Source organism: Streptomyces sp. NPDC014734, from assembly GCF_043083325.1.
Classification (GTDB): Bacteria; Actinomycetota; Actinomycetes; order Streptomycetales; family Streptomycetaceae; genus Streptomyces.
In genome coordinates, this window is sequence record NZ_JBIBYN010000024.1 from 55,077 (window position 1) to 138,903 (window position 83,827).

Annotated in this window: 74 protein-coding genes and 1 pseudogene (1 of these 75 running past the window's edge); 56 read left to right on the top strand and 19 right to left on the bottom strand. The window is 70.9% G+C overall.

The window, feature by feature from the left end; translation table 11 throughout:
- The 7 genes from ACF1CT_RS30265 to ACF1CT_RS30295 all read left to right on the top strand — a co-directional run.
- Nucleotides 1–49 carry the end of a histidine phosphatase family protein gene (locus ACF1CT_RS30265; RefSeq protein ID WP_391787238.1) on the top strand. 599 nt of this gene lie to the left of the window's left edge, so 49 of the gene's 648 nt are visible here — the last part of the coding sequence; its start codon lies beyond the left edge, outside the window; the stop codon is at nucleotides 47–49.
- A gap of 360 nt (nucleotides 50–409) precedes the next feature.
- Entirely contained in the window at nucleotides 410–1,654 is a 1,245-nt protein-coding gene (locus tag ACF1CT_RS30270) for a hypothetical protein (protein WP_391787167.1), read from the top strand.
- A gap of 67 nt (nucleotides 1,655–1,721) precedes the next feature.
- Nucleotides 1,722–2,333: a TlpA family protein disulfide reductase gene (locus ACF1CT_RS30275; RefSeq protein ID WP_391787168.1), complete on the top strand. Its 612-nt coding sequence runs from the start codon at nucleotides 1,722–1,724 to the stop codon at nucleotides 2,331–2,333.
- A gap of 73 nt (nucleotides 2,334–2,406) precedes the next feature.
- Nucleotides 2,407–3,129, top strand: coding sequence for a cytochrome c biogenesis CcdA family protein (locus ACF1CT_RS30280; RefSeq protein WP_391787239.1), 723 nt, complete (start codon nucleotides 2,407–2,409; stop codon nucleotides 3,127–3,129).
- Nucleotides 3,130–3,135: 6 nt separating this feature from the next.
- Nucleotides 3,136–5,007 carry a cytochrome c biogenesis protein ResB gene (locus ACF1CT_RS30285; protein WP_391787169.1) on the top strand — a complete coding sequence of 624 codons (1,872 nt, stop codon included), beginning with the start codon at nucleotides 3,136–3,138 and terminating at the stop codon, nucleotides 5,005–5,007.
- Nucleotides 5,004–6,086 (top strand): c-type cytochrome biogenesis protein CcsB, encoded by a 1,083-nt coding sequence (ccsB, locus tag ACF1CT_RS30290; RefSeq protein ID WP_391787170.1) that lies wholly within the window; start codon nucleotides 5,004–5,006, stop codon nucleotides 6,084–6,086. The genes ACF1CT_RS30285 and ccsB overlap by 4 nt, the downstream gene beginning before the upstream one ends.
- Nucleotides 6,087–6,190: 104 nt before the next feature.
- Nucleotides 6,191–6,724, top strand: coding sequence for an SRPBCC domain-containing protein (locus tag ACF1CT_RS30295; RefSeq protein ID WP_391787171.1), 534 nt, complete (start codon nucleotides 6,191–6,193; stop codon nucleotides 6,722–6,724).
- Between the two features lie 63 nt (nucleotides 6,725–6,787).
- On the opposite strand, the gene ACF1CT_RS30300 is transcribed toward ACF1CT_RS30295, so the two are convergent.
- The 3 genes from ACF1CT_RS30300 to ACF1CT_RS30310 form a co-directional block, all read right to left on the bottom strand.
- Entirely contained in the window at nucleotides 6,788–8,356 is a 1,569-nt protein-coding gene (locus ACF1CT_RS30300) for a hypothetical protein (protein ID WP_391787172.1), read from the bottom strand.
- Nucleotides 8,349–10,529, bottom strand: a complete 2,181-nt coding sequence (locus ACF1CT_RS30305; RefSeq protein ID WP_391787173.1) for a hypothetical protein — start codon at nucleotides 10,527–10,529, stop codon at nucleotides 8,349–8,351. Before ACF1CT_RS30305 ends, ACF1CT_RS30300 begins: the two co-directional genes overlap by 8 nt.
- A 302-nt stretch (nucleotides 10,530–10,831) precedes the next feature.
- Entirely contained in the window at nucleotides 10,832–11,236 is a 405-nt protein-coding gene (locus ACF1CT_RS30310; RefSeq protein ID WP_391787174.1) for a PLD nuclease N-terminal domain-containing protein, read from the bottom strand.
- A gap of 169 nt (nucleotides 11,237–11,405) precedes the next feature.
- On the opposite strand from ACF1CT_RS30310, the gene ACF1CT_RS30315 reads away from it, so the two are divergent.
- Together ACF1CT_RS30315 and mqnP are read left to right on the top strand one after the other, a co-directional pair.
- Nucleotides 11,406–12,863, top strand: coding sequence for a menaquinone biosynthesis decarboxylase (locus tag ACF1CT_RS30315; protein WP_391787175.1), 1,458 nt, complete (start codon nucleotides 11,406–11,408; stop codon nucleotides 12,861–12,863).
- Nucleotides 12,860–13,777: a menaquinone biosynthesis prenyltransferase MqnP gene (gene mqnP, locus ACF1CT_RS30320; protein ID WP_391787176.1), complete on the top strand. Its 918-nt coding sequence runs from the start codon at nucleotides 12,860–12,862 to the stop codon at nucleotides 13,775–13,777. The genes ACF1CT_RS30315 and mqnP overlap by 4 nt, the downstream gene beginning before the upstream one ends.
- Nucleotides 13,778–13,818: 41 nt before the next feature.
- On the opposite strand, the gene ACF1CT_RS30325 is transcribed toward mqnP, so the two are convergent.
- Entirely contained in the window at nucleotides 13,819–14,478 is a 660-nt protein-coding gene (locus tag ACF1CT_RS30325) for a rhomboid family intramembrane serine protease (protein ID WP_391787177.1), read from the bottom strand.
- 151 nt (nucleotides 14,479–14,629) lie between these two features.
- Between ACF1CT_RS30325 and ACF1CT_RS30330 the strand changes: the two genes are divergently transcribed.
- The gene (locus tag ACF1CT_RS30330) at nucleotides 14,630–15,304 is read left to right on the top strand and encodes a UbiX family flavin prenyltransferase (RefSeq protein ID WP_391787240.1); all 675 of its coding nucleotides are present in this window, start codon (nucleotides 14,630–14,632) and stop codon (nucleotides 15,302–15,304) included.
- Nucleotides 15,305–15,348: 44 nt separating this feature from the next.
- Here ACF1CT_RS30330 and ACF1CT_RS30335 read toward each other — a convergent pair whose 3' ends face one another.
- A complete protein-coding gene (locus tag ACF1CT_RS30335) occupies nucleotides 15,349–15,483 on the bottom strand; it encodes a hypothetical protein (RefSeq protein ID WP_376238793.1) in 135 nt (44 codons plus the stop codon).
- A 132-nt stretch (nucleotides 15,484–15,615) separates the two neighbouring features.
- Here ACF1CT_RS30335 and ACF1CT_RS30340 point away from each other — a divergent pair, with 132 nt between their 5' ends.
- The 7 genes from ACF1CT_RS30340 to ACF1CT_RS30370 all read left to right on the top strand — a co-directional run bounded on the left by ACF1CT_RS30340 (nucleotide 15,616) and on the right by ACF1CT_RS30370 (nucleotide 21,401).
- Nucleotides 15,616–16,071, top strand: coding sequence for an Lrp/AsnC family transcriptional regulator (locus tag ACF1CT_RS30340; protein WP_391787178.1), 456 nt, complete (start codon nucleotides 15,616–15,618; stop codon nucleotides 16,069–16,071).
- Nucleotides 16,072–16,163: 92 nt separating this feature from the next.
- Nucleotides 16,164–17,327: an aminofutalosine synthase MqnE gene (mqnE, locus tag ACF1CT_RS30345; RefSeq protein ID WP_383775814.1), complete on the top strand. Its 1,164-nt coding sequence runs from the start codon at nucleotides 16,164–16,166 to the stop codon at nucleotides 17,325–17,327.
- Between the two features lie 180 nt (nucleotides 17,328–17,507).
- Complete coding sequence (locus tag ACF1CT_RS30350) at nucleotides 17,508–18,032, top strand: GNAT family N-acetyltransferase (protein WP_391787179.1); 525 nt, start codon at nucleotides 17,508–17,510, stop codon at nucleotides 18,030–18,032.
- Between the two features lie 257 nt (nucleotides 18,033–18,289).
- Complete coding sequence (locus ACF1CT_RS30355; RefSeq protein WP_391787180.1) at nucleotides 18,290–18,544, top strand: DUF4229 domain-containing protein; 255 nt, start codon at nucleotides 18,290–18,292, stop codon at nucleotides 18,542–18,544.
- 234 nt (nucleotides 18,545–18,778) lie between these two features.
- Complete coding sequence (locus tag ACF1CT_RS30360; protein ID WP_391787181.1) at nucleotides 18,779–18,913, top strand: hypothetical protein; 135 nt, start codon at nucleotides 18,779–18,781, stop codon at nucleotides 18,911–18,913.
- A 131-nt stretch (nucleotides 18,914–19,044) separates the two neighbouring features.
- A complete protein-coding gene (locus ACF1CT_RS30365) occupies nucleotides 19,045–20,400 on the top strand; it encodes a dicarboxylate/amino acid:cation symporter (RefSeq protein WP_391787182.1) in 1,356 nt (451 codons plus the stop codon).
- Nucleotides 20,401–20,762: 362 nt separating this feature from the next.
- Nucleotides 20,763–21,401, top strand: a complete 639-nt coding sequence (locus ACF1CT_RS30370; RefSeq protein WP_391787241.1) for a TetR/AcrR family transcriptional regulator — start codon at nucleotides 20,763–20,765, stop codon at nucleotides 21,399–21,401.
- A gap of 47 nt (nucleotides 21,402–21,448) precedes the next feature.
- Here the strand turns inward: ACF1CT_RS30370 and ACF1CT_RS30375 are convergent, their stop codons facing one another.
- Together ACF1CT_RS30375 and ACF1CT_RS30380 are read right to left on the bottom strand one after the other, a co-directional pair.
- On the bottom strand, nucleotides 21,449–22,384 hold the full coding sequence (locus tag ACF1CT_RS30375; protein ID WP_391787183.1) for a MaoC family dehydratase: 936 nt from the start codon (nucleotides 22,382–22,384) through the stop codon (nucleotides 21,449–21,451).
- 65 nt (nucleotides 22,385–22,449) lie between these two features.
- On the bottom strand, nucleotides 22,450–23,796 hold the full coding sequence (locus ACF1CT_RS30380) for a 3-oxoacyl-ACP reductase (RefSeq protein WP_391787184.1): 1,347 nt from the start codon (nucleotides 23,794–23,796) through the stop codon (nucleotides 22,450–22,452).
- Between the two features lie 71 nt (nucleotides 23,797–23,867).
- Between ACF1CT_RS30380 and ACF1CT_RS30385 the strand changes: the two genes are divergently transcribed.
- From ACF1CT_RS30385 to ACF1CT_RS30465, 17 genes are all read left to right on the top strand, one after another.
- The gene (locus ACF1CT_RS30385; protein ID WP_391787185.1) at nucleotides 23,868–25,136 is read left to right on the top strand and encodes an acetyl-CoA C-acetyltransferase; all 1,269 of its coding nucleotides are present in this window, start codon (nucleotides 23,868–23,870) and stop codon (nucleotides 25,134–25,136) included.
- Between the two features lie 253 nt (nucleotides 25,137–25,389).
- Entirely contained in the window at nucleotides 25,390–27,306 is a 1,917-nt protein-coding gene (locus ACF1CT_RS30390; RefSeq protein WP_391787186.1) for an AMP-dependent synthetase/ligase, read from the top strand.
- Between the two features lie 163 nt (nucleotides 27,307–27,469).
- Nucleotides 27,470–27,814 carry a hypothetical protein gene (locus tag ACF1CT_RS30395; RefSeq protein WP_391787187.1) on the top strand — a complete coding sequence of 115 codons (345 nt, stop codon included), beginning with the start codon at nucleotides 27,470–27,472 and terminating at the stop codon, nucleotides 27,812–27,814.
- A 1,018-nt stretch (nucleotides 27,815–28,832) separates the two neighbouring features.
- Nucleotides 28,833–29,696 (top strand): oxaloacetate decarboxylase, encoded by an 864-nt coding sequence (locus tag ACF1CT_RS30400; RefSeq protein ID WP_391787188.1) that lies wholly within the window; start codon nucleotides 28,833–28,835, stop codon nucleotides 29,694–29,696.
- Between the two features lie 121 nt (nucleotides 29,697–29,817).
- Complete coding sequence (locus ACF1CT_RS30405; protein ID WP_391787189.1) at nucleotides 29,818–30,336, top strand: hypothetical protein; 519 nt, start codon at nucleotides 29,818–29,820, stop codon at nucleotides 30,334–30,336.
- A 307-nt stretch (nucleotides 30,337–30,643) separates the two neighbouring features.
- On the top strand, nucleotides 30,644–31,093 hold the full coding sequence (locus tag ACF1CT_RS30410) for a hypothetical protein (RefSeq protein ID WP_391787190.1): 450 nt from the start codon (nucleotides 30,644–30,646) through the stop codon (nucleotides 31,091–31,093).
- A gap of 138 nt (nucleotides 31,094–31,231) precedes the next feature.
- Nucleotides 31,232–31,513, top strand: a complete 282-nt coding sequence (locus ACF1CT_RS30415) for a hypothetical protein (RefSeq protein WP_391787191.1) — start codon at nucleotides 31,232–31,234, stop codon at nucleotides 31,511–31,513.
- A gap of 93 nt (nucleotides 31,514–31,606) precedes the next feature.
- Complete coding sequence (locus tag ACF1CT_RS30420) at nucleotides 31,607–31,951, top strand: hypothetical protein (RefSeq protein WP_391787192.1); 345 nt, start codon at nucleotides 31,607–31,609, stop codon at nucleotides 31,949–31,951.
- A gap of 225 nt (nucleotides 31,952–32,176) precedes the next feature.
- Nucleotides 32,177–33,433 (top strand): SGNH/GDSL hydrolase family protein, encoded by a 1,257-nt coding sequence (locus tag ACF1CT_RS30425; RefSeq protein WP_391787193.1) that lies wholly within the window; start codon nucleotides 32,177–32,179, stop codon nucleotides 33,431–33,433.
- A 179-nt stretch (nucleotides 33,434–33,612) separates the two neighbouring features.
- On the top strand, nucleotides 33,613–33,939 hold the full coding sequence (locus ACF1CT_RS30430; RefSeq protein WP_391787194.1) for a hypothetical protein: 327 nt from the start codon (nucleotides 33,613–33,615) through the stop codon (nucleotides 33,937–33,939).
- 486 nt (nucleotides 33,940–34,425) lie between these two features.
- Nucleotides 34,426–34,947 carry a hypothetical protein gene (locus ACF1CT_RS30435; protein WP_391787195.1) on the top strand — a complete coding sequence of 174 codons (522 nt, stop codon included), beginning with the start codon at nucleotides 34,426–34,428 and terminating at the stop codon, nucleotides 34,945–34,947.
- 131 nt (nucleotides 34,948–35,078) lie between these two features.
- On the top strand, nucleotides 35,079–36,023 hold the full coding sequence (locus tag ACF1CT_RS30440) for an LLM class F420-dependent oxidoreductase (protein ID WP_391787196.1): 945 nt from the start codon (nucleotides 35,079–35,081) through the stop codon (nucleotides 36,021–36,023).
- A 12-nt stretch (nucleotides 36,024–36,035) separates the two neighbouring features.
- Nucleotides 36,036–36,833, top strand: a complete 798-nt coding sequence (locus ACF1CT_RS30445) for an SDR family NAD(P)-dependent oxidoreductase (RefSeq protein ID WP_391787197.1) — start codon at nucleotides 36,036–36,038, stop codon at nucleotides 36,831–36,833.
- Nucleotides 36,834–36,956: 123 nt separating this feature from the next.
- The gene (locus ACF1CT_RS30450) at nucleotides 36,957–38,087 is read left to right on the top strand and encodes an LLM class flavin-dependent oxidoreductase (protein ID WP_391787198.1); all 1,131 of its coding nucleotides are present in this window, start codon (nucleotides 36,957–36,959) and stop codon (nucleotides 38,085–38,087) included.
- A 380-nt stretch (nucleotides 38,088–38,467) separates the two neighbouring features.
- Nucleotides 38,468–40,207, top strand: a complete 1,740-nt coding sequence (locus ACF1CT_RS30455; RefSeq protein ID WP_391787199.1) for an amidohydrolase family protein — start codon at nucleotides 38,468–38,470, stop codon at nucleotides 40,205–40,207.
- Nucleotides 40,204–41,685 (top strand): aldehyde dehydrogenase family protein, encoded by a 1,482-nt coding sequence (locus ACF1CT_RS30460; protein WP_391787200.1) that lies wholly within the window; start codon nucleotides 40,204–40,206, stop codon nucleotides 41,683–41,685. The genes ACF1CT_RS30455 and ACF1CT_RS30460 overlap by 4 nt, the downstream gene beginning before the upstream one ends.
- A gap of 262 nt (nucleotides 41,686–41,947) precedes the next feature.
- A complete protein-coding gene (locus ACF1CT_RS30465) occupies nucleotides 41,948–42,109 on the top strand; it encodes a hypothetical protein (protein WP_391787243.1) in 162 nt (53 codons plus the stop codon).
- 96 nt (nucleotides 42,110–42,205) lie between these two features.
- Here the strand turns inward: ACF1CT_RS30465 and tnpA are convergent, their stop codons facing one another.
- Nucleotides 42,206–42,634 carry an IS200/IS605 family transposase gene (tnpA, locus tag ACF1CT_RS30470; protein WP_391787201.1) on the bottom strand — a complete coding sequence of 143 codons (429 nt, stop codon included), beginning with the start codon at nucleotides 42,632–42,634 and terminating at the stop codon, nucleotides 42,206–42,208.
- Nucleotides 42,635–42,657: 23 nt separating this feature from the next.
- On the opposite strand from tnpA, the gene ACF1CT_RS30475 reads away from it, so the two are divergent.
- Together ACF1CT_RS30475 and ACF1CT_RS30480 are read left to right on the top strand one after the other, a co-directional pair.
- The gene (locus tag ACF1CT_RS30475; RefSeq protein ID WP_391787202.1) at nucleotides 42,658–43,938 is read left to right on the top strand and encodes an RNA-guided endonuclease InsQ/TnpB family protein; all 1,281 of its coding nucleotides are present in this window, start codon (nucleotides 42,658–42,660) and stop codon (nucleotides 43,936–43,938) included.
- Between the two features lie 38 nt (nucleotides 43,939–43,976).
- Nucleotides 43,977–44,300, top strand: a pseudogene (locus tag ACF1CT_RS30480) (amino acid transporter); the annotation flags it as partial.
- Between the two features lie 59 nt (nucleotides 44,301–44,359).
- Here the strand turns inward: ACF1CT_RS30480 and ACF1CT_RS30485 are convergent.
- Both ACF1CT_RS30485 and ACF1CT_RS30490 read right to left on the bottom strand, forming a co-directional pair.
- On the bottom strand, nucleotides 44,360–45,112 hold the full coding sequence (locus tag ACF1CT_RS30485) for an endonuclease (RefSeq protein ID WP_391787203.1): 753 nt from the start codon (nucleotides 45,110–45,112) through the stop codon (nucleotides 44,360–44,362).
- On the bottom strand, nucleotides 45,109–45,798 hold the full coding sequence (locus ACF1CT_RS30490; RefSeq protein ID WP_391787204.1) for a DNA polymerase ligase N-terminal domain-containing protein: 690 nt from the start codon (nucleotides 45,796–45,798) through the stop codon (nucleotides 45,109–45,111). The genes ACF1CT_RS30485 and ACF1CT_RS30490 overlap by 4 nt, the downstream gene beginning before the upstream one ends.
- 149 nt (nucleotides 45,799–45,947) lie before the next feature.
- Between ACF1CT_RS30490 and ACF1CT_RS30495 the strand changes: the two genes are divergently transcribed.
- Both ACF1CT_RS30495 and ACF1CT_RS30500 read left to right on the top strand, forming a co-directional pair.
- A complete protein-coding gene (locus ACF1CT_RS30495) occupies nucleotides 45,948–46,484 on the top strand; it encodes a hypothetical protein (RefSeq protein ID WP_391787205.1) in 537 nt (178 codons plus the stop codon).
- A gap of 165 nt (nucleotides 46,485–46,649) precedes the next feature.
- Nucleotides 46,650–47,495 carry an LLM class F420-dependent oxidoreductase gene (locus ACF1CT_RS30500; protein WP_391787206.1) on the top strand — a complete coding sequence of 282 codons (846 nt, stop codon included), beginning with the start codon at nucleotides 46,650–46,652 and terminating at the stop codon, nucleotides 47,493–47,495.
- Nucleotides 47,496–47,593: 98 nt separating this feature from the next.
- Here ACF1CT_RS30500 and ACF1CT_RS30505 read toward each other — a convergent pair whose 3' ends face one another.
- Nucleotides 47,594–49,186, bottom strand: coding sequence for a PucR family transcriptional regulator (locus tag ACF1CT_RS30505; protein ID WP_391787207.1), 1,593 nt, complete (start codon nucleotides 49,184–49,186; stop codon nucleotides 47,594–47,596).
- 395 nt (nucleotides 49,187–49,581) lie between these two features.
- On the opposite strand from ACF1CT_RS30505, the gene speB reads away from it, so the two are divergent.
- The 5 genes from speB (at nucleotide 49,582) to ACF1CT_RS30530 (ending at nucleotide 55,956) form a co-directional block, all read left to right on the top strand.
- Nucleotides 49,582–50,568 carry an agmatinase gene (speB, locus tag ACF1CT_RS30510; protein ID WP_391787208.1) on the top strand — a complete coding sequence of 329 codons (987 nt, stop codon included), beginning with the start codon at nucleotides 49,582–49,584 and terminating at the stop codon, nucleotides 50,566–50,568.
- Nucleotides 50,565–52,007, top strand: coding sequence for an aminobutyraldehyde dehydrogenase (locus ACF1CT_RS30515; RefSeq protein WP_391787209.1), 1,443 nt, complete (start codon nucleotides 50,565–50,567; stop codon nucleotides 52,005–52,007). Before speB ends, ACF1CT_RS30515 begins: the two co-directional genes overlap by 4 nt.
- Before the next feature lie 153 nt (nucleotides 52,008–52,160).
- On the top strand, nucleotides 52,161–53,717 hold the full coding sequence (locus tag ACF1CT_RS30520; RefSeq protein ID WP_391787210.1) for an APC family permease: 1,557 nt from the start codon (nucleotides 52,161–52,163) through the stop codon (nucleotides 53,715–53,717).
- Nucleotides 53,714–54,838 (top strand): alcohol dehydrogenase catalytic domain-containing protein, encoded by a 1,125-nt coding sequence (locus ACF1CT_RS30525; protein ID WP_391787211.1) that lies wholly within the window; start codon nucleotides 53,714–53,716, stop codon nucleotides 54,836–54,838. The genes ACF1CT_RS30520 and ACF1CT_RS30525 overlap by 4 nt, the downstream gene beginning before the upstream one ends.
- A 248-nt stretch (nucleotides 54,839–55,086) precedes the next feature.
- Nucleotides 55,087–55,956, top strand: a complete 870-nt coding sequence (locus ACF1CT_RS30530) for an NmrA family NAD(P)-binding protein (protein ID WP_391787212.1) — start codon at nucleotides 55,087–55,089, stop codon at nucleotides 55,954–55,956.
- Nucleotides 55,957–55,992: 36 nt separating this feature from the next.
- Here the strand turns inward: ACF1CT_RS30530 and ACF1CT_RS30535 are convergent, their stop codons facing one another.
- Nucleotides 55,993–56,409, bottom strand: a complete 417-nt coding sequence (locus tag ACF1CT_RS30535) for an RNHCP domain-containing protein (protein WP_391787213.1) — start codon at nucleotides 56,407–56,409, stop codon at nucleotides 55,993–55,995.
- A gap of 39 nt (nucleotides 56,410–56,448) precedes the next feature.
- Nucleotides 56,449–56,883, bottom strand: a complete 435-nt coding sequence (locus tag ACF1CT_RS30540; protein ID WP_391787214.1) for an RNHCP domain-containing protein — start codon at nucleotides 56,881–56,883, stop codon at nucleotides 56,449–56,451.
- Nucleotides 56,884–57,483: 600 nt separating this feature from the next.
- Here ACF1CT_RS30540 and ACF1CT_RS30545 point away from each other — a divergent pair.
- From ACF1CT_RS30545 to ACF1CT_RS30575, 7 genes are all read left to right on the top strand, one after another.
- On the top strand, nucleotides 57,484–60,066 hold the full coding sequence (locus ACF1CT_RS30545; protein WP_391787215.1) for a bifunctional FO biosynthesis protein CofGH: 2,583 nt from the start codon (nucleotides 57,484–57,486) through the stop codon (nucleotides 60,064–60,066).
- Between the two features lie 178 nt (nucleotides 60,067–60,244).
- Nucleotides 60,245–60,397, top strand: a complete 153-nt coding sequence (locus ACF1CT_RS30550; protein ID WP_391787216.1) for a hypothetical protein — start codon at nucleotides 60,245–60,247, stop codon at nucleotides 60,395–60,397.
- A gap of 326 nt (nucleotides 60,398–60,723) precedes the next feature.
- Entirely contained in the window at nucleotides 60,724–61,857 is a 1,134-nt protein-coding gene (locus tag ACF1CT_RS30555; protein ID WP_391787217.1) for a hypothetical protein, read from the top strand.
- A gap of 2 nt (nucleotides 61,858–61,859) precedes the next feature.
- Nucleotides 61,860–63,140, top strand: a complete 1,281-nt coding sequence (locus ACF1CT_RS30560) for an MFS transporter (RefSeq protein WP_391787218.1) — start codon at nucleotides 61,860–61,862, stop codon at nucleotides 63,138–63,140.
- A 1-nt stretch (nucleotide 63,141) separates the two neighbouring features.
- Nucleotides 63,142–64,101, top strand: coding sequence for a JmjC domain-containing protein (locus ACF1CT_RS30565; RefSeq protein ID WP_391787219.1), 960 nt, complete (start codon nucleotides 63,142–63,144; stop codon nucleotides 64,099–64,101).
- The gene (locus ACF1CT_RS30570; RefSeq protein ID WP_391787220.1) at nucleotides 64,101–65,039 is read left to right on the top strand and encodes an aKG-HExxH-type peptide beta-hydroxylase; all 939 of its coding nucleotides are present in this window, start codon (nucleotides 64,101–64,103) and stop codon (nucleotides 65,037–65,039) included. The genes ACF1CT_RS30565 and ACF1CT_RS30570 overlap by 1 nt, the downstream gene beginning before the upstream one ends.
- Nucleotides 65,040–65,270: 231 nt before the next feature.
- Complete coding sequence (locus ACF1CT_RS30575; RefSeq protein ID WP_391787221.1) at nucleotides 65,271–66,386, top strand: ADP-ribosylglycohydrolase family protein; 1,116 nt, start codon at nucleotides 65,271–65,273, stop codon at nucleotides 66,384–66,386.
- A gap of 111 nt (nucleotides 66,387–66,497) precedes the next feature.
- On the opposite strand, the gene ACF1CT_RS30580 is transcribed toward ACF1CT_RS30575, so the two are convergent.
- Entirely contained in the window at nucleotides 66,498–67,280 is a 783-nt protein-coding gene (locus ACF1CT_RS30580) for an SDR family oxidoreductase (RefSeq protein WP_391787222.1), read from the bottom strand.
- 80 nt (nucleotides 67,281–67,360) lie between these two features.
- Here ACF1CT_RS30580 and ACF1CT_RS30585 point away from each other — a divergent pair, with 80 nt between their 5' ends.
- On the top strand, nucleotides 67,361–68,200 hold the full coding sequence (locus ACF1CT_RS30585; protein WP_391787223.1) for a hypothetical protein: 840 nt from the start codon (nucleotides 67,361–67,363) through the stop codon (nucleotides 68,198–68,200).
- Between the two features lie 157 nt (nucleotides 68,201–68,357).
- Here ACF1CT_RS30585 and ACF1CT_RS30590 read toward each other — a convergent pair whose 3' ends face one another.
- From ACF1CT_RS30590 to ACF1CT_RS30600, 3 genes are all read right to left on the bottom strand, one after another.
- Complete coding sequence (locus tag ACF1CT_RS30590) at nucleotides 68,358–68,561, bottom strand: DUF397 domain-containing protein (protein ID WP_391787224.1); 204 nt, start codon at nucleotides 68,559–68,561, stop codon at nucleotides 68,358–68,360.
- 272 nt (nucleotides 68,562–68,833) lie between these two features.
- Nucleotides 68,834–69,703 (bottom strand): helix-turn-helix domain-containing protein, encoded by an 870-nt coding sequence (locus ACF1CT_RS30595; RefSeq protein WP_391787225.1) that lies wholly within the window; start codon nucleotides 69,701–69,703, stop codon nucleotides 68,834–68,836.
- 254 nt (nucleotides 69,704–69,957) lie between these two features.
- The gene (locus ACF1CT_RS30600; RefSeq protein ID WP_391787226.1) at nucleotides 69,958–70,680 is read right to left on the bottom strand and encodes a GPP34 family phosphoprotein; all 723 of its coding nucleotides are present in this window, start codon (nucleotides 70,678–70,680) and stop codon (nucleotides 69,958–69,960) included.
- 145 nt (nucleotides 70,681–70,825) lie between these two features.
- Between ACF1CT_RS30600 and ACF1CT_RS30605 the strand changes: the two genes are divergently transcribed.
- On the top strand, nucleotides 70,826–73,426 hold the full coding sequence (locus ACF1CT_RS30605) for a D-alanyl-D-alanine carboxypeptidase (protein WP_391787227.1): 2,601 nt from the start codon (nucleotides 70,826–70,828) through the stop codon (nucleotides 73,424–73,426).
- Nucleotides 73,427–73,600: 174 nt separating this feature from the next.
- Nucleotides 73,601–75,532: an MFS transporter gene (locus ACF1CT_RS30610; RefSeq protein WP_391787228.1), complete on the top strand. Its 1,932-nt coding sequence runs from the start codon at nucleotides 73,601–73,603 to the stop codon at nucleotides 75,530–75,532.
- A gap of 29 nt (nucleotides 75,533–75,561) precedes the next feature.
- Here ACF1CT_RS30610 and ACF1CT_RS30615 read toward each other — a convergent pair whose 3' ends face one another.
- Nucleotides 75,562–76,632 carry an alpha/beta hydrolase family protein gene (locus ACF1CT_RS30615; RefSeq protein ID WP_391787229.1) on the bottom strand — a complete coding sequence of 357 codons (1,071 nt, stop codon included), beginning with the start codon at nucleotides 76,630–76,632 and terminating at the stop codon, nucleotides 75,562–75,564.
- 346 nt (nucleotides 76,633–76,978) lie between these two features.
- Here ACF1CT_RS30615 and ACF1CT_RS30620 point away from each other — a divergent pair, with 346 nt between their 5' ends.
- Nucleotides 76,979–77,623, top strand: coding sequence for a GNAT family N-acetyltransferase (locus ACF1CT_RS30620; protein ID WP_391787230.1), 645 nt, complete (start codon nucleotides 76,979–76,981; stop codon nucleotides 77,621–77,623).
- Nucleotides 77,620–78,621, top strand: coding sequence for a PaaX family transcriptional regulator C-terminal domain-containing protein (locus tag ACF1CT_RS30625; protein ID WP_391787231.1), 1,002 nt, complete (start codon nucleotides 77,620–77,622; stop codon nucleotides 78,619–78,621). Before ACF1CT_RS30620 ends, ACF1CT_RS30625 begins: the two co-directional genes overlap by 4 nt.
- Here the strand turns inward: ACF1CT_RS30625 and ACF1CT_RS30630 are convergent.
- On the bottom strand, nucleotides 78,614–81,712 hold the full coding sequence (locus ACF1CT_RS30630) for an NACHT domain-containing protein (protein WP_391787232.1): 3,099 nt from the start codon (nucleotides 81,710–81,712) through the stop codon (nucleotides 78,614–78,616). The genes ACF1CT_RS30625 and ACF1CT_RS30630 overlap by 8 nt on opposite strands.
- 1,114 nt (nucleotides 81,713–82,826) lie before the next feature.
- Between ACF1CT_RS30630 and ACF1CT_RS30635 the strand changes: the two genes are divergently transcribed.
- Nucleotides 82,827–83,624, top strand: coding sequence for a hypothetical protein (locus ACF1CT_RS30635; protein WP_391787233.1), 798 nt, complete (start codon nucleotides 82,827–82,829; stop codon nucleotides 83,622–83,624).
- The last annotated feature ends 203 nt before the right edge of the window (nucleotides 83,625–83,827 follow it).

The following is an 83,827-nucleotide window of genomic DNA, read 5'->3' on the forward strand; positions in this document are numbered from 1 at the left end:
GGCCGGTGCGAAGCCGGTGAAGGGGAAGTCGAAGGCGTTCGGCGCCTGACCATAGAGGACAAGCCGAGCCGGGGCATGTGTCCCCGAGTACGACAGGCGGTAGGCGGGGCGGGACCGGGGCCGGGAGGGCTCGGGTCCCGCCCCGCCGCGTTATGAGGTGCCCGGCCTCGCAGCGGCGGTGCCCCGTTCGAGATGCCCCGCCCTCGCCGCGACGGTGCCCCGTTTGAGATGCCCGAGCCGGGGCACCCGCAGCGATGCACCGGGATTGGGGCATGAGTTCGACCACATCCCGGGCCTGGTGGTCCATAGAACTTTGTGCTAAATCGCGGAACCCTCGTGTTGATTCCGCCATCTAAACCTTCGCCAGTTTGTATGGACTTGAGGCAAAACGACCGCAGATGGGGCAGATATGCGCGAGATCAGCCGGAGGGGCTTGCTCGGAGCCGGGCTCGGGGCCGCGGCGGCCATTGGCCTGGCGGGCTGCAGTACCTCCGGTACGGACGGGCCCGGGGCGGGTGGCGGGGAGAAGAGCGCCGACGGGCGCACCCGGGGGACCGGACCCGCGAAGAAGGACGTCCGGCTGATCGGTGACGGTTCCACCGCCGACACGGGGAAGCAGCCGCACCAGCCGAAGGCGCCGGTCCCGCTCGAACCCGGGCAGACGCCGCCGCAGTTCGTGATCTTTTCCTGGGACGGGGCGGGCGAGGTCGGCAACGGGCTCTTTCCGCGTTTTCTGGAGCTCGCCAAGAACCATGACGCGGCGATGACCTTCTTCCTCTCCGGGCTCTATCTGCTGCCCGAGTCGAAGCAATCCCTGTACCGGCCGCCGAACAACCCGGTCGGCGCCTCCGACATCGGTTATCTCACCGATGACCACATCAAGGAGACGATGAAGAACGTCCGTCAGGCGTGGTTCGACGGACATGAGATCGGCACCCACTTCAACGGGCATTTCTGCGCCGGTTCCGGTTCGGTCGCGAACTGGACCCCCGCCCAGTGGCAGAGCGAAATCGACCAGGCGATCTCCTTCGTCACCGAATGGCGCACCAACAGCGGCTGGACCGATATCGACCCGCTTCCCTTCGACTACCGGAAGGAACTGGTCGGCGGGCGCACTCCCTGCCTGCTCGGTCAGGACAACCTGCTGCCCACGGCCAAGAAGATGGGCTGGCGCTACGACGCCAGTTCGCCCGGCGGGACCCAGGTGTGGCCCCAGAAGCGGCAGGGGGTCTGGGATCTGCCGTTGCAGGCCATGCCCTTCCCCGGGCACAGCTTCGAGGTCCTCTCGATGGACTACAACATACTCGCCAACCAGTCGCAGAATTCGACCAAGGGAATGCCCTCGCGCTACCCGGGCTGGCGTGAGCAGGCGACCAAGTCGTACCTCTCCGGATTCGACCGGGCCTACACGACCAATCGCGCCCCGTTCTACATCGGGAACCACTTCGAGGAGTGGAACGGAGGCATCTACATGGACGCGGTCGAGGAAACGCTCAAGAAAATCGCCGGGAAGCCGGATGTGCGGCTCGTCTCCTTCAAGCAGTTCGTCGACTGGCTCGACGTCCAGACCCCGGCCGTCCTCGACAAGCTCCGCTCGCTGGGAGTCGGGCAGGCGCCCGAAGGCGGCTGGAACGCCTTCTTTAAAAAAGCCTGACAAGGGGCGATACGGGCACGGAGGGGGGTGCCCGAGATCGCCGAAGGTGCCATGCGAAACTTTTCACATGAGCTATGGCCGGGTACCTCGACGCCGTTTCACCCTGCTCGCCGTCCCCGCAGCGACTGTCACGCTCGCACTTGCACTGAGCGCCTGCGGCGGGAGCGACGACAAGGTCGGCGGTGGCGGCAACACCAACTTCGTCACGGGAAGTGACGGCATCACCACCGTGGACAAGGCGGACCGCAAGGCCGCACCCAAGCTCGACGGGGAGACCCTCGACGGCAAGCAGCTCGACGTCTCCGCGTTCAAGGGCAAGGTCGTCGTGCTGAACGCGTGGGGATCGTGGTGCGGTCCCTGCCGGCTGGAGGCCCAGTACTTCTCCAGAGTGGCGAAGGAGACGAAGGACAAGGGCGTCCAGTTCGTCGGGATCAACACGCGGGACCCCAAGAAGGGCCCCGCGATCAGCTTCGAGAAGGACTACGGCGTCCCGTACCCGAGCTTCTACGACCCGGCCGGCAAGCTGATGCTCCGCTTCCCGAAGGGCACGCTGCGCCCGCAGACGATCCCGTCGACCGTGGTCCTGGACCGCGAGGGGAAGATCGCCGCGCGTTCGATGACCGCGCTCGACTCCGACAAGCTGCACAAGATGATCGACCCGTTGATCGCGGAGAAGTGACCCCGTGCTCACCCTCGCCGCACTGACCGGGCAGAACGAACTCGCCGCGCTGACCGGGCAGAACGAGACCGTGATGAGCGGGGCGCTGCTCGTTGCCCTGCCCATCGCGGTGCTCGGCGGGCTCGTCTCGTTCTTCTCGCCGTGCGTCCTGCCGCTGGTGCCCGGCTACCTCTCGTACGTCACCGGCGTCAGCGGCACCGACCTGGCCCAGGCCCGGCGCGGGCGCATGGTCACGGGCGCCTCGCTGTTCGTCCTCGGCTTCACCGCCGTGTTCGTCTCCGGCGGCGCGCTCTTCGGCTACTTCGGGCAGAACCTCCAGGAGTACAGCGGGATCCTCTCCAAGGTCCTCGGCGGGATCATGGTCCTGATGGGGATCTTCTTCATGGGCCTGATGCCCTGGATGACCCAGCGGGAATTCCGCATCCACAAGCGGCCGGTGAGCGGACTGGCCGGGGCGCCCCTGCTGGGTGCCCTCTTCGGCATCGGCTGGACGCCGTGCCTCGGCCCGACGCTCTCCTCCGTCAGCGCGCTCGCCTTCGACCAGGGGACCGCCGGGCGGGGAGCGATTCTGTCCGTCGCGTACTGCCTCGGGCTGGGGCTGCCCTTCGTGCTCGCCGCCGTCGCCTTCCGCAAGGCGCTCGGCGCGTTCGGCTGGGTCAAGCGTCACTACGCATGGGTCATGCGGATCGGTGGCGCGATGATGATCGTGACCGGTCTTCTTCTGCTGACCGGTCTGTGGGACAGCATGATGCAGGAGATGCAAGGCTGGTCCGCCGGTTTCACGGTGGGGATCTGAGGTTCCATGAGCAACACCACGACCAACGCGGCCGACGAGCGCGCGGAGGAGAACCACGGCGGCGGCCCGCCCGAGGAGGCCGGTGAGATCGGCGCGGCCGGGGCGCAGCTCTCCACCGCTCCCCGCGAGGAGATCTCGGCGAACCCGCCGGGCATGGGCGTCATCGGCTGGGCCCGCTGGTTCTGGCGGCAGCTCACCTCGATGCGGGTCGCGCTGATCCTGCTCTTCCTGCTGTCGCTCGGCGCCATCCCCGGCTCGCTGATCCCGCAGAACAGCGTGGACGAGCTGAAGGTGCAGACCTTCAAGGAAGCCCACACCACCGTCTCGCCGATCTACGAGAAGCTCCAGTTCTTCGACGTCTACAGCTCGGTGTGGTTCTCCGCGATCTACATCCTGCTGTTCGTCTCGCTCATCGGCTGCATCGTGCCGCGCACCGGCCAGTTCATCGGCCAGTTGCGCAGCCGTCCGCCGGGTGCTCCCAGGCGGCTCACCCGGCTGCCCGCGTACACCACCTGGCGCACGGACGCCGAGCCTGAGCAGGTCCGCGAGGCCGCGCTGGCCATGATGCGCGGGCGCCGCTACCGCGCACACATCGCCGGGGACGCGGTCGCCGCGGAGAAGGGCTATCTGCGCGAGGCAGGGAACCTGATCTTCCACATCGCGCTGATCGTGATGCTGGTGGCGTTCGCGTTCGGGCAGCTCTTCAAGTCCGAGGGCGGCAAGCTGATCGTCCAGGGCGACGGCTTCTCCAACACGCTGATCCAGTACGACGACTTCAAGTCCGGTTCGCTCTTCGACTACGACTCGCTGGCCCCGTTCAGCTTCACCCTCGACAAGTTCGTCGGCACGTACGAGCGCAGCGGCCCCCAGCGCGGGACGGCCCGGACGTACGAAGCCCATGTGACGTACTCGAAGGGGGCCTACGGCAAGCCGCGGAAGACCGTCATCCGGGTCAACGAGCCCCTCGTCGTCGACGGCACCAAGGTCTACCTGAACGCGCACGGCTACGCGCCCGTCGTCTCCGTCAAGGACGCCTCCGGCAAGGAGGTCTACCGCAACGCCGTGCCGCTGCTGCCCATCGACAACAACGTCACCTCGACCGGGGCCATCAAGGTCCTGGACGGCTACCGGAACAAGAGCGGCAAGAAGACCCAGCTCGGCTTCCAGGCGTTCTTCGTGCCGACGTTCGCGGGCGACGGCAAGGGCACGATGTTCTCCCAGTTCCCGGCCGCCGAGATGCCGGTGCTCGCCCTCAACGGCTTCTACGGCTACCTCGGGCCCGACTCCGGACTCGCGCAGAACGTGTACCAGCTGGACAAGCGCAAGATGAAGCCGTTCATGGACGGCAAGGAACCGCTCAAGCAGCGCCTGGCGGTCGGCGACACCATGAAGCTGCCGGACGGGTCCGCTTCGATCACCTTCGAGGGCGTCGAGGAGTGGGCGAGCTTCCAGATCTCCGAGCAGCCCGCCAGCGGCTGGGCCCTCGGCGGCGCCGTCGCCGCGATCGCCGGGCTCGCGGGCTCGCTGTTCATCCAGCGGCGCCGGGTCTGGGTGCGGGTCGTGCGCGGTACGGACGGTGTCACCGTCGTCGAGATGGCGGGCCTCGGCCGCAGCGAGTCCGCCAAGCTCCCCGAGGAACTCGCCGGCCTCGCGCACACCCTCCACGACCTGGCACCCACCGCGCCCGACCGTCCGGAGACCGGAACCGGAACGGATTCCGGCCCCGGGACGGATCCCGACCCCGGCCCCGGGACGGACCTCGACCCCGGCCCCGGGACCGGCACGGGCTCCGGCCCGGGGAGCGACACCGGCTCCGATTCCGGCTCCGACACTGTCGTAGACACCTCCGAAGAACCTGCCGAAGGGGCTGAGAAGTGAATCTCGCCGCCGCAACCAACGAGAACCTGGCGCACACCAGCAATGTGCTGATCTATTCGGCGATGGCCGTCTACACCCTTGCCTTCTTCGCGCACATCGCGGAATGGGTGTTCGGCAGTCGCAGCAAGGTCGGCCGCACCGCCGCCGCGCTGAGCGAGACCGGGAGCGCCGGTCCCGCGGTGCAGGTGCGGGCCGCCCAGCAGGGCGGCGGCACCGCCGTGCTCGACCGCCCGAAGATCATCACGCGTGCCGCGGCGGGCTCCCGCGACGTCCCGGACGGTCCCGGCGCGGCCGGCGGCACGTTCAAGGGCGACCTCTACGGACGGATCGCGGTCTCCCTGACCGTGGTCGCCTTCCTCGTGCAGGCGGGCGGTGTCCTCGCCCGCGCGCTGTCCGTGCAGCGCGCCCCCTGGGGCAACATGTACGAGTTCTCCATCACCTTCTCCACGGTGGCGGTCGGCGCGTACCTGATCTTCCTCGCGCTGAAGAAGAACGTCCGCTGGATGGGGCTGCTCCTGGTCACCACCGTCCTGCTGGACCTCGGCATCGCGACCACGGTGCTCTACACCTCCAGCGACCAGCTGGTTCCCGCGCTGCACTCGTACTGGCTGTGGATCCACGTCTCCACCGCCATCCTCTGCGGTGCCGTCTTCTACCTCGGCGCGGTCGCCACCCTGCTCTACCTCTTCCGCGACAGCTACGAGAACAAGCTCGCGAACGGCGGGACGCCCGGGACGTTCGCCCGTTCCGTGCTCTCCCGGCTGCCCGCCGCCTCGTCGCTCGACAAGTTCTCGTACCGCGTCAACGCGGCGGTCTTCCCGCTGTGGACGTTCACGATCATCGCGGGCGCCATCTGGGCGGGCGACGCGTGGGGCCGCTACTGGGGCTGGGACCCCAAGGAGGTCTGGTCCTTCATCACCTGGGTCGCCTACGCCTGCTACCTGCACGCCCGCGCCACCGCAGGCTGGAAGGGCCGCAAGGCCGCCTACCTGGCCCTGATCGCCTTCGGCTGCTGGCTCTTCAACTACTACGGCGTGAACATCTTCGTCACCGGCAAGCACTCCTACGCCGGCGTCTGACCGATTCCGGTCACTCTCGCGGCCCGTGTCCGTCCCGCTACGGACACGGGCCGCCGCGCACCCGTACGGGTGCGGGCCGGGCGCCACCGGGCCAGGCTGGAACCATGAACGACGCGACGACGCCCGTCATCGAGCACGGCACCAGCGAGTCCCACGGCGACCGGCACGTCCTGCGGTTCACCCTGCGGCTGCCCCACCCCGTCCCCCGGGTGTGGGCGGCCGTCGCCAGTGCCGAGGGGCTGCCCGGCTGGCTCGCCGCCGCCGACCCGTTCGAACCACGCGTCGGCGGCGCCGTCACACTGCGCTGGCTGAACACCGACCGGGACGGGAACGCCACGGTCGCGCCCGGCACCGTCACCGCCTGGGACGTCGAGCGGGTCGCCGAATACACCCTCGAAGGGGTCCACGGCCGGATCCGCTTCCACCTGGAGCCACCGCGCGGCGACCACGTGCTGCTCCGCTTCACCAACGAGATCCGGGGCGACGACGCGTTGCGCCTCGACTGCCTCGCCGGCTGGCACGACCACTTCCACCACCTCGTCGACGCGCTCGACGGCCACCCCGCCGACTGGTCGCGTTGGACCCCGGTGCGGTGGGCGGCCCTGCGCGAGGAGTACGCGGCCGGCACCGGGCCATGACGCGGCGAGCCGCGCCCCGCGGTGAACAGCCGGGCCGGGCGGCTCACCGCGGGTCACGGCGGATCACTGTGCGGAGGCCGGCGGCAGGCACTTCGGGTCCGGCGGCCCGCCCTCCGGCCAGGCGATCGCCACGAACCGCTGACGGGCGTCCTCCGGCGCCAGCTCCACCACCGGCACCGCCTTGTTGTACGGGTTCCCGTGGTTGTCCAGGCAGATCCAGCCACTGGCCCCCGACACCCGCAGCGAGCCCTTCACCCTGGGCCACTGCTCCCCCACGTCCTCGGGCGCGGGCAGCCGGTCGCCCTCCGCCGGGGTCGCCTGCCGGATGCCGTGCACCGCCAACGACATCGCGTCGTGCGCGATGATGATCTGCCCGTCCGTCAGCTGGTCGTGACCGATCGGGCCGATCGGGCCCGCGGGCTTCTTCCGCAGGTCGGTCAGCAGATCCAGCAGACCCTGGTAGTCCGCCGCGGAACCACCCGTCGCCGCCGCGGCCTTCCCGCCCGCCGCGACCCAGGTGTCCGGATGCGCCAGCGAGGCGTAGCGGACCGTCACCCCGCGGCGCAGCGCACCCCGGTCCAGCTTCTTGTCGATGCCGAGGTACGAGCCCTCGTCACCGGTGAGGATCGTGAACGAGCGGCCCTGGCAGCCCCGGGACCCGAGCGCGTTGATGAACTGCCGCAGCTGGGTGTGGCGTCCGGCGAAGAACACCGTGTCCGCGTCCGTGTCGCAGATGAGGTGCGTGATGTCCCGGAACGCGTTGGCCGTGGTGCCCTCGTCGTTCGGGTCCTTGCGCGAGGTGAACAGCGCGGGTTCGTACCGGGTGCCCCTGACCAGCAGGGCGAACGCCGCCCGCAGCGTGTCCGTGTAGTGGTCCCCGGTACGGGTGTCCTGCACCAGCAGCGCCTTCTCCGCCTTCACCCGGCCGAAGTGGGCCAGCGCCTGCGCCTCGTCCCGGTTGGTCGGCGACACCCGCGCCAGCCCCGGGAAGGGGTCGCCGTCCGGGCCGTTGGCGATGTCGTCGGCGGTGATCGTGGTCCCGACGACCGCGATGTGCGCGGCGGTCAGCTCCCGTACCGCCTCCTTGACCTGCGTACTGCTGGTCGCGACCCCCGACACCGCCCGCAGATGGTCCGGCGCCCCGGTCATCCCCTTCAGCCGGGCCACCGTCGGCTGCCACAGCACGTTGTTGTTCCCCGTATTGGCGAGCACCAGCCGGATCTTCGGGACCTGGTCGTTCGACAGATGGTTGGCCCGGTACTGCTCGGCGAACGCGCCCTGCAGCTCGCGCTGCATCTTCGTCTGCATCTCCTCGTCCGCCGATGTCAGCGGCAGCAGCAGCGCGACCGTCGCGTACCGGCCCGCCTTCAGCGTGGCGTTCTCCCGGGCGATGGCGGCGGCGACCTCGGTCAGCTTCGGACGTCCGAAGTCGTAGCCGTCCCCGGAGACCCCCACGCACTCGTCGCTGCCCTGCGGACGTTCGACGCCCGGCGCGCAGGAGCGGTCCTCGGGGGCGGTGAGCCGGGTGACGCCGTACCAGCCGGACGTGACGACCAGGGCGCCCACCACCACGGACGTGACGACCTTCTGCCGTGCCGTGTACCAGAGGCGGTACCGCAGTGGATTACGCATCCGGACCACCGTCCCCCCGCCGGGGCCCGCCACCCGCGGCCGGGCCGGCCACGCGGCCCGGTGCCCCGGGTGTTCCCGGCGGCATGGACAGCGGACGCCAGGCCCGTACGTCCCGCGGCCAGTGCGAGGCAGCGTCCCACAGCACGCTGTTGCCCGACGGATGCCGCCCGGACAGCTGTCGCAGTTCGTGCGCCATCTTCTCGATCACCTCTTCGTCCGGCAGAACCAGTGGATCGGACAGCAGCCACACGGCGTGCAGCAGCCGCCGCAGCCGCAACTGGAGCTCCACCGCCCGCTCGCCGAGCCCGGCGAGCCCCGTCTCGGCGTCCGGCAACGTCCCGGCCGACTCCTGGCCGAGTGCCACCGCCCGCCGCGGATCGGGACCGGAACGACCGGGCCCGTGCGGGTAGGGCGCCGAGGCGACGAACCGCAGCACATCGAGCCAGCCCGTCACGTCCGGGTCCGTGAACCGCTCCCGCAGATGCGTCACGCAGCCCCGCGCCCCGCCCAGCACCAGTTCCTGGTGCAGTCGGTGCGGAACGCTCGGGCAGTGGCCCCCGGGCGCGTACGCCGAGCGCAGTGTCTCGTGCACCGCGCGCCACACCGCGTAGTGCGGGTGGTCGTCGTCCCCGAACCGCAGCCGGTGCAGCAGCAGCGACCGCAGCAACGGGTCGCCGACGAAGAACTCGGGGCCGACCGGCCAGTCCTGCGCCAGCAGCGCGTCCCGCACCCGCAGCGCCACATCGCCCTCCGGCGACCGGCCGCGCAGCCGGGCCGTCGCCAGCACCCGAGCCGACTCCTCGCCATGAGCGGCGGCCAGCACACTCAGCACGTCGAGCCGCTGTCCCGGCACCAGCCTCGCCAGCAGTTCGTCCGCGACCCGCACCGGCGGCCGGTCCTCGCGCAGCTCCACCGCGTGGCCCAGCAGCGCCCCCGGTTCCGGCGCACCCCCGCCACGCCCCGGCGCCGCACCCGCCGCCCCCCGCTCCAACGCCTCGCCCGCCGCCTGCGCCAGCAGCGCCACGCCCAGCGGGCGCCCGCCCGTCAGCCGGTGCACCCCGCGCGCCAGTCCGGCCGGGGCGCGGCCCACCGGATCGTGCCGGTCGAACGCCGCCCGCACGTCCGCCGGGCCCAGCGCCGTCAGCTCCACCGCGAGGATCCCCGACGACACCTCCGAGCCGCGCACCCAGTGCGAACCGTGCGCCACCTCGGGCAGCCGCCTGCGCACGGCGTGGGTCAGGCCCTCGTGGCCGCGCACCCGGGACGAGGCGAACACGACGATCCGGTCCCGTGCCCCGGCGGCCCGCTGCCGCAGCACCGGTTCGACGAGCCGCCGTCCCAGCTCGGTGTGCGCGTTGTCCAGCAGCAGCACCGGGCGCCCGCGCCTGGCCCCCAGCGACAGCCCCTGGTAGGCGTGCACCAGGTCGGCGACCAGCGCCAGCACCAGATGGTCCTCGGCCCGGCGCCGCAGGTCGCCGCCGCGCTCGAAGTCGACCGCGAGCTGCCGCAGACCGATCCGCCCGTTGCCGCCCGCGTGCGGATAGCTTCCGTACCAGTCCGCCGAGCGGCGCTGGAACCGGCTGAACGATTCCTCCAGCACCGTTTCCACAGTGGCCTCCGCGACCAGCCCGGCCAGCGGGGCCACCGAGTCGAAGACCCCGGCGGCCAGCTTCGTCAGCACCTTGGTCACCCAGCCCGTCGCCACGTCGCCGCGGCTGCCGACGGTCGCCAGCACCGGGCCGAGCGCCTGGAGGTCGCGCTGCGCCCGCGTCTCGTCCTCCCGGGTCCAGGAGATCGAGGCGACGGCGACGAGCCCCAGGCTCAACCGGGGGAACCGCACCGGCCGGGCGGCCCGCACCCGCGTCGTCAGCTGGGTGGCGAGCTCTGGCAGCGCCCCGGTGACCGGGGTCCAGCCGGGCCCCGGGTCCGTCGGCGGCGCGACTGCCTCGCAGTCGACGAGGGCGGCCGGGGTGATCTCCCGGTAGAGATGGCGCAGCTGCTTCAGCACGGCCGTCTTGCCCATGCCGCGCCCGCCGGTCAGCACGACGACCGGCGGGTCGTCGCGGTGCTCGTAGCCGACCGGGGCGGAGCCGTGGGGGGTGAGGCCGGTCAGGCGCGCGGCGAGCCCGTCGGCGCCGAAGATGGCGTCGCGCCCGTACAGCTCTCTGTCCACAGCCCCCCCAGTGTTGCCGCGCACTCCGATCTGTCACACCGTCAGGACAAGGATATCGGGCGGCAGTTGGAGGAGGGAGGGGATTTTCGAACGGATGGACGGATGGACGGATGGGCGATGGGCGGATGGACGGATCGACCGATCGGCGGACGGGCGGAAGGGTGGACGGGGCGGGTCGCCGGGGCGGTCGGGCGGGTCCGTCGTGGGCGCGCGAACGGCGACGGCCACCGCGTGTCGGACGACATGCGGTGGCCGTGTGGTGGTGGGGGGGGGGTGCGGGTGGCCGGGGCGGCCTGCCGCGGTCAGGACGCGGGAGGCGTCGATCCCTCGGGTCCGGACTCGCGCTCGCGGCGCTTGAGCTCCTCCTCGCGGCGGCGCAGGTCCGCCTCCCAGTCCTTGAGGAGCGACTCGTCCTTCTTGTTCTCCTCGCGCAGGGTGTTCAGGAACTCCGGATTGTCGTCCGGGGCCACCCACTGCGAGCGGTGGTTGCGGTTCCATTCGGACGGGCTCCGGCTCCCGTCGGGCGCCGTGCGCGTCTTGCCCGCGGCCAGCCAGACGATCGGGCCCACGATCCAGAACAGCAGGATGATGAAGACCCAGGCGATCTTCGGGAGGTGCTTGGCCTCGTCCTCGGGGGTGTTCAGGCAGTCGATGAACGCGTAGATCGTCAGCGCCAGAGGCACGAGATAGATCAAGGCCCGGAACATGATGGAAAAGTCCCCCTGGGGAGAGTTGGCGGGGCTTGTCCGCCCCGGTGTTGGGCCCAGGGTAGCCGGTGGCGATGACAGCCCACGGCGAGCGGGCGGGAACAGGCGGTGAGCGGTGCGGGGTGGGCCACCCCGGGTGATCGAAGCCGGTGATGACAGACTGGACGGCATGGCTTACGACGATCTTCGTTCCCTCCTGCGGGCCCTGGAGCGCGAGGGCGACCTCAAGCGGATCAAGGCTGAGGTCGACCCCTACCTGGAGATCGGCGAGATCGTCGACCGGGTGAACAAGGCGGGCGGTCCGGCCCTGCTCTTCGAGAACGTCAAGGGCTCCTCGATGCCCCTGGCCATGAACGTCTTCGGGACCGACCGCCGACTGCTCAAGGCACTCGGCCTGAAGTCGTACGCCGACATCGGCGACAAGATCGGCGGCCTGCTCAGGCCGGAGCTGCCGCACGGCTTCGTCGGGGTGCGGGAGGCCTTCGGGAAGCTCGGCTCGATGGTGCACGTGCCGCCGAAGAAGGTGAAGTCGGACAGCGCCCCGGTCCAGGAGGTCGTCCTGACCGGCGACGACGTGGACCTCGACCGACTGCCCGCGCTGTTCACCTGGCCCGGGGACGGCGGCTCGTTCTTCAACCTGGGGCTCACCCACACCAAGCACCCGGAGACCGGGGTCCGCAACCTCGGCCTCTACCGGCTCCAGCGCCACGACCGGCGCACCATCGGCATGCACTGGCAGATCCACAAGGACAGCCGCAACCACTACCAGGTCGCCGCCCGGCGCGGCGAGCGGCTGCCGGTCGCCATCGCGTTCGGCGCGCCGCCCGCGGTGACGTACGCCTCCACCGCGCCGCTGCCGGGGGACATCGACGAGTACCTGTTCGCCGGGTTCATCCAGGGCAGGCGGATCGAGATGGTCGACTGCAAGACCGTGCCGCTCCAGGTACCGGCGCAGGCCGAGGTCGTCATCGAGGGGTGGCTGGAGCCCGGGAAGATGCTCCCCGAGGGGCCGTTCGGCGACCACACCGGCTTCTACACCCCGCAGGAACCGTTCCCCGCGCTGACCATCGACTGCGTGACCATGCGCCGGCGCCCGCTGCTCCAGTCGATCGTGGTGGGTCGCCCGCCGACCGAGGACGGGCCGCTGGGGCGGGCCACCGAGCGGTTCTTCCTGCCGCTCCTCAAGATCATCGTGCCGGACATCGTGGACTACCACCTGCCGGAGGCGGGCGGTTTCCACAACTGCGCGATCGTCTCGATCGACAAGAAGTACCCGAAGCACGCCCAGAAGGTGATGAGCGCCATCTGGGGCGCGCACATGATGTCGCTGACCAAGCTGATCGTGGTGGTGGACTCCGACTGCGACGTCCACGACCTGCACGAGGTGGCGTGGCGGGCGCTCGGCAACACGGACTACGCACGCGACCTGACGGTCGCGGAGGGGCCGGTCGACCATCTCGACCACGCCTCCTACCAGCAGTTCTGGGGCGGCAAGGCGGGCATCGACGCGACACGGAAGTGGCCCGAGGAGGGTTACACCCGGGACGGGGGCTGGCCGGAGATGGTCGAGTCGGACCCCGAGACGGCGGCGAAGGTCGACCGCCGGTGGAAGGAATACGGACTGTGAGCGCCGCCGAAGCAGCACTGGGTTCGGGGCCGGTACGGCCGAACAGCAAGGTCAAGGCGTTCCTGAGGCTCGTGATGATCGAGCACTCGGTCTTCGCGCTGCCCTTCGCCTACATCGCCGCCCTGACCGCGATGTTCCGGGACGACGCGTCCGTGCACTGGGTCACGCTGCTGCTCGTCACCGTCGCGATGGTGGGGCTGCGGACCTTCGCGATGGCCTGCAACCGGATCATCGACCGGGAGATCGACGCCCGCAACCCGCGCACCGCGGGCCGGGAACTGGTCACCGGCGCGGTGTCGGTGAAGTCGGCGTGGACCGGGGCGATCGTCGCCGTCGTCGTCTTCCTCGGGGCGGCGGCGCTGCTGAACCCGCTCTGCCTGGCGCTCGCGCCGGTCGCCGTCGTGCCGATGGTGGTCTATCCGTACGGGAAGCGGTTCACGCACTACCCGCACGCGATCCTCGGCATCGCCCAGGCCATGGGGCCGATCGGCGCCTGGCTGGCGGTGACCGGGAGCTGGTCGTGGGAGGCGGTGATCCTCGGTCTCGCCGTCGGGATCTGGATCGGCGGCTTCGACCTGATCTTCGCCTGCCAGGACGTGCAGGCGGACCGCGCGCACGGGGTGCTGTCGGTGCCGGCCCGGTTCGGCGTCCCGGCCGCGCTGTGGGGTGCGCGGGTCTGCCACGTGGTGACGACCGGGCTGCTCGTCTGGTTCGGGCTGGCCACGCGGGCGGGGCTCCTCTACTGGGTCGGCATGGTGATCGTCGCCGTCGCCTTCGTGTACGAGCACCGGGTGGTGCGCCCGCACGACCTGTCCCGGCTGAACCGGGCGTTCTTCTCGGTCAACGGCTTCATCGGGATAGCGCTGTTCGTGTGCGCGCTGCTGGACCTGGTGGTGCGCGGCCTGACGGTGTAGGCGCGCCCCTCGGAGCCTGTCGGGTGATCTTCGACAGGCTCTCAGGACAGGAACGGGGTGTGCGACGCCGTGCCCCCGACGGCGCGGCCGGTGCGGCGACGGAAGACGAAGGCCGCGACCACCCCCGCGAGCAGTCCGAACAGGTGGCCCTGCCAGCTGACCGAGGTGTTGGCGGGGGATATGCCGAACAGGATCGACGAGCCCCATATCGCGCCGATCACCAGGCCGATGCCGATGTCGAGCGGTCTGCGGTCGACGAATCCGCGGACCAGCAGGTAGCCGAAGAGGCCGAAGACCAGTCCGGAGGCACCCGCGGTGTTGGAGTGGTCCGGGGAGACCAGCCAGACGCCCAGGCCGTCCACCACGATGATCAGCGCGGCGACTGCCAGGAAACGGCGTATGCCGCCCAGCGCGGCGAGGAAGCCGAAGACCAGCAGGGGCACGCTGTTGGACGCGACGTGGCCGAAGCCGAAGTGGATGAAGGACGCGGGCACGATGTCCAGCAGCTCATCGGCCCGGCGCGGCTCGATGCCGTAGGTGTCCAGCGCGTTGCCCGTCGCCGCGTCGACGATTTCGAGCACCCAGAGGAGCGCCACCCAGCCCAGCATCAGCTTGGCCGCGGCCCCGGCACGGCCCGCCGGACCCCATGCGGACGCCTTCGTACGGCCCGGCGTGGTCCCGCCGTTCGACCATGTGGTCATGGTGGTCCCCCGCGTTCCGTGTCGTCCGTCGTTCCCGGCCGTCCTCCGTCGGGACCGTCCGGCTCTCATCGGTCAGAACGTCCGGTGCCCCTTGCTCGGTTCCGGAGCCGTGCGGCCGGATAGGCTCGGGTGCGTGGAATCCGGGAACTCAGTGACTCAACAGCGGCGGCAACCTTGGATTGTCGGGGTTTCCGGCGCCTCGGGCACCCCATTCGCCGCCGCGGTGCTGCGCGGACTGCTGGCCGCGGGGGAGAGCGTGGACCTGGTGGTGAGCCGGGCGTCGCGGCTGACCCTGCTGGACGAGACCGGGATCGCGTTTCGCGACGGGCACTGGCAGGAGGACCTGCGGGCCTGGCTGGCGCGCGGGGCGGACGGGAAGCCCCACACCTTCGAGGCGGACCTGTCCGGCGTACGGTACTGGGCTGCCGGTGACCTCGGCGCGGGACCGTCCTCGGGCTCGTACCCGGCGAAGGGGATGCTGATCGTCCCGGCCTCGACGGCGTGCGTGGCCGGAGTGGCGCTCGGGCTCTCGAAGGATCTGCTCCAGCGGACCGCGAGCGTGACGCTCAAGGAGCGGCGGAAACTGGTCGTCGCGGTGCGGGAGACGCCGCTGAACGGACAGACGCTGAAACATCTGGTGAGCCTGGACGAGGCGGGCGCCGTGGTGCTGCCCGCCTCTCCGGGCTTCTACGCGGGGGCGACGCACATCCAGGATCTGGTGGACTTCGTCGCGGGACGGGTGCTCGACGCGGCGGGAGTGCCGCACGAGCTGTACCGCCGGTGGGAAGGCGAGCTCGGTGGCGGCTCTCGCGGTTCCTCGGACTGACGCGGTGGTGGCCGGCGCTTCCGCGCCGGCCGGCGTTTGCGCGGTCAGCGCTTCTTCGGGGCGCGCGCGGTGCGGGTCCGGTCGACCCGGCGAGCGGCGGCCGGCTGGTGGGCACGCGAGCGGTTGGCCAGGTCCTGCAGCTCGCGCATACGGGCGTAGGCCATCTCGATCGAGTACACGGTGTTCTCACTCCTGAAGATTCGAAAGCGTTTTTTGGATGTTCGAGAAGTTTTGCAGGCGATGAAGCCTGCATGCCTTAGATTCTACACGTAAACTCGCGATACTGCTGAACAATGGAAGGTTTCAGTCATATGGACGCGGTGGACAGGCAGCTCATCCAGGCCCTCAGGGAGAACGGCAGGGCCTCGTACGCCGAGCTGGGGCGGCTGGTGGGACTCTCCGGACCGAGCGTCACCGACCGCATCAACCGGCTGGAATCCGCCGGTGTCATCACCGGGTACCGCGCCACCGTCAACGCCGCGGCCCTGGGGCTCGGGGTCACGGCCCTGATCGGTATCTCGCTCTCCGACGCCGCCGACCACGAGGACGTGGCGCGTCGGCTGAAGGACCTCGCGGAGATCGAGGACGCCTGGTTCATCGCGGGCGACGACTCGTACATGCTCAAGGTGCGGGTCGGCGACGTGGACGGGCTGGAGCGGACCATCCGCCGGCTCAGCGGAACGAAGGGCGTCTCGCGCACCCGTACCACGATCGTGCTCTCCACCAAGTGGGAGAACCGGGTCGGGGAACTCCCCGAGGAGGTGTAGGCGTACCGTGGTGGAACCCCCGGCCGGCCGGGGGTTTCGCCCGGTAGGCGCCGGGGCGAGGCACAGTGCGTCAACACCTGGGAGGCAGCCGCATGGACGTCGGGCTCAAGCGCGAACTGGAGGAGAAGGTCCGCGCGGGGGAGCGACTGACCCGCGAGGACGGCATCGCCCTCTACGAGTCGGACGACCTGGCCTGGCTCGGCGGCCTCGCCCACGAGGTGCGCACCCGCAAGAACGGTGACGTGGTCCACTTCAACGTCAACCGGCACCTCAACATGACCAACGTGTGCACCGCCTCGTGCGCGTACTGCTCGTTCCAGCGCAAGCCGGGCGAGAAGGACGCGTACACGATGCGCATCGAGGAGGCCGTCCGCCTCGCGAAGGCGATGGAGGGCGAGAACCTCACCGAGCTGCACATCGTCAACGGACTGCACCCCACGCTGCCGTGGCGCTACTACCCGCGCTCGCTCAGCGCGCTGAAGGAAGCCCTGCCGCAGGTCTCCCTCAAGGCGTTCACCGCCACCGAGATCCACCACTTCGAGACCATCTCCGGCCTCTCCGCCTCCGAGATCCTCGACGAGCTGATCGAGGCCGGTCTCGAGTCGCTGACCGGGGGTGGCGCCGAGATCTTCGACTGGGAGGTCCGGCAGCACATCGTGGACCACGCCACCCACTGGGAGGACTGGTCGCGCATCCACCGCCTGGCGCACGAGAAGGGGCTCAAGACCCCGGCGACGATGCTCTACGGGCACATCGAGGAGCCCCGGCACCGCGTCGACCACGTGCTGCGGCTGCGCGAGCTCCAGGACGAGACCGGCGGCTTCCAGGTCTTCATCCCGCTGCGCTACCAGCACGACTTCGTGGACATGAAGGACGGCAAGATCCGCAACAAGCTCCAGGCGCGCACCACGATGGCGACCGGGGCCGAGGCGCTGAAGACCTTCGCGGTCTCGCGGCTGCTGTTCGACAACGTCCCGCACGTCAAGGTCTTCTGGGTGATGCACGGCGTGCAGACCGCCCAGCTCGCGCTCCAGCACGGCGCCGACGACATGGACGGCTCGGTCGTCGAGTACAAGATCACGCACGACGCGGACAACTACGGCACGCCGAACAAGCTCGGCCGCGAGGACCTGCTCGACCTGATCCGCGACGCGGGCTTCCGGCCCGTCGAGCGCAACACCCGGTACGAGATCATCCGCGAGTACCCCGGCCCGGACGCCGGGCGGCGCGAGTCGCCGCAGCCGATGCGCGTCTGAGCGCCGCGTCCGCCGCGCGGCCCCGTTCCGGCGCGAGCGCGCGGTTCCGGCCTCAGGAGCCCCGATCCCGTGTTCGCCCGGGTCGGGGCTCTTCCGCGTGCCGGAACGCGCTTGCGGCGGGGAGGCGGTAACGAGCCCACCCTCTGTCGCTCCCCAGCTTGTAATGGTTAACCTGCCATCATGGCGCTTACGTTTGAGCTGGACCCGATGTTCGACCGCACGCTGCGCGACGGCATCGCAGAACTCTGGACCGATGTCTCCAACGCGGACGGCGCGGTCGGCTTCGTCCCTCCGGTCACCGTCGACGACATCCGGCCGGAGCTCGTCAAACACCTCGTCGCCATGGCCGAGGGTCACACCCGGCTGCTGGTGGGCCGCGACGAGGACGGTGCCGTGGCCGCCACGGCCTTCCTCACCCTCAACGGGCACCGGTTGATGACGCACTGGCTCTGGCTCTACACGGTCATGGTCCACCCGCGCCACCAGGGCAAGGGGTACGGCCGCGAGCTGATGGCCGCCGCGGCGGAGGCCGCCCGGGGGATCGAGGGAATCGAGGCGATCCGGCTCACCTGTCGCGGCGGCACCGGCGCCGACCGGTTCTACGCGGCCTGCGGATACAAGGAGGTCGGGCGGGTGCCCGACGCGATCCGGGTCGCCGACGGGGACGACCGCGACGACATCATCATGCTGCTGCCGCTCGGCTGACGGCGCGCCGCGCCGCCGGGGTCCGGCGCTGGTGGCCGACTGACGGGCTCCGGCTGCCGGGGTCCGGCCGACGGCCCGCCTCCGCGGGCCGGACGCCGCTGCTGGGCGGGGTTCCCCCTCGTTCGACGCAGCCCTCCGAAGTGCTGGATTCCGGGGCATGCTTCACTGGTCGGGCAGGATCGCACGACTGTCATACGTCGAGAGAGGGGCCAACTGTGTCCGCTGCCAGGCCGAGCGCGACCATTCGGTACACCGCGATGCGCCTCAGCATCTTCGTCGGCTGCTTCGTCGTCGCAGCCGTGGCCGTCCACTTCGGCCTCGTTCCGTCCGGCGCGCGCGGTTCCAATGTCGTATGGGTGGTCCTCTTCGCCCTGGTCCTCTCCGCACCCCTCAGCTACGTGCTGCTGCGCAAGCAGCGCGACGAGATGTCCGAGCAGATCGTGACCAAGGTCGAGCGGGCCAAGGAGCGCCTGGAGGAGCACCGGACCCGCGAGGACCACGTCACCCTGTGAACCACCGGACCGGATGAGGGCCGCGTGAGCCCCCTGCGGGCCGTACGCTGCCGACGCCGGGCCGCGTAAGGTTCCTCACACCTCGGCACGTCTTCCCACGGAACCCCGGTGCCGGAGCAGCAGCTCCGGCACCGGGGTTCCGTCGTGTCCGTCGCACGTGTGCGCACGGGTCCGTCGCGCGTGCTCAAAGAAGTCCTTTGAGAACCTCAAAGTTCAAGTGTTAACGTATTCGCCATGAAGTCTGCAGTGCGCCCCCACCACGCCGCGAGCGTCCCGCTCGTGGAGCGCCTGCATGTCGATCTCTGCCGCTGCATGTCCGCGGTCTGTTGCCGCGACGCCATGCCCGCGGCCTGTTGCCGCGACGTCTGAACAACAGCGTTCTCACCGGCACCATGCGGCGGCGCCGCCCCCGACGCGGGCGCCGCACCCCCCGTCCCCGTACCACGTCCCCTCGCGCAGTGTCTCCGTGCGCCCCGATGCGTCACATCTGGAGTGTGTCCGTGTCCGCGAACCCCGCGTCCGCCGCCGCGACCGACAGCCCGTCCGGCTCCGGTTCCGGCTTCCGCATACCCAAGGTCCCGTTCTGGGCCCAGATAGTCGCCGGTCTCGTCCTCGGCGTCGTCCTCGGCTGGCTCGCCCGCAGCTACGACGTCAACTGGCTGTACACCACCCTCGACAAGATCGGCCACATCTTCATCCAGCTTCTGAAGCTGGCCGTCGCACCGCTCGTCTTCTTCGCGATCCTGGTGTCGATCACCAACCTGCGCAAGGTCAACAACGCCGCCCGGCTGGCCACCCGCACCCTGCTCTGGTTCATGATCACTTCGCTGATCGCGGTCGCCATCGGCCTGGTGATCGGTCTGGTCACCAACCCGGGCTCCGGAACCGGCCTCACGCCGAAGGACGGCAAGCTGCCGCAGCACGCCGGTTCCTGGCTCGACTTCCTCACCGGCATCGTCCCGAGCGACGTGATCTCCCCGTTCACCCAGCTGAACGTGCTCCAGATCGTCTTCATGGCCGCCGTCGCCGGCATCGCAGCCCTGAAGCTCGGTGAGAGGGCCCAGCCCATCCTCACCCTCAGCGAGTCCGTCCTGGAGCTCCTCCAGAAGGCCCTGTGGTGGGTCATCCGCCTCGCCCCGATCGGCACCATCGGCCTCATCGGCTACGCCATCGCCGACTACGGCTGGGACCTGATCGGCAAGTACGCGACGTTCACCGCCGACGTCTACATCGGCTGCGCCCTGGTGCTGTTCGGTGTGTACCCGCTGTTGCTCGCCACCGTCGCCAAGCTCAGCCCGGTGCAGTTCTTCAAGGGTGCCTGGCCGGCCATCCAGCTCGCCTTCGTCTCCCGCTCCTCGGTCGGCACGATGCCGGTCACCCAGAAGGTCACCGAGCGCCTCGGCGTCCCGAAGGAGTACGCCTCCTTCTCCGTCCCGTTCGGCGCGACCACCAAGATGGACGGCTGCGCGGCGATCTACCCGGCGCTCGCGGCGATCTTCATCGCGCAGATCTTCGACGTCCAGCTGAACGTCGGTGACTACGTCCTGATCGCGTTCGTCTCGGTCATCGGCTCGGCGGCGACCGCCGGTCTCACCGGTGCGACCGTGATGCTGACCCTGACGCTGTCGACGCTGGGCCTCCCGCTGGAGGGCGTCGGTCTGCTCATGGCCATCGACCCGATCCTGGACATGATGAGGACGGCCACGAACGTCGCCGGTCAGGCGCTCGTCCCGGTGATCGTCGCGGCCCGCGAGAAGATCCTCGACCACGAGGCGTACAACTCGGCCTCGTCCTCCCCGGTCGACGACGTCGACGTCCGCGACGCCGAGCCGCAGGGCGTGCCCGTCACGGCGTAGCCGCGGCAGGTGCCGTACGCCGGGGCGCCCCCGGACCTCCTCGGTCCGGGGGCGCCGCCGTGTCCTCCGGGGTGTTCCGCGGACGTGGGCGGCGGGTGGTCGGGGGCTGGGGGAGACGACCTCGGGGCCGGCGGCGGAAGGGCCGTCCAGGAGCGGCTGGGCCCGTCCCTTCAGATGCAGGTCGAGGAGGGCGGCGACGTAGTCTTGCCGGGGTACGGCGGCGTCGGCGGGAGGAAGTCCGAGTGAGCGCGTCGAAGGACATTCCGGCGGGCGCGGCGAAGGGCGTTCCGGCGGGTCCGGTGAAGGACGGTCCGGCGGGTCCGGTGAAGGACGGTCCGGCGGGTCCGGTGAAGGGCAGGCGCATGCCGCGCGCCGTGCGGGAGCGGCAGATGATGGACGCCGCGGTGCAGACTTTCGGGCAGCGCGGCTACCGGGCCGCGTCGATGGACGAGATCGCGGAGCTGGCCGGGGTCTCCAAGCCGCTGGTCTACCTGTATCTGCACTCCAAGGAGGAGTTGTTCACCGCGTGCATCAGGCGCGAGGCGAAGGCCCTGGTCGAGGCGGTGCGGGCGGGGGCCGAGCCGGGGCTGCCGGCCGATCGGCAACTGTGGGCCGGACTGCACGCGTTCTTCACGCACACGGCGGAGCACCCGGACGGCTGGGCCGTGCTGCACCGCCAGGCCCGGACGCACGGGGAGCCGTTCGCGGCCGAGGTCACGGCGATGCGGGACGAGATCGTCGCGTTCGTGACGGGCCTGATCGGCGCCGCGGCCCGGGAGGCCCATCGTGACCCGGCGCTCCCCGACCGGGATGTGGCCGGGCTGGCGCAGGCGCTCGTGGGGGCCGCGGAGTCGCTCGCCGGGTGGGCGAACGAGACTCCGGGAGTCTCGGCGAACGAGGCCGCGGCCACGCTGATGAACTTCTCCTGGGCGGGGCTGGAGAACCTCATGGAGGGTCGTCGGTGGCAGCTGCCCGACCCGGCCGCGGGCGGGGGGAGCTGACGGTGGTGGTCGGCGCGGTGGCCGGCCGGGGGCGTTGACGGCCGTGGTCAGCTCGGCGGCGGGCCGGGGGCGTTGACGACGGTGCCGGTGAGATGGACGCGACCGGCGACGCCGCGGAGCTGGAAGCCCGTGGGGTCCGCGGCGTGGGTGACGGTGGCGGGCAACGGCACGGGGGACTTGAAGTCGGCCCGTACCCACCGGATCGCGTCCGGCTCCGGTGCCTCGGCCAGGCAGCGGGCGACGGTCCACATGCCGTGTGCGATGGGCCGGGGGAATCCGAAGAGGCGGGCCGTGAACGGGTACAGGTGGATGGGGTTCCGGTCGCCCGACGCGGCCCCGTAACGGCGTCCCAGATCCGCGGGCAGCCGCCACTCGGCGACGGTGGGCAGTTCCTCCGGCGGCGTCGACGTGTACGGCGGCATCCATGTGTCCGGCGGCGCCGACGTGTCCGAAGGAGCGGGAGCGTCCGGGGGAGCGGGAGTGTCCGGGCCGGGCGAGGCGGGCGGGGCGGGGCGGGCGGGCGGCGTCCCGGTCGCGTGACGGGAGAGATAGCCGCTGCGTGATTCCCAGACCGGTTCGCCCGCGAGCCGCGCCTCGGTCACCATCGTGACCTCGGTGCCGCGCCGGTGCGGGGTCAGTTCGGCTGCGTACACGGTGAGTTCGAGGGGGTCGGTGGGCCGGGGCGTCCGGTGGCGGGTGATCTCGATCCAGGTGTGGACCAGTCCCAGGACCGGCAGCGGGAAGGACCGGGCGGTCATCAGCCGCATGGCGAGGGGGAAGCCCAGCACGTGCGGGTAGGTGAGCGGCAGGCTGTCCGGGTCGGTGAAGCCGCAGAGGTCGCGGTACGCGGCGAGCCGTCGCGGCGCTGCGGGGGCGGGCGGGAGGACGGCCCGGTCGGCGGGCAGCGTGGCGCCGGGGCGGCCCGCTCGTTTGAACGGGGAGGTGACGGCGCCGCGCAACAGGGAGAGGTTCGCGCCGGTCATCGCCCGGCCCTCCGGAGGAGAGCCGTTCGGGCCGTTCGTGGGAAGGCGTTCGGGGCGGTCATGGCTCAGGCCCCCAGCAGGCTCTGGCCGCAGACCCGTACGACCTGGCCGTTGACGGCCGTCGAGGCGGGCTGGGCGAACCAGGCGATGGTCTCGGCGACGTCGACCGGGAGCCCGCCCTGGGACAGGGAGTTCATCCGGCGGCCCGCCTCCCGGATGAAGAGGGGGACGGCGGCGGTCATCTTCGTCTCGATGAAACCGGGGGCGACCGCGTTGACGGTGACGCCGTGGTCGGCGGCGGCGCGCGGCGCCAGTGACCGGACCAGGCCGATGACGCCCGCCTTGCTGGCCGCGTAGTTGGTCTGGCCGTCGTTGCCCGCGATTCCGGCGATGGACGCGGTGGCGACGATCCGGCCGCCGCGGTTGACGGTGCCGGACTCCAGGAGCGCGTCCGTGGTGCGCAGGACGCTGTCGAGATTGACCTCGACAACTTGGGCCCAGCGTTCGGCCGGCATGTTGGCGAGCCGCCGGTCACGGGTGATGCCCGCGTTGTGGACGAGGACGTCCAGGCCGTCGGGTACGGCCTCCGTGATCCGTTCCGCCGCGTCGGGCGCGGTGATGTCCAGCGGAAGGGCGGTGGCGCCGAGTCCGTCCGCCGTGCGGTTCAGGTCGTCCTCGGCCTGCGGGACGTCCAGGCAGATCACCCGGGCTCCGTCCCGCGCCAGGACGGCGGCGACCGAGGCGCCGATGCCGCGGGCCGCCCCGGTGACGAGTGCGGTGCGTCCGGCGAGCGGGGCCGTCCAGTCGGCGACCGGGTCGGGGGCGGCGTCGGAGAGTTCGACGACCTGGCCGCTGACGTACGCGGACCGGGGGGACAGCAGGAAGCGCAACGTCGACTCCGCCGGGACGGCGGACCCCGGGACGATGCGCAGCAACTGCGCGGTGGCCCCCCGGCCGATCTCCTTGCCGAGGGAGCGCACGAACCCTTCGAGCGCCTGCTGGGCGGCGGCCTGGTGGTGGTCGTCGGCCGAGGGCGGCGTACCGAGGACGACGATCCGGCCGCAGGGCGCCAGGGAGCGCACGACGGGGTGCAGTAGAGCGTGCACGTCGCGGAGCCCGGCGGCGGTGGTGACGCCGCTCGCGTCCACGACGATCCCGGCCGGCCGGTCGGCGCGGCCGGTCGCCTCCGGGCCGGTTGCTTTCTTGGTTGTTTTCAGGCCGGTCGCCGCGAGGACCGGGCCCAGGGTGTCCCCGAGGGCCGACTCCCCGGCGGTGAGGTGCAGCAACGGGCCGTCGAGCGAGGGCGTCCCGGGCGTGAGGCGGCGCAGCCGGGCCGGTTGCGGCAGCCCGAGCCGCCGGGTCAGAAAACGGCCGGGTGCGGTGCCGGTGAGACGCAGATAGTGGTCGGCCATTGTCCAGACTCCCTGCTCGGTCGTAGATTTACTCCAGAGTAAGGTTACTCAAGAGTCAGGAGCTGGTCGAGATGATCCCCCTCGCACTCCCGCAGCCCCGCAGGGTCGCGGTCATCGGCGGCAGCCGCATCCCGTTCGCCCGCTCCGACGGCCCGTACGTCCGGGTTTCCAATCAGCGGATGCTCACCGCAGCGCTGGACGGCCTGGTCGAGCGGTTCGGGCTGCGCGGGCAGCGGGTCGGCGCGTTCGCCGCGGGTGCGGTCCTCAAGCACAGCCGTGACTTCAACCTGGCCCGGGAGACCGTGCTCGGCTCGGCGCTCGACCCGCGCACCCCCGCGTACGACATCCAGCAGGCGTGCGGCACCGGGCTCCAAGCCGTCCTCACCGCCGCCGACCGGATCATGCTCGGCGGAATCGACTCGGCGATCGCGGGCGGCACCGACACCACCAGCGACGCGCCGCTCGGCGTCAACGACGAATTGCGCACCCTGCTGCTCGCCGCCCGCCGCGCCCGTACGACGGGGGCCCGGATCAAGACGCTCGCCGGGGTGCGGCCCCGGCACCTCGTCCCGGACATGCCGCGCAACGCCGAACCCCGCACCGGCCTGTCGATGGGCGAGCACGCGGCGGTCACCGCCCGCCGCTGGGGCATCGGCCGCGAGGAGCAGGACCTCCTCGCCGCCACCAGCCACCGCCGCCTCGCCGCCGCGTACGAGCGCGGCTTCCTGGACGACCTCGTCGTCCCGTTCCAGGGCCTGAGCCGCGACCAGAACCTGCGGCCCGGCTCCACGGCGGAGAAACTCGCCACGCTGAAACCGGTGTTCGGCACCGGTCGTCCCGACGCGACGATGACCGCGGGCAACTCCACCCCGCTCACCGACGGCGCCGCGACCGTGCTGCTGGCGAGCGACGACTGGGCCCGCGCCCACGGCCTGGAACCGCTCGCCTACCTCTCGCTCCACGAGACGGCCGCCGTCGACCACGTGAACGGTGAGGACGGCCTGCTGATGGCCCCCGCGTACGCCGTGCCCCGCCTGCTGGAACGGGCCGGGCTCACGATGGACGACTTCGACCTCGTCGAGATCCACGAGGCGTTCGCCTCCCAGGTGCTGGCCACCCTCGCGGCCTGGGAGAAGCAGGGACTGGCGCCGGTGGACCGGGACCGGCTCAACGTCACGGGATCGTCACTCGCCACCGGACACCCGTTCGCCGCGACCGGTGCCAGGATCGTCGCCACTCTTGCCGAACTCCTCGCCGAGCGCGGCGCCCCGGGACGCGGACTGATCTCGATCTGCGCGGCGGGCGGCCAGGGCGTCACCGCCATCCTCGAACGCCCCTGATGCCCGGGACGCCCCTGACGCCCGGGATGCCCCCGACACCTCCGGCGCCCTTGATGTCCGGGACGCCCCTGACATCCGTGACATGCCCGACGGACCGGTCGCGCCTGACGGACCCGGCACGACCGCCCGATCCATGGTGGGACCGCCCGTTCCGCGGCACGACCGCCCGATCCGCGGTGGGACCGCCCGTTCCGCGGTGAGACCGCGCGAGCCCACGGCGCGTACCGCCCGACCCCATGTTGAGGAGCCGCACGTGTCCACGCCACCCGCCACCCCCTCTTCCTCTTCCTCCGCACCCGTTCTCGTCGAGCCGACCCTCACCCGGGACGCGGACGGCACCGTCCGGCAGGCGTCGGTACCGGCCTTCGCCCCGTCCGTCCGGCGCGGCTCGCTCGCCGACATCCCCTTCGACAACGCCCGCGAGGCGCCCGCCGACGCCGTCCTCAGCCGCAAGCAGCCGGACGGGCGGTGGCAGGACGTGACGGCGGCCGAGTTCACCGACGAGGTCCTCGCGGTCGCCAAGGGGCTCGTCGCCGAGGGCCTCGTCGCGGGCGACCGGATCGCGATCATGGCCCGCACCACCTACGAGTGGACGCTGCTCGACTTCGCGGCCTGGGCCGCCGGACTCGTCACCGTCCCCGTCTACCCGACCTCCTCCGCCCTCCAGACCCGCTGGATCCTCCAGGACTCCGGCGCCGCCGCCTGCGCCGTCGAGAGCGTGGAGCAGGGCCGACTGGTCAGTCAGGAGCGCAAGAACCTGGCCGGACTCGTCCACCTGTGGCAGTTCGACACCGGCGCGCTCGGCCGGCTGAAGACGCTGGGCCGGGACGTCCCCGACGAGCTGATCACCGCCCGTCGCGCCACGCTGGAACCGGAGTCCCCCGCGACCCTCGTCTACACCTCCGGCACCACAGGCCGTCCCAAGGGCTGCGTCCTGACCCACGGAAACTTCTTCGCCGAGGTCGACAACGCGATCGAACTCCTCCACCCGGTCTTCACATCCGTCAGCGCGTACCCGGCGTCCACCCTCCTCTTCCTGCCGCTCTCCCACGTCTTCGGACGCATGGTCGCGATCGGCTGTCTGCGCGCCCGGGTCCGCCTCGGGCACGCCCCGTCCCTCAGGACCGACGACCTGCTCGCCGACCTTGCCGGTTTCCGGCCGTCGTTCCTGCTGGCCATCCCCTACGTGCTGGAGAAGGTCCACAACACCGGCCGGGCCACGGCCGAGAAGATGGGCCGCGTCTCCTCCTTCGACCGTGCGGCCCGCATCGCCCAGCGGTACGGGCAGGCCGTCGAGGCCGCCGAGCACGGCACCGGCCCCGGACCCGGGCCCCTCCTGAAGACGGCCCGCGCCCTCTACGACCCCCTGGTCTACCGCCGGATCCGGGCCGCCCTCGGCGGACACGTCCGGTACGTGATCTGTGGCGGATCCCCGCTCGGTCGCCGCCTCGCCTCGTTCTACGCGGGCGCCGGCATCGAGATCTTCGAGGGCTACGGGCTCACCGAGACCACCGCCGCCGCCACCGTCACCCCACCGCTCAAACCCCGCCTCGGCACCGTCGGATGGCCGCTGCCCGGCACCACCGTACGGATCGCGGACGACGGCGAAGTGCTGCTCGGCGGCGGCCAGGTCTTCCAGGGCTACTGGGACGGCGAGCGCGGCGAGCCGGTACCCGTGGACGGGGGCGGCTGGTTCGCCACCGGTGACCTCGGCTCCCTGGACGCGGACGGCTACCTCACCATCACCGGCCGCAAGAAGGACATCATCATCACCTCCGGCGGCAAGAACGTCACCCCGGCCCCCCTGGAGGACTGGCTGCGCGCCCACCCGTTGATCAGCCAGTGCATGGTGGTCGGCGACAACCGGCCGTTCATCACCGCCCTGATCACCCTGGAACCGGACGGGCTCGCCCACTGGCGGCAGATGACGAAGAGGCAGAACGTGCCGATCCGCGAGCTGGTGAACGACGACGAACTGCGCACGATTCTGCGCCGCGCGGTCGACGAGGCCAACCAACTCGTCTCGCGGGCCGAGTCCATTCGCGAATTCACCGTGCTGCCGGTGGACTTCACGGAGGAGGGCGGCCACCTGACGCCCTCGCTCAAACTGAAGCGGGACGCCATCGCCCGGGACTTCGCGGCGGAGATCGAGGCGTTGTACCGGAAGTGAGCGGGTTCGGCGCGGCGGAGACCGAGGTGTTGTACCGGAAGCGATCGGGTTCGGCGCGGCGTGGATGTCCGGGTTCCGCCGCTCCGCATCCTTCGTGTCCCGAGGCGAAGAATCGGACGTTCTTCCGGGAACCTCCGGTGGGCGGACGGCGTCTCCAGTGATCATGAGGGAACGTGTGGAGGCACTGGGCAGCAGTGGGACGGCCCTGGTCGGGGGGTTCCTGGGGTTGCTGGGATGGGCCGCGGACGCCGAACTCCGGGCGCGCGCCGGATCCCGGCCGGGGGCGGACTGGAGCGTGTTGTACGCGGAGCTCCCGCTCACCGTTCTCGCCGGCGCGGTGGTCGCGCTGCTGGCGTGGTGGCTGCCCCGGCGGTGGGGCGTGCGGCCGTCCGCGACCGGGTATGCGGGCCGCGCCGTGCTCGTCGTCGTGGCGCTGGCCGGTTTCTGGCTGGCCGTCGAGGGGTGGTACGACGGGCTGCCCGAGCCGTTGCCGGACCGCAAGCCCTGATACGGCAGGGCCCCGTGCTCCCGGCCGCGGCGGTCACGGAGCCGGACGCGAGGTACGGGATCCCCCGCGCCGGGGCTGCTTGCCGGGGCCGCTCGCCGGGGACGGGCCGGACCTCCGGACCGGCGGGATCGTCGGCCGGACCGGGATCTCTTGGGGACCGGTAGACCTGGACATTGCCCACTGTTCGATGGCGGAGGTGCCGTCGAACGGCGTCCCGGCCGGGACGTCACGAAGCCGGCGCGTACCTCGCCGGGGGCGGACGGACGCCCGGATCCGGGAGCGCCCACCGCAGCCGACGGCCGCCGGACGGGCACGCCCACGAGCCCGGGCCGGAGAGGCCGACGGGGCAGTGGAGAGGGCCGGGGCGAACCGGTCCGGTGCCCCAAGTGCTCGCGGCACGAATGGAAAGCCGTCCGGAACGCCTTCCCGGCCGCCGCGGACGATCGGTGTCCGCCGGTGGGCGTTCGGCACCCGCGGGGGCGCCGCCCCGATCGCCCCTGCCCGCCGCCCGCCACCCGCCGCCCGTCGGCCGGCGAGCCCGTGGGCCGGCGTTTCGGATGATCCGACAGACCACGTTCCGATTCCCGTGACGTGGTCAACCGTGCTCCTCGCGTACCCGCGATGTGTCGTACACGAGGCAAAACGCGGCGTGTCCGTGGGTAAAGGGACGGTCATGTCTGTATAGGTATACGCGTCTTCGCGAAGAGGGCAGATCTCGCGTCCCGTGCGGCCCGAGTGCCGCCGTCTCCCCCGCCGGGGAGGGACGGGCGTCGCGTTCCCGCACCCAACCGCGTCAGCGGACTCGCTGACCCCCGACAACCGTGAGCCACCGGTTCGTCCCCGCGTTCCGGTGGCTCCGGCCCCTGTCATGGAAGTTCGCCTCGCCCGGGACGAGATCTCCCCAGACCTGTCTCACCTGTCTCATCCAACGGAATCACCGAGCCCCGGGCCGCGACGGCGCGTCGACGACGCGCCGGGCATCGGTTCGCGGTGCAACGACAACTGGCAAGGAGCCACCGTGCGTTACGGAAGTGTGCTGAGGGAAGAAGTCCGGACTGCCGGGACGACGCCGCTCATCGGTATCTACGACATGTACTCGGCGTCCGTCGTGGCCCGGCACTACAACGGGTTCTTCGTCTCCGGCTTCGGCTTCGCCGCCTCCCACTACGGGCTGCCCGACATCGGTTTCATCGCCTGGCCGGACATGGTGGCGTTCGTGGAGCGGCTGCGTCTCGCCTTTCCCTCGCACCACCTGCTCGTCGACATCGACGACGGTTACGTGGACCCCGAGGTGGCCTGCCACGTGGTGCAGCGACTGGAGCGGATCGGCGCCTCCGGCGTCATCCTGGAGGACCAGAGGCGCCCCCGCAGGTGTGGTCACGCGGACGGCAAGCAGGTGCTGCCGCTCGACGAGTACCTGGAGAAGCTCAACCTCGTACTGGAGAGCCGGCAGGACCTGGTGGTCGTCGCCCGCACGGATGCCACGGAGGAGGACGAGATCCTGCGCCGCGCCGAGGCGTTGGCCGGGACGGACGCCGATGTCATCCTGGTCGACGGGGTGCGCAGCGTCGAGTGGATCAGGCGCGTCCGCAAGGTGATCGGCGACAAACCGCTGCTGTTCAACCAGATCGCGGGCGGCAAGTCGCCCCGGCTCTCGCTCTCCGAACTTACCGAGCTGGAGTGCCAGGTGGCCATCTACAGCACCCCCTGCCTCTTCGCCGCCCATGCCGCCGTCGACTCCGCGATGACGGAGCTCAAGCAGACCGACGGACGGCTCCCCGAGTTCCACCCCACCGAGGGGATCGGGGTGCGGCGCTCGACGGAACTGCTGGAGCGGAACATCAGCAGGCACCACGGCGGCCGCGCGCCCATGCCGGTCTGAGGACGCCGCTTCCGCTCGTCGGGTACGCCGGGGCCGAGGCGCGCGGTCCGGCGATTCGTGCCGTGCCGCGGGCGCCCCGGCGTACCCGAACCATCACCGAAGACGTATGAGGAGACGGACTGTGGGATTCACCCCGAGAAGAGTTCGGACGACGACCGGCGCGGCCCTGGCGGTCGTCCTCGGAGCGCTCTGCCAGGGCCAGTTGGCGGCCGGTGCCGCCCGGGCCGACGCCCCGGACGGCGGTATGGAGACGCATCATGGCCCTTCACTGATCACCATTGACAACTCCAACGCCGATTCCTGGCTCGAAGTGGACCGGACGGCCAACGTGCTGGCGCCCCTGAGCAAGGGCACGGCGGGCAGTGACCACGACGGCGGTGGGGGCGCGATCGACCAGAACGTGTCGTCCTCGCAGGGCGTGGGCGTCCAGGCGGCGCCGGACGAGAACGAGAACGAGGACGAGGAAGAGGAGGAGGACGGGGGAGCGGGGGCGGCTCCCGCCCCGGAGAGCGCCGCCACCGGAGGCGACGACGACGAGGGCGACGCGGACACGGAACGCGGGGCGGGTCCCGAACGCGGAGCCCGGTCCGCCGGGGGCGGTTCGCCGTCACCGGGCTTCTCCGCCCCGTCCGAGCCCTGACGGCACATCCCGGAGCCATACGGCACGGAATCGCATGTTTCGAAATCGCAGCGTCGCCACCGGCCGACGTGCCGTTCTCGCGTCGATGGGGTCCAGCACCAGTTCGGTTCCAGTGGTCGCACGTGCACCGCCGATCTGCGGCGGACGGATTGGCGGATCAGCGAACAGCGGCGCCGTCTGCGGCATCGCAAGCCTTCCGGCAGCGCCGGTGACGAGCGTCGGCAGCCTGCGGCGGGGGAGACCGGCTCCTTCCGACGCCCGTGCGTGATGGTGCCGTTCCGCCTGCCCTCGCGCCGGGATCAGGGGCGTGAAGCGCAACATAGTGGTGTTTCTTGGCATTTTGATGGTCATTGTGCTTCGTGCACCACATGTGCGCCCTGTCTTGAGTGACGGCACGCCTTTAGCTTTGGGCAAGCGGAGGAATGTAATCCGCCAGACTCAAGGAGAAGTCATGGGCCGTCGTATTCCTGCTGTTCTCGGTGTTCTCACCAGCAGCGTCCTGCTGGCACTGCTGCCCGCATCCGCCAACGCCGCCACCGGAATGTTCGAATACACCACGCCTGACGGTGTGCAGGAGATCCTCATCAACCCGAACGACGACACCTGCTACAACGCTGACATCAATGGTCCGACGGCGAACAAGACCAACCGAGACGCCATCATCTTCAAGGGTCGCAACTGCACGGGGACTTCCATCACCCTACAGCCCAAGGGGGCGGGGAACGTTGAGGGTGCAAGCGTGAAGTTCGTGCGCTGATTCACGAAACCCGGATGCCTCCCCTGCGGTCATGACGATGCATACGGCCGCAGGGGAGGCGTACTCGGCGTCATCACCAAGCAGAGAGGAACAGGGATGCGACGAAGTCACACACTCGCTGTACTGGCGACTGTTTCCGTGATTTTTCTCGTTCAGTCGACGACTATCTCTCAGGCTGCTACCGGGGAGTTCGTCTACCACGAAACCAAGGGTGGCACGGCCAAGAGCCTCTACAACCCCGAAGACGGTCCGTGTTACACCGTGAAGATCGCCGCAGAGACGCTGACGGAGAACCTCACCAACCGCGATGCCTTGTTGTACGTGGAGCCGGATTGTCAAGGGCATCCCTACAGCAGGCTCACCCCCAAGCAGAAGCACACATTCGACCAGGCGTTTGTCGGCGTGCGATTTGAACGCTGAAGGAACGGCGACTGCTGTCAGGGGTGGCGCGGTCGCCGAACCGGTGCAGAACGGGAAAGTGCATCTACATACCAGGAGGATCGCGCCATGCTCATGCGGAATCTGCTCGGGTTCACGGTCGCGTCGGCGGTGTCCCTTGTCTCACACACAGGTATCGCCACGGCGGGCGCTCTTGAGCACTGCGCACCGCCAAGTGCCGGCATCTTCGCCTACTGCAAGCCGCCGGACGGTCCCGTTCACATCATCGACCATCCCAAGGAAGGTACTTGCCATCAGATCGATCCGGGGTTCGTCGGGTGGGTATTCAACGAAACCGACTTCGACGCCGTTCTCTACCCTGCGACGAACTGCAAGGGAAACGCACGCCACACCATTTACTCGCACGGTGACTCCCGGCCGTGGGAGATCACTTTCCGCAGCGTGAAGTTCGTGAGCTGAAAAATGGGAGCCGACGGGCAGACGCAGTCGTCGGAATCAGGTCGCACCCCATACGGGAAAAATCCTGACCGAACGGCCTGAAGGATTTCTGGGCACTCCCGAAAAAAGGGGCTGCCGAAGGAACCCGCCAGGGGCGTAGTCAAAGGCTTTCCTGTCAGGTTGACGGGAAAGCCTGACAGAAACCGTCTTCCTGTCGATCGGCTGATCAACCGCAGGTGAAGTGTTATGGGCGACCATTGCCCACGTCTCCCCGGAGAGAACAAGGAAAGGAAAGAAATGTTGCCCAAGGGTAGGTTGATTGCCGGGGGCGGTACCGCACTGGCCCTGACTCTGGCACTTTCGGCGCCAACTGCGGCAGCACCCGAGAACAGAGCAGGTGTCTACGATCGAATCGTTTTGATGGGGGATTCTTTCATCTCGGGTGAAGGCGGGGCCTGGGAGGGAAACGCGAAGAACTTGGGTGCCCTCAAGCAGTATGTCCCTGACCCCCAAGATGTAGAGAAGACGGCGCGCAACCAGTTGGAAACGTACGGCCGTTCTCTCTACACCACGGACAAAAAAGATCCGGGATGCCATCGGTCCGATGCGTCGGGAGGATTCGGGCTCTATGACGAGGATGTGGAGAACTTCGCATGTTCGGGTGCGGAGAGCAAAGACATCCTGACGGACTCGTGGAAGGGGGAGCAGCCTCAGATCGAACAGCTGAAAGCTTTCCTGGACAAGGATGTGAATTATAAGGTCACCACTCTGGTGATCTCCATCGGTGGAAACGATCTCAAGCTCGGTGATGTGGTGAAGGACTGCGTCAGCGACTTCGTCCTCAGGTCCTTCCCCTGTTCAATTTCGCACACATCCGATATCGACACGCGCATGGAAGCGCTGCCGACTTCGATCGGAAACGTTGTCGATGAGGTGGGGAAAGTTTTCACCGAAAAAGGGAAGGCGATTCCGCAAATCGTCCTGCGTTCCTATCCGAACCCCTTCAGCGGTTCGAAGGAGCGTCGCGAGGGCGACTCCTTCGACTCGGGTATGCGTGAGGGGATTCCCTTCTACAACATGGATCTCGACTGGCTCCGAGACGTCAACGATGACCTGAACGCTGTCATCAAGAGTGTGGCGACCACAAAGAAGGTGGGGTTCCTGGGGCTCACCGATCTCTTCGACGGGCACGAAGTGGGCTCGAATCAGGCCGAACAGGTCAGTGGTGGCAAAAAACCGGCAGAAAAGGATGCCGAATGGGCTCGCAGTATCAATGCGGTAAGAGGGGCGTACGCCGATAAATTTGGGAGGCTGTCCGACCGCAACGCGGTTCAGGAGTACGCGCATCCCAACTACTACGGGCAGTTGGCGATGAACGCGTGCCTGTTCAGTTACATGCGCTTCGTGAAGGCCGGGACGGGTACTCCGAATGCCCGGATGAACTGTGAAGCCGCGGCCGGGCAATCGCCGGAGAATGGTCCGGTGACCGTCCCGGCGAGTTAGCCGGAAATGTCGGCGGTAGCGTGAAGGGGAAGTTTGTTCCTGCTCACTCCTGCTGCTCTTCAGTACACGCGCACCGCTCCGGACGCGAACGTTCGGGACGAGGATGGAGTCGCGCTATTCCATCCGGCAGCGCAGACCGTCGCAGTAATTCGCGCTCCAGTCCACGAAAGTTGGGAGAAATGAAAATTCGCACACTTTCCGTGCTGACGACAGCTGTCGCGGTCGTGATGGCGACATTCGCCCCTTCAGCGGTTTCGCAGGCTGCCGCGGGGCGGCTCGTACTCAACGGAGTTGATTTCCGCGAGCCCAAGGGATGCAACAACGACCCTCATCCTTACGTTGGCGAGCTGAAAATCCAGAACGAGACGGACGTGGTGGTGTTCGTCTTCGAGAAATCGGACTGCGCGGATGAACCCATGGAGATGGTTCCGCCCGGAGACACCGTCACCGTGGACGCCCGAAGTGTGTACGTGCCCGAGGAGGAAGCCCTGATCGTGCCGTCCTGACCCTCCGTACCTCGGCCCCTCGCCAGGGGCGAATGGATCGGCATGAGGGCTTCCGCGCCGTGGACCGCGAGTTCGGACGGCTCGGCGAGCGTCTCGGCGTACACGGCCGGCTCGCTCGCTCGGTTGTGGGAGCGGTGAGGTGGTCCGGGGCGAGTCCCACGTCGATGCTGTCGAGGTGGGGGAACGCTGCGGGCAGGCCGAGGTGTTCGGAGCCACCGACGGCCAGCGCCGTACGGGTGATGCCCGCGTAGCGGAACGACAGCAGGCGGGCGCCGGTGTGTTCGTCGGTGAGGCGGGGCGGGGCCGCCGGTGTGTGGGCGCCGGTAGGCGAAGGTGTCCTCGACGGCGACGCCGACGCCGACGCGCGGGGCGGGGTGCTGGAGGGCGTCGGCGTCGGTGCTCGGACGGAATGATGGGGCGGTGCGACGGCCGCGGTGCGACGGGCGTGGGCCGCGCGGAGGGCACGGGCGACGAGGAGGGCGCGGGATGGGCGAGTGGTCGGCGGAGGCGGGGCGGGCCGGGGGCAGGTTCGTCCTGCACCGGTTCAACGGGGACGAGGTGTACCGCCTGAGGTCCGCCGTGATGTGGGTCTGCGCGGGCGCGGAGCGCGAGGCGCCGGTCACGCTCTGGTTCGAGGCGGAGGCCGATCCGGACGGTGCCCTGCGGTGCGAGGACACGGCGGACCTGAGGATGGCGCCGAACGCGGAGGTCGGTGTCGAGCTGCCCGGAGTCGACGTGGACGCGTTGGTGGGACGGGAGTTCGTGGTGCCGGGGGTGGCGGACGGCGAGGACTCCTGCATGTCGCTGCTCTACTACTGCGAGCACCAGCACCTGCGCGACAACCGGATCACCGTGGTCTCCCGCGACGGCGGCGGGGACGGCGGTGGTGAACGGTTCCGGCTGCGGTGGTCGGCGGTGACGGAGGACGTGAACCACTACGACGGGAGCAAGGCCCCGACCCGGGTCGAGATCGAGGGCGATTTCCTGTTCCGCGGGCCGGGCGCCTGACCCGGCCCGCATTCGGCGGCCGATGACCCCCGCACCTCTTGTCTGATGTGCCGTCAGGCATCACGATGGCCCCGCACTCGTTATATGACGGTGCGTCAGATTCCTTCGGTGTTACGGAAGGAGGCCGCTCGATGCCGATCTCGACCACCGGGCCGCTGTCGTACGGAATGCAGCTCCCGATCCAGTCGCAGAGCCCGGTCTTCGCGGAGGGGTGGGAGGCCGCTGCCGGTCCCGCCGATCTCGCTGAGATCGCCCGTACCGCCGACCGGGCCGGATTCGCCTACCTGGCGAGCTGTGACCACGTGGCGATCCCGCGCCGGCTCGCCGACGCCATGGGCACCGTCTGGTACGACCCGGTCGCCACCCTGTCCTTCCTCGCCGGGATCACCGAGCGGGTGCTGCTGATGAGCCATGTCGCCATCGTCGGGCTGCGACATCCGCTGGCCACGGCCAAGCAGTACGCCACCCTCGACCGCCTCTGTGGCGGCCGGTTGGTCCTCGGGGTCGGGGCGGGGCACGTGGCCGAGGAGTTCGAGGCGCTCGGTGCGGACTTCGACGGGCGGGGCGGGCTCCTCGACGAGACCGTCGACGCGCTGCGGGCGGCACTCGGCCCGGAGGAGTTCCCGGAGTTCGCCGGGAAGCGGTTCTCGTTCTCCGGGCTGGGGCAACTGCCGCGCCCGGCCCAGGACCGGGTGCCGGTCTGGGTGGGCGGCTCCTCGCCCGCCGCCGTGCGCCGGGCCGCGGTGCGGGGCGACGGCTGGCTGCCGCAGGGCGACCCGCGCGAGAGACTGCCCGCCCAGATCGCCCGGCTGAAGCGGCTGCGCGAGGCGGCCGGGATCGGGACCCCGATCGTCGTGGGCGCGATCACGGAGCCGCTGTACGTGGGCGATCCGCGGTGGCACGTCGGGCGTCGGACCCTCAGCGGGAGGCCGGAGGCCGTCGCGGAGTCGCTGCGGGCGTACCGGGACATGGGCGTCCACCAGATCCAGGTGCGGTTCCGCAGCCGGAGCCGCGGCGAACTCACCGACCAGATGGCGGCGTTCGCCGCCGAGGTCGCACCCCATCTCGGCAACTAGGAGGGACTCGGCATGGGCAAGCTGGACGGGCGGACCGTACTGATCAGCGGCGCGGCTCGGGGACAGGGCGAGCAGGAGGCGCGGCTCTTCGTGGCTCAGGGGGCACGGGTGGTGATCGGCGACGTCCTCGACGAGCAGGGCGAGGCGCTGGCCGGGGAGCTGCGTGAGAAGCACGGCGAGGACGCCGCACGCTTCGTCCACCTGGACGTGGGCGTGGAGGACGAGTGGCGGGCCGCCGTCGCGGTGGCGAAGGACGCCTTCGGGCGGATCGACGGGCTCGTCAACAACGCGGGCATCCTGCGCTTCAACGAACTGGTCTCCACGCCGCTGGAGGAGTTCCAGCAGGTGGTGCAGGTCAACCAGGTGGGGGCGTTCCTCGGGATCAAGCACGTGGCGCCCGAGATCGAGGCCGCGGGCGGCGGCACCGTCGTCAACACGGCCTCGTACACGGGGCTCACCGGCATGGCGTTCGTGGGCGCGTACGCCGCCACCAAGCACGCGGTGGTCGGGCTCACCAGGGTGGCGGCGGTGGAGCTGGCCGCCAGGAAGATACGGGTCAACGCCCTCTGTCCCGGGGCCGTGGACACCGCGATGACCAATCCGGCGGCCCTCGACCCGGCCGCGGACCCGGAGGAGACCGCGGCGGCGGTGGACGAGCTGTACCGCAAGCTGGTCCCGATGGGGCGGATCGGCAGGCCGGAGGAGGTGGCGGCGCTGGCGCTCTTCCTGACCTCGGACGACTCCTCGTACATCACCGGACAGCCGTTCGTCATCGACGGCGGATGGCTGGCGGGCGTCAGCCTCTTCTGAACCACGCCATACCTGACGGCTCGTCAGGTATTGACGGGTGCGGGTGGCGATGGAACAGTCGGACGCATCACGATCTGACGGTGCGTCAGAAATAGTCAGGGCGATTGAGGACGGTGAACCCCCTTGGAATTCGGGCTCTTTGTACAGGGGTACGTGCCCGCCGCACGGGCCAGGGTCGACCCCGAGGCAGAGCACAAGGCACTGATCGAGGAGACCGAGTACGTCATCCAGGCGGACAAGTCCGGCTTCAAGTACGCCTGGGCCTCCGAGCACCACTTCCTGGAGGAGTACTCGCACCTCTCGGCCAACGACGTGTACCTGGGCTATCTGGCGCACGCGACCGACCGCATCCACCTCGGATCCGGCATCTTCAACCCGCTCGCCCCGGTCAACCACCCGGTCAAGGTGGCCGAGAAGGTCGCCATGCTCGACCACCTGTCGGAAGGGCGCTTCGAGTTCGGCTCGGGGCGCGGGGCCGGCAGCCACGAGATCCTCGGCTTCATGCCGGGCATCACCGACATGAACCACACCAAGGAACTCTGGGAGGAGACCATCGCCGAGTTCCCCAAGATGTGGCTCCAGGACGAGTACGCCGGATTCCAGGGCAAGCACTGGTCGCTGCCGCCGCGCAAGATCCTGCCCAAGCCGTACGGGGGGTCGCATCCGGCGATGTGGTACGCGGCCGGCTCGCCGTCCTCGTACGCCATGGCGGGGAGCAAGGGGCTCGGAGTCCTGGGGTTCAGCGTGCAGAAGGTCTCCGACATGGAGTGGGTCGTCGAGTCCTACAAGACCGCCGTCAAGGACGCCGAACCCGTCGGGGACTTCGTCAACGACAACGTCATGGTCACCTCCACCGCCATCTGTGCCGAGACACACGCCAAGGCCGTCGAGATCGCGGTGGGCGGCGGGCTCAACTACCTCCAGTCGCTGCTGTTCCGCTACCACGACACCTTCCCCCGGCCGGAGGGCATCCCCGAGTGGCCCGAGCTGCTGCCGGAGTACACCGAGGAGATCATCGAGCTGCTGATCGCCGAGGAACTGATGATCTGCGGCGACCCGGACGAGGTGCTGCGCCAGTGCAGGCGCTGGGAGCAGGCGGGGGCCGACCAACTGAGCTTCGGGCTGCCGATCGGGATCAGCCGCGAGGACACGCTGAACTCGATCAAGCTGATCGGCGAGCACGTGATCCCGGAGATCGACACCGACCCGGTGCACCGGACCTCGCGGTTCCGGGCGGCGGCGGGACGCAAGTGAGCCCGTCGGACAGCCGGACAGGCGATCAGGCTCCACCCGGGCCGGCCCGCCGGATGCCCGGCATCCCCCGGGATCCGTCCGGCGGGTGACCGGAGGATCGGCGTCCTTCGGGGCCCGTCCGGTGTGCGGAGCCCCGCTCACGACGGCGGCGTCTTCCCGGACCGCCGCTCCGTGCGGCCGGGGCGCGTACCGCGGCCGTACGCACCCCGGCCGTACGCACCCCGGCCGTACACATCCCGGTCGTACACATCGCGGTCGGGCAGGTCCGGCCGTACGCACGCCGGCCGCACCTGCCGGGACAACCTCGCACCGGCGCGCCGCATCCACCGGCTGCCCGGTTTCGGCGCACGGATTCGACGCACGGAAGGGAACCCCCCGTCATGCTCGACCACCTCATCCGCGGAGCGACCGTCGTGGACGGTACCGGCGGCCCCTCGTACCGCGCCGACGTCGGCATCCGGGACGGCCGCATCGCCGTCGTCGCCGAACCGGGCACCCTCACCGAGGAGGCCGTCACCAGCGAGGACGCCACCGGGCTCGTCCTCGCCCCCGGCTTCGTCGACCCGCACACCCACTACGACGCCCAGCTCTTCTGGGACCCGTACGCCACCCCGTCCATGAACCACGGGGTCACCACCGTCGCCGGGGGGAACTGCGGATTCACCCTCGCCCCGCTCCACCCGGACCGCCCCGAGGACGCCGACTACACCCGCCGCATGATGGCGCGGGTGGAGGGAATGGCGCTCAAGGCGCTGGAGGAGGGCGTCGACTGGAGCTGGTCCAGCTTCCGCGAGTACCTGGACGCCCTCGAAGGGCGGATCGCCGTCAACGCCGGATTCATGGTCGGCCACTGCGCCCTGCGCAGGCACGTCATGGGCGCCGACGCGATCGGCGGGCAGCCCACCCCCGCACAGCTCCACGCCATGCTCGCGCTGTTCCACGACGCCATGGACGCCGGGGCCTGGGGACTGTCCACCACCCAGTCCGCCACCCACTCCGACGGCGACGGACAGCCGGTCGCCTCCCGGCACGCGCTGCCCGAGGAACTCCTCGCCCTGGCCCGCGCCGTCGGCGAGCACGAGGGCACCCAGCTCGAAGCGATCGTCGCGGGCTGTCTCGACCAGTTCTCCGACGAGGAGATCGACCTCCTCGTCGACATGACCGCCACCGCCGGACGCCCGCTGAACTGGAACGTGCTCACCATCGACGCCGCCGTCCCGGAACGCGTGCCGCGCCAGCTGATACCCAGCGAACGGGCCCGCCGGGCCGGGGGCCGGATCGTCGCCCTCACCATGCCGATCCTCACCCCGATGAACATGTCGCTCGGCACCTTCTGCGCCCTCAACCTCATCCCCGGCTGGGGCGAGATCCTCTCCCTCCCCGTCCCGGAACGGATCGCCCGGCTCCGCGACCCCGCCACCCGGGCCGAGATGCTGCGCCGCGCCGACAGCAAGGAGGCCGGTGTCTTCCGGCGCCTCGCCGACTTCGGCCGGTACGTCATCGGTGACACCTACAGCGACGCGAACGAGGGACTGACCGGCCGGGTCGTCGGTGACATCGCCGCCGAACGCGGCCAGGACGCCTTCCACTGCCTCGTCGAGATCTGCGCCGACGACGAACTGCGCACCGTGCTGTGGCCGATGCCCACCGACAACGACCCCGCGTCCTGGGAGCTGCGTCGGCAGACCTGGGGGCACGAGGACGTCATGCTCGGCGGCTCCGACGCCGGCGCCCACCTGGACCGCATGTGCGGCGCCCCGTACACCACCCGCTTCCTCGGCGACTGCCTGCGCAGGCGCAGACTCCTCCCCCTGGAACAGGCCGTCAAGATGCTCACCGACGACCCCGCCCGGCTGTTCGGGCTCCGCGACCGGGGCAGGATCGAGGAGGGCTTCCACGCCGACCTCGTCCTTTTCGACCCCGAACGCGTCGACGCCGGCCCCGCCACCCTGGTGCACGACCTCCCGGGCGACAGCCCCCGCCTCGACTCCAAGGCGATCGGCATCGTGTCGGTCCGGGTCAACGGGGTCGAGACGCTGCGCGACGACAAGGTGACCGGCGCGGTCCCCGGCACGGTGCTCCGTTCCGGCCGCGACACCCGGACGGTGAGCACCGCATGAGCGACGGGCAGCGGCCAGGCGACGGGCGTCGGCGTCTCTTCGTCGGCGGGCGGTGGACCGAACCCGAACTCGGCCACTACGAGGTGATCAACCCGGCCACCGAGGAGGTCGTGGGCCTCGCCCCGGAGGCGAGCCGCGAACAGGTGCACGCGGCGGCCGCGGCAGCCCGTGAGGCGCTGGACGGCTGGTCGCGCACCCGCCCGGAGGACCGGGCCGCGATCCTGGACCGGGCCGCCGACCTGATGCTGCGGGACCTGCGCGGCCATGCCGTGCTCGCGCAGGCGGAGAGCGGCGCCACCACGGGAACCGCCCGGGGCATGCAGGTCGCCGTCGGCGCCGCCCGCTTCCGGCGGTACGCCAGGGGCGCCCTGGAACCTGTCGAGGAGCCGATCGCGCCGCAGATCAACGAGGCGGGCCCGATGGGACGGGCGGGGGTCTTCGGGGCGCTCGCGGTACGTCAGCCGGTGGGCGTCGTCGCGTGCATCACCTCGTACAACAACCCCTGGGCCAACCCGGCCGGCAAGATCGCCCCCGCGCTCGCCATGGGCAACACGGTGGTGGTGAAGCCCGCGCCACAGGATCCGCTGTCCGTCTACCGGATGGCCGAGGTGCTGGAAGCGGCAGGGGTTCCGGCGGGCGTCGTCAACGTCGTCACCGGGTCGGGGCCCGAGGCGGGTGAGGCCGCCGTCGACGCCCCGGACGTCGACATGGTCAGCTTCACCGGCTCCACCGCCGTCGGACAACGCATCGGCGAGGTCTGCGGACGGGCCATGAAGCGGCAGTTGATGGAGCTGGGCGGAAAGGGAGCCGCCGTGGTCCTCGACGACGCCGACCTCGACTCCGCGGCGGCGGGCATCGGCACCACGTTCTCCTTCTACAGCGGCCAGATCTGCACGGCCCCGACCCGCGTGCTCGTCCAACGCGGCGTCCACGACGCCCTGATCGAGAAGCTCACCGCGTACACGGGACTGCTGAGGGTGGGCGACCCGACGGTACGGGGGACGGTCGTCGGTCCGGTCATCTCCGCCGCCCACCGCGACCGCGTCGAGTCGTACGTCGAACTCGGCAGGAAGGAGGGCGCCCGGGTCGTGACCGGCGGCGAACGCCCGGCCGGACTCGACAGGGGCTTCTACGTCGCCCCCACCCTCCTCGCCGACTGCACCAACGACATGCGCGTCGTCCGCGAGGAGATCTTCGGCCCGGTCGTCGTGGTCGTCCCCTTCGACGACGAGGAGGAGGGCATCGCCCTCGCCAACGACAGCGACTACGGGCTGATCGACTACGTCTGGTCCTCGGACGTGGCGCGGGCCTTCCGGATCGCCCGGCGGCTGCGCGCCGGTGGGGTCGGGGTGAACACGGTGGGACGCAACATGGAGGCCCCGTTCGGAGGGTTCAAGAGGAGCGGGGTGGGCCGTGACGTCGGCTCCTACGCCCTGCACGCGTACAGCGAGCTCCAGGCGATCGTCTGGCCCGGCTGAACTTCCCGCGCACCGACAGGGACTTGGCGGGTGGGTGTCCGCTCAGCGGACACCCACGGGAAATTTTGAATCCACACAAAACGGACAGGGCTGCGATTCCAGCACGGCGCTGCGGTGGAAGGTGACCTCGCATCGGAAGGTGTGATGGGTTTCGGGCCTTTGATTTGCTTCAACTTCCTGTGTCTGTAGCCAAATATTCAAGGGTGAGACATTGGAGTCTCATAGTCCGGATGTGGATATCGCAGCGCATAACGTCCCTTCCATGACACAGCTGGACGTGCGGCCGCGGGCCGGAGACACGGCACGGGGCGCCGCCGCCCCGGCCGACGGCGGTGTGCGCGGCAAGGGTCTCGGCGGCAACTCCGTCGGCCTGATGGGCAGCGCCGTCATCGGCGTCTCCACCGTCGCCCCCGTCTACCTCTGATCTTGGCCGGTGCTCCGCCCTTCAGGGGGGGGTGAAGGCCATCCTTGGGGCCGGAGGCGCGGAGCGCCGGAGGGCTCTGCATCTCCGTGGTGACGGTCAGACGGGGCGCTGCTGGTTCTCGATGTACTGCTTGACGACGGTCAGGGGTGCCCCGCCGCATGAGCCGGCGAAGTAGGAACCGGACCAGAAGTGTCCGCCCCACAGGTACCGGCGGACATGGCTGTCGTACTCCTGGCGGAGCCGCCGGGAGCTGACACCCTTGAGGGAGTTGACCAGCTTGGACAGTTGGACTTTCGGCGGATAGTGCACGAGCAGGTGCACGTGGTCCTGTTCGCCGTTGAACTGTTTCAGCTCGGCCTCGAAGTCGGCGCAGACCTCCCGCATGATCTCTTCGGTGCGGGTCAGCATGGCGTCGGTGCACGCCTTCCGTCTGTACTTGGTGACGAAAACCAAATGAACGTGCAGGTTGTAGACAACATGGCGACCAGTTCTGACATCGGGATTAGGGTTCCATCGTGGTGACATAAACCAATGCCAGGCTCTCGATTGTGAGTCAGGACACCTTGGTCAAGCGGCAGTTCGGGCACCGTGCCCGGCTTGCACTGTCGCCTGCCGGGCTGTTGAAGGCCGATGACCAGGCGCACGCGGCCCGCACCGTGTGGAACCTGCTGCATGCCTGGTGGCAGATGATGCCGAAGGAAGCGCGGACTCTCGCGAACGCGGACGCCGCGATTCGCCAGGCTCGCGAGGACATCGACTTTCTCGCCGTCCTGCCCGCGCAGGCCGCGCAAGCGGTTCTCAAGACGTACTTCCAGGCGTGGCGGAACTGCTGGGAGGGCCGCGCCGACGCCCCGAACTTCAAGGGGCGGTTCCGCACGGTGATGTCTGTGGACATCCCGCAGGGCCGGGACCTGAACATCGTTCGGGTGCACCGACGCTGGGGCATGGTCAACATTCCCAAGGTGGGCCGTGTCCGGTTCCGGTGGACCAAGGACCTGCCCGTGGGCAAGCACGCAAGCACGGAGAACCGGATCACCGGGGCCCGGCTGGTCAAAGACGCGCTTGGCTGGCACATCGCCTTCCGTGTCCAGACCCTTCAGGGCAAGCCCGAGCCCCACCAGGGGCCGGACATCGGCATCGACGTCGGCGTCACCGTGCCCATCGCCCTCTCGGACGGCGAAACGTACGAGCACGGCGAATGGCTGACCGGGAAGGAGAAGGCCAAGCTCCTGCACTTGGAGCAGCGCGCCGCGCAGCGTAAGCGGCACCGGAAGCCCGGCGAGCGCACCAGCCGCCGACTGCACCACACCTACGGCCAGATCGCAGGACTCCGCGCGAAAGCCAAGCGCCGGGCCCTGGACTGGCAGCACCGGACGACCACCGCCATCGCCCGCACATACGGCACGGTCGTGGTCGAAGCACTCATCATCACGAACATGGTCAAGTCCGCCAAGGGGACGGTCGAAGAGCCGGGGAAGAACGTTGCCCAGAAGTCTGGGCTGAACCGCTCCATCAGCGGGGAGGCATGGGGCCGCACGGTCACCATGCTGGCGTACAAGACCGCTCAGCACGGCGGCACCCTGGTCAAGGTCCCCGCCCCCGGCACCTCCCAACGCTGCTCAGCGTGCGGCTTCACCACGCCCGGCAACCGGGAGTCCCAGGCCGTGTTCGTGTGCAAGAACCCAGACTGCGGCTGGTCGGGCAACGCCGATTACAACGCAGCCCGGAACGTCTTGCACCTGTACCGGATGGGCCTCGCGCTCATCCCGGCTGCCGGGAGGGCAGTCGTCAGGCGCGCGAAGCGCGTCAAGCCCGCTACCGCAAGGTAAGCAGGAATCTCCCGGCTTCAGCCGGGAGAGCACTTCAATACGCGCTGACGGCCTTCGCCTGTGCCTGGTACTTCCGCGCCGATCTGACCCGCTCCGTCCGCGACCTCGCCTTCAAGGGGCTCTTCCCGGTGGTCGGCGGCCTCCTGCTCGGCGCGGTATTCGGCAAGACCCTGTACGACATGTGGAACCCGGCGTACGGCTCCGGTTCGTCCGTCCTCGGGGTCGGGTCGGTGTTCGTGATCGGTGTGGGGCTGCTGCTGCTCGGGGTGGTGCTGATGCTGGTGATGCAGCGCCGCAGTCCGGCGTTCTTCCGGGGCGAGGTGCTGACCAAGGAGACCCCGGCGCTGGTCGTGGAGGACTGAGGGCCGGGGCGCCAGGCCCGAGAGGCCGGTCCGGGGTTCGGCGCCGGGGGAGTCCCCCCTCACGCCGCATGTGCGACGACGTCGTCCACCACGTGCTTGTCCAGCGCGGCACGGACCAGGGCCGCGGCGAGCGCGGCGGGTCCCCGGCCGCCGTCCTGCTCGACCCGCCCCTCGCGCCCCGCGCATCTCTCGTGTTCCGCGCGCCCCTCACGTCTCTCGTGCTCTTCGTGTTCCTCGCGGGCGGTGGTCCCGGCCCCCTCCGCCAGTCGTACGAGCTTCGCCGGGGAGGCGGGCAGGCCCAGTTTCTCCGCGCCCCGGAGCGCCTTGCCGTCCACGAACGGCGCCGCCTCCGGCCACACGTCCTGGACCTCGCGCAGGAAGATGTCCGCCCCTGCCGGGCCGATGCCCGGGGTCCGGCGCAGCCCGGCCCGCAGCGCGTCCAGGTCGCCGTCGGCCTCCTCGCGCAGCCGTCGCAGATCGCCCCCGTAGTCGTCCAGCAGGAGCCGTGCGCCGTCACCGAGCTGGGTGGCGGTCCGTTCGTCGTAGCGCCGGTAGCCGCCCTCGCCCAGCGCGTCGACCCGTTCCTGCCAGCTCGCCGCCAGCATTCGGTCGGGGGAGCGCAGGCCGTGGGCGAACAGCGCACGGGCCGCCGCCACCGCCGCGGACGCCCGGATGCGGGCGCTCAACAGGTTGCTGAGGACCAGGAGTTGGTACAGCGGCTGCGGGGTGTTCCGCAGCCGGATGCCCGCCTCGTCCGCGTACGTGGTTCCGTAGCGGTCGAGGAGGGCCGTCACGGTGCCGCGCGCGGTCACGGGGCCCCGCCTCCTTCGTCGGCGGCCACCTGGGCGAGGGTCCGGCCGGTGCGGGCCGAGCGCGCCAGATACGGATCGGGCGTGTCCGGCCCGTCGTGCGTGGCCTGCCCGTCCCTCGCCTTGATCAGCAGCCACACGTCCTCACCCGGTGCGCCGCCCTCGCCGCCCTTCTTGAAACGGGTGAGGGCGAACTCGCCGTGCAGCCGGGTGCCGTCCAGCCAGAAGGTCGCGTGCCCGTCCTCCAGGGCCTGCTCGAACGGCACCGGGGCGCCCCACCTGTCGTGGCTGAGCGGGCGGTAGGTGCCCTGGTCCCAGACGATCACCGTGCCGCTCCCGCTGTCACCCTTCGCGATGACCCCCTCGAAGGTGCGGTATTCCAGCGGGTGGTCCCGGGTGGCGACGGCCAGCCGCCGTTCGCGCGGGTTCTCCGAGGGGCCGCGCGGCACCGCCCACGACTTCAGCACTCCGCCGACCTCCAGCCGGAAGTCGAAGTGTGTGCGCCGCGCCTGGTGGACCTGCACCACGAAACAGGGCGGTGCGCCCGTGTGTCCGTCGTCGCCGTGCGGCTTCGCGTCCGCCTCGGCGCGCTGCCCGTCGCGACGTTCCCGGCGGTCGTGCCGGGTCCCGTGATCGGTGCGTTCCCGGTCGCCCTGGGGTCGGTCTCCGCTTGTCCCGGTCGCATCCATCCGGACACCTCCTCCGGCAGCAGCCCCCGTCCCGCCCTGTGCCTCCCTTCCACTGTGACGCTCCCGGCCGGGAACCGCACCGCATTGCCGCACCGCCACTGCTAAATAAGGGCAGGCACACCTAAGTGACAGCCCTTATCGTCCCTTCCATGGACACCTCGGAACTGCTGGGCGTCAGTCTCGTCTCCGCCCTCGTGTCGGCGGCCCTGGTCGGTGCCGTCGTCGTCGGTGCGCTGCTCGTGGCCCGGGACGCCCTGCTCGGGGACTACCCACCGGCGATCCGGGAGCGGTACGGGCCACAGAGCGAGCGCGGCAGGCGGACGGCCGCCGCCGCCGGGCTGCTGAACCTGCTGGTCCTCGTCGCGGTCCCGGTGGGCGGTGTCCTCGCCCTGCACGCGCGGGCGGACGGCCCGCTGGGATTCTGGCCGCCCTTCGTCCTCGGCACGGTCGGCTTCCTCGCCGTCACGCTCTTCGACCTGCTGGTTCTGGACTGGTGGCTGTTCTGCCTCGTACGACCGCGCTTCATGGTGCTGCCCGGCACCGAGGGCATGCCCGAATACCGTGACTTCGCGTTCCACGTCCGCGTCCTCGTGCCCCGGCCGGTGCCGTGGCCGTTGGTGGCCATCCCCGGGTACGGGGCGGGTGTGGGAGCCGTGACCTGTCTCGTCGAGGCCCTCGCCGGCTGAGAGCCCGAGACGTCCGCGTGGACTGTCCGCACGCGGTGACGTCGCGCACTCGCGCGTGTGCTGACGCCGTGTACCCGCATGCGGTGACGCGCGCACTCGGATTCGGGCGCCGCACGCCCTACGTTGGGGCCGTCACCGTACCGACCACGACGGAGGTGTCCTCATATGCGGATCGCCATGACGATCTTCCTCACCGACGAGACCATCACGCCGCTGCGGCTCGCCCGCGAGCTGGAGCAGCGCGGATTCGCCGGGCTCTACCTGCCCGAACACACCCACATCCCGGTGAGCAGGGAAACCCCGTACCCCGCGGGCGGCGAACTCCCGCCCGAGTACGCCCGCACCCTGGATCCCTTCGTCGCCCTCGCCCAGGCCGCCGCCGTCACCGAACGCCTCGCCCTCGGCACCGGTGTCACCCTCGTCGCCCAGCACGACCCGATCGACCTGGCCAAGCGGATCGCCACCCTCGACCACCTCTCCGGCGGCCGGTTCACCCTGGGCGTCGGCTACGGCTGGAACGTCGAGGAGGCCGCCGACCACGGGGTGGACTGGTCGACCCGCCGCGCCCTCGCCCACGACCGGCTGGCCCTGATGCAGGCCCTGTGGGCGGACGAACCGACCGCCTACGAGGGGAAGTTCGCCTCGGTCCGGGCAAGTGACGCGTACCCCAAGCCGGTTCAGGCGGCTCGCGGCCCGGTGGGCGGCCCGCGCACCCTCTTCGGCGGCGCGGCGGGCCCGAAGCTCTTCGAACGGATCGCACGGCAGGCGGACGGCTGGCTGCCGATCGGCGGCCACGGGCTCACCGAGTCCCTGCCCAGGCTGCGCGCCGCCTGGGAGGCGGCAGGCCGCGACCCGAAACACCTTCAGGTCGTCCCGTACGCGGTGGTCCCGGACCCGGGAAAACTGGCGCACTACGCGGACCTGGGCATCGAGGAGACCGTGCTGCAACTGCCCCCGGCGGGGGAGGCGGAGGTGCTGCGGGCGCTGGACGCGTACGCGGAGTTCCTCTGACGCGGCGGACCCCGGGGCCGGGCTCGGGGGCAGGACGCGGGGCCGGACCCCGGGGCCGGGACGCGGCCCGGCCCGTTCCGTCGGCTCACGTCGTCGGCTCACGGCTCGTACCAGGTGAGGGCGAGCCAGAGCTGGGCGCGGGTGTCCGGGTCGGACAGGTCGGCGCCGAGGAGCCGCTGGATGCGGTTGACGCGGTGGCGGACGCTGTTGCGATGCATGTCGGTGGTTTGCGCCGTGCGGTCCCAACTTCCGTGGCAGGCGAGCCAGACGCGCAGCAGACGTACGAGTTCGGGGCCGTCCGGCACTTCGTCGAGGAGCGGGCCCAGGGCGGTGCGGGCCCAGGCGGCGGCCTGGGACTGTTCGAGGAGTTCGCCGACGCCGTGTCCCGCGGCCCGGGAGACGAGCGGTGTGCCGGACGCGACGGCGCGTTCCAGCAGGAGGCGGGCGTCCTGGCCCGCCGAGGGCAGGCGGTCGGGCGCGACGGGACGGCTCAGGGCGGTCAGCCAGCCCGATTCGGTGTGCAGCGCGGTCAGCCGGTCCGGGGAGGTGTCGGCCGGGACGATCGCGCACAACTGCCCGTCGTGGAGATCGACCAGTGGGCTTCCGAGGGCGCGGATCACGACCGTCGCGTCGTCCGGCCGCGGCGTGCCGCGGCCGGTGGGGGCCCAGATGCCGCGCAGGACGCGCACGGGTTCCGGCTCGTCGGTGTCCAGCAGGGCGCGCAGCAGCCGTTCCACCCGGGAGGGCCGGGCTTCCGGGGAGCCGGGGTCGCTCGGGGCGGGGCGCTCGCCCAGGAGGAGGCGGGTCATCAGGCTGTGCCGGGTTCCCGTGACGCGCTCCGATTCGGCAAGCAGCCCGAGCAGTCCCACGCACACGGCAGTGAGGGTGCGGTCCGGGGCGGTGAAGGGGCGTGACCTGCCGAGCAGCAGGACGTGCGGCCGGCCGTGGAGCGAGGCGATCGGATGCAGGTCGACGTGGACGCCGCCGCTGGCGTGCGTGGCGCTGCGCGGACCCGAGCCGCGCCCCAGGCGCAGGGCGAGGTCCACGAGGTCCCGGCCGGGTTCCGGGGCGCCGCCGGCCGTCCGGACCGGGTTGCCCCTGCTGTCCAGCAGGACGGCCCAGCAGTCCGCCGCGTCCGCCATCGCCGCGAGCACCGCGGGGACCGGCGGCACTCCGTGCAGGGCGGCGCGCGTGATCCGGCTCTGCGCCTCCGCCAGTCCCCGTTGCTGGTCGGCCCTGCGCCCCTCCAGGGCGTCCGCCACGGCCCGGCTCACCGCGAGGAACGGGGTGGCGCGCGGGACGGTGAGCAGCGGCAGGCCGTACCGTTCGCACGCCTCGACCAGGACGGCGGGCGCCTCGGAGTGCACCGGGGCGAGCCCGAAGCCGAGCGCGGCCACACCGGAGTCCGCCAGGGCGCGAGCGTAGGAACGCAGCAGGTCGGGGTCGTCCGGCAGGTTCAGCCCGGCGCTCAGCAGCAGTTCGCCACCGTCCAGGTACGGGGCGGGGTCGGCGAGCTCGCTGACGTGCGCCCAGCGCACCTCCCGGTCCAGCAGCTCATGTCCGGCCAGGACCTCCAGGCCGAGGCCGGGCAGCTCGGCGATCTCCCGCAACGGGACGGTGATCTCCGGCTCGGGCGCGGCGCGATGGGGGGCGACCGCGTCGGGTGCGTCGTCGCGGGCCTCGGTGCTCACAGCCGGCCTCCGGGAGCTCGGGATTTTCGGGGGCGGACCCACGGACCCGCGGCGGCTTTCCGTACCGCGGGGAGAGGGTGGGTCGTATCAACCCAAGAGTAAGGAGAAATGGGATGGAACGGCCAATGATGTTTAGCGGTACGCAACCTTATGGTGAAAGTCGGCGCCAGGAGACCTGCCCCGTTCGCCGAATCCGTGGAACCGCATCCCGGAACCCGGGCCGCGGAACCGAGACCCGCGGAACCGGGCCCGGAAACCGCGGAGCCGGAGCCCGCGGAACCCGACCCGCGGAGCCGGAGCCCGCGGAACCCGACTCGCGGAACCGCGCCCCACCCGGCAGCACCACCGTCCGGAACCCCGGCAGCATCACCGTCCGGAAGAAAAGAGCCTCACCCATGTCCCTCGCACAGTCCCCCAACGCGGACGGCCCCGTGGGCCCCGTCGGTCCCGTGGACAGCGCCCGCGTACCGCGCTTCGCCGGTATCGCGACCTTCGCGCGGCTGCCGCGCATCGAGGAGGTGCCCGCCGCGGACATCGCGGTCGTCGGCATCCCCTTCGACACCGGCGTCTCGTACCGGCCGGGCGCCCGCTTCGCGCCGGCCGCGGTGCGCGAGGCCAGCCGTCTCCTGCGCCCGTACAACCCGGCCCTCGACGTCTCCCCGTTCGCGTCCGTGCAGGTCGTCGACGCCGGGGACATCCCGGTCAACCCGTTCAACATCGGCGAGGCCGTGGCCACCGTGCAGGACGAGGTCGGCGCACTGATGGACACCGGTGCCTCGGTCGTCACCATCGGCGGCGACCACACCCTCTCCCTGCCGCTGCTGCGCGCCGCCGCCAGGAAGCACGGTCCGGTCGCGCTGCTGCACTTCGACGCCCACCTGGACACCTGGGACACCTACTTCGGCGAGCCCTACACCCACGGCACGCCGTTCCGCCGCGCCGTCGAGGAGGGCATCCTCGACACCGAGGCGCTGTCGCACGTCGGCACCCGCGGACCCCTGTACGGCAAGGCCGACCTCAGCGAGGACGAGCGCCTCGGCTTCGGCATCGTCACCTCCGCCGACGTCATGCGGCGCGGCGTCTACGAGGTCGTCGACCAGCTCCGTCAGCGGGTCGGCGACCGGCCGCTGTACATCTCCGTCGACATCGACGTGCTCGACCCGGCGCACGCCCCCGGCACCGGCACCCCCGAGGCGGGCGGCCTCACCTCGCGCGAGCTGCTGGAGATCCTGCGCGGGCTGCGCGACACCAACATCGTCGGCGGCGACGTCGTGGAGGTCGCGCCCGCCTACGACCACGCCGACATCACCGCCACGGCCGCCTCGCACGTCGCGTACGACCTGGTCAGCCTGCTGGCCCTGCGCTCGGAGGAGAAGCGATGACCGCCCGTCCCACCCTTCCCGCCCTGATCGGCGGCGTCCGGGTCCTGCCCGCCGACGGCCGGGCCCTGGAGCTGACCGACCCCGCCACCGGCGAGGCGTTCGGCGCCAGTGCCCTGTGCGGTCCGGACGAGGTCGAGGCGGCGGTACGCGCCGCCGGGGCCGCCTTCACCGGCTGGTCGAAGAGCACTCCGGGCGAGCGGATGACCGCCCTGCTGCGGATCGCCGACGAGCTGGAGCGCCGCGCCGAGGAGTTCGCGGACGCCGAGTGCCGCGAGACCGGCAAGCCGCGTCACATCGTCCTCACCGAGGAGATCCCGCAGAGCGCGGACGCGCTGCGCTTCTTCGGCGGCGCCGCCCGCATGCTGGAGGGCCGGGCCACCGGCGAGTACCTGACCGGGCACACCTCGTCGATCCGCCGCGAGCCGATCGGCGTCTGCGCCCAGATCACCCCCTGGAACTACCCGCTGATGATGGCGGTGTGGAAGATCGGTCCGGCCGTCGCCGCGGGCAACACCACGGTGATCAAGCCCGCCGAGACCACGCCGACCACCACGGTCCTGCTCGGCGAGATCTGCGCCGCGCACCTGCCCGAGGGCGTCGTCAACGTGCTCACCGGCGACCGGGACACCGGCCGCGCCCTTGTGGAGCACGAGGTCCCCGCGCTGGTCTCGCTGACCGGCTCCACCCGCGCGGGCGCCGAGGTCGCACGGGCCGCGGCCGGTGCGCTCAAGCTCACCCACCTGGAGCTCGGCGGCAACGCCCCGGCCCTGGTCTTCCCCGACGTCGACCCGGTCGCCGCGGCGGAGGGCATCGCCCAGGGCGCGTACTACAACGCGGGCCAGGACTGCACCGCCGCCTCCCGCGTCCTGGTCCACGCCGACGTCCACGACGCCTTCGTCGAGGCGCTGGCCGCGCAGGCCGACGCCACCCGCACCGGGCGGCCCCCGCTCGACGAGGAGGCCGACTTCGGCCCCCTCAACAGCGCCGGGCAGCTCTCGCGCGTCCTGGGCCTGCTGGACCGGCTGCCCGAGCACGCCACCGTCCGGGCGGGCGGCAAGCAGGTCGGCGACCGGGGCTTCTACCTCGCCGCGACCGTCGTCGACGGGCTGCGGCAGGACGACGAGATCGTCCAGGAGGAGATCTTCGGCCCGGTGCTCACCGTGCAGACCTTCACCACCGAGGAAGAGGCCATCGCCCTCGCCAACGGCGTCCCGCAGGGACTCGCCTCGTCCGTGTGGACGTCCGACCACGGCCGGGCCGTACGCTTGTCCGGGGCTCTCGACTTCGGCTGCGTCTGGATCAACACGCACGGCCTGCTCGCCTCCGAGATGCCGCACGGCGGCTTCAAGCAGTCGGGCCACGGCAAGGACCTCTCCGGCTACGGCCTGGAGGACTACACCCGCGTCAAGCACGTCATGACGGCGCACGGGACCGCCTGATCCCACCCCGCCGGTGACGGGTCCGGTTCCCCGGACCCGTCACGGCGCCGCACGTTCCCTCCGCTCCGCACCCTTCCTCAACGGTCGCGCCCCCCGCGCACCGGACGAGCGGACAGCAAGCGGCACCCACGAACCGCAGAAAGGCCGGCCGCCATGCCACACCACGCAGGCCCGCAGGGTACGAACACCGCCACCGGGGCGCACACCGGCACCGGCACCGACGACGGCACGGACACCGGTTACCAGCAGGAGCTGCACCGCGGGCTGAGCCTGTGGTCCACCTTCTCCGTCGGCTTCGCGACCGTCTCACCGGTCGTGGGGATCTACGCGGCGGTGTCCCTCGGCTACATCACCGCGGGCCCCTCCTGGGTCTGGCTGATCCCGCTCGTCCTGGTCCTCCAGCTCACCGTCGCCTCGGTCTACGCCTCGCTGGCCTCGCAGTGGCCCATCGCGGGCGGCTGCTACCAGTGGGTGCGCCGACTGGCCGGGGACCGGGCGGGCTGGTTCACCGGATTCCTGTACCTCGCCTCGGCGATCGCCTCACTGTCCACCGTCGCCTACCTGGGTGGGCCCTGGCTGTTCTCCCTGGTCACGGGCGACGCCCCGACCCCGGGGCAGCAGGTGCTGTGCGGTGTGGTCTTCCTGGTCCTCGCCCTGCTGATCAACCAGCTCGGTGTGAACCCGCTGAAGTGGTTCCTGAACGCGGGCATCGTCGCGGAGGCCGTCGCCTCGATCGGGATCTCCCTCGCGCTGCTGTTCTTCTTCCGCAACCACGACTTCTCGATCCTCTTCCAGGGCCCCGCGAGCGGCGGCGGAACCGCCGGGTTCATGGCCGCTCTCGCCGTCGGCGGCTGGGCCTTCCTCGGCTTCGACGCCTGCTCCCAGGTGTCCGAGGAGACCGTCAACCCGCGCCGTGACGTCCCGCGCGCCATTCTGCGCTCGCTGACCGCGGTCGGCCTCGTCGTGCTGCTCACCGCCCTGTCCGTGACGATGTCGCTCAAGGACGTGGCGGGCGCCGAGTCCGGCGAGATCGCCGACCCGGTCCTCGCGTCGGTCGTCGACGCGTTCGGCAGCTGGGCCGTGCGTCCGTTCACCGCCGTCGTCCTGATCGCCTTCATCGCCTGCGCGGTCTCCATCCAGACCTACCTCGGCCGGGCCGTCTTCGGCATGGCCCGCGACGAGATGCTGCCCGCCTCCCGGCTGCTGAAGAAGGTCGGCCGCCGTCAGGTGCCGCACGGCGCCCTGTGGACCGTCACCGTCCTGGCCTGCCTCGGCCTGCTCCTCGGCCTGAACGGCGACGCCGCCGGCACGTTGATGGCCTTCGGTTCCGGCGGCTTCTACATCGTCTTCCTGATCGTCACCGCGACCGCGCTGCGGGCCCGGCTCACCGGCCGGTGGGACCCCGACAAGGGCGACATGAAGATGGGCCGCAAGGGCCTGGTCCTCAACATCGTCGCGGTGGTCTGGCTGGTCTTCGAGGCCATCAACGTCGCCTGGCCGCGCGCCTCGCTCGCCGCTCCCGGCGCCCCCTGGATCGTGGTCTGGGCAGTGATCGCCGTGTTCTCGGCCCTCACCGTGATCGGCCTGATCTACCTGTTCGTGGCCAAGCCGCACCTGCGCATCGCCGCCAGCCAGTCCTTCGCCGAGCCCGACTCCACCCCCGCGGGCACCGGCCACCAGCCCACTTCCTCCCGGGAGACCGTCCGATGAGCACCCACCACAGCACCACCGGCCCCCGTCTCACCCGCGCCGTCGTCCACGACCCGGCCACCGGCGAGACCGGCATCCGGACCCTGACCCTTGCCGCGCCCCGCGCCGACCAGGTCCTCGTCCGGGTCATGGCCAGCGGTGTGTGCCACTCCGACCTGCACATCGTCGAGGGCGACTGGCCCACCGACACCCCGCTGGTCCTGGGCCACGAGGGTGCGGGCGTCGTCGAGGCGATCGGACCCGACGTCCACGACGTGAGCGTCGGCGACCATGTGATCCTCTCCTGGTTCGCGCCCTGCCGCCGCTGCGAGGCGTGCGCCGCCGGACGTGCCTGGCTGTGCGGCAACACCAAGGCCGTCTCCAACACGCTCCCCGACGGCTCCACCCCGTTCAGTGACGAGCACGGCGAGGACGTCCTGCCCTTCCTCGGCGTCGGCGCGTTCTCCGAGTACGTGGTCGTCCCGGAGGCCGCCGCCGTCCCGGTCGACCGGAACGTGCCCTTCGACGTCGGCGCGCTCATCGGCTGCGCGGTGACCACCGGGGTCGGCGCCGCCGTCCACACGGCCGACGTGCGCCCCGGCGACTCCGCCGTCGTCATCGGCTGCGGTGGCGTCGGGCAGGCCGTCGTCCTGGGCCTGCGCACGGTCGGCGCCCACCCGATCGTCGCCGTGGACCTCTCCGAGGAACGACTGGAACTGGCCCGTTCGCTGGGTGCCACGCACACCCTGCGCGGCGACGACCCGGACCTCACGGCCAGGGTCCACGAGATCACCGGCGGCGCCCACCACGCCTTCGAGGCCATCGGACGCCCCGCCACCATCGAAACCCTGCCGGGGCTGCTGCGCGCCGGTGGACAGGCCGTCCTCGTCGGCATGACCGCGATCGGGGCCAAGGTCTCCATCGACCCGTTCGACCTCGCCGACCAGGGCAAGTCGATCCTCGGCTGCAACTACGGATCCAGCGTCCCCGCCGTCGACTTCCCCCGCCTGGCGGCCCTGCACCGGGCCGGGCGGCTGCCCCTGGACCGCCTGATCGGCAACCGGGGCACGCTGACCGATGTCGAGCGGGCGTTCGGCGACCTGCGGGCCGGTGTCGGCCTGCGCACGGTCCTCAAGCCGTAGCCGTAGCCGTAGCCGCAGCCGCAGCCGCAGCCGCAGCCGTGGTCGTGGTCGCGGCCGACCGCCCGGCTGTCCGTCTGCCCGCCTGTCCGTCTGCCCGCCTGTCCGTCTGCCGGCCTGTCCGCTTCGAGGAACTGGCGACCGACGCCGCCCCTCCCGCTCGCTTCGAGCCCCGCTTCTCCCGCTCTCCGGTGGCGGTCCCGGCCTCCGCTGGTCAGCATGGGATGCGTGCCCTCGACCCGGGAGGAACCATGCCCATTGCCGTGCTCGGAGCGACCGGCGGACAGGGCGGCGCGGTGGTCGCCGCGCTGCGGGAGGCGGGGCGCCCGGTGCGTGCCGTGGTGCGGGACCCGGGCAGTGTGCGGGCCCGGGCGCTGGCGGCCGTCGGCGTGGAGGTCGTCGTCGGGGAGCTGTCCGACCCGGTCTCGCTCGCCGAGGCGTTCCGGAACGCGTCGGCGGCGTTCGCCGTGACCACACCGTTCCAGGAGGGACTGGACGCCGAACTGGCGCAGGGCGCGGCGATCGTACGGGCCGCGGAGGACGTGCGCCTGCCGTACCTGGTGCTGGCCTCCGTCGCCAGTGCCGACCGCGACACCGGTGTCCCGCACTTCGAGACCAAGGCCAGGACCGAGGAACTGCTCACGGTCTCCGGTCTCCCGGCGTCGGTGGTCGCGCCGACGTACTTCTACGACAACGCGCTGGGCGCGCTCGACGAGGTGGCCGCGGGTCTCCTCACCCTGCCGCTGCCCGGTGACCGGCCGCTCCAGCAGGTGGCGCGGCAGGACCTGGGCCGGGTCGTGGCCGCGATGGTGGCCGAACCGGGCCGCTGGATCGGGCAGCGCGTCGAGGTCGCGGGCGACGATCCCACCCCGGTCCGGATGGCCGGGGAGATCGGCAGGGCCGCCGGCGGCACGGTCACGTTCCGGCGGACCCCGCTGGAGGACCTGCGCACCGCCAACCCCGACATGTTCGCCATGTACCGGTTCCTGACGGACACCGGCTACCAGGTGGACCTGGAGGCGTTGCGGGCGCAGTTTCCCACCGTCCCCTGGACCTCGTACGGGGCGTGGGCGGAGACGCAGGACTGGCCGACGCCCCGGCAGCCCGGTCGTCGGGCATGACGACGACCGGGACGACCGGGACGACCGGGGCACGTGTCACCGCATGAGCAGTGCGCGTGCCGGGACGGTGCTGCCCGCCAGGGGGCGGACGGCCAGGCGCATCAGGGCGAGGGCGTTGTCGTCCCCCGCGATGCGGTTGGCGCTGAGTTCGCCGCAGGTCAGGCACTCGTGGATGAGCGTCCACTCCCCGTCCGGGCGTACGGACAGGCTGAGCGCCGCCATGCGGCCCCGGCAGTCCGCCGCCCGGTCGCCCGGTATGCGCCGGTCGACGTGCAGGCTGGTCAGGCAGTGCGGACAGTGGTTGCGGTGGGCGGTGCCCGGTGCGGTCAGCGGTACGTCGAGCCGACAGCCGACGCAACGGAACGCGTCGCCCCGGGCGCCTTCCGGGCCGTGCAGCACGTCCTTTCCGCGCTGCGGCCGGCGGACCGTACGGCGGGGGTTACGGCGTGGCACGGCGCTGCCCCCGTCCGTTCCCCGGCAGTGGGCGGCCGGTCACAGGTCACCGAACGCTTCGAGCGGGAAGGGCGGTTGGGCCAGTGGGCGCACCGCCATCCGCATCAGGATCAGTTGGTTGTCGTCCCCGCGGACCGGGTTCGAGGTCAACTCGTCGCAGCGGACGCAGCGGTGGACCACCATCCAGTCGCCGGTGCGCAGCACCGCGATGGAGATCGGGGTCATACGGCCCCCGCAGTCGGACGGACCGCCCTCGACGTGGTCGAGGCAGTGCAGTGAGTGCAGACAGCTCGGGCAGTGGTCGCGCCGGTTGCCGTCCGGGGCGAGCGTGGTGACGGTCAGTCCGCACCACAGGCAGGTGAAGACGCCGGTTCGCGCGACGGCGTCGGCGCCGCGGCCGTGACCGCGGGGAGCGGAGGGCCCGGTGGGCCCGTTGGACTTGGACGGGCGGTGCTGGGGTCGGTCGGTGGACACCCGGTGTTCTCCTTGCCGAAGAGGATGATCAACGCAGCAGGGGAAGTACCGAGCGGCCCTCGTGGGGCATGTGCCGGGAAACCACGGCGTGACTCGACACACGTCGGCACGCGGGTCGGCGCGCCGGCCGTTGCCGTGCGACGGGACGGGCCGTCGTGGGGCCGGTCCGGGTGCGCGTGCGCGTCGCGTTCGTGAACGTGTGTCAGCGGTCCGTGTGTCGGCGGATCCGCGCGTCGGAGGTCACCCGACAGGCTCTCAGAGGGATGCCATGGGGGTGCGTGTGCACGCGGGTCCGGTCGCCCCGACGCTCTGGGGAGCGCGACGAGGGAAGCTCGGGACCACGGGCCGGGGCATACATCAACTGCTTTCCGGGGCAGGCGCCCACAGGTCATCCGCGGTCGGTACCGCGGTCGGGTCGGAGCACCGTAACAACGCGTCGGCACACGGGCCACCGGTTTTCCCGCCGTCGGGGCCGCTGCCGGGGTCCGTGGCCCGGACCCGTGGCCCGGACCCGTGGTCCGGGAGGCCCGCCCGTGGTCCGGGAGGCCCGCCCGTGGAGGCCCCGGTCCGGTGCGTGCGCCCCGCTCGTATGCTCGGTCCATGACCGATGCCCAGCCCGGACGCCCGACCACCAATGCCATGCGGCGTGCCCTCAAACGCGCCCGTGACGGCGTCGCCCTCGACGCGACCGAGGCCGCGGTGCTGCTCCAGGCGCGCGGCGACGACCTGCGGGATCTCGCCGTCTCGGCGGCCCGGGTGCGCGACGCCGGGCTCGAAGCGGCAGGCAGGCCCGGCGTCATCACGTACTCGCGCAAGGTCTTCATCCCGCTGACCCGGCTCTGCCGCGACAAGTGCCACTACTGCACCTTCGTCACCGTTCCCGGCAAGCTCCGGCGGGCCGGTCAGGGCATGTTCCTGTCGCCCGACGAGGTGCTGGCGATCGCCCGCGAGGGCGCGGCCATGGGCTGCAAGGAGGTGCTGTTCACGCTCGGCGACCGGCCGGAGGACCGCTGGCCGGAGGCCCGGGAGTGGCTGGAGGCCGAGGGCTACGACGACACCCTCGCCTACGTGCGCGCCATGGCGATCCGGGTCCTGGAGGAGACCGGACTCCTCCCGCACCTCAACCCCGGCGTGCTGACCTGGACCGACCTCCAGCGCCTCAAGCCCGTCGCCCCGTCCATGGGCATGATGCTGGAGACGACGGCGACCCGGCTGTGGTCCGAGCCGGGCGGCCCGCACCACGGATCCCCGGACAAGGAACCCGCCGTGCGCCTGCGGGTCCTGGAGGACGCGGGGCGCTCCAACGTACCGTTCACCACCGGCGTCCTGATCGGCATCGGCGAGACGTACGAGGAGCGCGCCGACTCCCTCTTCGAGCTCCGGCGCACCGCCCGCGCCTATCACGGTCTCCAGGAAGTCATCGTCCAGAACTTCCGGGCCAAGCCGGACACGGCGATGCGCGGCATGCCGGACGCCGAGCTGGAGGAGCTGGCCGCGGCCATCGCCGTCGCCCGGCACATCCTCGGCCCGTCCGCCCGCATCCAGGCCCCGCCGAACCTCGTGGACGCCGAGTACGCCCTGCTCATCGGCGCGGGCATCGACGACTGGGGCGGCGTCTCCCCGCTCACCCCCGACCACGTGAACCCCGAGCGCCCCTGGCCGCACATCGACGAACTCGCCGCCAGGACCGCCGAGTCGGGGTTCACGCTCCGCGAACGTCTCACCATCTACCCGGAGTTCATCCGGCGCGGCGAACCGTGGATCGATCCCCGCGTCCTCCCGCACGTCCGCGCCCTCGCCGACCCGGAGACCGGCCTGGCCCGTGAGGGCGTGAACCCGTCCGGGCTGCCCTGGCAGGAACCCGACGAGGAGTTCGGCGCCACGGGCCGCACCGACCTGCACCGCACCATCGACACCGAGGGCCGCACCGGCGACCGGCGCCAGGACTTCGACGAGGTGTACGGGGACTGGGAGGCGCTGCGCGAGGCGGCGGCCCCCGGCATGGTCCCGTCCCGCATCGACACCGATGTGCGCCAGGCCCTGGGCCGGGCCGCCGACGACCCGACGAAACTCACCGACGACCAGGCGCTCGCCCTGCTCCACGCGGACGGCCCCGCCCTCGACGAGCTGTGCCGGATCGCGGACACCCTGCGCCGCGACACGGTCGGCGACGACGTCACGTACATCGTCACCAGGAACATCAACTTCACCAACGTCTGCTACACCGGCTGCCGGTTCTGTGCCTTCGCCCAGCGGCGCACCGACGCCGACGCCTACACCCTCTCCCTGGACCAGGTCGCCGACCGGGCCGCCCAGGCGTGGGACGTCGGCGCGGTCGAGGTCTGCATGCAGGGCGGCATCCACCCGGACCTGCCCGGCACCGCGTACTTCGACATCGCGCGGGCGGTGCGGGAGCGCGTCCCCGGCATGCACGTGCACGCCTTCTCCCCGATGGAGGTCGTCAACGGGGCCACCCGCACCGGCATGTCCGTACGGGACTGGCTGATCGCCGCGAAGGAGGCCGGACTCGGCTCGATCCCCGGCACCGCGGCCGAGATCCTCGACGACGAGGTCCGCTGGGTCCTCACCAAGGGCAAGCTGCCCACCGCGACCTGGCTGGAGGTCATCCGCACCGCCCACGAGGTCGGCCTGCGCTCCTCTTCCACGATGATGTACGGACACGTCGACCAGCCCCGGCACTGGCTCGGCCACCTGCGAACCCTGGCCCGGCTCCAGCAGGAGACCGGCGGCTTCACCGAGTTCGTCACCCTCCCCTTCATCCACACCAACGCCCCGGTCTATCTCGCGGGCATCGCCCGCCCCGGCCCGACCGACCGGGACAACCGGGCCGTCACCGCCATGGCCCGGCTGCTGCTCCACCCGCACATCACCAACATCCAGACGAGTTGGGTGAAGCTCGGCACGGAGGGCGCGGCCGAGATGCTGCGCTCCGGCGCCAACGACCTCGGCGGCACTCTGATGGAGGAGACCATCTCCCGTATGGCCGGGTCGAGTTACGGCTCGTACCGGTCGATCCAGGACCTGGTCGCCATCGCCGAACTCGCCGGCCGTCCGGCGAAGCCGCGCACGACGCTGTACGGCGAGGTGCCCGAGGAACGACGGCGGGCGGCGGAGGCTTCCGACGGGCACCTCCCGGAACTGCTGCCGCTGCTCCCGGACTGAGGGGACCGGACCGGGGCCGCACTGATCGCCAGGCAAGCGGAATCGGTGTCTCCCATTCCAGGCTTTGCTACCCCAAGTGCCTTGAAACAAACGGGAGTTGAGCGGTCAATACGATTGATCTTGGCTGGTCGCGACGCATAGCATCACGGCGCCGTTGTTGTCTGAGAGGAGTCGAAAGATGACACAAGCCGACACCATGGAAACAGCTACGTACGAGTCGTTGGTCGAGGACGCACTGCGCGAGCTCTCCGCGGCCGAATCGGCCGAGGTCCTCGTGCCGGTCGGCAGTGGTGACGAGGGACCGCTGATGGCGTGGTTCGTCTCCGGCTGACCGTGCCGATGAGGCCAGGGGCCGGTGCTGCGACCGGAAGGGCTCACCGGCCCGCGACGCCCGGCACGGCACCTCGCCGCGTTGTCACCTCGTCCGCGTACATCCAGTACGCCGACGGTGCTCCGCCTGGCGAAGCACCACACCGGACGCCGCGGGCTTCCCGGCAAACCGTCCCGGTCACAGCACCAGCTCGTCAGGGGGTTCCGGCCGCACGCGATTCCCGCGGCCGGAACCCCCGTCGCCCGGAACTCCCGTCGACCCGGCCTGATCCGGCCCGACTCGATTCGGCCCGACCCGACCCGACCCGAAGCCAGGGGGAGCACGCCTTGACCGTTGTGCAGGCCAGTCGCGACTTACGGGACGGAGTCGACGCACTCCTGGACCGCTACGCCGGACTTTCCGACGGCGACCACTGCGTCGTCGTCTTCGCCCCGGACAGCCGGGAGGCGGCCGCCTGGCTGGTCGCCGGACTGAAGCAGCGAAAGCTCAGCACCCAGGTCATCGGCATGCGGCCACTCGTGGACTACGGATTCGCCGCCCGCCTGAAGTCCGCCGTACCCGACCCCGCGTCCTTCACCGGCCGACTCGTCGTGTTCACGCTCGAACGCGACACGATGTCCCACTTCTCGCAGCTCGTGAACGTGATGCGGGAGTTCGGCACCGACCGCTGCATGGTGGTCCGCGTCATCAGCGCGTCGCGGGAGTTCTTCGAGCAGGCCCTCAACCTCGGACCTGACGAACTCAGCGCCCGCAACGCCACCTTGCTGAACCGCCTGACCAGGGCCCGCGCCGTCCGGGTCCGCAGCCGGGGCGGCACCGACCTCCGTATCCGGCTCGACGCCGAGCGGTACGACTGGATCAGTAATCGCGGTGTGTGGCGACCCGGCGGCTTCACCATCCTCCCGGCGGGGGAGATCGCCACGTACCCCGCCCGGATCGACGGCCGCCTGGTGGCGGACGGAGCGCTCAACTGCAACGTCATCACCCGTATCGACACCCGGCTGGCGGACCGCCCGCTGACGGTCGACATCGCGGACGGGCGCGCCACGGGCTTCACCGGGGGCGCCGACGACGTCCGCGAGCTGGTCGAACTCTGCTTCAAGCAGCCCCACGGCACCCGGGTGGGCGAGCTTGGTTTCGGTACGAACTCGGGCATCGACCGGTTCATCCCGGCCAACTCGCACATCAACGAACGGCGCGTGGGCGTGCACATCGGGTTCGGACAGCACAACCAGGACCGTGCCGTGGTCGACTACGAGGAGAAGGTGCACCTCGACCTCATCACCGACGGCGCGGAACTCTGGATCGACGACGATCCCGACCCCGTCGACCTGGCGGATCTCCGGCCGACCGGTGACGAGCACCCCGAGCTGGTGCGGGACGAGGACATCACCGGTGACTGCTGCGGGTTCGGCTACGGAGAACTGACCGACCCCACGACTGCGAGCACGAACGGCTGACCATGCGCAACCCGAAGACCCTGTTGACCGGCCGACTGGCCGGCAGCGCCATGGAACTGCGCGACTTCCGATTCCTCTGGGCCGGGCAAGCGGTCAGTGCCGTGGGGGACCAGCTCTTCAACGTTGCCGTGTCCCTCCGGGTGATCGAGAGCGGCGGCGACGCGGGCGACGTCGGGCTGGTGATCGGCGCCCGCATGCTCGCCACGGTCCTGTTCGCGCTCCTCGGCGGTGTCTGGGCGGACCGGGTGCCCCGGCGGCGGGCGATGGCGCTCGCCGACGCGTTCCGCATGGTGGCCATCACCGTGGTGGTGCTGGGGGCGTTCGACACGGCGACCCTCTCGCTCGCCGTGATGACCTTCCTGGTGGGCAGCGGTGAGGCCTTCTTCCGCCCCGCGTACGGCGGTCTGGTGCCCTCGGTCGTGCCCGAGGACCGGCTGCTCAGCGCCAACGTCTGGCGCGGCAGCATGGAGAGCGCGGCTGCCGTGGTGGGGCCGGCGCTCGGCGGGGTGCTGGTGGCCACCGTCGGCACCCGGGTGGCCTTCGCCGTCAACGCGGCGACGTTCGCGGTGAGTCTGCTGTGCGTCCTCGCGGTCGTCGAACCGCCGAGGGAACGGTCGGAGTCCCGGTCCTCGATCGTCGAGGAGATCCGGGAAGGGCTGTCGGCGGTGCGCCGCGTCCGCTGGACGTCGGCCATCCTCGCCATGACCGCCGTGCAGACCATGCTGGTCGTCGCGCCCCATCTGGTCCTCCTGCCGGTCATCACGCAGGAGGAGTTCTCCGGGCCCTCCAGCTACGGCCTGGTCATCGCGATGTTCAGCCTCAGCGGCTTCATCGGCACGGTCGTCATCGGACGGGTCCGGCTGAAGCACCCCGGAACGAGCGCGGTGATCTTCAACGCGCTCTTCACGACCGTCCCGCTCGTGCTGCTCGCCCCCTTCTCGCTGTGGTGGGTGGTGGCCGGATACATGATCGCGGGATTCGCGATGATGCCCTTCAACACACTCCTGCACACCGCACTGCAAAGACAGTTCGCCCCGTCGGTCCTCGGGCGGGTCAGCTCGGTCGACTGGCTGTGCAGCCTCGCCCTGCTGCCGCTCGGCCTCGCCGTCATCGGGCCGCTGGCGGACGCGGTGGGTCGCACGACCGTGCTCGTCGTCGCCGCGGTCGTGCAGCTCGGCGCCGCGCTGCTGGTACTGACGGTGCCCGGAGTACGTGATTTCCATCAGGAAGAACAACCGGCCCGGGAAGAGGAACGGCCGGTTCTCGGAGACGCGGAGGTATGAGATGGCAGTGGAGAAGCTCCTCGACGATCCGTCGAAGCTGAAGTCCATACGGGACACCGAGCCGTACGTCAGCCGGGACATGGGCGAGCTGGACCAGGTGTTCTCGACGGACCTCGCGCAGCAGCTCCTCTTCGAGCGAGGCCTGCGCACCCCGTACATCAGGCTGTGGCGTCACGGCCAGGACATCGGCGTCCGGAACGCCGCCAAGCCCGGGGACGACGGCTCCGACGAGCGCAGGGTGCTGTCCGGGCTCGCGGACCCGAGATACGTCCTGTCGCAGATGAAGCAGGGCGCGACCCTCGTCTTCCAGGCGATGTCCACGTACTGCCCCGAGGTGGAGGCCTTCTGCGGGGAGCTGGCCGGGGACATCGGGGTCCCCGTCGCCGCCAACGCCTTCCTGACCCCGCCCCACTCCAAGGGCGCCGAGGCGCACTACGACCTCGCCAGCATCTTCATACGCCAGCTCGCCGGCTCCAAGACCTGGCGGCTGCACGAACCGCCCATGCGGTGGCCGGTCAAGCGCTCCAAGCCGGGCGTCACCCCGCAGACCCCGCTCCGCCTCGAAGTCACCCTCCACGCCGGCGACTGCCTCTACCTGCCGCGCGGCTTCTACCACGAGGGGACCACGGGAGCCGACGGCTCCGTGCACATCGCCTTCTCCGACGGGGTGGAGGACACCTGGACCCAGATCCTGCACGACGTCCTGGACCTCGCAGCCGAGCGGAGCGTCGCCCTGCGCGGCCGGCTGCCCCTCAAGTCCGAGGCGCTGAGCGGCCAGTCGAAGGAGATCTGGAAGGAGGTCCGGGAGGACGTCTTCCGCACCCTGGAGGGCCTGAGCGACGAACTCATCTCCGCCCTGGTGGTGCGCCGCCTCCAGGCCCGCGAGCAGCAGCTCAGGAAGGCCGAGGTGGCCTCGCTCGGCGAGATCCTCGCCGTGGAGTCCCCGTCGGGTGACGCCTGATGGGGGCAGGACAGGACGAGGCGGTCCGGGTCGGCATCACCCCGGCCGGGACCATGAGCCTGGTCCGCAGCCACCACCGGGACGTCCTCCGGCGCCTGGAACCGGTCCTCCCGGCCGGACCCGCACCCGCCTGTCTCCACCCCGGCCTGGTCCGGGAGGCGACCCGGACGCCCACCGGCGACGGCGCGGATCCCGCACGCGTCGCGGAACTGGTCCGCGCCCTGGCGGGCACCGGCCCGGTGCCGCCGCTCGAACACCTCGCGCCCGACGGTTCCTCCGCGTCCCCCGACTGGTGCGCGTGGGGTACGGGGCAACTGCTCGCCGACATCCGGCGGACCGGCGGTACGGGCGACGCCGACTTCGGCGCATCGGACCCGGCGGAGGGAATCGCGCACCTGGAAGCCGCCCGGGAAACCCTGCGGCGGGTCTGGCCGGAAGCCGCCCTGGAAACGGATCTGCTGATCCGCGCCATCGTGTACGTCGAGGGCGGCGCCTTCCGTTCGGCCACGCTCCGCCAGACGTTCGGAGCCGTCTACCTCGGCGCCTCCAGCGTCGAGAGCACCCCGGCCGCCTTCGAGGCACTCCTGCACGAGACCGGCCACCACGCCCTCTACCTGCGGAACTTCTTCGTCACGTACGTGACCAACGGCGACGTCATGATCAGCCACCCACTGCGTCCCGACCCACGACCGGTCACCGGCGCCGTGCACGCCGCCCACGTCCTGGCCCGCATGGCGCACGGACTCACCCGCTGGGCGGCGGAACCGACGGCGCCGCCCGAGGTCACCGCCCGGCGCGACGACGCCCTGCGCCGTCTCAGGGGCACCATCGAGGCCCTGGAACCGGCCGCCGAGTGGACGGCCGAGGGCCGACGGTACTTCGACGACCTCCTCCGGTGGGAGAAGGAGACGATCGCCTCCGGTGGCAGAGGGAACTGACCACCCCCGACCGGCCCGGACCATCCGCCGGAGGGCATCGTGCCGGGCGGTCCGCACCGGATCGCCCGGCATCGGGGCGTCCGCCCGGACGGCTCCCGCCGGTCAAAAACGACCTGCGGGACGTCCGTCCACATACCTGCGCGTACCCCGTTCCGCCCCCTCAACCGACGGTTCCTGTTCGATTACAGTGCTGCGCAGTCGCAGGCGGGCGGCCCGATGGGGAGGGGCACGGTGAGCACAGGGACCACGGCGGTCTGGGGCCGCACCGAGCAGCAGGACTTCCGCAGCCGGGTGCGTGGCGCGCTGCTGGGGGCGGCCGTCGGCGACGCGCTGGGGGCCGGGGTCGACGGGCTCACGCTCGAAGAGATCCGGGCCGCGCACGGCGCCGACGCCGTCACCGACTTCGTGCCCGCGCACGGCGGGCGCGGTCTGGTCACGGCCGTCACCCAGCTCAGCCTGTTCACCGTCGACGGCCTGATCCGCGCCCAGGTGCGGCGCGACACCGGGGCCTGGCACCCGCCCACCGACGTGCACCGGGCCCATCTGCGGTGGGCGGCCACCCAGCGCGACTGGGGACCCGACGAGCGGCGCAAGGACAACGGCTGGCTGGCCCGGGAGGAGTGGCTGTACGCCCGGCGCGCACCGGGCCGGGCCTGCCTCACCGGGCTGGCCGACACCACCATGGGCACCCTGGACCGGCCCAAGAACCCCACCGCACGGGACGCGGGCGCCCTGACCCGGTCGGCGCCGATCGGGCTGCTCGTCGGCTGGGAGCCGGAACTCGTCCTCCAGCTCGCCGTCGAATGCGCGGCCCAGACCCACGGCCACCCCGCGGCGCTGCTCTCCTCGGGAGCGCTCGCCGTCATCGTGCACGGGCTGGCCCGCGGCGAGACCCTGGACGGCTCCGTCCAGCACGCCCTGGCCCTGCTCGCGGAACGCGCGGGGCACGAGCCCGTCACCGAGGCGCTCAAACAGGCCCTCGGCACCGTGCGCCAGGGCATTCCGGGTCCGGCGCTGATCGAATCGCTGGGGCCGACGGACGCCGCCGAGGAGGTACTCGCCGTCGCCGTGTACTGCGCCCTGGTCGGCGAGGACATACGGCACGGGCTACGGCTGGCCGTCAACCACGGTGGACCCTCCTCGGCCACGGGCTCGCTGTGCGGGGCACTGCTGGGCGCGCTGCACGGCGAGACGGCGCTGCCACCGGCCTGGCTCGCCGAACTGGAGGGGCGGGCCACCGTTCTGGAGCTGGCCGACGACTTCTCCATGGAGATGACCCAGGGGCCCGCCCTGCACAGCCCGTCGGCCGTCGCCCGGGGCTGGCTGGCCCGGTACCCGCGCGGCTGAACCGACTCCCGCACCGTCCGGGCTGATGCCCGCGCAGCCCGGCCCGGTGTCCGCGCGGCCGGGCCGGTGTCCCCGGGGCCGCCCGGTTCGGTGCGCGGCCGAAGGACCCGCCTACCGCATCAGCTCGCCCGCGTTGACCAGCAGCGACTGACCGGTGATCGCCCGGGCCCGATCGGAGACCAGGAACGCGGCGGCCTCGGCCACATCACCGTCCGTGGCGAGATCCGGGAGCGCCATGCGCTCGGCGAGCCTGCCGAGCACCTCGGCCTCGGGCACCCCCTCGGAACGCGCCGTGAACCGCACGTACGCCTGGACCGGAGGACCCCACATCCAGCCGGGCAGCACCGTGTTCACCCGGATCCGGTAGGGGCCGAACTCCCGCGCCATGGAGTACATCGCGGAGGTGAGCGCCCCCTTGGACGCCGCGTACGCCGCCTGCCGCACCTGGGACGGGGCGGCCACCGACGACTGCGTGCCGATGAGGACCACCGAGCCGCCCCGCTCCTTCAGCCCGGGCAGGCAGGCGCGGGTCATCCGCAGCGTGCCGAGCAGGTTGACGTCGACGACCGACTGCCAGGCGGCGAAGTCGGCGTCCTCGACGCCGCCGAAGTGGTCGTCGCGTGCGGCCACATGGATCACCGCGTCGATCCGTCCGAACCTCTCCATGGCAAGCCCGGCGAGCGCCTCGCACCGGGTCTCGTCCGTGATGTCGGTGGCCAGCCACGCGGTGTGCCGCCCGGAGGGGTCGATTTCGGCGGCCGACGCGGCGAGATGCGAGGCGGTGCGCGCCCCGAGCACCGCGTTGCCGCCGTCCCGGACCACCGCCGCCGCCACCTGGTGCCCGAGCCCGGCCCCCACACCGGACACGACGACGGTCTTCCCCGCGAGCAGCATGGGTGTCCTCCCGGCTCTGGCGCTTGATCTGACGGACCGTCAGAGTAGGATGTCGCTGCGGAGTACGGAAGGGAAACGGCATGAGCGACGAGACGCGGAGCGAGACCTACGCCGAACTGGCCGCGCTGGGACCGTACGGGGTCCACCCCGGCCACGCGCTGATCACCCTGGTCGAACCGCACCCGGGTCACGAGCACGCGTACAACCGCTGGTACGAGGACGACCACTACTACGCGGGCGCGATGGCGATGCCCTGGATGTTCGCCGGACGCCGCTGGGTCGCCACCCGCGAACTGCGGGAACTGCGCTACCCGGCGAAGTCGGCCGTCGCCGAGCCGGTCGGCGCCAGCTGCTACCTGTCCACGTACTGGGTGACGGACGGGCGCTACGACGACCACATGCGGTGGACCGTCGGGATCAACAAGCGGCTGAACCGGGACGGCCGGGTCTACCGGGACCGCACCCATGTCTTCACGTCGTTCCAGGACCACGAGGCGACGGTCTACCGCGACGGTGCCGCGGGCCCCCGGGACTTCCACGCGCTCGACCACCCCTACCGGGGCCTGGTCCTCCAGGTCGTCGATGCCGACGGGGCGCAGAGGCGGGGCGAGTTGCTGGAATGGCTGCGCACACGGCACCTGCCGGGGCGGCTGGAGGGTTCCCCGGCGGCCATGGTGACCGTGTTCCGGCCCACGCCCCTGCCGGGCGACCGGATGAGCTACGTGAAGCAGGTGGAGGGCGTCGACACCCGGCTCACCCTGCTGTGGTTCCTCCAGGAGGACCCTCGGGACTGCTGGGACGCGCACTTCACCGGGCTGGACGGCGCGGTGGCGGAGTCCGGGCTGGGAAGGGTCGAGCTGGTGGCGCCGTTCCTGCCGACCGTGCCCGGCACCGATCTCCACGTCGATCGGCTGCGCTGACCCCGCCGCGGCGGACCACCGTGCCCGCCGCCGTGCCGCGCGGGGCGCGGGTGCTCCGGTCGGACAGTGAGCCCTCTCGGCCAGGACGGCGGACCGGTCGAGAGGGCTACCGGCGGCACCGGACCGGTGCCGTCATGCGAACTTCGCGCAGCACCGGTCAGGCGTCGAGGACGTCCTTGCCGAGGTCGCGCACGAAGGTGTTCCACGCGGCGGGCACGAACGTGATCGAGGGGCCCTCGGGGGCCTTCGAGTCACGCACGTCGACAGCCGTGCGGGGGGACTTGACTTCGACGCAGGCGCCGTTGCCCCCGGAATACGAGGACTTCGTCCACTTGTCCGTAGCACCCTGACGAATGGCCATGTTCACTCCGGTTCAGAAGAGTTGTGTGAGGATTCGCGCGAGGAACACCGACGAGGAACGCCGATGAAGAACTCAAACAACGTTCCGGCAATGTTCCGGTTGGCGTGATCGACGCTACTCGTCAGATTCCTTGAGCGAAGGGGCCGTTCACTCGACCTAGTGGTATGTACCAGCAAGGTCTTCCCCGTGGGGAGGCGGCAGTGTAATCTCCTCCGCCTCCCTCGCAACATCGCCTCATTTCCCGCATTCCGGACTTCTTGTTTCGGTGTGGTTCACGCCCCGCTCTGCCCGGTGTAATCCTTCGCGATTTCGCTGATGAAATTCCGGGTGTGTTCCACATTCAGCGCCTGTGCGCGAAGGTGCTCGTACATGACGCTGTACTTCTGTACGTCGTGCGGTTTCTCCAGATAGAGATCGCTGGTGACGCCCTCGATATAGACGACGCTGGAGTCCGCGGCGTCCGGGAATTCCAGAATGGCGTACTGCCCGTTGATGCCGGGATGGGCGCCCATCCCGAACGGCAGCACCTGCACGGTCACATGCGGCAGGTGCGACAGTTCGGCCAGCCGTTCCAACTGCTCGATCATGACCTGCCGGCCGCCGACCACCCGGCGCAGCGCGGACTCGTCGATCACCGCCCAGAGGCGCAGCGGCTGTTCGAGCGCGGTGATCCGGTCCTGGCGGCGGGCCCGGACGGTGACGCGCTTGTCGATGTCGTTCGGCGGGGCCTCCGGCAGCGCCCCGTTGATCAGCGCCTCGGCGTAGCTCCGGGTCTGCAACAGGCCGGGGACCACCTGGGGTTCGTACACGCGCAGCGACTCGGCGTCGGTCTCCAGACCGATGTAGACGCTGTAGGGGATGTCGCCGAAGGCGTGCCACCAGCCCTGCTGGCGCGAGTCCTTGGCCATCTGCATGAGCGACTCGACGATCCTGTGGTCCTCGACCTCGTACACTCCGCAGAGATCGCGCACGTCCCGCTGGCTGATGGAGCGGCGGCCGTTCTCCAGGCGGCTGATCTTCGACTGGGAGACCAGTAGCCGTTCGGCCACTTCCTCCGCCGTCATGCCCTTGAGTTCGCGCAGTCGGCGCAATTCCTGGCCCAAACGGCGTCGTCTGACGGTGGGATTGACATTGGACGGCACGGAAACGGCACCTCCGGCTATGTAGCTGTGCGTATCTACTGCTGAGCAGATTGCCACCCCCGGCCGGGGTCGCGCTGGGAAATGGACACACACGAGTGCGCGGGGCGGCCGTGGTTGACGGCTGCCCCGCGCTCGGTGCGGCTCCCGGACCGGGTCTGTCAGGACGACGGTGCGGCGGTGTTCGTTTGTCGGCCGTGCGGTGGTGCGGTGGTGCGGTGTGTGGTGACGCGGTGCGCGGCGCACCGGGGATGGCCCTAACGGGCCGCGGTGTGTGCCATGCTGCCGCGGCGCGACTGCGATTGGACTTGCGGTTGCAACGGCATTCCGGCCGCCTGGTTGCGGCGTGGTTGCGCGACCGCGCCGTTCTGGACGTCCATCACGGCGTGCGCCACGAGTCCGCCCATCGGGTCGTGCCTGATGAGGTCCCGGAGCCTTGAGCGCGATGAACGCCCCTCGTTCCCGGGATACAGGTGCTTGCCCAGTCCGACCGCGTGGGCCAGTGCGGCGAGCGCCGCGGTCCGCGGGTCCGGCGGTACGCCGGTGCGGATCGCGCTGTCCAGCCTGGCCCTGATGTCCCGGCTGATTGCCGTCTCCGTCGCCTGATAGCGAGTCGTCGGCAGAACTCCGCACATCTGGCCGGCCACGGCATGCACCATGCCGCACCGCTCCAGATGAGCGAGGTAGATCTGACGGAGCCCCAGCCGGGGTCCGCCGATCCAGTGGACGGCCCGAACCGGGCTGCCGCGTCGGCGCAGCAGTTCCAGTGCGGAGTCCAGAGTCGGATCTCCTGTCGGCCGTGGCATCACCACGGCGATACGATCCCCGTCAGGGGCTATCCGTCCTGCCAGAGCCAGCTCCACTAGCTGAGCTCCGGCGAGGCCGAGGTCGAGCGACTGCGGCTGCGCTGTGGTACCCGTGGCCGGGTCCAGAGCGAGCAGCAGAAGCTCCTCCGGAATTGTTCTGCGGCTCCTGCCCATCCATGCCTCCCCGCGTGGATGAATGACAGGGTGACCCCTCTCACATTGGTCTGTCGAGAGTGCCTGGTGGCTTTGTACGGGAACCAGTAGGTATGTCGTTCTCGTCTAGCAGTCGGGGCCGGTGGTTCACACAGGACACTGGTAGATGGTTCGGACAGCGCGGGGAATGCACCCGCGCCGCATGGAGGAGGCATCGGTGGCGGGCGAGTCCCCCGACAGGTCGAAGCAGCAGAAGTCGTCGGGAACGGCTCGGAGCGAGAGTGATCCGCGGCTCGCCGTCTTCCGTGAACAGTCCGCCGAGGGCGCGGGAGACAGCGGCACGGACACCGCGACGGCCGTCTTCCGCACCGGTTCGTCCGGCAACGGCAACGGCAACGGCAACGGCAACGGCAACGGCAACGGCGACGCCGAGGGCTCCGAAGGCGCTGAGGGTGCCGAGGGCGGCAAGCCGGACACCGCGACGGCGGTCTTCCGGACGCCCGCACCGAAGGACGAGGGCTCCGAGGGGGCGGGAGGGGCCTCCGACGGCCCTGAAGGGGCGTCCAGGGCGCCGTCCGGGGGTTCCGGGGCATCCGGAGGGTCCGCGGCGTCCGGCGCGTCCAGTGAGTCCGAGGCCGATTCCGGGGAATCCGTGTCCGGCGAGTCCGCTGTTTCCGATGTGGACCCTGCGGACGCGGACGCGGACTCCGCCGACGCCGACGTGAACTCCTCCGACAAGGACTCGTCCGACAAGGACTCCTCCACCGACTCCGGCGATGCCACGCCGTCGGGGGCGGGGGACGTACGGCTGCGTGCGGCGGTCGCCGCATGGGTGGGGAAGGACGACGACGCCTCCGCGGAGGAGGCCGACGCCCCCGGGAAGGCCGAAGGCTCCGAGGCGCGCGGCGAGGAGCCGGGGACGGGGCCCGAGTCCCGGAGCGCGGCAGCCGCAGGAACCGCAGGAACCGTGACCGATGAGGACACGGACACGGCGGATGCGGCCGGCGAGGCCGGGACCGCCCGGGGCGACGCGGCCGACGGTGGGAACGACGCCGCCGGCGACGGCGAGGACGCCGCCGAGGCCACCGACGGCAAGGCCCGGAGCGGCGACGAGGGGACGGGCGACGGGCGGAAGGGCGGCGACGACAAGCCGGGCACCGATCAGCCGACCGCCGTCTTCAGGGCCCCCGCCCCGGCCGCCGTCGATCAGCCGACGACCGCGCTGAAGGTCGTCCCGCCCGCGTCGAAGCCGGGTGAGGGGCCGGATGAGAAGCCGGTGCCGAAGCAGTCGAAGCCGTCGGAGCCGGGGACGGACGCGAAGGCCGAATCCGACGCCGAGCGGACGAGCACCTTCGTGCCGCTGCGTCGGGACGACGTACATCCGGCGCAGGAACCGGCGTCCGGGCCCGGCGGCAGACCCACAGGCACCCCCGCCGCGGCGCCCGCGTTCGCTACCGCCGAGCGGACCACGCAGCAGCCGATGCCGCCCAAGCCGCCGCTCGATCTGCTGGCCGAGCTGACCAACACGCCCCCGCCGCCCCAGACGCCGGTCCGTACCGCGGTCCGCCGGGTCAAGATCTGGACTCCGCTGGTGCTGCTCCTGCTGATCGTCTTTGCGATCGTGCAGACGATGCGCCCGCTTCCGGACCCCGAGCTCCGGATGTCGGCGAAGTCGACGTACACCTTCGAGGGGAACAAGCCGTCCCTGCCGTGGCCCGACGAGGGCCAGGGCTACATGGCGGCGACGGGTCTGGGCACGGTGGGCTCGTTCGGCGAGCAGAAGTCCGTGCCGATCGGCAGTGTGGCCAAGGCGATGACCGCCTACGTCGTACTCAAGGACCACCCGCTGAAGAAGGGGGAGGAGGGCCCGTCCATAGACATCGACGCCACGGCGGAGAAGGAGGGCGGGTACGACGCGGTGAACGAGTCGACGCTCAACACCGTGAAGGAGGGCGACAAGCTCACCCTGAAGCAGGCGCTCTCGGCGATCATGATCCCGTCCGCCAACAACATCGCGCGGCTGCTGGCGCGCTGGGACGCGGGTTCCGAGGAGGCGTTCGTCAAGAAGATGAACGACACCGCCAAGTCGCTCGGGATGACGAACACCACGTACACCGATCCGTCCGGCCTCAACGCGACCACGGTCAGTTCGGCCGAGGACCAGGTGAAGCTCGGCGAGGAGCTGGTGGAGATCCCGGCGCTCATGGCGATCACCGTGCTGCCCTCGTGGACCGACCCCTCGGGGCACGAGTGGCGGAACTGGAACAACCTCGTTCCGTTCAACGGTTCGCTCGGCATCAAGACGGGTTCCACCACCAAGGCGGGCGGCAACCTGTTGTTCGCCGCGCACAAGATGGTCGGCAAGACCGATCAGTTGATCGTCGGCGCGGTACTGGGCCAGCACAAGAACCCGATCATCGACACGGCCAACGCGGTGAGCAAGGACGTCATGATCGCGACACAGGACCTGCTGAAGAACGCGAAGGTCATCAAGAAGGGCGACGTCGTCGGCTCCGTCTCCGACGGTCTGGGCGGCAGCACCCCGGTGGTCGCGACGAAGGACGTGACGGTGGTCGGCTGGTCCGGCCTCACGGTCAAGATCGAACTGACCGATGACGGGAAGACGATCCCGCACTCGGCGAAGGCCGGGACCCCCGTCGGCACGCTCTCCGTCGGCGAGGGAACCAGCCAGGTGAAGGTTCCCGTCGCACTGCTGAACGAGCTGTCGGAGCCGACGTTCGGGGACAAAGTGACCCGCATCGGCTGATCGCACGGTGGCCGGATCGTCCGGTCACGGGAAGAGGGTGCCGATCCCGGCGCCCTCTTCCCGACTGCGTACGTGTTAGCGTCCCGGAGCGACTGGGAGGGCCGCGCGGTAAGTGCTCGCCCCCGGGAGCACGGGATACAGGACACGGGGCCGGCGGAGACGGGGAGAGCCGTAGTGACCACTGCGGAGCGGAAGCCCGGCCGGGAGTCGGCCGACAGCAGCGGCGTGAGCGACGTGAGCGACGGCACGGGGACGGTACCTCCGGACGCCGAGGGGACGGGGACGGTACCTCCGGACGCCGACGCTACGAGGGCGGTCCCTCCGGAAGCCGACGGCACGGGGACGGTCCGCCCGGATGCCGAGGGCACGGGCCCCGCTCCGTCCCGGCGCACCGCCGCGCGGCGGTGGGTGCGACGCCACCCGGTGACGGCGGTGACGGCGGCGGCCGCCGCGGCCCACGTGCTCTGGTTCTTCCTCTTCGCGAACAGCGGCGGCGACCTCGCGGCACAGGACGCCTGGGCCGAGTTCGTCGGCCGGCACCCCGGTACCGCGTACAACCTCGCCTGGTACGGGGGCATGCACCCCGTCTCGTACAGCGTCGTCTCGCCCTACCTGATGTCGGTGCTCGGCGTCCGCACGACGATGATGATCGCCGGAACGGTGTCGGCGGGGCTCACCGCGCTGATCCTGGTCCGGGTACGGGCCGTCCGCAACCCGCTCGCCTGCTCGTTCGCCGCACTGTTCGCGTACCTGTGCAACGCGATATCGGGACGTGTCACGTTCGGGCTCGGCATGATGTTCGCGGTCGCCGCGGTCGCCGCGGTGTTCTGCTGGCCGCACCGGTGGCGGTACAAGCGGTGGGCGAAGGCGGCCGTGGCCGCCCCGCTCGCCGCGCTCGCGACGGCGAGCAGCCCCGTGGCCGGTCTCTTCCTGGGCGTGGTCGCCGCCGCGCTCTTCCTGAACAAGCGGCGCCCGGGGGCCTACGCGCTGGGCCTGGCCCCGGTCGTGGTCGTGGCGCTGTCCGCGTTGCTGTTCCCGTTCTCCGGCACGCAGCCGATGTCACTGGGGACCCTGTCCCTGCCCTTCCTCCTCGCGCTGTTCGTCTTCGTCCTGGTGCCCCGTGAGTGGAAGACGGTCCGGACCGCGGCTGCCGTGTACGGCGTCGGAACGGTGCTGACCTACGTGATCGACTCGCAGATCGGGTCGAACGTCACCCGCATGGCGATGCTGTATGCCGGTGCGGTGCTGCTCGCCGCGCTTCCGTTCACGAAGCCGCGCTCGCGGCGCTGGTACGCCCTGGTGCTGGCGTTCGTCGGGATGAACTTCTGGATCGGCTTCAAGAGCGTCGACGACATCGTGCGGACCGCGCCCGCCGCCTCCTGGGCGCGTGAGGTGGCCCCGCTGGTCCACCAGCTCCAGAAGGTCGGCGCGGAACGCGGCAGGGTGGAGGTCGTGCCCGCGCGCAGCCACCGGGAGGCGTCCGCGCTCGCCCCGTACGTCAACCTGGCCCGGGGCTGGAACCGGCAGGCGGACATGGAGCGCAACCCGATCTTCTACGACGACACCCTGAACGGCGACAACTACCGGCAGTGGCTCGACCGCTGGGCCGTGCACTACGTGGTGCTGCCGAAGGGGGAGCCGGACGCCAACGGCGCGGTGCAGGAGGCGGAACTCGTCGCGTCCGGACAGCCGTACCTGAAGCGGGTGTGGTCGAACACCACCTGGCAGCTCTTCGCGGTCGAGGACCCGGTGCCGCTGGCCGACCCGCCGGCCACGGTCGAGCGGGCGGACGCGGGCGAGCTGACCATCCATGTGAAGACCCCCGGCCGGATCCTGATCCGTGTTCCGTACTCGCGCTGGCTCGCGCTCGTCGACGACAAGGGCAAGAGCGTCGAACGTCCGCAGGAGACCGAGGAATCCAAGCGGCGCGAGGACGAGAGCTCCCCCCGGACCTTCGTCAACACCAACGGCTGCCTGGTCAAGGCCGAGGAGGACGTGGACGGCGACGAGTGGACGGAACTGCTCGCGCCCCGGCCGGGCAAGTACCGGCTGACCGCGCCCTACCAGCTGTCACCGGGCACGCCGTGCCCGGACGAACTGCGCTGAGGACGACTGCCCGAGGTCCGGGCCGGACGTCATGACGACCCCGTCGCCCGGCCCGTCCCCGCGTCCAGTCGTTCCAGGAAACGGCGCTGGTCGGCGAGGGCGCCGTCGGCGAACAGGGCCCGGGGTGCGAACAGCGCGGTCAGGGTGAGCCGGACCTCGGAATCCTCGACGTCGTGCTTCACCAGCGAGTGCGTGGCGTCAGGGATGTGCCGCACCTGAAGGGTGCCGTGGGGGAGCAGCGCGCGATACGCCTTCTCCGTGTCGGCGACGTCCACGTTGATGTCGTGACCGCCCAGGACCAGCAGGACCGGGGTTCCGCGCATCGCCCGCAGGTCCGCGGTGGCGTTCGCGGTGTAGTTCTTGGCGATGAACCGCCAGCGGTCGGCCGTCATGCCGTCCGCACCCCCGTCGTCCGCCCCCTCGTCGGCCCCGACCGTTTCGGCCCCGATCGCGTCGCGGTACGCGTCGAAGGAGGCACCCCCGCGCAGCAGGCGGAGTGTGGTCTCCCGGCGGTTCAGGGCGGCTGCCCTCTCCGCTTCGGACGCACCGTCCCGGCGGAGTTCCGCGAGGAGGTTGTACCGTCCCTGCCGCTGCCAGTCGACGGCGGGCGCGACCGCGATGACGAACTGCAGTCGGGTGTCCCGTGCTGCCGCCTTCGGCATGACCCACCCCGCCTGACTGGCCCCCCACAGGCCGATGCGCCCGCCGTCGATGTCCGGCCGTGCGCGGGCCCATGCCACGGCGGCCAGGGTCTCGTCGGCCCGGTCCTCCATGCTCTGGTCGAGCCAGTTGCCCTCCGAGCCCGCCACGCCGGGCTTGCTGAACGAGAGCGAGGCGTATCCGGCGCGGGCGAAGGACTCCCAGATCGGCCGGTAGAACGTTTCGTGAGTGGCGTCCACCGGCCCGTCCCCGTGCACGAAGACCACCAGCCCGTACGGTCCGTCACCGGTCCGGGGCAGGGCCAGCACGCCATCGAGCGTGGCACCCGCGTGGCGCAGGGCGACCCGTTCCTCGCGCAGGTCGTAACTGTTCTGCGTGATCACCACCGCGACCGCCGACGCGGTGATCAGCGCGAGCGCGATCAGAACCCCCAGCGCCACCCGCCACCGTCGTCTCCTTCTCGTTCCGGCGCGCTTCCCGGCCGGCGCGCCCACGCCACCGACCACAGTCTCCCCGCCGACCACAGCCTCCCCATCGACCACAGTCTCCCCACCAACCACAGCCTCCCCATCGACCACAGCCTTCCTCTCGGTCACCGTTCCCCATCCCATTCATTTCTATCGATCTGAAAACGCTCGTTCTTCAAATGAACGTACTACACTCGACCATGTGCGAGGCGGCAGCCGCCTTCGGAGCAGTCCGCGAGCGGCGGGTGTCCGGGGGCCGAAGAGGACGGCGCGCAGAGGCAGGGGAGAACCGGATGGGGAGAAGAGGGATGAAGAAGCGATGACGGGTCCGGAGGACGGACGTGCGCGGCGCGGCGGACCGGTGGAGGTGCGCCGGTCGATTCCGCAGGGTGACGAGGCGCGTGTCGCGGAGCTCTACTGGGAGGCGTTCGGCCGCAAGCTCGGCCCGGCCCTCGACCCGCCCGACACCGCAAGGGCGTTCATCGCCCGCCACCTCCACCACGACCGCGGCATCGCCGCCCTCCTGGACGGCGAAGTGGTCGGTGTGGCCGGATACCAGCTCGGCGGGCGCGCGCTGACCGGAGGCGGGGCGCGTGACGTGCTCGCGACGTACGGGGCGCTGCGCGGGCTGCCGCGCCTGGTGCTCCTCTCCCTCCTCTCGCGCACCCCGGCGGCCCACGAACTCGTGATGGACGGCATCGCCGTGAGCCCGGCCCACCGCGGCCACGGAATCGGCGGCCTGCTGCTGAGGGAGATCGTGGCACTGGCCGCCGATCGCGGTTGCCGACGCGTCCGGCTGGACGTCATCGACGTCAATCCGCGGGCCCGCGCCCTGTACGAACGGCACGGATTCACCGCGACGCGCACCGAGCGCACGCCCTACCTGCGCGACCTGATGGGGTTCTCGGCGGTGACCACCATGTACCGTCCGGTCACGGCGGCGGACCGCGAGGAGGCACGATGAACGCCGGAAGAAGCCGGGCGGAGGTCTCGACCCGTCTGCTGGTGCATTCCCTGGTGCGCGAGGACGGCACGGTGGACGCGGGGGAGCTCTACGCCGTCGCCGGCATCCTCGGCATGACCGACCAGCAGGTGAGGCTGTGCGTCAAACGCCTCGTCGCCGAGGGCCGGTTCGACCACGAGGGCCGCGGCCGGAAGGCCGTGCTCCGGGCCACCGCGGACGCCACCGGATCCCTCGCCCCGGACGCCGACTTCGTGCGCCACGCCTACCGCCAGGACCGGGGCCTCGCCCCGTGGGACGGCGTCTGGCACCTGTTCGCCTTCGCCGTGCCCGAGGCCAGGCGGGCCGCCCGCGACACGCTCCGCGACAGCCTCCTGCGCCTGGGAGCGGCCCCGGTCCAGGGCGGCTTCTACGCGAGCGCCAACCCCATCGAGCCGTACGTCGAGGCCGAGGCCCGGACGCTCGACGTCCTGCCCGCCGTCACCTTCCTCACCAGCACCGATCTGCGCATCGGCACCGTGGACCGGCCTGCCGATCTGGCGGCGTCCCTGTGGCCGCTCGCCGAGATCGCGGAACGGTACGCCCGCCTCGCCCGCCTCGCCGAGTCCTGCCTCGCCGAGATCGACCGCGGCGTGCAACGGCACGGCGAGGGACCGGCCGGGGCGGCCCGGGACGGCGCCGGGACGCGGACCGGGGCCGGCACGATGGGCGGGACACTCCCGGACACCGAGCGACTGACCATGGCCGTGGAGCTCGCTGCCGAGTTCACCCGGGCCATGGAGCCCGACCCGCTGCTGCCACCCGAACTGCTGCCCAGCCCCTGGCCCGGCCGACGCGCCAGGGAACTCACCGCCGCCTGCTGGGGCCGCCTGCTGGAGACCGGGCCGGAGCGGGGCGCGTCCACGCACCTGCCGCGCCTGTTCCGTCTGTACGACGACGTGCTGGAGCGAGAAGAACCGGATCACGGCCCGGGAGCCCCGGCACACCGTCCGGTCAGCTGACGCGCGTGTGTACCCCCGGGATGTCCAGCGCGGTGATGCGGGTGCCGTCGGGGGCGCGGCACCCGGAGAGGGTGACCGAGCGCAGATTCCCGAACCGTGCGAAGGCATCGCCGTCGAGGGGCACGACGCAATCGTCAAGATTCAGGTCGGTCAATGAGGGCGGCGTGGTTCCGAGCGCCGCGAGCCAGGTATCCACGTCGTAGCCGGAGAGGACCAGGCTGGTGAGTGCGGTCATGTCCCCCAGCTCGTTGAAACCCGATGCCCTGTGCGTGGTGCGCGCGAACAGGTGCAGGCAGTCCAGCCGAGGGAGGGTGGTCAGCGTGCCCAGGTCGGTGCCCGGTCCGAGGAGGTGCAGGCTGACGAATTTCAGCCGGGGGATCCGACGCAGAAAGCCCAGGTCCTTCCCCTCGGCGATGACGAGCGCCAGGTCGCGCAGTTCCGGGAGCTCCGCGAGAACCGACGTGTTCGCCGCGGCCCCCGTGCCGAACAGCAGGAGTCGTTCCAGACCGGGATGCCCGCGGAGCACGGACAGGTCACCCGCTTCGCGCAGACCACTGGCCCACAGGCTCCGCAGCGGCGGGAGATCGGCGAGAAACCCGAGTCCGCGCACCGAGTGGGTCACTCGGACGCTGCTCAGCGAACGCAATCGGCCTGCCGCACGCACCTGGCCGGAGTGGGTGAGTGTCACCCGATGCTCCGACAGCGCGAGCCGGGACAGCACGGCGTCGGCATAGGCGTCCGCGTCGAAGAAGTCCCACGCGTTGATGAGTTCCTGGACGACACCCTTCCGTTCGTCCCCCACATACCCCGCCAGGAGTTCCAGGGACTCCTCACCCCCGATCAGCGCCACGGTCCGAACCGTCTGCGCCGCGGCCTTCTCGGCGAGCGCGCCCAGCGAAGGGGGCAGCCGTCGCAGCAGGTGGGGGCCCACGGCCGCCAGGGCCGGTGGATCCGTCGGACGCCTCGCGGGAAGCAACCGGGCCACCGCCTCGTCCAGCCGGTTCGCGAGCCCGTCCGACACGGAGGGCAGCGTCTCCTGGCAGGCCGCCGCCAGCAGCCGCAAGGTGCGGGCGTGCCGGGGTTCGGCCTCGGCGCGGTCAAGGATGCCGAACAACAACTCCTCGCGCTGCCGGGAGTTGGCATGGCCCGCCGTCATGATGATCGTCTCGCGCCATGGATCGAGGTGCGCCCGGCCGACCAGGTTGCCGATGCGGTCCTCCTCCGCGGCCTCCTCGGCGGCCAGGTACTCCTGGAAAGTGCGGTGCACGAAGTCCAGACGCGCCTCGGCGGGGGAGCGGAGGATTCCGGAGCGGTGCCGCAGCTGTTCCAGGACCTGTTCGCCGTCCTGTACGTCCAGGTGCCGCATCGCTTTCAGCTTCGCCGTGACGTACCCGACCGCCCGATCCAGATCGATCTCGCTGCGGTTGTTGTCCGACAGCCGCCAGGCGAGATCTCTCAATATGGTGAGCTTGTCGCCGAGGCTGAGCCTGCTGTCCACCGCGCTCGGCACGTTCCGGTCGGCGTCCCGGTCGTGCACCAGGGTGTGCAGGGCGTTGCGGTACAGCTCCATGCGGTCCCGAGGCAACTGACGGCCCCGGTTCAGGTGCATGGCGCACAGCATGGCGGCCAACAACGGTGTCCCCGCCAGCGACTGGAGATGCGCCCGGTCCTTGAGGCTGGCCAGGAGGGACTGCTCGTACTGCGGGATCTCGTCGACGGCACAGGGCAGTTCGTCGCCCAGCGCCCGTACGGCCTGGTGCCACTGCCGTACGAACGCGGCGAGGTCCGGTGGTGTCATCCGTTCCAGGTGGAGCGCCGTGAAGCCCTCGCGACGCAGCCAGTCGGCGCCGGCCGCCGCCGGGCGCGAGGTGACGATCACCCGCACGTCCTCGTACTGCCCCAGCAGTTTGCGCAGCCAGTCCCGCACCGCGCGGCGCTCCCGGTCGCGCAGCTCGTCCACTCCGTCGATCAGGAGCAGCGCGTTCCCGCTGCCGAGCTGTCGCTCCACCCACCCCCGGGGCATGACCCCGGTGATGGGCCCGGCGACCCCGTCGAGCATCGCCTCCGGGGCCGGTGGCGTCCGGCCGCTGTACTCGCGCAACTTCACGAAGAGCGGGGTGAGCCCGTTCCATTCGTCGAGTTCACCGGTGAAGGCGCCGCGCGCCGCCATGACGGCCAGCCAGCGCAGCAGGGTCGTCTTTCCCGAACCGGCCTCCCCGCGCAGCAGTACGCGGGACGCGTCCAGCAGCGCTTCCTCGACGCCGATGCCGGAACTCTCGCCCCCGGCCTCCTCCCAGTAGCTCATGTCGGGCCGGAGCAGGGGGAGCGAGCGCGCGGCACGCCGACGCCTCCCGTCGTCCCCGCTGGCCCGCAGGCTGACGTAGGCGATCGACAGCCGGACCCGGGGCATGGCGGCGCGATCGGACGTGCGGCGGAACAGCTCCACCTCGTCGAGGTCCCTGCTGACCAGTTCCAGATAGGTGCGCCGGAAAGCCGTGTCCTGGTCCGTGCCATCCGGTGCGAACAGCGAACGATCCGGCAGGCGTTCCAGAATGCGGGCCACCTCGGCACCCAAGGTGGCCGTCCGGGAGAGCAGTTCCCCCGCCGCCCGCTCCTCGAAGACCGGCAGGCTGCGCACGACGCGGACGTAGTACTCCACGCACTCGGCGAACAGCATCTCGTACAGGCGGTGTTCCGCCTCGTTCAGCCCGACCGGGGCACGGACCGAATCGGTGATGCTGCGGATGAGCTCGGCCGGGTGGGCGTTCGCGGCGAGAAGAGCCTCGTCCGACAGGTCCGCGCGCACGAACGTATCGGACACGGCATCGACAACGGCCCGGCGACCGCCCTCGTCCAGACGTTGGAACGCGTGCTTCAGGAACGGTTCCAGCCGGTCGAACACCGCGTTGGTGATCTGCTCGAACTGCTGCCGGACCTCGCGCTGGAGCCGCACCCCGGGTATCCGTACCCGGACCAGCTCCTCCATGGGCAGCGAACGCTCCTGTTCCCGCCGCCTGCTCCCCAGCCAGAACTGACCCGCCGCGTTCGCGACGGTCGTGCCCAGACGCAGTGCCGCCGTCTCAGCGATCACCGAACCCCCTCCTCCACGCCGACCCGGGCATTGTGACAGCGGACGGCGGTGACCGATGCCAGGTCGGCAGCCCTCGCGACCTCACCCCCCGGTGGGACGAACCCGGCAACACGGTAGTTCCCCGCACGCCCCTGCCCGCCCTCGTAAGCCCTCGGCCACCCCCGCACGCCCTCATATGCCTTCCGTCGCCTTCGGCCGGACCCCTTCGAAGGCATCTGGATGACGGAGGGGAGGGAAGAGGGAGGAAGGGACGAGTCGCCGTACTACGCCGACCGGAGTTCCGCCTGGTTTGACACCGGTCACCTGCTCGCCGTCGACGACGTACGTCACCACACCGGACCACCGGCGATCGGCGTTCCGGTGCCATTGGGTGAGGAGCCCCGGCACCCGGACGCCGCCGACGAGCACGTGGCACGGCTTCGCGTCGCCAGACGGGCGGAAACCGGGGAAGCGCACGGGATACACGCCCCGCGCCCCTCCACCAACGCCACGGAAAGGGCCACGTTCCGGGGATCGTGCGTTTCCCGGCCGAATCGCCGAGCCTTTCGCCGCCCGTCACGCAGGGCTTCGCAATCGGCGGTGCGGTGGAAGACCGGGCCACCACGGGTGAGGACACCCGGGCCGTCAGCCCTACGGGCACGGGAGCGCACTCGGTGCACTGACCGACTCGGTGCGCTGACCCGCCACGAGGTCGTGCATGCACCGTTCATCCGCCATGCGTTCGTGATCGTGGTCGGAGAACCCGCTCACAAGAGCGGATCACGCCGACAAGTCGCCCGCGGTCCGTATGCGTGCCGGGCCGGTACCCCGGCATCCACCGGGCCGAGGGCGGGGCCCGAGCCCGGACGGACTCCGCTCCGGCCACCGCGCCGCGAGCGGGCGGCGGCGGGAACCGGCGGCCCCGGGGGCGGCAGCACTGTGCCACCCGATCAGTGCCGCACATCAGCGCATTCGGCATCTGCGGCATCTGCGGCATCTGCGTTACCTGTGGTGTCCGCGGCATCTATGGTGTCTGCGGACTTGGGGAACACGCCCCGTCCGTGTGCGCGGTATGGCGGGAGTGCTGGTCCTCGGCCCACCGGGCACCGCGATGACAGGCAGCTGAGGAGCCGGGATGGTCGAGCCCGATGAGTTCTTCCGCGCCCCGCCCCCGGGACGTGAGGCGTACGTACTGGCGCAGGCCATCTCGTTCGACCCCCAGCAGTGGATCTCCAGGCTGCCGAACGACGAGTGGTGGCCCCGACGCCTGGCCGACCTGCCTCGTGTGGGGCGATGGCCGATCGTGGACCGGCGGTCGGTGTTCCGGATGGCCGAGCACACCGACACCCCGGAGGGCAGGCGCGACCTCCTGATGGCCGCCCTGGTGTGGGGCACCGGTACCAGGGCTCGGGAGGTTGCCCGCCGTGCGCGCGTCTTCCACGCGAATGATCCCGACCGGCTGGACGAGCGGATCCGCAGCGCCAAGGCCGAGATCGATGGCGGAGACCCCGTTGCCGCCTACCGCGTGCTGAACGACCGGCACGCCCGGGTGAAACACCTCGGCCCAGCGTTCTTCAGCAAGTACCTGTACTTCGCCACCGCTGATCGTCCTGCGGGCGAACGACGGCCCCTGATCATCGACAGCAACGTCGCGTTGGCCCTCAACGAGCTGTCGGACCAGGAGTGGAGAGCCAACGAGCGATGGGATTCGACGAAGTACGCGAGCTATCTCGAACTGGCCCACGCGTGGGCCGAACGCTGGGGAACCGAACCAGACGTGGTGGAGCGCAAGCTGTTCGACCGGGGAAAGCAGCTCAAGACCAGCGCCCCACAGACGCCGTGGAGCGCCTGCTCCCGGCCCGGACCGTCGACTGCGGCGGCAGGGCGGCACACACCAGGCACACCGTGCCCAAGCTTTCCCCTCCAGCCATGAAACAGGCCCCTCGGAGTGACACTCCGAGGAGCCTGTTCAGCGCTCCGATACAGGTCGGAGCGGTAGCGCGTTGTGCCCCCGGCAGGATTCGAACCTGCGACACCCGCTTTAGACCGTGTCCTATGTGGTGAGTCGGGCGAGTCGTTTGTAGCAGCAGAGGGCGGCGGCGAGGCCGAGGAAGGCGAGGTAGTTGCGGGGGTGGC

Excerpts from the sequence above, each read along its gene's own strand:
- ACF1CT_RS30430 (WP_391787194.1), top strand. The coding sequence starts at position 33,613 with ATGAAAATTCGCACACTTTCCGTGCTGACGACAGCTGTCGCGGTCGTG.
- ACF1CT_RS30570 (WP_391787220.1), top strand. The coding sequence starts at position 64,101 with ATGGGGGCAGGACAGGACGAGGCGGTCCGGGTCGGCATCACCCCGGCC.
- ACF1CT_RS30495 (WP_391787205.1), top strand. The coding sequence starts at position 45,948 with ATGGACACCTCGGAACTGCTGGGCGTCAGTCTCGTCTCCGCCCTCGTG.
- ACF1CT_RS30425 (WP_391787193.1), top strand. The coding sequence starts at position 32,177 with ATGGGCGACCATTGCCCACGTCTCCCCGGAGAGAACAAGGAAAGGAAA.
- ACF1CT_RS30300 (WP_391787172.1), bottom strand. The coding sequence starts at position 8,356 with ATGCGTAATCCACTGCGGTACCGCCTCTGGTACACGGCACGGCAGAAG.
- ACF1CT_RS30325 (WP_391787177.1), bottom strand. The coding sequence starts at position 14,478 with ATGACCACATGGTCGAACGGCGGGACCACGCCGGGCCGTACGAAGGCG.
- ACF1CT_RS30355 (WP_391787180.1), top strand. The coding sequence starts at position 18,290 with ATGCGCCTCAGCATCTTCGTCGGCTGCTTCGTCGTCGCAGCCGTGGCC.
- ACF1CT_RS30600 (WP_391787226.1), bottom strand. The coding sequence starts at position 70,680 with ATGGGCAGGAGCCGCAGAACAATTCCGGAGGAGCTTCTGCTGCTCGCT.
- ACF1CT_RS30370 (WP_391787241.1), top strand. The coding sequence starts at position 20,763 with ATGCCGCGCGCCGTGCGGGAGCGGCAGATGATGGACGCCGCGGTGCAG.
- ACF1CT_RS30490 (WP_391787204.1), bottom strand. The coding sequence starts at position 45,798 with ATGGATGCGACCGGGACAAGCGGAGACCGACCCCAGGGCGACCGGGAA.
- ACF1CT_RS30465 (WP_391787243.1), top strand. The coding sequence starts at position 41,948 with ATGACACAGCTGGACGTGCGGCCGCGGGCCGGAGACACGGCACGGGGC.
- ACF1CT_RS30635 (WP_391787233.1), top strand. The coding sequence starts at position 82,827 with ATGGTCGAGCCCGATGAGTTCTTCCGCGCCCCGCCCCCGGGACGTGAG.
- ACF1CT_RS30310 (WP_391787174.1), bottom strand. The coding sequence starts at position 11,236 with ATGTTCCGGGCCTTGATCTATCTCGTGCCTCTGGCGCTGACGATCTAC.
- ACF1CT_RS30580 (WP_391787222.1), bottom strand. The coding sequence starts at position 67,280 with ATGCTGCTCGCGGGGAAGACCGTCGTCGTGTCCGGTGTGGGGGCCGGG.
- ACF1CT_RS30455 (WP_391787199.1), top strand. The coding sequence starts at position 38,468 with ATGCTCGACCACCTCATCCGCGGAGCGACCGTCGTGGACGGTACCGGC.
- ACF1CT_RS30500 (WP_391787206.1), top strand. The coding sequence starts at position 46,650 with ATGCGGATCGCCATGACGATCTTCCTCACCGACGAGACCATCACGCCG.
- ACF1CT_RS30420 (WP_391787192.1), top strand. The coding sequence starts at position 31,607 with ATGCGGAATCTGCTCGGGTTCACGGTCGCGTCGGCGGTGTCCCTTGTC.
- ACF1CT_RS30350 (WP_391787179.1), top strand. The coding sequence starts at position 17,508 with ATGGCGCTTACGTTTGAGCTGGACCCGATGTTCGACCGCACGCTGCGC.
- ACF1CT_RS30360 (WP_391787181.1), top strand. The coding sequence starts at position 18,779 with ATGAAGTCTGCAGTGCGCCCCCACCACGCCGCGAGCGTCCCGCTCGTG.
- ACF1CT_RS30530 (WP_391787212.1), top strand. The coding sequence starts at position 55,087 with ATGCCCATTGCCGTGCTCGGAGCGACCGGCGGACAGGGCGGCGCGGTG.
- tnpA (WP_391787201.1), bottom strand. The coding sequence starts at position 42,634 with ATGTCACCACGATGGAACCCTAATCCCGATGTCAGAACTGGTCGCCAT.
- ACF1CT_RS30270 (WP_391787167.1), top strand. The coding sequence starts at position 410 with ATGCGCGAGATCAGCCGGAGGGGCTTGCTCGGAGCCGGGCTCGGGGCC.
- ACF1CT_RS30560 (WP_391787218.1), top strand. The coding sequence starts at position 61,860 with ATGCGCAACCCGAAGACCCTGTTGACCGGCCGACTGGCCGGCAGCGCC.
- ACF1CT_RS30280 (WP_391787239.1), top strand. The coding sequence starts at position 2,407 with ATGAGCGGGGCGCTGCTCGTTGCCCTGCCCATCGCGGTGCTCGGCGGG.
- ACF1CT_RS30445 (WP_391787197.1), top strand. The coding sequence starts at position 36,036 with ATGGGCAAGCTGGACGGGCGGACCGTACTGATCAGCGGCGCGGCTCGG.
- ACF1CT_RS30565 (WP_391787219.1), top strand. The coding sequence starts at position 63,142 with ATGGCAGTGGAGAAGCTCCTCGACGATCCGTCGAAGCTGAAGTCCATA.
- ACF1CT_RS30550 (WP_391787216.1), top strand. The coding sequence starts at position 60,245 with ATGACACAAGCCGACACCATGGAAACAGCTACGTACGAGTCGTTGGTC.
- ACF1CT_RS30285 (WP_391787169.1), top strand. The coding sequence starts at position 3,136 with ATGAGCAACACCACGACCAACGCGGCCGACGAGCGCGCGGAGGAGAAC.
- ACF1CT_RS30515 (WP_391787209.1), top strand. The coding sequence starts at position 50,565 with ATGACCGCCCGTCCCACCCTTCCCGCCCTGATCGGCGGCGTCCGGGTC.
- ACF1CT_RS30625 (WP_391787231.1), top strand. The coding sequence starts at position 77,620 with ATGAACGCCGGAAGAAGCCGGGCGGAGGTCTCGACCCGTCTGCTGGTG.
- ACF1CT_RS30340 (WP_391787178.1), top strand. The coding sequence starts at position 15,616 with ATGGACGCGGTGGACAGGCAGCTCATCCAGGCCCTCAGGGAGAACGGC.
- ACF1CT_RS30275 (WP_391787168.1), top strand. The coding sequence starts at position 1,722 with ATGAGCTATGGCCGGGTACCTCGACGCCGTTTCACCCTGCTCGCCGTC.
- mqnE (WP_383775814.1), top strand. The coding sequence starts at position 16,164 with ATGGACGTCGGGCTCAAGCGCGAACTGGAGGAGAAGGTCCGCGCGGGG.
- ACF1CT_RS30585 (WP_391787223.1), top strand. The coding sequence starts at position 67,361 with ATGAGCGACGAGACGCGGAGCGAGACCTACGCCGAACTGGCCGCGCTG.
- ACF1CT_RS30460 (WP_391787200.1), top strand. The coding sequence starts at position 40,204 with ATGAGCGACGGGCAGCGGCCAGGCGACGGGCGTCGGCGTCTCTTCGTC.
- ACF1CT_RS30590 (WP_391787224.1), bottom strand. The coding sequence starts at position 68,561 with ATGGCCATTCGTCAGGGTGCTACGGACAAGTGGACGAAGTCCTCGTAT.
- ACF1CT_RS30620 (WP_391787230.1), top strand. The coding sequence starts at position 76,979 with ATGACGGGTCCGGAGGACGGACGTGCGCGGCGCGGCGGACCGGTGGAG.
- ACF1CT_RS30385 (WP_391787185.1), top strand. The coding sequence starts at position 23,868 with ATGATCCCCCTCGCACTCCCGCAGCCCCGCAGGGTCGCGGTCATCGGC.
- ACF1CT_RS30380 (WP_391787184.1), bottom strand. The coding sequence starts at position 23,796 with ATGGCCGACCACTATCTGCGTCTCACCGGCACCGCACCCGGCCGTTTT.
- ACF1CT_RS30295 (WP_391787171.1), top strand. The coding sequence starts at position 6,191 with ATGAACGACGCGACGACGCCCGTCATCGAGCACGGCACCAGCGAGTCC.
- ACF1CT_RS30545 (WP_391787215.1), top strand. The coding sequence starts at position 57,484 with ATGACCGATGCCCAGCCCGGACGCCCGACCACCAATGCCATGCGGCGT.
- ACF1CT_RS30395 (WP_391787187.1), top strand. The coding sequence starts at position 27,470 with ATGAGGGAACGTGTGGAGGCACTGGGCAGCAGTGGGACGGCCCTGGTC.
- ACF1CT_RS30525 (WP_391787211.1), top strand. The coding sequence starts at position 53,714 with ATGAGCACCCACCACAGCACCACCGGCCCCCGTCTCACCCGCGCCGTC.
- ACF1CT_RS30440 (WP_391787196.1), top strand. The coding sequence starts at position 35,079 with ATGCCGATCTCGACCACCGGGCCGCTGTCGTACGGAATGCAGCTCCCG.
- ACF1CT_RS30520 (WP_391787210.1), top strand. The coding sequence starts at position 52,161 with ATGCCACACCACGCAGGCCCGCAGGGTACGAACACCGCCACCGGGGCG.
- ACF1CT_RS30375 (WP_391787183.1), bottom strand. The coding sequence starts at position 22,384 with ATGACCGGCGCGAACCTCTCCCTGTTGCGCGGCGCCGTCACCTCCCCG.
- speB (WP_391787208.1), top strand. The coding sequence starts at position 49,582 with ATGTCCCTCGCACAGTCCCCCAACGCGGACGGCCCCGTGGGCCCCGTC.
- ACF1CT_RS30605 (WP_391787227.1), top strand. The coding sequence starts at position 70,826 with ATGGTTCGGACAGCGCGGGGAATGCACCCGCGCCGCATGGAGGAGGCA.
- ACF1CT_RS30315 (WP_391787175.1), top strand. The coding sequence starts at position 11,406 with ATGGCTTACGACGATCTTCGTTCCCTCCTGCGGGCCCTGGAGCGCGAG.
- ACF1CT_RS30435 (WP_391787195.1), top strand. The coding sequence starts at position 34,426 with ATGGGCGAGTGGTCGGCGGAGGCGGGGCGGGCCGGGGGCAGGTTCGTC.